This window comes from Brevundimonas sp. (genome assembly GCF_051858995.1).
Lineage (GTDB): Bacteria > Pseudomonadota > Alphaproteobacteria > Caulobacterales > Caulobacteraceae > Brevundimonas.
Genome location: NZ_JBHYGN010000009.1, coordinates 1 through 112,353 on the forward strand (window position 1 = coordinate 1; position 112,353 = coordinate 112,353).

103 protein-coding genes (1 of these 103 only partly in view) are annotated in these 112,353 nt (G+C 68.5%); 51 read left to right on the plus strand and 52 right to left on the minus strand.

From position 1 onward, the window contains the following. Window positions 1-158: 158 nt before the first annotated feature. From cckA to ACTIEF_RS09625, 3 genes are all read left to right on the plus strand, one after another. Entirely contained in the window at window positions 159-2,213 is a 2,055-nt protein-coding gene (cckA, locus tag ACTIEF_RS09615) for a cell cycle histidine kinase CckA (protein WP_439471914.1), read from the plus strand. A 68-nt stretch (window positions 2,214-2,281) separates the two neighbouring features. Next, window positions 2,282-4,114, plus strand: a complete 1,833-nt coding sequence (locus ACTIEF_RS09620) for a M61 family metallopeptidase (protein ID WP_439471915.1) — start codon at window positions 2,282-2,284, stop codon at window positions 4,112-4,114. 76 nt (window positions 4,115-4,190) lie between these two features. Further along, window positions 4,191-5,996, plus strand: a complete 1,806-nt coding sequence (locus ACTIEF_RS09625; protein ID WP_439471916.1) for a DUF885 domain-containing protein — start codon at window positions 4,191-4,193, stop codon at window positions 5,994-5,996. On the opposite strand, the gene ACTIEF_RS09630 is transcribed toward ACTIEF_RS09625, so the two are convergent. From ACTIEF_RS09630 to ACTIEF_RS09645, 4 genes are all read right to left on the minus strand, one after another. Continuing rightward, window positions 5,993-6,907 (minus strand): LysR substrate-binding domain-containing protein, encoded by a 915-nt coding sequence (locus ACTIEF_RS09630; RefSeq protein ID WP_439471917.1) that lies wholly within the window; start codon window positions 6,905-6,907, stop codon window positions 5,993-5,995. The two genes, ACTIEF_RS09625 and ACTIEF_RS09630, sit on opposite strands and share 4 nt — an antisense overlap. Window positions 6,908-7,259: 352 nt before the next feature. Next, entirely contained in the window at window positions 7,260-8,171 is a 912-nt protein-coding gene (locus ACTIEF_RS09635; protein WP_439471918.1) for an NAD(P)/FAD-dependent oxidoreductase, read from the minus strand. Then, a complete protein-coding gene (locus ACTIEF_RS09640) occupies window positions 8,168-9,319 on the minus strand; it encodes a DUF1176 domain-containing protein (RefSeq protein WP_439471919.1) in 1,152 nt (383 codons plus the stop codon). The genes ACTIEF_RS09635 and ACTIEF_RS09640 overlap by 4 nt, the downstream gene beginning before the upstream one ends. A 19-nt stretch (window positions 9,320-9,338) precedes the next feature. Next, complete coding sequence (locus tag ACTIEF_RS09645) at window positions 9,339-9,548, minus strand: DUF2945 domain-containing protein (RefSeq protein WP_439471920.1); 210 nt, start codon at window positions 9,546-9,548, stop codon at window positions 9,339-9,341. A gap of 336 nt (window positions 9,549-9,884) precedes the next feature. Between ACTIEF_RS09645 and ACTIEF_RS09650 the strand changes: the two genes are divergently transcribed. The 3 genes from ACTIEF_RS09650 (at window position 9,885) to ACTIEF_RS09660 (ending at window position 12,527) form a co-directional block, all read left to right on the plus strand. Beyond that, window positions 9,885-11,099, plus strand: coding sequence for an NADP-dependent isocitrate dehydrogenase (locus tag ACTIEF_RS09650; RefSeq protein ID WP_439471921.1), 1,215 nt, complete (start codon window positions 9,885-9,887; stop codon window positions 11,097-11,099). A gap of 193 nt (window positions 11,100-11,292) precedes the next feature. Further along, entirely contained in the window at window positions 11,293-11,895 is a 603-nt protein-coding gene (locus tag ACTIEF_RS09655) for a DUF2939 domain-containing protein (RefSeq protein WP_439471922.1), read from the plus strand. 77 nt (window positions 11,896-11,972) lie between these two features. Next, window positions 11,973-12,527: a DUF2939 domain-containing protein gene (locus ACTIEF_RS09660; protein WP_439471923.1), complete on the plus strand. Its 555-nt coding sequence runs from the start codon at window positions 11,973-11,975 to the stop codon at window positions 12,525-12,527. On the opposite strand, the gene alaS is transcribed toward ACTIEF_RS09660, so the two are convergent. After that, complete coding sequence (alaS, locus tag ACTIEF_RS09665; protein WP_439471924.1) at window positions 12,524-15,172, minus strand: alanine--tRNA ligase; 2,649 nt, start codon at window positions 15,170-15,172, stop codon at window positions 12,524-12,526. The two genes, ACTIEF_RS09660 and alaS, sit on opposite strands and share 4 nt — an antisense overlap. Window positions 15,173-15,411: 239 nt before the next feature. On the opposite strand from alaS, the gene ACTIEF_RS09670 reads away from it, so the two are divergent. Beyond that, window positions 15,412-15,705: a hypothetical protein gene (locus tag ACTIEF_RS09670; protein ID WP_439471925.1), complete on the plus strand. Its 294-nt coding sequence runs from the start codon at window positions 15,412-15,414 to the stop codon at window positions 15,703-15,705. Between the two features lie 231 nt (window positions 15,706-15,936). Here ACTIEF_RS09670 and recA read toward each other — a convergent pair whose 3' ends face one another. From recA to chpT, 5 genes are all read right to left on the minus strand, one after another. Next, the gene (gene recA / locus ACTIEF_RS09675; RefSeq protein ID WP_439471926.1) at window positions 15,937-17,037 is read right to left on the minus strand and encodes a recombinase RecA; all 1,101 of its coding nucleotides are present in this window, start codon (window positions 17,035-17,037) and stop codon (window positions 15,937-15,939) included. 293 nt (window positions 17,038-17,330) lie between these two features. Then, window positions 17,331-19,211 (minus strand): M20/M25/M40 family metallo-hydrolase, encoded by a 1,881-nt coding sequence (locus ACTIEF_RS09680; RefSeq protein ID WP_439471927.1) that lies wholly within the window; start codon window positions 19,209-19,211, stop codon window positions 17,331-17,333. Between the two features lie 65 nt (window positions 19,212-19,276). After that, window positions 19,277-20,092 (minus strand): CheR family methyltransferase, encoded by an 816-nt coding sequence (locus ACTIEF_RS09685; protein WP_439471928.1) that lies wholly within the window; start codon window positions 20,090-20,092, stop codon window positions 19,277-19,279. Window positions 20,093-20,096: 4 nt separating this feature from the next. Further along, a complete protein-coding gene (locus ACTIEF_RS09690; protein ID WP_439471929.1) occupies window positions 20,097-20,468 on the minus strand; it encodes a response regulator in 372 nt (123 codons plus the stop codon). A 103-nt stretch (window positions 20,469-20,571) separates the two neighbouring features. Continuing rightward, window positions 20,572-21,228, minus strand: coding sequence for a histidine phosphotransferase ChpT (chpT, locus tag ACTIEF_RS09695; protein ID WP_439471930.1), 657 nt, complete (start codon window positions 21,226-21,228; stop codon window positions 20,572-20,574). Between the two features lie 90 nt (window positions 21,229-21,318). Here chpT and cysQ point away from each other — a divergent pair, with 90 nt between their 5' ends. After that, a complete protein-coding gene (cysQ, locus tag ACTIEF_RS09700) occupies window positions 21,319-22,104 on the plus strand; it encodes a 3'(2'),5'-bisphosphate nucleotidase CysQ (protein ID WP_439471931.1) in 786 nt (261 codons plus the stop codon). Here cysQ and ACTIEF_RS09705 read toward each other — a convergent pair. From ACTIEF_RS09705 to ACTIEF_RS09715, 3 genes are all read right to left on the minus strand, one after another. Then, window positions 22,101-23,342: a hypothetical protein gene (locus tag ACTIEF_RS09705; RefSeq protein ID WP_439471932.1), complete on the minus strand. Its 1,242-nt coding sequence runs from the start codon at window positions 23,340-23,342 to the stop codon at window positions 22,101-22,103. The genes cysQ and ACTIEF_RS09705 overlap by 4 nt on opposite strands. A gap of 98 nt (window positions 23,343-23,440) precedes the next feature. Then, window positions 23,441-23,785: a hypothetical protein gene (locus ACTIEF_RS09710; protein ID WP_439471933.1), complete on the minus strand. Its 345-nt coding sequence runs from the start codon at window positions 23,783-23,785 to the stop codon at window positions 23,441-23,443. 92 nt (window positions 23,786-23,877) lie between these two features. Then, entirely contained in the window at window positions 23,878-25,314 is a 1,437-nt protein-coding gene (locus ACTIEF_RS09715; RefSeq protein ID WP_439471934.1) for a PLP-dependent aminotransferase family protein, read from the minus strand. Window positions 25,315-25,373: 59 nt separating this feature from the next. Here ACTIEF_RS09715 and ACTIEF_RS09720 point away from each other — a divergent pair, with 59 nt between their 5' ends. Then, complete coding sequence (locus ACTIEF_RS09720; RefSeq protein ID WP_439471935.1) at window positions 25,374-25,991, plus strand: YczE/YyaS/YitT family protein; 618 nt, start codon at window positions 25,374-25,376, stop codon at window positions 25,989-25,991. A gap of 6 nt (window positions 25,992-25,997) precedes the next feature. Here the strand turns inward: ACTIEF_RS09720 and ACTIEF_RS09725 are convergent, their stop codons facing one another. The 3 genes from ACTIEF_RS09725 to ACTIEF_RS09735 form a co-directional block, all read right to left on the minus strand. Continuing rightward, window positions 25,998-27,503: a tetratricopeptide repeat protein gene (locus ACTIEF_RS09725; protein WP_439471936.1), complete on the minus strand. Its 1,506-nt coding sequence runs from the start codon at window positions 27,501-27,503 to the stop codon at window positions 25,998-26,000. A 65-nt stretch (window positions 27,504-27,568) separates the two neighbouring features. After that, a complete protein-coding gene (locus ACTIEF_RS09730) occupies window positions 27,569-27,901 on the minus strand; it encodes a hypothetical protein (protein ID WP_439471937.1) in 333 nt (110 codons plus the stop codon). Between the two features lie 141 nt (window positions 27,902-28,042). Further along, window positions 28,043-29,686, minus strand: a complete 1,644-nt coding sequence (locus ACTIEF_RS09735; protein WP_439471938.1) for a peptide chain release factor 3 — start codon at window positions 29,684-29,686, stop codon at window positions 28,043-28,045. A gap of 182 nt (window positions 29,687-29,868) precedes the next feature. On the opposite strand from ACTIEF_RS09735, the gene ACTIEF_RS09740 reads away from it, so the two are divergent. Then, entirely contained in the window at window positions 29,869-30,009 is a 141-nt protein-coding gene (locus ACTIEF_RS09740; RefSeq protein ID WP_439471939.1) for a hypothetical protein, read from the plus strand. A 9-nt stretch (window positions 30,010-30,018) separates the two neighbouring features. Here ACTIEF_RS09740 and ACTIEF_RS09745 read toward each other — a convergent pair whose 3' ends face one another. The 3 genes from ACTIEF_RS09745 to ACTIEF_RS09755 form a co-directional block, all read right to left on the minus strand. Then, a complete protein-coding gene (locus ACTIEF_RS09745) occupies window positions 30,019-31,584 on the minus strand; it encodes a DUF1570 domain-containing protein (RefSeq protein ID WP_439471940.1) in 1,566 nt (521 codons plus the stop codon). 77 nt (window positions 31,585-31,661) lie between these two features. Further along, the gene (locus ACTIEF_RS09750) at window positions 31,662-33,254 is read right to left on the minus strand and encodes a hypothetical protein (RefSeq protein ID WP_439471941.1); all 1,593 of its coding nucleotides are present in this window, start codon (window positions 33,252-33,254) and stop codon (window positions 31,662-31,664) included. 66 nt (window positions 33,255-33,320) lie between these two features. Next, a complete protein-coding gene (locus ACTIEF_RS09755) occupies window positions 33,321-33,701 on the minus strand; it encodes a hypothetical protein (RefSeq protein WP_439471942.1) in 381 nt (126 codons plus the stop codon). Window positions 33,702-33,849: 148 nt separating this feature from the next. Between ACTIEF_RS09755 and ACTIEF_RS09760 the strand changes: the two genes are divergently transcribed. Continuing rightward, the gene (locus ACTIEF_RS09760) at window positions 33,850-34,383 is read left to right on the plus strand and encodes an RNA 2'-phosphotransferase (protein ID WP_439471943.1); all 534 of its coding nucleotides are present in this window, start codon (window positions 33,850-33,852) and stop codon (window positions 34,381-34,383) included. On the opposite strand, the gene ACTIEF_RS09765 is transcribed toward ACTIEF_RS09760, so the two are convergent. Next, window positions 34,372-34,716 (minus strand): DUF1491 family protein, encoded by a 345-nt coding sequence (locus ACTIEF_RS09765; RefSeq protein WP_439471944.1) that lies wholly within the window; start codon window positions 34,714-34,716, stop codon window positions 34,372-34,374. The genes ACTIEF_RS09760 and ACTIEF_RS09765 overlap by 12 nt on opposite strands. Window positions 34,717-34,772: 56 nt before the next feature. Between ACTIEF_RS09765 and ACTIEF_RS09770 the strand changes: the two genes are divergently transcribed. Continuing rightward, complete coding sequence (locus tag ACTIEF_RS09770) at window positions 34,773-35,645, plus strand: hypothetical protein (RefSeq protein ID WP_439471945.1); 873 nt, start codon at window positions 34,773-34,775, stop codon at window positions 35,643-35,645. An 18-nt stretch (window positions 35,646-35,663) separates the two neighbouring features. Here the strand turns inward: ACTIEF_RS09770 and ACTIEF_RS09775 are convergent, their stop codons facing one another. Continuing rightward, window positions 35,664-37,337, minus strand: a complete 1,674-nt coding sequence (locus ACTIEF_RS09775) for a sensor histidine kinase (RefSeq protein WP_439471946.1) — start codon at window positions 37,335-37,337, stop codon at window positions 35,664-35,666. A gap of 189 nt (window positions 37,338-37,526) precedes the next feature. Here ACTIEF_RS09775 and ACTIEF_RS09780 point away from each other — a divergent pair, with 189 nt between their 5' ends. Beyond that, entirely contained in the window at window positions 37,527-37,952 is a 426-nt protein-coding gene (locus ACTIEF_RS09780) for a SufE family protein (protein ID WP_439472204.1), read from the plus strand. Here ACTIEF_RS09780 and ACTIEF_RS09785 read toward each other — a convergent pair. The 3 genes from ACTIEF_RS09785 to ACTIEF_RS09795 form a co-directional block, all read right to left on the minus strand. Beyond that, window positions 37,946-38,485, minus strand: a complete 540-nt coding sequence (locus ACTIEF_RS09785; protein ID WP_439471947.1) for a hypothetical protein — start codon at window positions 38,483-38,485, stop codon at window positions 37,946-37,948. The two genes, ACTIEF_RS09780 and ACTIEF_RS09785, sit on opposite strands and share 7 nt — an antisense overlap. A 143-nt stretch (window positions 38,486-38,628) precedes the next feature. After that, complete coding sequence (locus tag ACTIEF_RS09790; protein ID WP_439471948.1) at window positions 38,629-39,336, minus strand: DUF6456 domain-containing protein; 708 nt, start codon at window positions 39,334-39,336, stop codon at window positions 38,629-38,631. Beyond that, complete coding sequence (locus ACTIEF_RS09795) at window positions 39,333-39,689, minus strand: chromosomal replication initiator DnaA (protein ID WP_439471949.1); 357 nt, start codon at window positions 39,687-39,689, stop codon at window positions 39,333-39,335. The genes ACTIEF_RS09790 and ACTIEF_RS09795 overlap by 4 nt, the downstream gene beginning before the upstream one ends. A 286-nt stretch (window positions 39,690-39,975) precedes the next feature. Here ACTIEF_RS09795 and ctrA point away from each other — a divergent pair, with 286 nt between their 5' ends. Together ctrA and ACTIEF_RS09805 are read left to right on the plus strand one after the other, a co-directional pair. Further along, complete coding sequence (gene ctrA / locus ACTIEF_RS09800; RefSeq protein WP_376861897.1) at window positions 39,976-40,683, plus strand: response regulator transcription factor CtrA; 708 nt, start codon at window positions 39,976-39,978, stop codon at window positions 40,681-40,683. 242 nt (window positions 40,684-40,925) lie between these two features. Further along, window positions 40,926-42,221, plus strand: a complete 1,296-nt coding sequence (locus ACTIEF_RS09805; protein WP_439471950.1) for an OmpP1/FadL family transporter — start codon at window positions 40,926-40,928, stop codon at window positions 42,219-42,221. Between the two features lies 1 nt (window position 42,222). On the opposite strand, the gene ACTIEF_RS09810 is transcribed toward ACTIEF_RS09805, so the two are convergent. Beyond that, complete coding sequence (locus ACTIEF_RS09810; protein ID WP_439471951.1) at window positions 42,223-43,149, minus strand: oxygenase MpaB family protein; 927 nt, start codon at window positions 43,147-43,149, stop codon at window positions 42,223-42,225. A 117-nt stretch (window positions 43,150-43,266) separates the two neighbouring features. Here ACTIEF_RS09810 and ACTIEF_RS09815 point away from each other — a divergent pair, with 117 nt between their 5' ends. Beyond that, window positions 43,267-44,001 carry a hypothetical protein gene (locus ACTIEF_RS09815; RefSeq protein WP_439471952.1) on the plus strand — a complete coding sequence of 245 codons (735 nt, stop codon included), beginning with the start codon at window positions 43,267-43,269 and terminating at the stop codon, window positions 43,999-44,001. Between the two features lie 21 nt (window positions 44,002-44,022). On the opposite strand, the gene ACTIEF_RS09820 is transcribed toward ACTIEF_RS09815, so the two are convergent. The 4 genes from ACTIEF_RS09820 to ACTIEF_RS09835 all read right to left on the minus strand — a co-directional run bounded on the left by ACTIEF_RS09820 (window position 44,023) and on the right by ACTIEF_RS09835 (window position 47,267). Next, window positions 44,023-44,292 carry a hypothetical protein gene (locus ACTIEF_RS09820; protein WP_439471953.1) on the minus strand — a complete coding sequence of 90 codons (270 nt, stop codon included), beginning with the start codon at window positions 44,290-44,292 and terminating at the stop codon, window positions 44,023-44,025. 186 nt (window positions 44,293-44,478) lie between these two features. Beyond that, window positions 44,479-45,984 (minus strand): DEAD/DEAH box helicase, encoded by a 1,506-nt coding sequence (locus tag ACTIEF_RS09825; protein WP_439471954.1) that lies wholly within the window; start codon window positions 45,982-45,984, stop codon window positions 44,479-44,481. A gap of 165 nt (window positions 45,985-46,149) precedes the next feature. Further along, on the minus strand, window positions 46,150-46,635 hold the full coding sequence (locus ACTIEF_RS09830) for a hypothetical protein (protein ID WP_439471955.1): 486 nt from the start codon (window positions 46,633-46,635) through the stop codon (window positions 46,150-46,152). Continuing rightward, complete coding sequence (locus ACTIEF_RS09835; protein WP_439471956.1) at window positions 46,632-47,267, minus strand: DUF1345 domain-containing protein; 636 nt, start codon at window positions 47,265-47,267, stop codon at window positions 46,632-46,634. The genes ACTIEF_RS09830 and ACTIEF_RS09835 overlap by 4 nt, the downstream gene beginning before the upstream one ends. Window positions 47,268-47,582: 315 nt before the next feature. Between ACTIEF_RS09835 and ACTIEF_RS09840 the strand changes: the two genes are divergently transcribed. Beyond that, the gene (locus tag ACTIEF_RS09840) at window positions 47,583-49,691 is read left to right on the plus strand and encodes a malate synthase G (RefSeq protein WP_439471957.1); all 2,109 of its coding nucleotides are present in this window, start codon (window positions 47,583-47,585) and stop codon (window positions 49,689-49,691) included. A 65-nt stretch (window positions 49,692-49,756) separates the two neighbouring features. On the opposite strand, the gene ACTIEF_RS09845 is transcribed toward ACTIEF_RS09840, so the two are convergent. Both ACTIEF_RS09845 and ACTIEF_RS09850 read right to left on the minus strand, forming a co-directional pair. After that, window positions 49,757-51,169, minus strand: coding sequence for an HlyD family type I secretion periplasmic adaptor subunit (locus tag ACTIEF_RS09845; protein ID WP_439471958.1), 1,413 nt, complete (start codon window positions 51,167-51,169; stop codon window positions 49,757-49,759). Continuing rightward, window positions 51,166-52,986, minus strand: a complete 1,821-nt coding sequence (locus tag ACTIEF_RS09850; RefSeq protein WP_439471959.1) for a type I secretion system permease/ATPase — start codon at window positions 52,984-52,986, stop codon at window positions 51,166-51,168. Before ACTIEF_RS09850 ends, ACTIEF_RS09845 begins: the two co-directional genes overlap by 4 nt. 197 nt (window positions 52,987-53,183) lie before the next feature. Here ACTIEF_RS09850 and ACTIEF_RS09855 point away from each other — a divergent pair, with 197 nt between their 5' ends. Together ACTIEF_RS09855 and ACTIEF_RS09860 are read left to right on the plus strand one after the other, a co-directional pair. Beyond that, window positions 53,184-54,065 (plus strand): ABC transporter ATP-binding protein, encoded by an 882-nt coding sequence (locus ACTIEF_RS09855; protein WP_439471960.1) that lies wholly within the window; start codon window positions 53,184-53,186, stop codon window positions 54,063-54,065. An 11-nt stretch (window positions 54,066-54,076) separates the two neighbouring features. Continuing rightward, complete coding sequence (locus ACTIEF_RS09860) at window positions 54,077-57,658, plus strand: M1 family aminopeptidase (RefSeq protein ID WP_439471961.1); 3,582 nt, start codon at window positions 54,077-54,079, stop codon at window positions 57,656-57,658. A gap of 131 nt (window positions 57,659-57,789) precedes the next feature. Here the strand turns inward: ACTIEF_RS09860 and upp are convergent, their stop codons facing one another. Genes upp through ACTIEF_RS09875 form a run of 3 tightly spaced genes read right to left on the minus strand, consistent with a single transcriptional unit; the run spans window position 57,790 to window position 60,912 of the window. Continuing rightward, window positions 57,790-58,419 carry a uracil phosphoribosyltransferase gene (upp, locus tag ACTIEF_RS09865; RefSeq protein ID WP_439472205.1) on the minus strand — a complete coding sequence of 210 codons (630 nt, stop codon included), beginning with the start codon at window positions 58,417-58,419 and terminating at the stop codon, window positions 57,790-57,792. Window positions 58,420-58,433: 14 nt separating this feature from the next. Further along, window positions 58,434-59,672 carry a URC4/urg3 family protein gene (locus tag ACTIEF_RS09870; RefSeq protein WP_439471962.1) on the minus strand — a complete coding sequence of 413 codons (1,239 nt, stop codon included), beginning with the start codon at window positions 59,670-59,672 and terminating at the stop codon, window positions 58,434-58,436. Continuing rightward, complete coding sequence (locus tag ACTIEF_RS09875; RefSeq protein ID WP_439471963.1) at window positions 59,659-60,912, minus strand: GTP cyclohydrolase II; 1,254 nt, start codon at window positions 60,910-60,912, stop codon at window positions 59,659-59,661. The genes ACTIEF_RS09870 and ACTIEF_RS09875 overlap by 14 nt, the downstream gene beginning before the upstream one ends. Before the next feature lie 212 nt (window positions 60,913-61,124). Between ACTIEF_RS09875 and ACTIEF_RS09880 the strand changes: the two genes are divergently transcribed. The 3 genes from ACTIEF_RS09880 (at window position 61,125) to ACTIEF_RS09890 (ending at window position 64,423) form a co-directional block, all read left to right on the plus strand. Then, window positions 61,125-61,454: a PadR family transcriptional regulator gene (locus tag ACTIEF_RS09880; RefSeq protein WP_439471964.1), complete on the plus strand. Its 330-nt coding sequence runs from the start codon at window positions 61,125-61,127 to the stop codon at window positions 61,452-61,454. Window positions 61,455-61,480: 26 nt separating this feature from the next. Continuing rightward, window positions 61,481-62,572: an HAAS signaling domain-containing protein gene (locus ACTIEF_RS09885; RefSeq protein WP_439471965.1), complete on the plus strand. Its 1,092-nt coding sequence runs from the start codon at window positions 61,481-61,483 to the stop codon at window positions 62,570-62,572. 75 nt (window positions 62,573-62,647) lie between these two features. Then, window positions 62,648-64,423: an SLC13 family permease gene (locus ACTIEF_RS09890; RefSeq protein WP_439471966.1), complete on the plus strand. Its 1,776-nt coding sequence runs from the start codon at window positions 62,648-62,650 to the stop codon at window positions 64,421-64,423. 128 nt (window positions 64,424-64,551) lie between these two features. Here ACTIEF_RS09890 and ACTIEF_RS09895 read toward each other — a convergent pair whose 3' ends face one another. Beyond that, a complete protein-coding gene (locus ACTIEF_RS09895; RefSeq protein WP_439471967.1) occupies window positions 64,552-65,130 on the minus strand; it encodes a hypothetical protein in 579 nt (192 codons plus the stop codon). A 186-nt stretch (window positions 65,131-65,316) separates the two neighbouring features. Between ACTIEF_RS09895 and ACTIEF_RS09900 the strand changes: the two genes are divergently transcribed. The 9 genes from ACTIEF_RS09900 to ACTIEF_RS09940 all read left to right on the plus strand — a co-directional run bounded on the left by ACTIEF_RS09900 (window position 65,317) and on the right by ACTIEF_RS09940 (window position 72,943). Next, window positions 65,317-66,417: a bifunctional transcriptional activator/DNA repair enzyme AdaA gene (locus tag ACTIEF_RS09900; protein WP_439471968.1), complete on the plus strand. Its 1,101-nt coding sequence runs from the start codon at window positions 65,317-65,319 to the stop codon at window positions 66,415-66,417. Next, window positions 66,398-66,922 carry a methylated-DNA--[protein]-cysteine S-methyltransferase gene (locus ACTIEF_RS09905; protein ID WP_439471969.1) on the plus strand — a complete coding sequence of 175 codons (525 nt, stop codon included), beginning with the start codon at window positions 66,398-66,400 and terminating at the stop codon, window positions 66,920-66,922. The genes ACTIEF_RS09900 and ACTIEF_RS09905 overlap by 20 nt, the downstream gene beginning before the upstream one ends. A gap of 133 nt (window positions 66,923-67,055) precedes the next feature. Continuing rightward, window positions 67,056-67,853 (plus strand): hypothetical protein, encoded by a 798-nt coding sequence (locus tag ACTIEF_RS09910; protein ID WP_439471970.1) that lies wholly within the window; start codon window positions 67,056-67,058, stop codon window positions 67,851-67,853. Between the two features lie 181 nt (window positions 67,854-68,034). Continuing rightward, the gene (gene nadA, locus ACTIEF_RS09915; protein ID WP_439471971.1) at window positions 68,035-69,114 is read left to right on the plus strand and encodes a quinolinate synthase NadA; all 1,080 of its coding nucleotides are present in this window, start codon (window positions 68,035-68,037) and stop codon (window positions 69,112-69,114) included. A 1-nt stretch (window position 69,115) separates the two neighbouring features. Next, complete coding sequence (locus ACTIEF_RS09920) at window positions 69,116-69,316, plus strand: hypothetical protein (RefSeq protein ID WP_439471972.1); 201 nt, start codon at window positions 69,116-69,118, stop codon at window positions 69,314-69,316. A 115-nt stretch (window positions 69,317-69,431) separates the two neighbouring features. After that, the gene (locus ACTIEF_RS09925) at window positions 69,432-70,295 is read left to right on the plus strand and encodes a metalloprotease (protein WP_439471973.1); all 864 of its coding nucleotides are present in this window, start codon (window positions 69,432-69,434) and stop codon (window positions 70,293-70,295) included. Then, window positions 70,292-71,800 (plus strand): L-aspartate oxidase, encoded by a 1,509-nt coding sequence (locus ACTIEF_RS09930; protein ID WP_439471974.1) that lies wholly within the window; start codon window positions 70,292-70,294, stop codon window positions 71,798-71,800. Before ACTIEF_RS09925 ends, ACTIEF_RS09930 begins: the two co-directional genes overlap by 4 nt. A 5-nt stretch (window positions 71,801-71,805) precedes the next feature. Next, a complete protein-coding gene (gene nadC / locus ACTIEF_RS09935; RefSeq protein WP_439471975.1) occupies window positions 71,806-72,651 on the plus strand; it encodes a carboxylating nicotinate-nucleotide diphosphorylase in 846 nt (281 codons plus the stop codon). Between the two features lie 76 nt (window positions 72,652-72,727). Further along, window positions 72,728-72,943, plus strand: a complete 216-nt coding sequence (locus tag ACTIEF_RS09940; protein WP_439471976.1) for a hypothetical protein — start codon at window positions 72,728-72,730, stop codon at window positions 72,941-72,943. 4 nt (window positions 72,944-72,947) lie between these two features. Here ACTIEF_RS09940 and ACTIEF_RS09945 read toward each other — a convergent pair whose 3' ends face one another. Beyond that, a complete protein-coding gene (locus ACTIEF_RS09945) occupies window positions 72,948-73,985 on the minus strand; it encodes a cell wall hydrolase (RefSeq protein WP_439471977.1) in 1,038 nt (345 codons plus the stop codon). A gap of 489 nt (window positions 73,986-74,474) precedes the next feature. Between ACTIEF_RS09945 and ACTIEF_RS09950 the strand changes: the two genes are divergently transcribed. Together ACTIEF_RS09950 and ACTIEF_RS09955 are read left to right on the plus strand one after the other, a co-directional pair. Then, window positions 74,475-74,660 (plus strand): hypothetical protein, encoded by a 186-nt coding sequence (locus tag ACTIEF_RS09950; RefSeq protein ID WP_439471978.1) that lies wholly within the window; start codon window positions 74,475-74,477, stop codon window positions 74,658-74,660. A 148-nt stretch (window positions 74,661-74,808) separates the two neighbouring features. Further along, window positions 74,809-75,171 carry a DUF6481 family protein gene (locus ACTIEF_RS09955; protein WP_439471979.1) on the plus strand — a complete coding sequence of 121 codons (363 nt, stop codon included), beginning with the start codon at window positions 74,809-74,811 and terminating at the stop codon, window positions 75,169-75,171. 55 nt (window positions 75,172-75,226) lie between these two features. Here ACTIEF_RS09955 and ACTIEF_RS09960 read toward each other — a convergent pair whose 3' ends face one another. After that, window positions 75,227-78,766, minus strand: a complete 3,540-nt coding sequence (locus ACTIEF_RS09960; protein WP_439471980.1) for a PAS domain S-box protein — start codon at window positions 78,764-78,766, stop codon at window positions 75,227-75,229. Window positions 78,767-79,056: 290 nt separating this feature from the next. Here ACTIEF_RS09960 and ACTIEF_RS09965 point away from each other — a divergent pair, with 290 nt between their 5' ends. From ACTIEF_RS09965 to ACTIEF_RS09980, 4 genes are all read left to right on the plus strand, one after another. Continuing rightward, a complete protein-coding gene (locus tag ACTIEF_RS09965; protein ID WP_439471981.1) occupies window positions 79,057-79,536 on the plus strand; it encodes a Dps family protein in 480 nt (159 codons plus the stop codon). A gap of 124 nt (window positions 79,537-79,660) precedes the next feature. Then, window positions 79,661-80,833, plus strand: a complete 1,173-nt coding sequence (locus ACTIEF_RS09970; protein WP_439471982.1) for a cell wall hydrolase — start codon at window positions 79,661-79,663, stop codon at window positions 80,831-80,833. Window positions 80,834-80,920: 87 nt separating this feature from the next. Continuing rightward, window positions 80,921-82,465, plus strand: a complete 1,545-nt coding sequence (locus ACTIEF_RS09975) for a sensor histidine kinase (protein ID WP_439471983.1) — start codon at window positions 80,921-80,923, stop codon at window positions 82,463-82,465. Between the two features lie 99 nt (window positions 82,466-82,564). Continuing rightward, window positions 82,565-82,972, plus strand: coding sequence for a response regulator (locus tag ACTIEF_RS09980; protein WP_439471984.1), 408 nt, complete (start codon window positions 82,565-82,567; stop codon window positions 82,970-82,972). Window positions 82,973-83,052: 80 nt separating this feature from the next. On the opposite strand, the gene trxB is transcribed toward ACTIEF_RS09980, so the two are convergent. After that, window positions 83,053-84,063, minus strand: coding sequence for a thioredoxin-disulfide reductase (trxB, locus tag ACTIEF_RS09985; protein ID WP_439471985.1), 1,011 nt, complete (start codon window positions 84,061-84,063; stop codon window positions 83,053-83,055). A 69-nt stretch (window positions 84,064-84,132) separates the two neighbouring features. On the opposite strand from trxB, the gene ACTIEF_RS09990 reads away from it, so the two are divergent. Continuing rightward, on the plus strand, window positions 84,133-84,396 hold the full coding sequence (locus ACTIEF_RS09990) for a hypothetical protein (protein ID WP_439471986.1): 264 nt from the start codon (window positions 84,133-84,135) through the stop codon (window positions 84,394-84,396). Here the strand turns inward: ACTIEF_RS09990 and ACTIEF_RS09995 are convergent. The 5 genes from ACTIEF_RS09995 to ACTIEF_RS10015 all read right to left on the minus strand — a co-directional run bounded on the left by ACTIEF_RS09995 (window position 84,393) and on the right by ACTIEF_RS10015 (window position 87,314). Beyond that, on the minus strand, window positions 84,393-85,373 hold the full coding sequence (locus ACTIEF_RS09995; protein WP_439471987.1) for a mitochondrial fission ELM1 family protein: 981 nt from the start codon (window positions 85,371-85,373) through the stop codon (window positions 84,393-84,395). The two genes, ACTIEF_RS09990 and ACTIEF_RS09995, sit on opposite strands and share 4 nt — an antisense overlap. Next, a complete protein-coding gene (locus ACTIEF_RS10000) occupies window positions 85,370-85,786 on the minus strand; it encodes a VOC family protein (RefSeq protein ID WP_439471988.1) in 417 nt (138 codons plus the stop codon). The genes ACTIEF_RS09995 and ACTIEF_RS10000 overlap by 4 nt, the downstream gene beginning before the upstream one ends. A 4-nt stretch (window positions 85,787-85,790) precedes the next feature. Beyond that, window positions 85,791-86,264: a transcription elongation factor GreA gene (greA, locus tag ACTIEF_RS10005; protein ID WP_439471989.1), complete on the minus strand. Its 474-nt coding sequence runs from the start codon at window positions 86,262-86,264 to the stop codon at window positions 85,791-85,793. Between the two features lie 105 nt (window positions 86,265-86,369). Continuing rightward, on the minus strand, window positions 86,370-86,570 hold the full coding sequence (locus tag ACTIEF_RS10010; RefSeq protein WP_439471990.1) for a hypothetical protein: 201 nt from the start codon (window positions 86,568-86,570) through the stop codon (window positions 86,370-86,372). A 78-nt stretch (window positions 86,571-86,648) separates the two neighbouring features. Beyond that, a complete protein-coding gene (locus ACTIEF_RS10015; RefSeq protein WP_439471991.1) occupies window positions 86,649-87,314 on the minus strand; it encodes a glutathione S-transferase in 666 nt (221 codons plus the stop codon). Window positions 87,315-87,423: 109 nt separating this feature from the next. Here ACTIEF_RS10015 and ACTIEF_RS10020 point away from each other — a divergent pair, with 109 nt between their 5' ends. Genes ACTIEF_RS10020 through ACTIEF_RS10030 form a run of 3 tightly spaced genes read left to right on the plus strand, consistent with a single transcriptional unit; the run spans window position 87,424 to window position 90,559 of the window. Further along, window positions 87,424-88,719 (plus strand): dicarboxylate/amino acid:cation symporter, encoded by a 1,296-nt coding sequence (locus tag ACTIEF_RS10020; RefSeq protein ID WP_439471992.1) that lies wholly within the window; start codon window positions 87,424-87,426, stop codon window positions 88,717-88,719. Window positions 88,720-88,724: 5 nt separating this feature from the next. After that, entirely contained in the window at window positions 88,725-89,789 is a 1,065-nt protein-coding gene (locus tag ACTIEF_RS10025) for an SGNH/GDSL hydrolase family protein (RefSeq protein ID WP_439471993.1), read from the plus strand. A 26-nt stretch (window positions 89,790-89,815) separates the two neighbouring features. Then, window positions 89,816-90,559: a hypothetical protein gene (locus ACTIEF_RS10030; RefSeq protein WP_439471994.1), complete on the plus strand. Its 744-nt coding sequence runs from the start codon at window positions 89,816-89,818 to the stop codon at window positions 90,557-90,559. A gap of 46 nt (window positions 90,560-90,605) precedes the next feature. On the opposite strand, the gene ACTIEF_RS10035 is transcribed toward ACTIEF_RS10030, so the two are convergent. From ACTIEF_RS10035 to ACTIEF_RS10055, 5 genes are all read right to left on the minus strand, one after another. Continuing rightward, window positions 90,606-91,010 carry a hypothetical protein gene (locus ACTIEF_RS10035; RefSeq protein WP_439471995.1) on the minus strand — a complete coding sequence of 135 codons (405 nt, stop codon included), beginning with the start codon at window positions 91,008-91,010 and terminating at the stop codon, window positions 90,606-90,608. 161 nt (window positions 91,011-91,171) lie between these two features. Beyond that, a complete protein-coding gene (locus ACTIEF_RS10040; protein WP_439471996.1) occupies window positions 91,172-91,462 on the minus strand; it encodes a DUF1294 domain-containing protein in 291 nt (96 codons plus the stop codon). Further along, window positions 91,459-92,748, minus strand: coding sequence for a glycosyltransferase (locus ACTIEF_RS10045; protein ID WP_439471997.1), 1,290 nt, complete (start codon window positions 92,746-92,748; stop codon window positions 91,459-91,461). Before ACTIEF_RS10045 ends, ACTIEF_RS10040 begins: the two co-directional genes overlap by 4 nt. Continuing rightward, window positions 92,748-96,047, minus strand: a complete 3,300-nt coding sequence (carB, locus tag ACTIEF_RS10050) for a carbamoyl-phosphate synthase large subunit (protein ID WP_439471998.1) — start codon at window positions 96,045-96,047, stop codon at window positions 92,748-92,750. The genes ACTIEF_RS10045 and carB overlap by 1 nt, the downstream gene beginning before the upstream one ends. 28 nt (window positions 96,048-96,075) lie before the next feature. Further along, window positions 96,076-96,390 carry a hypothetical protein gene (locus ACTIEF_RS10055; protein WP_439471999.1) on the minus strand — a complete coding sequence of 105 codons (315 nt, stop codon included), beginning with the start codon at window positions 96,388-96,390 and terminating at the stop codon, window positions 96,076-96,078. Between the two features lie 338 nt (window positions 96,391-96,728). Here ACTIEF_RS10055 and ACTIEF_RS10060 point away from each other — a divergent pair, with 338 nt between their 5' ends. After that, a complete protein-coding gene (locus tag ACTIEF_RS10060) occupies window positions 96,729-99,782 on the plus strand; it encodes a TonB-dependent receptor plug domain-containing protein (RefSeq protein WP_439472000.1) in 3,054 nt (1,017 codons plus the stop codon). A gap of 51 nt (window positions 99,783-99,833) precedes the next feature. Here ACTIEF_RS10060 and ACTIEF_RS10065 read toward each other — a convergent pair whose 3' ends face one another. Then, window positions 99,834-100,529, minus strand: a complete 696-nt coding sequence (locus ACTIEF_RS10065; RefSeq protein WP_439472001.1) for an HAD family hydrolase — start codon at window positions 100,527-100,529, stop codon at window positions 99,834-99,836. 158 nt (window positions 100,530-100,687) lie between these two features. On the opposite strand from ACTIEF_RS10065, the gene ACTIEF_RS10070 reads away from it, so the two are divergent. From ACTIEF_RS10070 to carA, 3 genes are read left to right on the plus strand one after another with little or no spacing between them, the layout of a single operon-like run. After that, window positions 100,688-101,551: a hypothetical protein gene (locus ACTIEF_RS10070; RefSeq protein WP_439472002.1), complete on the plus strand. Its 864-nt coding sequence runs from the start codon at window positions 100,688-100,690 to the stop codon at window positions 101,549-101,551. Window positions 101,552-101,595: 44 nt separating this feature from the next. Next, a complete protein-coding gene (locus ACTIEF_RS10075; RefSeq protein ID WP_439472003.1) occupies window positions 101,596-102,933 on the plus strand; it encodes an amino acid permease in 1,338 nt (445 codons plus the stop codon). 46 nt (window positions 102,934-102,979) lie between these two features. Next, window positions 102,980-104,140, plus strand: a complete 1,161-nt coding sequence (gene carA, locus ACTIEF_RS10080; protein ID WP_439472004.1) for a glutamine-hydrolyzing carbamoyl-phosphate synthase small subunit — start codon at window positions 102,980-102,982, stop codon at window positions 104,138-104,140. A gap of 12 nt (window positions 104,141-104,152) precedes the next feature. On the opposite strand, the gene ACTIEF_RS10085 is transcribed toward carA, so the two are convergent. Continuing rightward, window positions 104,153-104,431: a hypothetical protein gene (locus ACTIEF_RS10085; protein WP_439472005.1), complete on the minus strand. Its 279-nt coding sequence runs from the start codon at window positions 104,429-104,431 to the stop codon at window positions 104,153-104,155. A gap of 244 nt (window positions 104,432-104,675) precedes the next feature. Between ACTIEF_RS10085 and dnaG the strand changes: the two genes are divergently transcribed. The 4 genes from dnaG (at window position 104,676) to ACTIEF_RS10105 (ending at window position 109,593) form a co-directional block, all read left to right on the plus strand. After that, complete coding sequence (gene dnaG / locus ACTIEF_RS10090; protein WP_439472006.1) at window positions 104,676-106,547, plus strand: DNA primase; 1,872 nt, start codon at window positions 104,676-104,678, stop codon at window positions 106,545-106,547. 69 nt (window positions 106,548-106,616) lie between these two features. Then, window positions 106,617-108,569: an RNA polymerase sigma factor RpoD gene (gene rpoD / locus ACTIEF_RS10095; RefSeq protein ID WP_439472007.1), complete on the plus strand. Its 1,953-nt coding sequence runs from the start codon at window positions 106,617-106,619 to the stop codon at window positions 108,567-108,569. Between the two features lie 61 nt (window positions 108,570-108,630). Continuing rightward, window positions 108,631-108,804, plus strand: a complete 174-nt coding sequence (locus ACTIEF_RS10100; RefSeq protein WP_439472008.1) for a DUF2256 domain-containing protein — start codon at window positions 108,631-108,633, stop codon at window positions 108,802-108,804. A gap of 54 nt (window positions 108,805-108,858) precedes the next feature. Continuing rightward, window positions 108,859-109,593: an extensin-like domain-containing protein gene (locus tag ACTIEF_RS10105; RefSeq protein ID WP_439472009.1), complete on the plus strand. Its 735-nt coding sequence runs from the start codon at window positions 108,859-108,861 to the stop codon at window positions 109,591-109,593. A 73-nt stretch (window positions 109,594-109,666) separates the two neighbouring features. On the opposite strand, the gene ACTIEF_RS10110 is transcribed toward ACTIEF_RS10105, so the two are convergent. Further along, a complete protein-coding gene (locus tag ACTIEF_RS10110; RefSeq protein WP_439472010.1) occupies window positions 109,667-110,572 on the minus strand; it encodes a LysR substrate-binding domain-containing protein in 906 nt (301 codons plus the stop codon). Between the two features lie 128 nt (window positions 110,573-110,700). Between ACTIEF_RS10110 and ACTIEF_RS10115 the strand changes: the two genes are divergently transcribed. Continuing rightward, on the plus strand, window positions 110,701-111,030 hold the full coding sequence (locus tag ACTIEF_RS10115) for a nuclear transport factor 2 family protein (RefSeq protein ID WP_439472011.1): 330 nt from the start codon (window positions 110,701-110,703) through the stop codon (window positions 111,028-111,030). Then, window positions 111,027-111,815: an SDR family oxidoreductase gene (locus tag ACTIEF_RS10120; protein WP_439472012.1), complete on the plus strand. Its 789-nt coding sequence runs from the start codon at window positions 111,027-111,029 to the stop codon at window positions 111,813-111,815. Before ACTIEF_RS10115 ends, ACTIEF_RS10120 begins: the two co-directional genes overlap by 4 nt. Window positions 111,816-111,832: 17 nt before the next feature. Here the strand turns inward: ACTIEF_RS10120 and ACTIEF_RS10125 are convergent, their stop codons facing one another. Next, window positions 111,833-112,353: the 3' portion of a glycoside hydrolase family 16 protein gene (locus ACTIEF_RS10125; RefSeq protein ID WP_439472013.1), read on the minus strand. The gene runs 310 nt beyond the window's last position; the window shows 521 of its 831 coding nt (coding positions 311-831); its start codon lies beyond the right edge, outside the window; the stop codon is at window positions 111,833-111,835.

The window sequence follows — 112,353 nt, forward strand, 5'->3', positions numbered from 1 at the left end:
GCATAGACGGCATAGACGGCATAGACGGCATAGACGGCATAGACGGCATAGACGGTGTATTTCGACAGTCTCGCCGTCTCTCCAGCCCCGGATTCGCGCCACAGGCGCATCCGGCCCATCATCGCGCATTCCACCCGTTCTGATTCGGGCCGAGACGCATGACCACGACCACCGACCGCCGCTCGTTCGATCCGCTGCTGATCGTGATGGCGCTCGGCTTTGTCGTGGCCGTCGGAGCCCTGGCCTATCCGGCTTTCCGCGCCGATCCGATGAGCGCGCCGGGCCTGATCCTCATCTTCACGGTCGGCGCCGTGTCGCTGATCGGCCTGTTCATGTTCGGGCGCAGCGAGGGCCGCAAGCCGACCGGCGACACCGCCGTCGAACTGCTTGACGCCATGGCCGAGCCCGCCGCCCTGGTCTGGGCCACCGGTCAGGTGCTGGCCTACAATGGCGCCTGGGCCGAGGCGGGCGGCGCCACCACGGCCCTTCCGCCCGCCCGCTCCGGCGGCAAGTCCGCCTCCGCCCTCTACATGGCCTTCGCCCAGGCCCGCGCCGGCGAGCAGGGCCGCGCCATCGTCCCCGTCGGCGATCATGAGCTCGAGGTCCTGATCGGTCAGGCGGGGGAGGGGCGGTTCCTGATCCGCGCCGCGCCCGAGGCCGCCCTGCCCGTCGCCGCCCCCGCCGTGGATCGCCCCGTCGCCGCCCAGAACGGCCCAGGCGGTCGCGCCATGGCCGCCGGCGCCCCGTTCGGCTCGGCCCTGCTGCAGGCCGACGACCTGTTCGCGGGCAAGGTCGAGGAGGCCAACGCCGCCCTCGCCCTGCTGACCGGTCCCGCCGCCGCCCGCGACGCCGCCTTCGGCCACCTGTTTGAACCGTCCGGCGTGAGCGAGGCCAAGGCCAAGCTGAACGCCGGATCGTCCGGCCCCATCGAGCTGGTCGCCCGCGCCCATCCGGACCGGATGCTCCACCTCTATGTCGCGCCCGAGAACGACAAATGCCGCGTCTGGCTGTTCGACGTCTCCTCGCAGAAGTCGATGGAGCTTCAGCTCTCGCAGGCCCAGAAGATGCAGGCCGTCGGCCAGCTGGCGGGCGGCGTGGCCCACGACTTCAACAACCTGCTGACCGCCATCCAGCTGCAGCTCTCCGGCCTGCTGGAGCGTCACCCGGTCGGCGATCCCTCTTATGAGGGGCTGAACGAAATCCGCCAGACCGCCATCCGCGCCGCCGATCTGGTGCGCAAGCTGCTGGCCTTCTCGCGCAAGTCCACGGTCCGCCGCGAGCGCCTCGACCTGGGCGAGCTGGTGGGCGAGTTCGCCGTCCTGCTGCGCCGCCTGTTGCGAGAGGACGTTCGGCTCGAGACCGACTACGGCCGCGACCTGCCGGTGGTTCTGGCCGACAAGAGCCAGCTTGAGACGGCGGTCATGAACCTGGCCGTCAACGCCCGCGACGCCATGCGCGGCGTGGTCGAGGCCGGCGACGCCGTCGTCACCATCAAGACCCGCCGCCTGTCGCAGGACGAGGCCCGCCAGATGGGCTGGACCGCCGCCCCGACCGAGGCCGTCGCCCTGATCGAGGTGTCAGACACCGGCACGGGCGTTCCGCCCGAACTGCTGGACAAGATCTTCGAGCCCTTCTTCACCACCAAGGCGGTGAACGAGGGCACGGGCATGGGCCTGGCCACCGTCTACGGCATCGTCGAGCAGGCGGGCGGCCACATCAACGTCGCCAACCTCGAAGCGGCCGGCGCCGCCTTCCGCATCTTCCTGCCCGAGGCGGCCGAGGCCGAGCTGGCCGAGACCCCGGTGGTGGAGAAGGTCATCAAGGCGCCGCGCGACCTGTCGGGCGCCGGCCGCATCCTGTTCGTGGAAGACGAGGCCGCCGTGCGCGGCATCGCCGCCCGCCTGCTGCGCCAGCGCGGCTATGAGGTCATCGAGGCCGAGGACGGCGAACAGGCGCTCGAACTGGCCGAGGAGCACGCGGGCCAGATCGACATGATGATCTCCGACGTCATCATGCCCGGCCTCGACGGTCCGTCCCTGCTCAAGAAGGCCCGGCCCTTCCTCGGCGACGCCCCGGTCATGTTCATCTCCGGCTATGCCGAGAGCGACTTCTCGGACCTGCTCCAGGACGAGACCGGCGTCTCCTTCCTGCCCAAGCCGCTGGACATCAAGACGCTGGCGGAGCGGGTGAAGCAGGAACTGCACGCAGGCTGACAGATCGTTCACTTGTCAGGGACGATCCCCCGCGCCACGGTCCGCGCCGGGTTCTGGAGGGTCTCAGTATGAAGTTCGTCGCTGTCAGTCTGGCTGTTCTGTCGCTCGGTCTCGCGACCCCGGTTCTGGCCCAGACCGCGCCGCCCGTCCGCTACGAGCTCAGCTTCGACAACGCGGTCCATCACGAGGCCCGCATCACTGTCACCTACCGCGACCTGGGCCGGGAGCCGGTGCGGTTCGAGATGTCCCGCTCCTCGCCGGGCCGCTATGCGATCCATGAGTTCGCCAAGAACGTCTATTCGGTCAGCGCCGTGGACGGCGCCGGTCGCGCCCTGACGGTCCAGCGCAGCGATCCCTACGGCTGGACCGTCGCCGGTCACGACGGCACGGTCAGCGTGACCTACACCCTCTATGGCGACCGCGCCGACGGCACCTACGCCCAGATCGACGCCACCCACGCCCACCTCAACATGCCCGCCACCCTGATGTGGGCGCGGGGCCATGACGACCGTCCGGTGGAGCTGCATTTCCGCTCGCCGAATTCGGACTGGAAGATCGCCACCCAGCTGGCGCCGACCTCGGACCCGGCTGTCTTCACCGCGCCGAACCTCCAGTACCTGATGGACAGCCCGACCGAGCTCAGCGACCACCGGGTCCGCGAGTGGACGGTCGATGATCACGGCACCCCCCGCACCATCCGCATCGCCCTGCACGATCCGGGCACCGATCAGAACGCCGACATCTTCGCCGAGCGCGCCCGCAAGGTCGTGGATCAGCTGATCTCCGTCTTCGGCGACGTCCCCGACTTCGACTATGGGACCTACACCTTCCTGGCCGATTACCTGCCGCACGTCAGCGGCGACGGCATGGAGCACCGCAACTCCACCGTTCTCAGCGGCTCGCGCTCGCTGGCCGAGGCCGACTACGGCCAGATCGGCACCCTCAGCCACGAGTTCTTCCACTCGTGGAACGTCGAGCGCATCCGCCCGAAGGAACTGGAGCCGTTCGACTTCACCCGCGCCAACGCCACCCCGTCCCTGTGGTTCGCCGAGGGCTTCACCAACTACTACGGTCCGCTGGCCATCCGCCGCGCGGGCGTGTCGAACATCGACCGCTTCCTCGCCGAGATCGGTGGTCAGGCCAATGTCATCGTCAACACCCCGGCCCGGGCCTACGGCTCGCCGCAGGAGATGAGCCTGCGCGCTCCCTTCGTGGACGCCGCCGCCTCCATCGACCCGAACAATCCCAACATCTTCACGTCCTACTACACCTACGGCGCCACCCTGGCCCTGACGCTCGACCTGACCCTGCGCCAGCGCTTCCCGGGCAAGACGCTGGACGACTACATGCGCTGGATGTGGCGTCACCACGGGGTCAATGAGGTCCCGTACACGCCGGACGACCTGCGCAAGGGTCTGGCCGCCGTCACCGGTGATCAGGCCTTCGCCGACGCCTTCTTCGCCGACAGCATCCAGCGCAGCGGCCTGCCGGACCTGGCGCCCCTGCTGGCGCAGGCGGGCGTGGTCATGCGGCCCCGTAACGCCACCGGCGCCTGGGCCGGTCCGGCGCGGCTGCAGGTCGCGGACAGCGTGGTCCGGCTGGCCGGGGCGACCGTGCCCAACACCCCGCTCTACATCGCGGGCCTCGACGGCGGCGACGAGATCGTCCGCCTGGGCGAGACCGCCATCGACAGCCAGGCCAACTGGGACGACGCCCTCAAGGCGCTCAAGCCCGGCGACACCGTGTCGATCACCTTCATCCAGCGCGGCGTCGAACGCACCGCCCAACTGACCCTGGCCTCCGATCCCAATTTCGAACTGGTCCGGGTCGAGAACGCGGGCGGCACGGCCACGCCGCAGCAGTTGGCCTTCCGCGCCGCCTGGTTGGGCGCGGAGTCCTGAGGGTTCGTCGCAGGCGGCTTGTCAGCCCTGACCGGGCGCCGTCCACTGACGCGCTGATTTCTGCCGGGAGACGACCATGCTGGACCGCCGCCGACTGCTGATGACCGCCGCCGCGGGGGCCGGTCTGGCCGCTTCCGGGACAGCCTTCGCCGCGCCCCGGGACGCCGACGCCGAACTGGAAGCCCTGCTGCAGGGCTGGTTCGACCAGGACATCGAGCAGTCGCCCGAGACCGCCACCAACCTTGGCCTCGACCGGGGCGAGCGGGCGGGGCTGTCGTCCAAGCTGTCGGACTACAGCGCCACGGCCTGGAGGCAGAACCGCGCCCAAGCGACCGAGCGCTGGCGCGTCTTTCGCGCCTTCGGCGGGCCGGATGACCTGACCGAGGCGGGCAAGGTCAACCACGCCATCGCCGCCTTCCGGCTGGAGACCGCGGCCATGGGCGCGAGCTTCGACTACGGCTCGGCCCTCGGCGGCGGGCGGATGGGCCCCTACGTCGTCAACCAGCTGACCGGCGCCTATTTCACCGTGCCGGACTTCCTCGACAACCAGCATCGGGTCGAGGATCGCGACGGCGCCGACGCCTTCCTGTCACGCCTCTCGGCCTTCGGCCCGGCGGTCGACGCCGAGACCCAGCGCATTCGCGCCGACGCGGTCAAGGGCGTTCTGCCGCCCGACTTCGTCATCGACCTGGCCACCGGCCAACTGAGCGCCCTCGCGGGCCAGCCGTCGGCCGGCATGTCCATGATCAGGTCGCTGGAACGCAAGGCGACCGCGCTCGGCCTCAGCGGCTACGGCGACCGCGCCGCCCGCATCGTCGAGACCGAGGTGAAGCCCGCGCTCGCCCGCCAGATCGAAGCCTTCGCCGCCCTGCGGCCCAGCGCCGTGCACGAGGCGGGCGTGACCCGCCGCCTGCCCGACGGCGAGGCCTTCTACGCCCACGCTCTGAAGGTCTGGACCACCACCACCCTGACCGCCGACGAGATCCACGCCATCGGCCTCGAACAGGTCGCCGAGATCAGCGCCGGGATCGACACCATCCTGAAGGCGCAGGGGATGACCCGGGGCACGGTCGGCGAACGCATCGACGCCCTGAACAAGGACCCGGCCCAGCTCTATGCCGAGACCGATGAAGCCAAGGCCCAGCTGATCGCCGACCTGAACCGGCAGGTGCAGGCGCTCCAGCCCCTGCTGCCCCGCGTCTTTGGCCGCCTGCCGCGCTCCGGCGTCGAGGTCCGCCGCGTGCCGCCGGCCATCGAGGCGGGCGCGCCGGGCGGCTACTATCAGGGCCCGCCGCTGGATGGCTCACGCCCGGGCGCCTACTACATCAACCTGCGTGAGGCGAAGAACTGGCCCCGGTTCTCGCTCCCGACCCTGACCTATCACGAGGCCTCGCCGGGCCATCACCTGCAGGTCGCCCTGCAGCGCGAGAACACCGGCCTGCCCCAGTACCGCCGCGCCAACGGCTTCTCCGCCTATAACGAGGGCTGGGCCCTCTACGCCGAGGCGGTCGCCGCCGATGATCTGGACGTCTACGCCAATGACCCGCTGGGCCGGGTCGGCTTCCTGATGTCCTACCTGTTCCGCGCGGTCCGGCTGGTCGTCGACACCGGCATGCACGCCAAGGGCTGGAGCCGCGAACAGGCGGTCGAGTACATGGCCGCCTCGGGCGCCAAGCCGATCGGCGCGGCCAACAGCGAGATCAACCGCTACGCCTCGATGCCGGGCCAGGCCTGCGCCTACAAGATCGGCCACACGGTCATCGCCCGTCTGCGGGCCGAGCAGGCGGCGAAGTCCGGCTTCGACCTGCGGACCTTCCACGACAGGGTGCTGGCCAACGGTTCGGCGCCGCTGGCGGTGCTGGAGCAGTTGATCCGGGCCTAGCTTTCGGCGCGGGCCTCGATCACCGCCGGGTCCGCGTCGGCCACCGACATCAGCCACTCGCGGAAGCGTCGGATCTTGGGCGACCGCCGCCGCCCCTCGGGCCAGACCAGATAGTAGCCGGTGTGGAAGGACACCGTCTGCGGGAAGGGCCGGACCAGCAGCCCGGCCTTGATCTCGCGCGCGAACAGGATGGGCGAGCCCAGCGCCACGCCCTGATCGCCCAGCGCCGCCGCCACCTCCAGCACCTGATAGTCGGCGGTCAGGCGGATCGCCGGGCGTCGCCCCTCGCGCAGCCCCGCGACGGCGAACCACTCGGCCCACTCCTTCTCCATCCCGATCCGCGGCGCCTCCAGCAGGTCGCAGGGCTCGCGCAGGTTCAGCCGCTCGGCCATGGCCGGGCTGCACAGGGGAGTGAAGATCGACGGCATGAACAACTGGCTCTCCAGGCCCGGCCAGTCGCCATGGCCCGAGCGGATGCCGACATCGAAGCCCTCGCGCGACAGGTCCAGCAGGGCCGGATTGGTGTCCAGCCGCACCGCCAGTCCGGGATTGGCCAGCTGGAAGGCGCCCAGGTGCGGCGCCAGCCACTGGCTCGCCAGCGTCGCCAGCGTGGTGATCGACAGGATCTGCTCGTCCGCCTCCGTCAGGTCGCTGATCGCCCGGCGCAGCAGGGTGACGGCCTCGGTCGCGGCGCTGGACAGGCGTTCGCCCGCCTCGGTCGGCTGCACCTCGCGCGGCAGGCGCCGGAACAGGCTCTGGCCCAGCCGACCCTCCAGCGCCTTGATCTGCCAGCTGACCGCCGCCTGGGTCATGCCCAGCTCTTCGGCGGCGCGGGTGAAGCTCCTCAGGCGCGCGGCCGCCTCGAACACGCGGATCGAGGCGAGAGGAATGCCGGAAAGCGGATCGGCCATAAGCAAGCCTTATGAGGTGGCCGACCAATCTGGTTTGTCCATCTTTCCTGTCAAGCCGATAACTCCAACCGTCACCCACGCCCACAGAGGAGGCCTCGATGGAAGAAGCGCACCACACGCATAAGGAGCCCGCATGGGGCTGGGCCGCTGTTCTTGATGACTGGCGCCGCAGTCGCACCCGCCGTCGCCTGCGCGCGCAGGCCCGTCCGGACGCCTCGCGCCGCTGACGCATCCCCGCATCCGGTACGCTACGGGGGAGCCTCCCGCCCCCTGTCTCTACCGTCGGCTCCCGCCTCTCCGGGAGCCATGGTCCGAACTCCGGGGTTCCCCTACGCCCGGAGTTCGGGCCGATCTATTTCGGCGGCACGATCAGGCCGTCGGCCTGACGCAAACGGTTGTGAATGGCGGTCGCGGCGACGGCGGCTTCCGCGCTCGCCACCGCGATCTGGTTCAGCCCCCGGACGACGTCTCCAGCGGCATACAAACCCGGCTCGCTGGTCTGCTGATGCGGATCGACGAACAGCCGTCCGTCCTCTCCGGTCCGCGCGCCCAATGCCTCCGCCAGCGTGGCGTTGGGCGAGGTCCCGAGCGCCGAATAGACCAGGTCGAAGCTGCGGAACGTTCCACCCCAGCTCAGCGCCGTGACCCGGTCGCCCTCCAGCCGAACATTGTCGATGGGCGCGCAGACCAATTCGATGCCCAGCCGCTCCAGTTCATCGCGGCAGGTCAGGTCCTCGACGGGGCCGACATGGATCAGCGCCACACGGTCCGAATAGGTCCGCAGGAAGGCTGCCTCCCTCGCACCCTTGTCGTCGGTGCTGATCACGGCCACGGCCTTGTCGATGGCCTCATAGCCGTCGCAGATCGGGCAGATGCGGACCAGCGCCCGCTCGATGGCCCGTTCCACGCCCGGCAGGTCCGGATGATGATCGGTCACGCCCGTCGCCAGAAGCACCGCCCGCGCCCGAACGGTTTGACCGTTCAGCCGCGCGGTGAAGGCGTCGCCCTCCCGACCCAGGGCCTCAATGCGGCCCTTCTCGATCACGGCGCCATACTCGGTCGCCTGCTCGGTCATCCGCCTCAGGATGGCGTCGCCGGTAATGCCTTGCGGAAAGCCCGGCATGTTGTGGCTGACCGGGATCCAGCAGGCGCGCGACTTGCCGCCGTCCGCCACCAACACCGTCCTCCGAAACCGCGCCAGGTAAGTCGCAGCCGTCAGGCCGGCGGGGCCGGCGCCGACGATCAGGACCTCCGGCTCGGTCACCCCCGTGCTCGCCACAGGGTCGGCCAGACGTCCGATGTCATGCCCCAGCAGTCGCCCATCGACCGCTCCTCCGACAGGACGAACCCGCCCGTGGTCCAGGTCCAGGTGGTGATGGTCCCGCAGTCGCCCAGCCCGCGCCCGCGCGGGAAGACCGTAAGGGTCCGGCGCTCGGCGTTGTAGATCGGATTGACGAGCCACTGCTCCTGACCGCCGAGATCGCCCTCGGTGCGCGGCGTGCGCTCCGGCAGATTGGCCTTGCGGACGTTCGAGCCGTCCGGGCGGGCCAGATACAGGACATAGGTCGCGTTATAGGCGCCGCTGCCGCAGGGGATGCCCCACAGCACGGTCTGACCGTCCAGCCGCGCCGCCAGAACGGCCTTGTCCAGATATTCGTTGTTCTCGGCCCGGCAGGTCTTCACCTCGTCGCGCGCCTCGATGGCCGCCGGGACCTTCAGCCCGCGCGGTTCGTCCTCCAGCGGATTTGCCGCGCCCTCGAACCCGGCCTGTGAGACGGCGGGAGCCGGGACAGCGCGGGGCAGGGCGGGCGCCGCTGGCACAGCCGAGGCCGGACGGCTGCCGCGCCGCAGCAGGGCGGTGGTGGTGTCCAGCCGTCCCTGACGCTCGTCGATCCAGAGCAGGGCCGCCGAAATGCCCGACGACGGCAGGTCCGCCGTCTGATTGCCCGACGCCAGCGCCAGACTACGCGAGGCGGGCAGGGCGGCGATCACCGCGCGCGCGCGCTGGGCGTTGGCCGCCACGCTGGCCGCGTCCTGCGGCCCGCCGCGTACGGCGAACTCGCGCCCGTCAATCTTCAGCTTCAGGGTCTCGGGCGCCTTGTCGGCGTCGCCGAAGGCCCAGCTGCCGATGGAGACCGAGGGCAGGGCGTCCGGCCCGGCGTCGATGGCGACGCGGATCCAGCCATTGTCCGATCCGCCCCAGGCCACGCAGCGATTGCCGTTGTCACAGGCGGCGCGCCAGTCGCGGAACTCGCGCATCACCGGCACGGCGGCGGCGGGAACGGGGGCGGCCATCGCCTGCTCGGGCGCGGTCGGCGCGACGGCGCCCGGCGCGGGCGCAGAGGCGGGCTCGTCGCGCCCGCAGGCTGTCAGGCTGACGGCGGCCACGGCCGACAGGATCAAGGCTCGCATGGTTGGTCTCCCCTGAAGGTCAAAGCTTGCGCAGGCCGGAGCGCGTGTGCGCCGCCCTGGCCCCCGTCTTCCCACTTTCGACGATATACTCGGGATGCTCCGGCGATGCGGCGACCTTGTGGTTCTTGATGTGGGTCGTTCGAGTGACCTTTCGCACCACTTTTCCGGTGCTTTCGCCTTGGCTGTGCCGCCACTCGACCTTGTCTCCCGGCTTCAGGTCTTTCGCCACTTCGGCCCTCCTTCAGATCACGCTCATAGTCCGCCAGCACCCGACGCATCAGCTCTGCGTCCACCAGCACCGGCGCCTCGCAGAAGGTGAGAATCCAAAGCTCCGTGAGCCGCTCCAGGTCATCGTCCATACGCCCCGACAGTCTCGTTACGCCATTCACTGCAGAGCCAACGAATGTCGGCGACCAGACGTTCAGCTTGGCTGTGAAAGACTTTTTCGGGGTAGGGTAAACGACGATCAGTTATGCGGCGCCGTGACGGGCTTTGCGCCCCGGCGTCAGGGGGCTATACCCCCGCCGACCCTTTCATATTCCCCTAGACAAAAGGCAGCACGCGCATGGCCAAGATCAAGGTCGCCAACCCCATCGTCGACATCGACGGCGACGAAATGACCCGCATCATCTGGCAGTGGATCAAGGACAAGCTGATCTTCCCGTTCGTGGACGTCGAGCTGGACTACTATGACCTGGGCATGGAGCACCGCGACGCCACAGACGACCAGGTGACGATCGACGCGGCCCACGCCATCCAGAAGCACGGCGTCGGCGTGAAGTGCGCCACCATCACCCCGGACGAGGCCCGGGTGAAGGAATTCGGCCTGAAGAAGATGTGGAAGTCGCCGAACGGCACCATCCGCAACATCCTGGGCGGCGTCGTCTTCCGTGAGCCGATCATCTGCTCGAACGTGCCGCGTCTGGTGCCGGGCTGGACCCAGCCGATCGTCGTGGGCCGTCACGCCTTCGGCGACCAGTACAAGGCCACCGACTTCCTGATGCCGGGGGCCGGCACCCTGTCGATCAAGTTCGTCGGCGACGACGGCGAAGTGATCGAGCATGAGGTCTTCAAGTCGCCGGGCGCCGGCGTCGCCATGGGCATGTACAACCTCGACGCCTCGATCCGTGACTTCGCCCACGCCTCGTTCAGCTACGGCCTGGCGCGCAACTACCCGGTCTATCTGTCGACGAAGAACACGATCCTGAAAGCCTACGACGGCCGCTTCAAGGACATCTTCCAGGAGATCTTCGACGCCGAGTACGCCGAAGAGTTCAAGAAGCGCGGCCTGACCTATGAGCACCGCCTGATCGACGACATGGTGGCCGCGGCCATCAAGTGGTCGGGCGGTTTCGTCTGGGCGTGCAAGAACTACGACGGCGACGTGCAGTCGGACATCGTGGCGCAAGGCTTCGGCTCGCTGGGCCTGATGACCTCGGTCCTGATGACCCCGGACGGCAAGATCATGGAAACGGAAGCCGCTCACGGCACCGTGACCCGTCACTACCGCCAGCACCAGAAGGGCGAGGCCACCTCGACCAACTCGATCGCCTCGATCTTCGCCTGGACGGCCGGCTTCAAGCACCGCGCCAAGCTGGACGACAACGCCGAACTGGCCCGCTTCGCCGAGACGCTGGAGAAGGTCGTCGTCGACACGGTCGAGGCCGGCTACATGACCAAGGATCTGGCCCTGCTGGTCGGCGACACCCAGTCTTGGCTGTCGACCGAAGGCTTCCTGGACAAGGTCGCCGAGAACCTGACCAAGGAACTGGCGGCTTAAGCCAGGGCGCTAACGCTCGCGACGCGGTCGCTCGCTGCTTGAGCGCGTAAGCGCCAGGCCGCGTCGGGTCGAGAAGGCGGAGCCTTCTGACCGGGGCCCAAAAGGAATGGCCCGCCGGATTCGCGTCCGGCGGGCCTTTCGTTTGAGCCGTCCGCCGGTTCGTGCATTGTGGCTCTGTTAACGGAGGGCGGGCGTGAAAGTCATCGGCAGACTCATTCTGGCGGCGGTCGTCATCGCGGCGATCAGCTTCTTCGCCGCGCCCGGCGTGGCCTTCTTCGCCATCCGTTCGGCGGCGGACGCCAATGATGCGGCGGCGCTGACGCGTCTGATCGACTACGGCGCGGTGCGCCAGTCGCTGCGGCCCCAGCTGACCGGCAATCCCGCCGCCCAGGCGCCCGCGCCGTCCTTCCTTGAGGACCCCATAGGCGCCGTGCGTCGCCAGTTCGAGCAGGCCGCGCCCCTCGGACCGACGCCGGACGTCTATCTGACCCCCGCCGCCGTCGCCGCCCTGACCCGGGGCGAGGGCCGCTACGCCGCGCAGCGCACCACGCCCGCGTCCGAGGGCGAGCGGAATGACCTGTTCCCTGAACCGGTCTTCTGGGGCGTCAACCGCGCCCGCATGGCGGTGACGGACGAGGGCGGCTCGAAGACCATCTTCACCTTCGAGCGCAAGGGACCGTTCGAATGGCGGCTGGTCCATATCGGCCTGCCCGAGGGTGTCGCTCCGGCGCCGCGCCACCAACCGGTCGTCCCGCCGATTCCGCGCGTGGAGAAGAGCGGCAAGACCGGCGGCTGATGCCGGTCCCACTGGCGCGCCGCCTCGACTCGGGCAACCGTAGCGGTGGGTTGGCGTTACGACGCCAGAGGGAAGATATGACGAAGAAACTGCTGACCAGCCTCGTGCTGGCTGCGGTGGTGCTGTTTGCCGCCGCCTGGGGCCTGGCCCCCATATTTGCCGGACAGGCTTTGATCCGCGCCGCCAAGGCCGGGGACGCGGCCAAGCTCGAGCAACTGGTCGACTTCCCGGCCCTGCGAACCAGCCTGAAGGATGAGCTCAGCAAGGAGCTGGTCTCGCGCATCGGTCGTGACCCGCGCGTCGCTGACAGCGGGCTGGGCGGACTGGGCATGATGCTGGCGCCGATGCTGCTGTCGGGCGCGGTCGACACCGTGGTCACGCCCGAGGTCCTCGCCCAGATGGTCACGACGGCGGAGGCGCCCGACCCGAGCCGTCGCGACGCGTCCGAACCCGCGGACGCCCGCAGCGACAGGGATATCCACCAGGCCTGGGGCTACCGCGACATGAACCATTTCGCCGTGACCCTGACGGACCGCGACCACCCGGACCAGCATCTGGCCCTGATCCTGGAACGCCGCGGCCTGTTCACCTGGAAGCTGGCCGCGGTCGATCTGCAGAGCGAGGCGGTTTAGGCCCCCAGCGCCGCGCGCACGGCGGCCAGACCCTCTTCGGCCTTGGAGCCGTCGGGGGCGCCGCCCTGGGCGAAGTCGGGCTTGCCGCCCGCGCCCTGACCGCCCATCGCCAGCACCGCCGCGCGGGCGAGGTCGGCCGCGTTGACCGAGCCGGTGATGTCCGAGGTCACGGCGACGGTGACCGCCGCCTTGCCGTCCGTCACGCCAATCAGTGCGACGACGCCCGAACCGACCTGTTTGCGGAAGTCCTCGGCCACGCCGCGCAGGCCCTTGCCGTCCACGCCGTCGAGGACGCGGGCGATCAGCTTGACGCCGTTGATCTCTTCCGGGGCCGCGCTCGCGCCCGAGCCGCCGCCCAGCGCCAGCTGCTTCTTCAGCTCGGCGACCTGCTTCTCCAGCGCCTTGACCGAGGTCTGCAGGCCTTCGATGCGTCCGGTCACGTCGCCGGTCTGCACCTTGAAGTCGCGGGCCAGCTTGCGGGTCACCCCGGCCTGACCTTCGAGGTACAGGCGCGCGGCTTCGCCGGTCAGGGCCTCGATCCGGCGGACGCCGGCGGCGACGCCGGTTTCCTGGATCACCTTGAACAGGCCGATGTCGCCGGTCCGGGCCACGTGGGTGCCGCCGCACAGTTCGACCGAATAGGGGGCGTTGTCCGACACCAGCGAGCGGCCCAGCGTCAGGACGCGGACTTCCTCGCCGTACTTCTCCCCGAACAGGGCGATGGCGCCGGCCTCGATGGCGGCCTCGGGGGCCATCAGCTGGGTCTCGGCCGGGACGTTCTGGCGGATGACCGCGTTCACCTCGGCCTCGATGGCGGCCAGTTCGTCCTCGGTCACCGGGGCCGAATGGCTGAAGTCGAAGCGGGCGCGCTCAGCGTCGACCAGCTGGCCCTTCTGGGCCACGGCGGCGCCGAGGACGTTCTTCAGCGCCGTGTGCAGCAGGTGGGCGGCCGAGTGGTTGGCGCGGGTGGTGGTGCGCTTTTCGGCGTCCACCAGTTGGGCCGCGCGGGCGCCGACCTCCAGCTTGCCGGCCGTGATCTGGGCCGACAGGACGTGCAGGTCGCCGGCGTGCTTCTTGACGTCGATGACCTCGGCTTCACCGCCGGGCCATTCGAACGCGCCGTGGTCGCCGGCCTGGCCGCCGCTCTCGGCATAGAATGGGGTGCTGTCGAACAGGACCTCGACGATATCCCCGGCTTCCGCCGAGTCCACCGGGGCGCCGCCCTTCATGATGGCCAGGACCTCGCCCGAGCCGTCGATGTTGTCGTAGCCGGTGAAGACGGTCGGCCCCAGACGGTCGCGCACGGCCAGCCATTCGCCGGCGTTGGCGGTCTGGCCCGAGCCCTTCCAGTTTTCGCGCGAGCGCTGGCGCTGCTCGGCCATGGCGGCTTCGAAGCCGTCGACGTTGACCGAGTAGCCGCGACGACGGGCCTCGTCCTGCGTCAGGTCCAGCGGGAAGCCGTAGGTATCCGACAGGGTGAAGGCGGTCTGGCCGTCCAGCATGTCGCCGGGGTTGAAGCCCTGAACCGCCGTGTCGAACAGGGCCATGCCCTTGGACAGCGTCGTGCGGAAGCGGATTTCTTCCTGCTTCAGCGTGTCCTCGATGAAGGGCTGGGCGCGCTTCAACTCGGGATAGGCCTCGCCCATTTCCGACACCAGCGTCGGCACCAGGCGGTGCATCAGCGGGTCGTTGGCGCCCAGCAGGTGGGCGTGGCGCATGGCGCGGCGCATGATACGGCGCAGGACGTAGCCCCGGCCTTCGTTCGAGGGCGTCACGCCATCGGCGATCAGGAAGGAGGACGAGCGCAGGTGGTCGGCGATGACGCGGTGGCTGGACGCCCGCTCACCTTCCGACTTGGTCGAGGTGGCCTCTTCCGAAGCGGCGATCAGGGTCTGGAACAGGTCGGTGTCGAACACCGAGTTCTTGCCCTGCAGGACCGAGGCGATGCGCTCCAGCCCCATGCCGGTGTCGACCGACGGCTTCGGAAGGCTGCGAACGATCTGGTCGTTCTCCTTCTCGAACTGCATGAAGACGTTGTTCCAGATCTCCACGAACCGGTCGCCGTCCTCGTCGGGCGAGCCGGGAGGGCCGCCGGGGACGTGATCGCCATAGTCGTAGAAGATCTCGGTGCAGGGACCGCAGGGACCGCTGTCGCCCATGGCCCAGAAATTGTCGCTGCCGGCGATGCGGACGATCTTGTGGTCCGGGAAGCCGGTGACCTTCTTCCAGATGTCGAAGGCCTCATCGTCGTCGATGTAGACGGTGACCATCAGGCGGTCCGGCGACAGGCCGAAGTCCTTCGTCACCAGCGACCAGGCGCGGTCGATGGCGTGTTCCTTGAAATAGTCGCCGAAGCTGAAATTCCCGAGCATCTCGAAGAAGGTCAGGTGGCGGGCCGTGTAGCCGACGTTGTCCAGATCGTTGTGCTTGCCGCCCGCGCGGACGCATTTCTGCGAGCTGGTCGCGCGCGGGAAGGGCGGGGTGGCGGCGCCGGTGAAGTAGTCCTTGAACGGCACCATGCCCGCGTTGACGAACATCAGCGTCGGGTCGTTCTGCGGCACGAGCGGAGCCGAATGGACCTTCTCGTGGCCGTCGGCGGCGAAGAAGTCGAGGTAGGTCGAGCGGATCTGTTTCAGGCTGGCCATGGGTGTCGCGAACGTCGGTCAGAAGAGGCAGGGAGGCAGCGTGCATATAGGTCTTTTGCCCCCAATGCATCACCCCCGCCCTAGGGGGATGGCTGGGGACCGGTCAGCGTCGTCTCGTGAGAGGCGGCTCCGCCGTTCGCCGGTAACCGCAAGTGTGATCGGGAATCGTCTTGCTACCAATAGCTGTAAGGCGCCAAGGTCCTTGAGCGCGATGTCGCGCGTGTTGAGGAGGAGTGGAGATGAAGGCGAAGCACCTGTGCCTGGCCCTTGCCGGCGCCGTCCTGACCACCGTGGCCGTGGGGCCTGCTGAAGCCGTGATGCGGCAGAGCTACGATCCCCAGGCCGTGGCCTACATGTATAATTACTACGCCGACGCCGAGATGACGGAGTATCTGGGCACGACCGCCGACACCTGCGGCGGGTCGCAGTACAATCACTGGGTCCTGCACCCCTACATCCCGACGCCCTATTACGATCAGACGCCGATGTACGTCTGCACCGGGATGGGGCCGTATCTGCCGCCGGACTGGTAAGAGCGGCAGCGTCAGCACGCGGAGGGGCGGTCCGGAGGGGCCGCCCCTTTTGCGTTGGGGGACGAAAAAAAGGCCGCCCGACCCGGCGGGGGTCGAGCGGCCGCTCCGTCCGGCTCGGCCCGGCGGGGTCGGATGGCGGGTCGACGGACCCGGCCGGAGAAGTAACGGTGTGAGTGCGCCCAATATTTTTTTGAGTGCACTTTAGTGGCGTTTTGTCAGGTTTCCCTGACTTTACCCTTCGAGGTCCTGGCCTTCGTCCGGCTCGGGCGAGCCGAGCAAGTCGTCGGCGATCTTGTTGGTCGACGAGCGGACGGCCTTCTCGATGGAGGCGGCGACGTCCGGGTTGGCCTTGAGGAAGGCGCGGACGTTCTCGCGACCCTGACCGATGCGGGTCGAGTCATAGCTGAACCACGAACCCGACTTCTCGATGATGCCGGCCTTGACGCCCAGGTCGATGACCTCGCCCAGCTTGGAGATGCCTTCGCCGTACATGATGTCGAAGATGACCTCGCGGAACGGCGGGGCGACCTTGTTCTTGACGACCTTCACGCGGGTGGTGTTGCCGACGACTTCGTCGCGGTCCTTGATCGCGCCGGTGCGGCGGATGTCGAGACGGACCGAGGCGTAGAATTTCAGCGCATTGCCGCCGGTGGTGGTTTCCGGCGAGCCGTACATCACCCCGATCTTGTGACGGATCTGGTTGATGAACAGGACGATGCACTTGGACTTGGAGATCGAGGCCGTCAGCTTGCGCAGGGCCTGCGACATGAGGCGGGCCTGAAGACCGGGCAGGCTGTCGCCCATCTCGCCCTCGATTTCGGCGCGCGGCGTCAGGGCGGCGACGGAGTCGACCACCACGATGTCCACGGCGCCCGAGCGCACCAGGGTGTCGACGATTTCCAGCGCCTGTTCACCGGCGTCCGGCTGCGAGACCAGCAGGTCGTCCAGGTTCACGCCCAGCTTCTGGGCATAGACCGGGTCCAGCGCGTGTTCGGCGTCAACGAAGGCGGCCACGCCGCCCTTCTTCTGCACTTCCGCGACGGTGTGCAGGGCCAGGGTGGTCTTGCCCGAGGATTCCGGACCGAAAACCTCGATCACCCGGCCGACCGGCAGACCGCCGATGCCGAGCGCCATGTCGAGGCCCAGTGAACCGGTCGAAACGCTTTCAATCTCCGCGACCACCCCGGCCTTGCCGAGCTTCATCACCGAGCCCTTGCCGAAGGCGCGATCGATCTGCGCGATCGCCGCCTCGAGAGCGCGTTGCTTGTCGCCGTCTTCCTTGCCCACCAATTTCAAAGCCGCCTGTGACACTGCCTTCGTCTCCCTTGCCATGATTCCCATCTGGTTTCGGGAGAGACCCGCCACGGACCCGCTCCCTCGTTGTGTGAGGCGGACTATGGACACGTTTTGTTCCGGTTCACAAGATGTTCTCTTTCTGTCCGCCCGAAGTTCCGGTTTCATACGTCCAAAAATGACGCATCCGTTGATCGATCAGGTTCCGTCAATCCCCTCCTGAGCGTCAGAAAGACACCATCCCGGTCTGGGAAGGTCTGGTGCGCGACGCCTATCGCGGCTTCCAACGCCGGGATCGTCGAGGCGGTGCGCAGCCCAGCAGGCCTGAGGCGTCAGGGGACCCGGGCCGCGACCATCGGCTCGGCGACCCGCGCATAGCCGGACAGGCCCGCGCCGAGCAGGAGCACGACCAGACCGACCATCAGCACGGGGCGCTCCAGCGCGCGCTCCGGGCTGAGCGGCCGGATCAGCATCAGGCCCAGCAGGCCGAGCAGGACGAGCACGCCGGGCAGGTCCATGCCGATGCCGAGGAAGACGGGATGGCTGAGCCCGACCAGCCAGGCGCCGCCGATGGCGACCCCGATCGCGACCGGGACCAGCGAGGCGGGCTTGAGCAGGGCCGGATCGACCGCCGCGACGATGACGGCGATCACCGCCGCCAGCAGGGCGGGCCAGAGGAAGAGGAAGGCGACCTCGGGCGCGGCGGCCTGGGCTCCGGCGGCCAACACCAGCACAAGGGCGATCAGCCCCGTCCAGCCGCCCCAGACCGTGCGCGTCGCCAGTCGGGGAGCGAGCGACAGGCCGATGGCCACGGCCCCGGCGCCGAAGATCAGCGGGTTCAGCCCGCCCAACAGGATGCTGAGTACGGTCAGCACGGCGATGGCGCCCGCGCTGACCCGGCGATCCGGTCGCGCGCGTCCGCCCAGCACCGCCAGCGTCAGGGGCAGCACGGTCAGCGCCGCCCCGGCCTCGAGCCAGGGCAGGCGGGCCAGCAGGGTGTAGTAGGCGTCGGCGCTGTCGACCCGGCTGGACAGGGGACCGCCGAGCTGGCGCACCACATGGGTCAGGACCAGTCCGGCGGACAGGAACCACAGGCCGTCGAGCATGCCGCGCCCGAGATCGGCGAAGGTCAGGCCCGCGCGCTTGCGGGCGACGGCGGCGGCGACGCCCAGCAGCACGGCGGCCAGGGCCCACAGGCCCCAGCCGACGACGGGCGGGTAATGGATCACGAACCGGCCGAAGACGTCGGCGTAGACGGCGTTGGTCGTGGCGGCGGGCAGGGCGGGGGCGCGCAACAGGGCGTCGGCGCTCTCCAGCGCCTGCGAGCCGATGTGCTGGACGCTGCCCTGATCCAGCATGTCCGGGGTCGAGACGGGGGCGTGATACTGCTCGGGCCGTCCGATGAAGGCGAAGTTCAGCCCCTGTACGCCGCGCGCCTTGGGGATGGTGAAGTCGGTGCCGTTGGGCATGGTCTCATAGACGAAGACCGCCAGCGAGTTGGAGGTGACGCCGCCGGTCGCCCTCACGCCCGCCTGCCCGAACAGGGCGATGGTCTCGGCGTTTCCGCGTCCGGTCTCGAACATCATCGCCCGACCGCCGCCGCCGCGCGCCTCGAGGTTGACCACCGCGCCGATGCGGTCGCGCAGGGGATGGCCGCCCCAGAAGACGCGGGCGCCGTCCAGATCCAGCTCCTCGGCGTCAGTCAGCAGGACCACCAGCGTCCGCTCGGCGGGGCCGCGCGCGCGAATGGCGCGGACGGTCTCGAGGATGGCGGCCACGCCCGTGGTGTCGTCCGCCGCGCCCGGCGAATGCAGGACGGTGTCATAGTGGGCCATCAGGGCGACGGCGGGCAGGGCCGGGTTCCGCCCGGGCAGGACGCCAATCAGATTGGTGGCGCTGTAGTCCGCCGCCGCAGGGTTTCCGCCCGCCCGCTCCAGCCGCCGGATGGCGCCGGGCGACAGTGGGCCGGTCTGGGTCGAGGTCTGCAGCCCCAGTGCGGTCATCCGCTGGATCAGATAGCCCTGCACCCGCGCATGGTCGGGCGAACCGACCGGGTGGGGCCGCTGGGCGATGGCGCGGATGTCGACCATGGCGCGGGCGGTGGAGAAGTCGGCGGCGGGCGCGTCGGCGCCGACGGGGCGCGGCCCCTGCAGGGTCAGCACCCCGATCGCCACAGCCAGAACCAGCGATCCGACCAGCCAGAACAGACGCATGCTCATCCTCCCCGACGACCTAGGTTGGACGCTATGTCATCCACGCGGTTTCGCGAAGGGGCGGCTCAGGCCGCCCGTTTCAGGGCCGACGGCGACTTTACGAACAGGCCCCGCCGACCTGCCACGGCGCGGAACGCGACGCTGTCGCCGTCGATCCTTTCTTCGGGGCCAAGGAAGAGCACGCCGTCGTCGACCAGTCGGCGTTCGATATTGTCCAGCACCTGCGCGCGACGGGCCGGGTCCACGTCATCCAGCACATTGCGGCAGAAGATGACGTCGAAGCGGACGTCGTCGGTCGGGGCGTCCAGCAGGTTGGCGCGGGCGAAATGCACCGTGGCGCGCAGCTCGGGCTTCGCGATCCACGCCTCTTCGGTCTGCTCGAACCAGCGCAGCATGGTCTCGGCCTTCAGGCCCCGCTGGATTTCAAAGCCGGTGTAGGCGCCGGTGCGGGCCTTCTCCAGCGCGCGCTGGGACAGGTCGGTGCCGACGATCTCCACGGGCGCGCCGACATCCAGCGCGGCCATGGCGATGGACCAGGGCTCCTGCCCGGTCGAACAGCCCGCCGACCAGACGCGGACCGGCTGACCGGCGCGGGCGCGGCTGAGGGCCGGGAGCAGTTCATTGCCCAGGGTCTCGAAGGTCGGGCGGTCGCGGCGGAACCAGGTCTCGGGGTTCAGCAGGGCCTCGATGATGCCCCAGCCGAGCGTCGCCACCGGCTTGGCCCACAGCGAGGCCAGCATGGCGTCGACCGAATCGAACCCCTCGCGCCGGGCCACCGGGCCGAGGCGGTGCTCGGCCAGCTTCATCCGGTCGCGCGTCAGCCGGAACCCCGCGCGCGAGGCCATCAGCGACTGCAGACGATCGAAGTCTTCCGGCGACATGGGTTCAGACGGCCCCCACCTCGGCGAATTTGGAGGACAGGATTTCACCGTCAAACGGCTTCATCACATAGTCGTCGGCGCCCGCGGACAGGGCCTCGGCGATGCGGTCGGCGCGCGTCTCGATGGTGCAGAACAGGACCTTGGGGGCCAGGCCGCCCGGCAGGGTGCGCAGGCGGCGCAGGAAGGTCAGGCCGTCCATGACGGGCATCGACCAGTCCAGCAGGATCACGTCCGGCATGACGCCGGCGCAGAAGGCCAGAGCCTCGGACCCGTCGGCGGCCTCATCGACCTCGAATCCGAGACCTTCCACGATGCGCCGGGCGACCTTCCGGATGATCCGGCTGTCGTCGACGATCAGGCAGGTTCTGAGAGACAATTGGGTATCCCGGGGGCGAACGGACGCGCAACGCTTACGTGTACATAAGGCCCTATGATCACTTTAAGCCGGTTAACAGGGTCTTGGGAAACCGGCTTAAACGTCAGTTAGGCATGCGGGCGATGAAAGCGACCCGGCCCTCGTCCGCCTGAACGTGCAGAGTTCCGCCTGCGTCGTGGGCGGTCAGCCACAGCCAGTAGGGCTGAATCCACTGTCCCGGCAGGCCTTCGGTCAGCGGCCGACCGGCCAGACCGGCCACGGCCTCGGCCTTCAGACGGGCGCGGGCGCCCTCGGCGATGCCCTCGATCACAACCGCGTCACCCTCGGCGCGGGTGCGGATGGTGGCGACCCCGCCCGACGGCAGGGCGGCCATGGTCAGATAGGCCAGGTTCACCAGCGCCCGCGACTGCGGCTTGGAATAGGTCCCCTCGGTCACGGCCCAGTTCAGGCTGGCCCGGCCGCCTTCGGTCAGGCCCGAGACCAGATCGCCCAGCTCGGCGCCTGAGAACCGCTCGGCCGAGGTCGCGGCACCGAAGGCCACGCGGGCGAAGTTGACCAGGGCGATCATCTTCTTGGCGCTGGCCTCGATGAGGCCCATGGCGTCGTCGCGCATGTCCTGGGCGGTCGGGTCCCTGAGCAGGTCGAGGCCCGAGCTGATCGCGCCCGCCGGGCTGATGAAGTCGTGGCACAGCTTGCCGGCGACGAGCGTGGCGAGAGCCTGCCCGTCGGGCAGGGCGGCGTTAGGCGCGGTGTCGGTCATCGGGTCCGAAAGGCTGTCAGGCGGAGTATCCCCAAGGCTGACCTGATTTGCCGGTTCTTCAAACCGCCCGGATGCTCTATCGGAACCCGAATGAGCAAACGACTGACCGCCGACCTCGCGTCGGGCGCCCTCGCCGAGGCGCTGGCCGACATCGCCGAGGACGCCGCGCGCGTCATCCTTCCCTATTGGCGCAACGGCGTCGTGGCCGAGACCAAGGCCGACGACAGTCCTGTCACCCAGGCGGATCGGGAGGCCGAGGCCCTGATCCTGGAGCGGCTCGCCGCCCTCTATCCCACGGTGCAGGCGGTGGCCGAGGAAGCCGTGTCGGTCGACGGCGCGCCCCAGACGCTGGGCGAATGGTTCTGGCTGATCGATCCGCTGGATGGCACGCGCGGCTTCGTTGAGGGCCGCGAGAGCTATACGGTCAACATCGCCCTGATCCACCGCGACACGCCGGTGGCGGGCGTGGTCACCGCCCCGGCGACCCAGATCAGCTGGCGCAGCGGGGCGCCGGGCAAGGGCGCCTTCCGCCGTCGCTTCGGCGAGGCGTGGACGGCGATCAAGGTGCGCGAGCGCCCGGCCTCGCCCCTGGCCCTGCTGAGCCACAGCATGACCGATGACGAGGCGACGCGCCTCGCCTCGCGGCAGGGCTGCGTCCAGTGGCAGGGCATGGATTCGTCGCTGAAATTCTGCCTGATCGCCGAGGGGCGGTTCGACGCCTATCCGCGCACCGGCCCGACGTCTGAATGGGACACGGCGGCCGGTCAGGCGGTGCTGGAAGCCGCGGGCGGGCGGGTCATGGCCGAGGATGGCCAGCCGTTGCGCTACGGCAAGCCGGGCCATGCCAACGGCGGCTTCGTGGCCCTCGGGGGCTAACCTTCGACCGATTCCGGCATCGCCAGCACGGCGCGATCCGCCAGAGCCGGCGCGCCCATCTCGCGGGCGGTCTCCATGGCTTCAGCCAGCATCAGGCCCACGGCCCTGGCCTCGGTCCCGGTCAGCCGGGCGCGGGCGAGGAACAGTTGCGCCATGCCGATCTGATCCGCGGCCCAGTCCAGCGGCTGCACCTTGGTCGCCTGGGACAGGCGACGGCGCACGACCGCCTCCAGCCCGTTCAGTGAGGTCACATCACCCATGGTCTCGGCGAAGGCGACCTCGGCGGACAGGCGGCGCTCGCGCACCAGCGCCCCGATCAGCAGGCCCGGCTCGCGGGTCAGGGCCTCGGCCTGGGCCAGCACCAGCAGCGGCGTCTCGCGCGTCACCCCGGCCAGGGTGATGACGGCCCAGTCCAGCGGGCTGTGATCGGCGGTGAACTGGTCGGCGGCGGCTTCGAACAGGGTGCGGCCGTGCGCGACGGCGGCCTCATCCTTCGCCAGGGCCGCCAAGGCGGCCATGCCCTTTCCGGCCAGGGCCAGGGCGCGGGCGCGGGTCAGGGGGCGGTGATCGGGCGAGGCGGCCTCGACCAGGGCGCGCAGGTCGCGTCCGGCCTGATCCAGCATGCGGGCGTCGCGGCGGGCCACCCCGGCCTCCAGCGACAGGGCGGCGCGGTCCAGCCGCAGGTCGTCGGCCACGGTCGGCGGCAGGTTGCGGGCGTCGTGCACGGCGGCGTCCAGCAGGGCTCCCGCGTCCAGCAGGGCGCTGGTCTCGCCGGTCAGGCGGGCGCGGCGGGCGCACAGCCGGGCGTGCAGGGCGGCGGCGGCCGAGCGGGTCGCGGCCCGCTCGCAGGTCAGGCTCTGCACGTCCGACAGGGCGGCGGTCAGGGCGGCGGGGCCGCCGAACAGGTCAAAACGCAACAGGTGGATGGCGCCCGACTCGATCGCGGCGGCGGCGGTCTGGTCCAGGCTGGTGGTGTGGCGGGCGGCGTCCGAGGCGGCGGAGGCGGCGCGCTCGAGGCTGACCCGGCTGCCGGTCCGGCGGGCGTGTTCGCGCCACAGCGCCGAGGAGCGCATCCAGCCGTCAAAAGGCCGCGCGGCGGACACCCGGCCCGCGTCGATACCCTCGCGCCGGGCCTCGACCTGCACCAGATCCGCGCCGACCAGCTCCAGCCAGCCGAGGTCCTCGCTCTCGCGGGCCTTTTCGAACAGCTTCCTCAGATCGCGGCCGAACTCGAACATGCGCAACTCCGGAACCGTCCCGCTTCGGGACGGACGAATGATCCCCGGACAGTCTCCAAGCAAACGCAGCGCCGCGGCGGTGGTTCGCGCGAAAAAACTCAGCCCAGACGAGGGGTTCGCGCACGGCAGCGTTGCAGTTCAGCGCGTGCGTCGGCGTCTCCGGCGCTGAGCTCGCGCACGGCGCGGATGCGGGCGCGGGTCTGCTCGCCCTCGGCCACGGCGGCGTTGCGCCCGGCGGACGACGCGGCCTGGGTCGCGGTCAGGGACCAGTAGAGGGCGGCGTCATACAGGGCGCGGCCTTCGCCGCTTTCGCCGCCTTCCAGCTCGGACGCCGCCTGGGTCAGCCCGGCGCAGCGCACCATGCCGTCATAGGGCAGGGGCTGGTCCGACGCGGCTTGCGCGCCCGACAGGGACAGAATGGCCAGCAAGGCCGCCAACGACATCGAATCCTCCACGGCACGCCCCGGCCGCTTCACCCGCACAGAGAACCACGTGGGCGTGACGGAAGAAAGACCGGGATGAGGTCGCAGGCGCCTTACAGCACCACGCCTTCGTCGCGGGGCGAGGGGCGGCGCGGTTTGCGGTCCAGCAGGGACCAGGCTTCCGCCAGCCGGTCGACGGCCTGATCCAACTCCGTCTCGGGCAGGGTGAAGGGCAGGCGGATGAAGCGCTGGAAGGCCCCGCCGACGCCGAAGCGGGCGCCGGGCGCAATCCGCACGTCGAGTCGCGCCGCCGCCTCCGCCAGGGCTTCGCTGGCCGGGCGGGGCAGGCCGACCCACAGCGACAGGCCGCCCGCCGGACGCGCGGTCTCCCAGTCGGGCGACACCGCCGCCAGCCGGGCGCGCAGATGAGCCTCGCGCGCCGCCATCTGTCCCCGTCGCTCCGTCAGGGGCGCCTGGTCGCCGGACAGCAGGGCCGCCGCCGCCAGTTGCTCTATGATGGGAACGCCGAGGTCCATCGACGCGCGGCTGCGGACGACGGCCTCGACCACCGCCGGCGCGGCGCGGATCCAGCCGATCCGCAGGCCGCCCCACCAGCTTTTGCTCATCGAGCCCAGCCGGACCACATGGTCGCCGAGCTCGCGCGGCGGCGGGGGCGGCGCGTCGAAGCCCAACTCCCTCAGCGTCTCGTCGAAGATCAGGGTCGAGCCCGCCCGTCGCGCGCTGGCGGCGATGGCGGTCTCCTCATCGGGGGTCATGACCCGACCGGTCGGATTGTGATGCGCCCCGATCAGATAGATCAGCCGGGGGCGGACCCGTTCGATGGTCGCGGTCAGCGCCTCGATGTCCCAACCCTCGGACGGCAGGGCGACCGGCGCGGGCTTCAGGCCGGCCCGGACGATGCCGTCGATGGCGTGGTGGAAGGTCGGGTGGTCGATCACGACGGCATCACCGGGCCGGGCCAGCGACCGCAGCAGCAGGGCCAGGGCGTTCTGGGCGCCCGCCGTGACCACGATCCCATCCGGTGACGTGGCCAGCCCCAGCGCCTCATAGGACTTCGCCACGGCGACGCGCAGAGCGGGCACGCCGACCGGACCATAGCCATGCCCCGGCAGGTGGGCGGGCAGGGAGGCCAGGGCCTGGGCGTAGGCGGCATGCACATGCGGCCCGGCGGGCATGACCGCCGTCGCCATGTCGATCACCCCCGCCGCGTCGCGGTGGTTCAGCGGATCGCGGCGGCCTGCCGGTCCGGGCGGCAGGGCGGTGAAACTGCCCGAGCCCACCCGGCTGACCACGAAGCCGTCGGCCCGCAGGCGATCCAGCGCGCTGCTGACGGTGATCCGGCTGAGTCCCAGCGCTTCGGCCAGCCGCCGCTCGCCCGGCAGCTTGGCGTCCAATGGCAAGCGCCCGTCCAGCACCAGCCGCTTCAGCGCCTCGGCCAGACTGCGATAGGCGGTGTCGTCCGCATGGCTTTGACGCCAGTCATTGAGCTGGCGGGTCAGGGCGACGGCGTTGACGATGGGCGAGCTCACAGAGCCACCCTCGAACAAGTGGCTCTATAAAACAAGGCCAGTTCATATAGGTGTGGCGGATGTTCCTGCGCCGCTTCACCCAACTTCAGATCGGCCTGTTCCTGTACGGCCTCTCCATCGCCCTGATGGTCCGCGCCGAGCTGGGCCTGAACCCGTGGAGCGTCTTCCATCAGGGCCTGTCGGACGTCACCGGCGTCAGCATGGGGCTGGTCGTGAACGGCGTCGGCCTGCTGGTTCTGCTGCTGTGGATTCCGCTGCGCCAGAAGCCGGGAATCGGCACCGTCTGCAACGTCCTGCTGATCGGCACGGTGGCGGACCTGTGCCTGAAGGTCCTGCCGCCGCTCGAGGCGCTGTGGCTGCGGAGCGTCTTCCTGATCGTGGCCATCGTGCTGAACGCCGTCGCCACCGGGGCCTATATCGGGGCCGGGCTGGGGCCGGGGCCGCGCGACGGCATCACCACCGGCCTGCTCCGGGTGACGAAATGGGAAGTCCGCTGGATCCGCACGGGCGTGGAGGCGACGGTTCTGGCGCTGGGCTGGCTGATGGGCGGGACGGTCGGCGTCGGCACGGTCCTGTTCGTGCTGAGCACCGGGCCGCTGCTGCAGATCTTCCTGCCGATGTTCACTCGGGAAGAAGCGGAGCCCGCCCGGATCAGTCCCGCGCCCTCGGCCCCCTAGGCGCAGTCAGGGCGTGACCGGGCCGCCGTTGGCCGTGCGGCGAGCCTGGATTTCCGCCAGTCTTCGCCGCGCCTGGGTGGCGTTGCGCCCGCCGTGGGGATCGTTGGCTATGGGCAGCAGATAGGCCTCGGCCTCGTCGTCCAGACCCGCCGCGATCATCGCCTCGGCCGCGTCGCCCCTCAGGTTCAGGACCTGCGGCGCATGCTCGACCGCCATGCGCCAGGTCGTCAGGTCGTTCTCGGTCGGATAGTCGGAGGCGATCCGGCGGATGCCGGCGATCTCGGCCAGCACGCGATAGTCGGTCGGGTCGGCCGTATAGGCGCGCCGCAGGAAGGCCTGGGCCTCGCGATAGGTGGCGATCATCTGCGGCTGATCCGAAGTCTGTTCGGCGGTCTCGATCCGGCGCCGGGCGGCCATCAGCAGGGCCTCGACGTTGTCCGGCTCCAGCGCCAGCACCTGCTGCAGCGCGGCTTCCGCCGCCGTCGGGTCGCCCAGGGTCATCTCGGCGTTGGCCAGAACGGTCAGGGCCAGGGCGTCTCCGGGGTGACGCGCCGCCGCGGTCCGGGCCTGGGCCAGCAGGGCGGCGTCCTCGGTCCCCGGTCGCCGCTCGCGGATGTTCAGCCCGATCAGCAGCACGTCATCGGCGCTGTCCGGCAACTGGCTGACGTCCATCTGCGGATCGAGCGGCGGGGTGTTGATCTCGGCATAGCGCAGGCCGCGTTCCATATAGGCGTTCAGGTCGCGGCTCAGAGCCTCAGGCGTCGTCTGCATCCGCGTGAAGAAGGCCTCGACCGGATCGGAGCCGTTGCGCAGGTCGAGCAGATACTGGCCGAAGCGCTGCTGCCGCTCGCCGTCGTTCAGCAGATAGTGGGTCAGCAGCCAGGCCTGGGCGTAGAAGACGCCGCGCTGGCCCCGGCCTTCCAGCGTCATCGGGTCGATGGTCAGCAGGTCCGGGATCGACAGCCAGCGCTGCTCCTGCAAGGTCCGCAGCCGTCCGGGATCGGGCAGGCCCACCGTCGACTTGCCGCGCGCATCGACCGTCGCGGTGGCGAAATACTCGGCGTAGCCCTCGCGGAACCAGCCCGGATAGCTGCCGGGCGAGGTCTGGGACATGTAGTGGTGGGTGTATTCGTGCAGCAGCAGGTCGTCCCGCCGGCCCCGGATCAGGATGGCCCGGATGTCAAAGGCGCTGGCGCGATAAAGGCCATCGACGCCCTCGGGCAGGTCCGGCTGGACGATGCGCAATTCGCGCCCGTTCTCGACCAGATAGACCGGCAGCTTGCGCAGGCCGTCGGCGTTGGTGGGTACATTGGTGACGAAGCGCAGCAGGGCGTCGAACCGCTCCAGCCGGGCGGCGTAGTCGCGCAGGTTCCGCTCGGAGCCGTTGCTGTAGACGACGAAGTGGGCGGTCTCGGCCCGCCGCCAGTCGGCCAGCGCCTCCTGTGGGGCGGACAGGCCCAGAACCAGCGCCGTCCCGGCCAGCCACGCGCCGCGTTTCACGACCATCATCATCCCGATCTCCCAGCACACAGCCGAGACTAACCACCCGGCGCTGACGCCAACCTGACGAAACCTGATCAGTCTTCTTCCGACGCGCCTTCCGCCTCGGGACCGCCGCCGCGCTGGTGTTCGATCATGCCCAGCTTCTCACTGGCGGTGTAGTCGCCGGCGATCCCCGCCGGGAGACCGGGCTGGGCGATGCGCAACGCCCGCGCGTCCGCCACCAGATAGATCGGAAGCTTGCGCAGGTCGGCCTGAGCCGCGCCGCCGAAGCGAGCCCGCAGCAGGCTGTGGAACCGCTCCAGCTTCGCCGTGTAGTCGCGCAGCGATCGCTCCGAACCGTCGCTGTAGACCGCGAAATGCTGGCTCTCGGTCCGCCGCCATTCGGCCAGCGCGGGTGACGGCGCCATTCGGCCAGCGCAAGGCCGAGCAGAACGAGACGGATGATATGCGACAAGACAGGCCCCCCCCTGAGATGGGCGGCGCCCTAGGCCGGATTTCGCCGCGCGGTACAGCCTTGGGCGAACCTCGCTCGCCGTTCTGCTTGGGGGTTAGCCCCGTTCCTTGGTCTTGGTGAAGGCCACCTTGGGGAAGCGTTCGCTGACGTAGCCGGTCTCCCAGCTCGACTTGGCCAGGAAGACCGGGTCACTGTCGATGTCGGTGGCCATCTGGCCGCGGTACTTGCCCATGAAGTCCTCGACGTCGGCCTTGGTCCCCTCGGCGGTCGGGCCGATCCAGCGGGCTTCGGCGTAGGGGCTCGGCTCGAAGATGACCTCCAGCCCGTATTCCTCGCCCAGACGGTCGGCCATGACCTCGAACTGCAGCTGGCCCACGGCGCCGACGATGAAGTCAGAGCCGATTTCCGGGCGGAACAGCTGGGTCACGCCTTCTTCGGCCAGACCTTCCAGCGCCTTCTTCAGGTGCTTGGCCTTCAGCGGGTCCTTCACGCGCACGCGCTGCAGGATTTCCGGGGCGAAATTGGGCAGGCCGGCGAAGCGGATCAGGCCGTTTTCCGACAGGCTGTCGCCGACGCGCAGCACGCCGTGGTTCGGGATGCCGATCACGTCGCCGGCGAAGGCGTCCTCGGCCAGTTCACGGTCGCTGGCGAAGAACATGATGGGGGCGTTCACCGACAGCTGCTTGCCGGTGTTCTGGACCTTCAGCTTCATGCCGCGCTTGAAGCTGCCCGAGGCCATGCGGAACATGGCGATGCGGTCGCGGTGGTTGGGGTCCATGTTCGCCTGGACCTTGAACACGAAGCCGGTGACCTCGGTCGAGCCCGGCTCGACGGTCAGGTCGACCGGGGCGGGGGCGTTGCGGGTCTCGGGCGGGGCGGCCTTCTGGGCCTTCATCACCTTGGGCGCCGGGGCCCAGTCGCCGATGGCCTTCAGCAGTTCGTCGATGCCGAAGTGGCGCAGGGCCGAGCCCCACAGCACCGGGGTCATGTGCCCCTCGAGGAAGGACTGGACGTTGAAGGCCGGATAGCCCGCCTCGACCAGTTCCTGCGCCTCCAGCAGGGCCTCGTGCTCGCCCGCCTCGAAATACTGCGCGGCGTCGGCCAGCGGCAGGGCGTCGGGGTGGGGCACGTCTTCCTTCGAACCGGCCGGCTTCCTGGCGTAGGGCTGGAACCTGCCCGTACCCATCTCGACCATGCCGCGCAGGCGGTTGCCGCTCTCGGCGGGCCACCAGATCGGGGCGGGGTCCAGCTGAAGGCGTGACGCGATTTCGTCCAGCAGGGCCATCGGATCCTGGGCCTCGCGGTCCAGCTTGTTGATGAAGGTGATGATCGGAATGTCGCGCAGGCGGCAGACCTCGAACAGCTTCAGCGTCTGCGGCTCGATCCCCTTGGCGGCGTCCAGCACCATGATGGCGCAGTCGGCGGCGGTCAGGGTGCGATAGGTGTCTTCCGAGAAGTCCTCGTGCCCGGGGGTGTCGAGCAGGTTGAACATCTTGCCGTCGTGCTCGAACGTCATCACCGACGCCGAGACCGAGATGCCGCGCTCCTTCTCGATCTTCATCCAGTCGGACTGGGTGCGGCGGTTCTCGCCGCGCGCCCGCACCGCGCCCGCCGCGCGGATCGCGCCGCCGGACAGCAGGATGTGCTCCGTCAGCGTCGTTTTACCGGCGTCCGGGTGGGCGATGATGGCGAAGGTCCGGCGACGACCGGCTTCCTCGGGCAGGGAGAGCTTTGACATTGGACGCGGCACCTACCCCGGACCGGGCCGAAAGTCACCTGACGGCGGGGTGTCCGGCGGTTCGGTCTGTCACCGAAAGTGAATATCCCTTGGCAACGAAGGGATAATGGGATCATTGTTCAGTCAGGCGAGACGGTCCGGTCACGCAATCGGGCCCCGCCTTTGGAAACGAAGGAACGGACATGGCCCTGCATCACCCCATCGACGACCGCCCCGCCGCCCGTGAAGGCGGCCCTCACCCGGCGATCTGCCTCGCGCTCGGCTTCGGCGTGATCGCGCTAGGCGCGACCATCGTGCACATCGTCTTCAACACGCTGGTCTAGACCGGGGCGTCAGCCTTCCAGGGGCGACGCCGCGTCGCCCTCTTCATCCTCACCCACGTCCGGCGCCTCGGGCGGGGCTTCGGTCGAGACAGCGGACAGGCCCGCCTTCTCCCGCGCCTCGGCCAGCAGCGCCCGAACCGACGCGAGGTTCTCGCCGCCGTGCGGGTTGTTCGCCAGCGGCCCCAGCAGATAGGCCGCGTCCAGATATCGGTCCTTCGCCATCAGCAACCGGGCGGCCTCGACGGCCGTCGTTCCCAGTTGCGGAGCCAGCCGGAAGGCCGACTCGGCGATCACCACGTCATTGTCCGACGGATAGTTGGCGGCCTCGCGACGGTTCTCCAGCATGGCCAGATAGATGCGGTAGTCGAGCGGATCGGCTTCGTAGGCGGCGTTCAGGTGCGCCAGCGCCTGCCGTCGTAGCTGGCGGCGCGCCTCGTCTTCCTCGATGTCCTCAGACTGACGGGTCAGCACCGCCCCCATCAGCCAACGCACTTCGGCGTCGTCGGGAGTGAGGGTCATCGCATGCTCCAGCGTCGCCCGGGCGCCCGCCAGATCGTCCGTCTTGCGTTGCAGTTTGGCGAGGGTGACCAGCGGCAGCCGGTCGTTGGGATAGCGGTCGACCACGGCGCGGGCCTGCGCCACCAGAGCCGGGCCGTCATCGCCCAACGGACGAGCGGAGCGGAGGTCCAGCCAGATTGCATCTCCGGTGCTTCGCGGCAGCGAGGTCACGGTCGCGGTCGCGTTAGGCAGGGCCTCCTGCAAGGTGAAAGTCGTGATGCCCCGGCGCATGTAGGACCGCATCTCGGCGCCCAGTTCGTCAGGTGTGCGACCGATATTGACCTCCAGCGCCTCGATCGGATCATCGCCACGGGCAATGGCGATCAGATAGCCTTGAAGCTGCGCGTGGCGTTCAGGCGCGCCCAGCAGATAGTGGGTCAGCAGCCAGGCCTGGGCATAATAGGCGGCCCCGCGTTGCGCCGAATTGCCCGTCAGGCGTGAGCGAAGGACATCGTCCATCGGCACCCAGCTGTTGGTCTGGTTCAGGGAATAGATGCGGCCTTCACGATACAGGCCGTAGCGGATGCGCCCCATCCGCATGTCCGAGGGCGCGAAATACTCGGCGAACCCCTCCACGAACCAACCGGGGTAAACGGTGTTGTGGTACTGGAACATGTAGTGGTGGGCGTACTCGTGGAACAGCGTGTGGTCGCTGTCCTCATTGGTGACGTCCACCACAGCGTAGATGCGCTCGTCCGAGCGGCTGTAGAAGCCGCCGACGCCCCGGCCGATGCCGGGCCAGATTTCCTGCATGTCGTCGCGACCGTCCGCCAGGTAGATCCAGAGCTTCGGCGCGATGACGTCGTCGGTATCCGGCGGCAGGAATCGGAACAGCATGGCGTGGAAGCGCTCGACCTTGCGGGCGTATTCCGAAATGGCGCGATTGCTGGTGTCGCCGACGATGACGAAATGCTCGGTCTCGGCCTTCAGCCACTCCGCCCGAGCGGGCGCGGCGGTGAACAGAAGCGCGGCGCCGACGGTCAGGGCCACGGCCTTGAGCAGGTTGGAAAAGGTCATTCGCGTCCCCCGAAGCGATCAGTCCCGGATGTTGAAGGCACGGCCTGCTGGCAAGCAAGCGTCACCGGCGCCGCAGATCATGCCCCATCCTCGCCCCCCGCGTCCTCGTCTCCGGGCGGCGGGACTGAGGGATCGGCGGGCTCCCGCTCGGGCGGTCGCGCGGCGGCGTCCTGGGCGGCGTCGATCTCGGCCCAGCTCAGCGGCGGCTGGCGCGCTTCGGCGCGTTCCAGAAGGGTGCGGGCGGTGTCCGCGGCGCCGCCGCCATGCGGGGCGTTGGCCAGCGGCCCCAGCAGGGCGACCGCTTCATCGAACTTCTCCGCATGCATCATCGCCGCGGCGAAGCCCAGCCGGATGCCGGGCAGCTGCGGCGCGCGCTCGTAGGCCAGCTGCCAGGTCAGCAGATCATTCTCGGTCGGATAGTCCCGCGCCGCCTCGCGGACCTGGGCCAGCATGTACAGGGTGTAGTACTGCTCCGGATCGGCGGCGTAGGCGCGGCGCAGATAGCTCTGGGCCTGGATCAGACGCCGGGTCTGGTCCTCGCCCTCGTCGCGGGACAGACTCATGTACCGGCTGGCCATCAGCTGCAGGGCCTCGACGTTCTCTGGCTCGCGGTCCAGCAGGCGGGTCAGCACCGCCTCGCCCGCGACCGGATCGCCGAAATGCAGTTCGGCATGGCCGAGCTGGAGCAGGGCGAACGGATCGTCCGGGTGGCGGGCCGCGCGCTGGCGGACAAGGGCGGCGGTGGCGGCGCGTTGGTCGTTGGCCACGCCCACCTTCAGCCGCTGTCCCAGCAGCAGAAGGTCGTCCGCCGACGGCGGCAGGCGGGTGATGGTGATCTCCGGCTCCGCTCGCGTGACCTCATAGACGCTGATCTGCAGCGAACCGCGCATGTAGGACTGAAGCCGGCTGCGCAGCTGGTTCAGGGTCAGTCCGGTCGCCTCCTCCATGGCGCGGATGGGATCGCCGCCCTCCTGGACCGCGCGGATGTAGGCGCCCAGTTGAGCCCGCCGGGTCTCGTCGCTCATGAACCAGTGGGTCATCAGCCAGGCGACCGGATAGTAGGTTTCGCGGCTGGAGCCGGACCTGAGCTCGCCCATCTGTTTGCCCAGCAGATCCGCCAGCGGGATCCACGAGGCGCCCATCAGCCATTCCGCGCGGTTCTGGTTATAATCGCCGATCCGGATGACGTTGTCCCGCACCTCGGCGGTCATGAAATACTCCGCCATCCCCTCGACCAGCCAGGCGGGCAGGTTTCCCGCCGATCCGTGCTGGAAGCTGAAGTGGTGGAAATATTCGTGCAGCAGGAAGTCCATGTCCTGATCACGAATGGCCGTGGCGAAGATGCCCTCGGTCGTCGGACCGTAGAAGCCGGCCACGTGAGCCGGCAGGTCGGGCCGGATCTCGCGCAGGCCGGATCGTCCGCCGACCAGATAGATCGGCAGCTTGCGGGCGGGCGGCTCGTCCACCGGCAAGCCCATCCGCGCGCGCAGGATGTAGTCGTACAGCTCCAGCGTCCGCGCCTGACGGCGCAGCGAGGTCTCGCTGCCCTGAGAGTAGATGATGAAGTTGGCGCTCTCGGCCCGCCGCCATTCGGCATGCGCCGGGGTCGCGGCCAGAAGCAGGGCGCCCACGGCCAGAACCGCGGCTTTCAAACGAAACAGAATGCGCACCCGAGCCCCCTTACTGCCGTCGCGACCCTAGCGGGCGCGTCGGCGGGGGTTCAAGCGAAGATCGTGTTAAGCGGCCAGACGCATCCAGACGGCCTTGTCGGCGGCCACGGCGTCCAGCTTGCCCTTGGTGGCCCGGGTCTGCAGCTGGCGCATCACCATCTCGGGCAGGGCGCAGAACTGCGGCTCGACCAGATCGGGATTGCAGCCGACTTCCGGCGCGGCGAACAGGGCGGCGTTCACGTCCGGCGAGCGGTCGTGGATCAGCCAGGCCAGACGGCGCGCGCGTTGCGGGTCGTTGTGGTGCAGCAGCGGGTCCTCGGCGAACAGCTCGCAGCCGAGTTCCAGCACATAGTCCAGCTCCAGCGCTTCGAACCGGCGCGCGTCGCCGGCCGTGACCGGGCAGGCCTCGTCCAGATCAAACACGACGTCGTTCAGAAGAAACAGCATCCGGAACACCCACCATCACGTCGGGCTCATTCGGCCCGTTGAAGGTGACCATAGGCGCCCCGGCTTGAGGTTCCGTGTGCGAACGCAGTTAAGGATTTGCGACGACGGCGGCGGACGTTAACGGATGGGTTGTCATGATGGGTGAGGCGTGAACGACACCGGGATTTCGAAGACCCTGTCCTACTGGCTCAGGCACGCGCCGGAGGCGGCGGGGCTGATGCTGGACGCGCAGGGCTGGACCGACACCAGCGCGGTGATGGCGGCCCTGCGGGAGAATGACGCCAGCCTGGATTTCGACCGGCTGATGCGCGTGGTCGAGCTCAGCGACAAGCAGCGGTTCGAGCTGTCGGCGGACACCGGGCGCATCCGCGCGCGGCAGGGCCACTCCGTCGCGGTCGACCTCGACCTGCCGCCGGTCACGCCGCCGGACGTGCTGTACCACGGCACGCCCGAGCGTTTCCTGGACGCCATCCTGTCAGAGGGGCTCAAGCGGCAGGCGCGCCATCACGTGCACCTGTCCGCCGACATCGAGACCGCGAACAAGGTCGGCCAGCGTCGCGGCAAGCCGGTGATCCTGACCATCGACGCGGCGGCCATGGCGGCGGACGGCGCCGTCTTCTTCGTGACCTCCAACGGGATCTGGCTGACGGACCATGTCCCGCCGGAGCGGCTATCCGCCTGATGTTTCGCCCGCCACCTTCTCGGTGATGAAGTGACGGCCCTCGCGGTCCTCGATCTCGACGATCCAGAGGTCGGGGTCGTAGCGGATCTGGCGCTGCAGATACTCGTCCAGCTCGCTCTCGAACGCGCTCTCGACCGGCTGCATCCACAGGCGTTCGCCATCGGGGCCGAAGGCTTCACTATAGAGTCGGGCGCGCCGCTCGGCGGTGTTGAACACCTTCACAATGACCGTTCCCGCGCGCGCGTCTCCCTTGCGCGCGACCGTGGCGAAGGCCCCGCCGATCTCGGCGCGGCGGATCAGGGCGGCCACCCAGACGTCACTCGATAGAAGCAATTCGCTAACCCTGCTCGGACACCGGACCTGAACGCTCGATGCGTAGGGTGCGGGGCATGACGATACGGCAGAACGCCCTGAAGACCCAAGCGCGCGTGACGACGGCCCTGATGGCCGCAGTGACCCTGGTCGCGCCTGTGTCGGCCTTCGCCGGTCCCGCCGACACCTATTACGAGCGCGCCTTCGTGGTCGCCGCCGACGCCCGCTGCAACCTGTTCCAGCCGCATATCGAGCGCGCCCTGGTCGCCGCCACCGCCCAGGCGCGGGGCGCGGCCCTGCGCTCCGGCGCCGCCGCGACGGAACTGAGCGAGGTCGCCTATCGGGCGCAGGCGCGCGCCGGCGCTGTCTCCTGCGGCGATCCGGAGCTGGCGGTGGTCAAGGGCCGCGTCGACGGCGCCTTCGCGGGCTGGTCGCGCATCGCCCGAATGACCTTCCCCGGCGACCGGCTGCACTGGGTCGCCAACCGTTCCGGCTACGCCAGCCCCACCTGGCGCCTGCAGCAGGCCTCGGTGGTCGGCGCCTCGCCGGTCACCTTCGGCTATGCGGGCAAGGGCGATCAGGGCGAGCTGACCGCCGTGGTCAGCTGGTGGGGTCGGCCCCGTCCGACCGCCGCCCGCCTGGTCTTCCGCGACACGGCCAAGGCGCCGCGCCCGTGGCTGGCCGGGAACAATCTGATCCCCGCCTCGGCCCAGGCCAGCCTGTGGTCCTCGGGCGTTTCGGCTGCTGACCCGACCCTGCTGGCCGACGGCAAGCGGGCGGGCGACGCCTGGCGCTTCAGCCCCGCCGCCGCCGAAGCGCTGGAGAAGCTGGACCCGCGCGAGGCCTTCGCCATCGAGTTCCACTTCCGCGACGGCAGCGTGGCCACCGTCCCGTTCGAGGCCGGCGACTTCGCCGCAGGTCGCGCCTTCCTGGCGATGGGCAGCCTTTAGGCCCCTGCCGCCACGCGCTCAGCCGCCGTTGGTCGCCACCGGCAGGGGGATGATCTCGGCGCCGCCTTCCGGAGCGGGGGCTTTCGCCACCAGCGCCACCGGCATCCGCACCGTCACCGCCGTGCCTTCGCCCAGGGTGCTTTCGATGCTCATCCGCCCGCCGTGCAGTTCGGCGAAGGCGCGGACCAGCGACAGGCCCAGACCGGTGCCCTGACGCCGCTGCTCCGGGGCGCCCGCCTGTTCGAACGGACGGCCCAGACGCTTCACGTCCTCCGGTGCGATGCCGACGCCGGTGTCGGCGACGATGACTTCCAGATACGGGCCGATCGCCTCGACCGTCACGGTGACGGCCCCGCCCTCGTGGGTGAACTTTACCGCGTTGGACAGCAGGTTCAGCGCGATCTGCTTCAGGGCGCGGCGGTCCGCCGACACCTCGACCGCCTCGTTGGGCAGGACGCTCGACAGGGTCACGCCCTTGTCCTCGGCGTTGACCCGGACCAGCGCCATGGCGTCCGACACCACCTCGCGGGCGTCGAACTTTTCGACCGCCAGGGTGTAGCGCTCGGCCTCGATCTTGGAGACGTCCAGCAGATCGTTGATCAGGTCCAGCAGGTGGCCGCCCGCCTGATGGATGTTGTCGGCGTATTCGGCGTAGCGATCCGGGATCGGGCCGAACAGGCGCTGGCGCATGATGTCCGAGAAGCCCAGCACCGCGTTCAGCGGTGTACGCAGCTCGTGGCTCATATTGGCCAGGAAGCGGGTCTTGCCCTGTTCGCGGGCCTCGGCCTCGTTGCGGGCGACCTCCAGCCCCAGCTCGCGGGCGTACTGGGCGGTGGCGTCAAAGGCCTGCGCGATCAGGCGCGGGGCGGGGGCGGCGGGATCGTCCAGACGGCGGATGATGAACTGTACGCGGCGGTCGAGCGCCAGTCGCGGCGCCAGGGTCGCGGCGCCCTCATGTCCGTTCGCCGCCCGGTCCAGCGCGGCCAGCAGGCGCGGACGGTCCGGGGCGTGGATCGCGGCCACCAGTCCCTGCTCGAACAGCGGGTCGACCGGCAGGGACGACGGCGGCGCGCCATAGGCCGCCACCACCCGGCCCGAGGGCTCCAGGATCAGGGTCAGGCCGGGCTGGGCCGCCATCAGGGCCTCGACCCGGCGCACCTCGGCCTCGGCGGTGGCCATCCGCTGCTCGCGCTGCCGCCACGACAGGCGCACGGCCAGCGCCGCCGCCGCCGCCGTCAACACCGCCGACAGGGCCGCCAGCGCGGGCAGGTGGGCGCCCGGTCCGCCCAGCATCCAGCTGGTCGCCAGTCCGGCGAGGGCCGCCACGCCGACGCCCAGCGCGCCCGTCTGCACCAGCCGCGGGCCGCCCAGGGCGATCCCCGCCGCCAGCGGCAGGAAGACAAAGCCCGCCAGCGGGCCGGTCAGGCCGCCCGACAGGGCCGCGGTGGTCGCCGCCGCCATGCCCCAGACCCCCATCAGGATCAGCCGGTCGCGGAAGGCGTCGTTCTTCAGCAGGTTCAGCCCGATCAGCCCGGGCACGATCATGGCCAGAACGCTGTAGAAGACGGGACCCTCGACCCCGCCGATCCAGCGCGCGCCCAGCGCCAGCAGGGCGGCGGCCACGGCCCAGCCCGCGTGCCACGCGGCCAGCGGGGCGCGATCACCGGACCCGGCGCGGGCGGCGGTCTCCATCGGCTCTGGACGTTGGCTGGGGTTCAAGGGCGGGCGAAAGGACGGGAGGACGGCGAAATTACCTCCGCCAGCCTAGCCGCCCGTCTGAGTCGTCCAAAGTGCACACCCCCGTCAGGCGACTGCCCGGACAGATTTCCGGGGATGATCGACGTGGTTGTCGTTAACGCGGCATCGGCCTATCTGGCGCCGATGAGCATCCCGCCCCCCATCGACGCCGTCCTCGCCGAGTTGATCGAGGAGTTCGACCTTCTCGGCGACTGGGAAGGCCGCATCGAATACGTGATCGATCTGGGCAAGGATCTGGAAGCGTTGCCGGAAGCCGACCGCATTGACGCGAACAAGGTGCCCGGCTGCGCGGCGCAGGTCTGGCTGGCGGTCCGCCGTGAGGGCGACCGGCTCCACTTCATGGCCGACAGCGACAGCGCGCTAAGCAAGGGCAATATCGCCCTGCTTCTGCGGCTCTATTCGAACCGGACTCCGGCGGAGATTCTCGGCTTTGACGCCCGCGCGGCGCTGGACCGGCTGGGCCTGCCTTCGGCCCTGACCCGCCAGCGCGCCAACGGCCTGAACAGCATGGTCGGCCGCATCCGGGACGCGGCGACCGCCGCTCAGTAATAGAGGCCGCGGATGGTCAGGGCGGGGCGGGCGCCGTCTTCCTCGACCACGCGGACTTCCAGACGATACTCATCCGGATTGCGGGTGCGGCGGTCCCACTGGCGCGGCGCGCTCTCGTCCGTGCTCCAGTAGCGGTCGTCGCGAAAGGCGCGACGGCCCAGGTCGCCCAGTTCGCGCGCGCCGGCGCGGGTCGACGAAAGGGCGCAGGTCACGGTGTAGACCTGGGCCTCGCCGTCCTCGATCGTGCCTTCCTCAAGGCGCAGCCGCCAGGCGCCGTCGTGCGAGACCAGATTCACCTCCGAGGCGAACTCCTCCAGCGGCTGGCCCCGCTCATTGGCCGGACGGCGGAAGCGCAGCTCGCGCGCGGCGGCGATGGCCTTTTCGAAGCTCTTGCCGCGGGTGGCGTAGGGCAGGCAGACCTCGACAAGGATCCGGCCGGTCAGGTTCTGCTGGGCCTCCGCCGGGGTCGCCGGCGCGCTGACCGCGCCGAAAGCCAGCCCCATTGCGAGGCTGCACGCCACAACTGCCTTCACGACCATCCCCCGAAAGTCCGGCGTCGCCCGGCCGCGCCGCCTTAAAAACAAGGACGCGCCCCCTCGGGAGCGCGTCAGACCTTTACCTTAGGACCGTTGTTCACCGGGCGAAAGTTACCAGCTTGTAAGGTTGGCGGGGCGGGTCACAGCAGTCGGTAGTGGCGGGCCAGCAGGGTCAGGCCGTGCTGCAGCAGGGCCTTGCCGGTCCGGCGGCGCAGGCCCAGCGCCTGTTCGGCGGCCTGCAACGGCGTCGCCGTGATGCAGACGGTCCGCACCAGCTCCCGTGCGGGACCGCAGGCGGCCAGGGCCTTGTCGATCCGTCGCGCGGCGGCCAGCGCCCGGTCGCCCGGTCCGTAACCCCACGGTCCCCCGCCCGCCGAGGTCCCCGGCAGGGCGTCCCAGCGCATGGTGACCGAGGCGCCGCGCAGCGCGGTCTCGGCCTCGATTTCCAGCTGCTCCGCCGCCGCGACCTGGGCCGGGCTCAGCCATGGCTGCCCGTCCGCCCCCGTCCGGCCCGCCAGCCAGCGGATCGGCGATGGCGTCAGATTGGCCCGCAGGTCCGAAAGACTCCCGTCCGGCTCCATCACCACGCGGACGCCTTCGGTGACGCCGGGTCGTCCTGGCATGGGCGAGGGCAGTGGCGCGCCAGTCGTCCAGCCGCCGCCGACGCGCGGCGTCAGGCCTGGCTCGGCCTTCAGGGCGCGGAACTCGGCCTCATCCAGTGTCAGCATCACCCGCGACCGCCGGTCCGGCCCGTTGCGCAGGGCGTAGCCGTCCGGGGCGCAGTCCAGCCAGCCCTCCGGCAGGGCCAGCAGCCGGCGCGCCCGCTCCAGCCTGTGCTCGCCGCTCATGCGGGCAGCTCGCAGCGGGGCGTGTCCAGGATATCCCGCATCGACCGCTCCAGCCGGTTCAGCAGGTCGTCCAGCCAGGGGCGGTCGCGCTCGTCCTCGGCCCAGCGGCAGGCCTGCGCGGCGGTCGCCCGGTTCATGTCGAAGGCCGTGCCGATCCGCTCGAACGGCCAGCCGAAAGTCACGTGCGACAGATACATCGCCACCCACCGCGCCCGGCAGGCCTGTCCGTGCAGCCGCACGCGGTGCTTCATCCTGTCCGCCGGCACCCCGGTCGCCGCGGCCACCAGCTGCAGCGCCAGCGCCGCTCTCAACCGGTCGCCGCCCGGCGCGGCGCTCCGATAAGGGTCTTCCATTGTGTCCCATCTCCGTCATCACCCGGCGCGCTCTGGATCGGTGCGCTTCGAGATAGGACTATATTCCTTCGATGCGTCGAGATTGGTCGTATGGACCGGCGGTTTGGGAAAAAGTTCGACTGGTTGACTCGCCGAGTCTCGACGCCGATTCGCAAATCAGCCTAGATTCGCCGTTAACCAATCCCATTAACCCTTCTTAAGGTTTTGAGGGGTTAACGTCCGAACAAGGTTACCCGGAAACGGGACAGTAATATCTACGGCCAAGCTCTGCCTGGAGGGGCACCCAATGCGCGTCCTGCTAATCGAAGATGATCACGCGACCGCGCAGAGCATCGAGCTGATGCTGAAGTCGGAAGGCTTCAACGTCTACACCACCGATCTTGGTGAAGAGGGCATCGACCTCGGCAAGATCTATGACTACGACCTCATTCTCCTCGACCTGAACCTGCCGGACATGAACGGCCTGGAAGTCCTGCGCCAGCTGCGCGTCGGCAAGGTCAATACGCCGGTCATGATCCTGTCGGGCACCTCGGAAATCGAGACCAAGGTGAAGACCTTCGGCGGCGGCGCCGACGACTACATGACCAAGCCCTTCCACAAGGACGAGCTGATCGCGCGCACCCACGCCGTGGTCCGTCGTTCGAAGGGCCACGCCCAGGCGATCATCCACACCGGCGAGATCGCCGTGAACCTGGACGCCAAGACGGTCGAGGTGAACGGTCACCGCGTCCACCTGACGGGCAAGGAATACCAGATGCTGGAGCTCCTCTCCCTGCGTAAGGGCACGACCCTGACCAAGGAGATGTTCCTGAACCACCTGTACGGCGGCATGGACGAGCCCGAGCTGAAGATCATCGACGTCTTCATCTGCAAGCTGCGCAAGAAGCTGGCTACGGCCGCGGGCGGCAAGCACTACATCGAAACCGTCTGGGGCCGCGGCTACGTCCTGCGCGACCCGGCCGAAGGCGCGCTGCCGGCCTCCGCCGCCGCCTGATCCTTCAGGGAAGAAACGTCAGAAAATCGAGCGCCCGCCGGAGAGATCCGGCGGGCGTTTCGCTGTCCGGCTTTCAAGGACGGAAAATCCACGTTCACCGATCAGGTGAACATCGATCACATTTCTGAAACAATGCCGCAAAGCGTTGCAGCCAAAGGCTCCGACGCGCATTTCCCCTTCGCCTCCCCGGCATAGTTTGGAAACGCCGCCCCCTCCCTCGGGGCTTCGGAAAGTAAAAAAGCATGACCTCCACCAAGTCGCTGTTCGCCGGCGTGGCTCTTGCCGCGCTGGGCGTCGCTGTTGCGTCGCCGGCCTTCGCCCAGTCCTATTATCTGCAGGAGCAATCCGCCCGCGGCGCCGGTCGCGCCTTCTCCGGCGAAGCCGCCGACACCGGCGTGTCCTCGCTGTGGTGGAACCCGGCCGCCATCGCCCGTTCGGGCCGTGAGGTCACCTTCGGCGCCCACGCCGTGGCCGTGAACTCGGAAGTCCGCAACGCCGGCTCCACCCTGACCTATCCGGGCGCGATCACCGTGCCGGTCCAGGGCGTCAGCCCGAACCTGAGCCCGATCGAAAGCGGCATCGTGCCGAACTTCGCCATCGCCACCCCGATCGGCGACCGCTTCGCCGTCGGCCTGGCCATCGCCGCCCCGTACAACTTCACCACCAAGTACGAAGCCGACTCCTTCGCCCGCTATGACGCCATGACGTCCGAGCTGCGCTCGGCCAACGTCGGCCTGGTCGGCGCCATGAAGGTCACCGACTGGCTCGACCTCGGCGTCGGCGTCGACGCCCAGTATGTGAAGGCCAAGCTGACCTCGGCCCTGCCGAACCTGTCGCCGACCCTTCCGGACGGCTTCTCCTCGCTGGAAGGCGACGGCTGGGACTACGGCTGGAACGTCGGCGCCCAGGCCCACTTCGGCAAGCTGGACCTCGGCCTCAGCTACCGCTCGGCCATCGAGCATGAGCTGGACGGCGACGTCGTCATCTCGGGCCTGCTCGGCCCGCTCGCCGGTTCGAACGTCAACACCGGCGGCACGGCGGGCTTCAGCACCCCGTCCTACATCGCCGCTTCGGGCCGTTACGCCCTGACCGACCGCCTGACCCTGAACGCCCAGGTCAACCGCATCGGCTGGTCGGAGTTCGACAACATCGACGTCGTCTATCCGAACGGCGGCCAGGTCATCCGTCTGGACTACAAGGACGTCACCACCGGCGCCGTCGGCTTCGACTACGCCGCCAGCGACCGTCTGACCTTCCGCGGCGGCATCGGCTACACCCCGACCCCGACCCGTGAAGGCGAGCGCACCGCCCGCATCCCGGACTCGGACCGCTGGCTGATCTCGGGCGGCATGACCGCCAAGGCCACCGACCGCATGTCGGTCGACTTCGGCCTGACCTACATCGCCTTCCAGGACGGCGACGCCCACAGCGACCGCACCCAGTACGCGGGCACCCCGGCGGCGGTTCAGTCCAGCCTGCGTGGCGAGACCGAAGGCTACGGCCTGGTCTGGTCGCTCGGCACCCGGATGGCGTTCTAGGTCACGCCGCTGATCGGGCTTCCGGCGGGCGATACAGCCAGTCCGCCGGAAGGCCCATGCGAACACAGGCGCGGGCCGGAGGGGCGCTTTCGAGCACCAGCCGGTCCGCCGCCTTCGCCATCGTCCGCACCAGCGGGCGCTCCAGCGGGGACAGCCCCGCCGCTTCCAGCCCCAGCCGCGCCTTCAGCGCCGGGGGCAGCAGATCCACCGCCGCCTTCACCAGCAGCGGCTGCGCAAGCCGACCGCCGCCCGGCAAGGCCGGGGCCCGGCGAATGATCTCCAGAAACTCCGTGATGATCGGCGAGGCCTCCAGCCGTCCGTCCATCGCCGCCAGTGTCGCGCGCCACTCCGCCACGTTCCGCGGCGCGTTCATCGCCCCATACAGCCGCGCCGCCGGCGCCGCCTCGGCGAAGGCCTGATCCTTCAAAGCGTCGCCCAGCGGCTCGACCCAGCGGTCATAGGCCTCGATGAAGCCGCAGGACGCCGTCGCCTGCACCCAGTCCAGCAGATCCGGATCATCAGCCGCATAGGCCTGCCCATGCTCGCTCGTCCCGGTCACGCGCGCGTGCCTGCGGTTCACCCCCTCGATCATGGCTTCGGCCACCTCATGCGGGGCATAGACGGCGACCATGGCCGCCAGCCCGGTGCGCCTCAGCCGTGTCACCGGATCGGTCCGGAAGCTGGTGTGGTCCCACACCCCCGCCCGCACCTTCGGCTCGGCCAGTTCCAGCAGCACCGCCGCCACCCCGCCGATGAACAGGGAGATGGGGTTCTTGAACAGCCGCCACGACATCGAGTCCGGCGCGGTCAGGGCGGGCGCGCCCGCCGGCGTGGCGAAGTCGATCTGGAACCCGTCCGCGGACATCAGCGCGCGCGCCGCATCCTCGACGCGCATCTGGAGCGGGGCGGGGAGGCGGATGGGGCCCATGCGGGTTCAAGGCATGGGGCTCCGCGGGGTTCCGCCGGTTCGGATATCGCGGGGATTTCGGACTTGAACTTTCGGCCTGAACCCGGTCTCCTCAAGCCAAAGTCGGATGAGGCACATATGACGGGATCATCGAAAATCGGATCGATCGAGGACGCGCGGGTGACGGTCCGGACCGGCACGCTACTCGACGCCCAGACCTCACATCGGACCCACATCAACACCCAAACCCGGACCCGGGGCGACGTCGCGACGGGACACGTTCAGACCGATACCTCGGTTTCTTCGAGCTCTTCAGAGCAAATCCGCCTGTTCATCCAGGAGGATGGTGGCCGCGAATTCGAAGCGATCGCGACCAATGCGGGTTTTGGGTTCAGGCCGGGACAACGCGTCTCCGTCTTCTATGTCGGCGCCCAACGGAACGACAATCCCGATCCGGTGGGTCTGATCAACCACTCGACCGGATCGTGGCGGGTGTTCGAAAGCGATGTAAAGCGTCAGGTCGTCGAACCGATTACTGTCGTCGACGTCCTGCGGCTCGTCCTCGGGCTCATCCTCATCGTGGTGGGTCCGGTCCTGGTCTGGAACATCTGGAGCGGCGTAGCCGACGGCATGCGGGCCGATTGGCAGGAGGCTAATCTCGGCGAGCTGTTCTTCAAGGCAATGACAGCGCTGGTCGTCGGCGTTTTCGGCGGCATGTTCGCCACCAGCCTGCTTCTGGCGGTCGGTGTGAATCTCGGGCTGCTGCCCCGGCCGAAGCCGTCGATTACCAGCCAGATCATGGATCAGGTCCAGCAGGCCAAGGCTGAGGCCGTAGAGGCAGAAGGGCGGCGCGCGACGTCCGTTTCCAGCTGATCCCGCAGCCCGGGCCGTCGCTCAGCCGCCCAGCAGCACGTTCGCCAGCGCCATGGTGAACCAGATGCCGCCGGCGACCATCATGATGAGGCCGAAGTTGAAGGCGTCGGCGGCCCGGCCTCTTTTCTTTGTGTGCTGGACGCTGGCGTCATAGTTCTCGAACTGGACAACGCCTCCCCCTGTTCTGTTCTCGAACTCATACCGCTTAGCATCGTGCAGGAGCTTGCGGCCCTTGCTGAAGAGAAGGACGCCGGCGATCATGATCGCGGCGGATATCAGGACCCAGATCATCGCTGTCCCTTGGGTTCGGCGCGGGAAAAGTTAACTCTACCCCAGCTTTGGTTCAGGGCAAGATTGCACTCGCCCGCCCGCCGTGAGGCGACGCCGGATCATCCGCGGTCCTTTTTGATTATTCGCATCGTGAAACGCCCGCCGGATCGCTCCGGCGGGCGCGTCTGTCGTCAGTCCAGGTGGGACTTACGCCTTGGCGGCGTAGCCCTTGCCGCCGTTCGACGGCTTCCGGCGACGCGGACGGCGCTTCATTTCACCGACCGGCTTCGGCTCATTGGCCGACGGCGCCGAGGTGTGGCGCGGGTCGTTGTGGGTCTGGCGACCGCGATCGCGGGCCATAGGGTCGAAGGCGCGTTCCGGCGTCGGACGGGCCTCGGCGGCGCGGCCCTTGCGGACGCGGTGCGGTTGCCCGCCGCCTTCCAGCTTCACGCCGTCGCGGCGCGGGTTGCGCGGGCCGCGTTGCTGCTGCTGGCGGTCGCCACGACCGTCGTCCGGCATCGAAGCCTTGTTCTTCACGCCCGAGGCCATGATCGACTGGTCCAGCAGGGCCAGCGACTTGTCGTTGCGACGGTCGCTCGACGGGATCTTCTGGCGCGTGACCTTCTCGATGTCCTTCAACAGCTTCATCTCGTCGCCGGCGACGAAGCTGACGGCCGAACCGTCCTTGCCCGCGCGGGCCGTACGACCGATGCGGTGCACATAGGCTTCCGGCACATAGGGCAGTTCGAAGTTCACGACGTGCGAGACGCCGTCCACGTCGATGCCGCGCGCGGCGATGTCGGTGGCGACCAGCACGCGCAGCTTGCCGGCCTTGAAGGCCGCCAGGGTCCGCTCACGCTGCGGCTGGGACTTGTTGCCGTGGATGGCGCCGGCCTCGACGCCGCCGGCTTCCAGATAGGCCGCGACCTTGTCGGCGCCGTGCTTGGTCTTGGTGAAGACCAGGCAGCGCGTGTACTCCGGATCGGCGAACATCTCGGCCAGCAGGGCCCGCTTGCGGCCTTGCTCGATGTGGATGACCGACTGGTTGATGCGCTCGACCGTGGTCGACTGCGGCGTCACCTGCACCTTGACCGGGTCCTTCAGCAGATCGCCGGCCAGCTTGCCGATCTCCGACGGCATGGTGGCCGAGAAGAACAGGTTCTGGCGCTTGGCCGGCATGCGGCTGACGATCTGGCGGATCGGCTTGATGAAGCCGAGGTCAAGCATCTGGTCGGCCTCGTCCAGCACGAAGATTTCGGTGGCCGACAGGTCCAGATTCTTCTGCTGGATATGGTCCAGCAGACGGCCCGGGGCGGCGACCAGGATGTCGAGGCCCTGGTTCAGCGAGCGTTCCTGCCCGCCGTACTTCACGCCGCCGAAGATCACGGCGACGCGGAAGCCCAGGTGCTTGCCATAGGCCTTGAAGCTCTCGCCGATCTGGGTGGCCAGTTCGCGGGTCGGGCTCAGGATCAGGGCGCGGGTGGTGCGCGGCACGGGGGCGACGCGGTTGGCGGCCAGACGGTGCAGGATCGGCAGGGCGAAGGCGGCGGTCTTGCCGGTGCCCGTCTGGGCGATGCCCAGCAGGTCCTTGCCCAGCATCACGTCCGGGATGGCCTTTTGCTGGATCGGGGTCGGGGTCTCATAGCCTTCCGCCTTCAGGGCGGAGAGCAGGGCCGGGTTCAGGCCCATGGAGTCAAAGGTGGCTTTGCTCACGGAGCGTCTTCTTTCGCATGCGGCGACGCGCATCAGCCATGGCTCGAGAGCCGTAAGGGCCGCGCACCGCCAGTCCCGATTGGAGCCTCATCGGAGGCCTTCGGGGTGGATCGGGCGCCGCCCCGCGTGTCCGGGCAGCGAATGAATATGAGAGGCCGGCGGCTTCTACAGACAGGCTTCCGGGGAGGGGAGCCCACACGCGCTGGAGACGCCGGAGATCGCAAAATGCTGCGATGCAGCGGGCAGATGGGCCTGAAAGGTGTTCAAGTCAAGGCGTGGCGGTGAGAGCCTCATCACGGTCAGCAGTCGCCACTCGATATCTGAAACGTCAGCTCTGGCCGCGGCGGCGATGATCTCCACGACCTGAAGGTCCAGAACTTCGTTGAAACCGGTCGGATTTCTGAAAACCAAAAGGCCCGGCTGGCCGCCGCGTACCGATTTGAATTCCGAGTATCGGTTCAACCGCCTGCGGGTATGGCCACTGGCTCGGACCTGAATCTCTAGGATGGCGGCTTCTGCGTTGGGGTAACGCTCACGCCACTCGGCGACCATGGCGAGGTTGTGTACCCGCACGCGCGCCTGTGTCGCCTCCAGATCGAAGGAGGGCGGCGCGCGTCGGCTGATCTTCTCGTAGAGATGTTCGAGGGTCACTGACCGGACCCCAGCAGCCCCACCGCCATATTGACCGTCAGCGCCACCACCACGGTGTTGAAGACGAAGGCCGTCAGGCTGTGCACGGTCGAGGTGCGGCGCAGGCCCCGGTCGGCGATCTGCACGTCCGCCGTCTGCGACGCCACGCCGATGATCAGCGAGAAATGCAGGAAGTCCCAGTAGTCTGGCTCGGGATCGTCGCCGGGAAACAGCAGGCCGCCGCGATCCCCTTTCTTCCCCGCCGAATAGAAGACGTGGGCGTAATGGAAGGCGAAGATGACGTGCACGAACAGCCAGGACAGGGCGACCGTGACCAGCGCCAGCACCGCCGGTCCGCCACCGCCGGTCGCGGCCTCGCCCACCACCACCACCACGCTGCCGACCGCCGCGATCAGGGCCAGCGGCAGGATGGCCGGGCCGGCCTCGTCCAGCGCCGAGGCGCGCTTGCGGATGGCGTCGGCGGAGCGGGTGCGCAGCACCTTGATGGCGCTCTCGGCCAGGAAAAGCCCGACCCCGATGTCCCACGCCAGCGCCACCCTCGACGGCCACCCGCCGGGGATCGGCCAGAACAGGCCCGACCCCGCGATCAGGATCAGCAGGGCCAGGGGCCAGTGAAGACGGAGCCAGGTCATGGCCGGAGAGTGCGCCTTGCCGCGTCGCGCGCAAGTCCTTCTCCCCTTGAGCGAGAAGGAAAGCCGGTGCGTCCAATTCCGACGCATCGCCCTGCTATCTTGCCGCCTTCGGGTCTTTGACATCGCCGCACCCATAGACGGGATAGACGGTTTAGACGGTGTATTTCGACCGTCTCCGAACTCTGGACGACTGGCGCCGATTACACTCTTTACCCCCTGTTTTTTCCGGCGCGAATTTCCTCCCGCAACTGCGAAATCCGCTCGACTTCCCCTACGTGATCACGGAATGTTACAGCCTCGCTCCGGGAGATGCTGATGTCGATGACGCCGCGCGCTGGCCTGCAGGTCGCACAGGAACTGGCTGATTTCATTGAGCAAGAGGTGCTTCCGGGCATCGGGATCGAGGCGGATCGCTTCTGGACCGGGGCGGCCGACCTGTTCGAACGCGCCCATGTCGGCAACCGCGCCCTGCTGGATCGCCGCGACCAACTGCAGGCGAAGATCGACCAGTGGCACAGCGACCGCGCCGGTCGTCCGCAGGATCCCGCCGCCACGACCGCCTTCCTGCGCTCCATCGGCTATCTGGTCCCCGAGCCGGCGCCGTTCAGCATCCACACCGACAAGGTCGACGCCGAGGTCGCCACCCTGGCCGGACCGCAACTGGTGGTGCCCGCGCTCAACGCCCGCTTCGTGCTGAACGCCGCCAACGCCCGCTGGGGCAGCCTGTATGACGCCCTCTACGGCACGGACGCGCTCGGCGACCTGCCGCCGCCCGGACCCTATGACGCTGCCCGCGGCGCCCGCGTCGTCGCCCGCGCCAAGGCCTTCCTCGACGAGGCCGTGCCTCTGGAAAGCGGGTCCTGGGCGGAGCTCGGGGACCCGTCGAACGGCATCGCCCTCAAGAACCCCGCCCAGTACGTCGGCCAGACCGACAAGGGCCGCGTCTTCCGCCACAACGGCCTGCACATCGAGGTCGTCTTCGACCCGTCCCATCCCATCGGCGCCACAGACCCGTCGGGCATTTCGGACGTGGTGCTGGAGGCCGCCCTGTCGACCATCGTCGACCTCGAGGACTCCATCGCCGCCGTCGACGCGGCCGACAAGGTCGCGGCCTACCGCAACTGGCTGGGCCTGATGACCGGCGAACTGGTCGAGACCTTCGCCAAGGGCGGTCAGACCCTGACCCGGGCCCTGAACCCGGACAAGGCGGTCACCGCGCCGGACGGCTCGACCCTCACCCTGCCGGGCCGGTCCCTGCTGTTCGTCCGCAACGTCGGCCATCTGATGACCACGCCCGTCATCCGGCTGGAGGACGGGTCGGAGGTGTTCGAGGGCGTGCTGGACGCCCTCGTCACCTCGGCCATCGGCGCCCACGACATCAAGGGGCTGGGCCGGTTCCGCAACAGCCGCGAAGGCTCCATCTACATCGTCAAACCCAAGATGCACGGCCCGGACGAGGTCGCCTTCACCGACGAGCTGTTCGGTCGCGTCGAGGACATTCTGGGGCTGGACCGCTGGACGCTGAAGGTCGGCGTGATGGACGAGGAACGCCGCACCTCGGCCAACCTCGCGGCCTGCCTGTGGCAGGTCATGCACCGGCTGGTCTTCATCAACACCGGCTTCCTCGACCGCACCGGGGACGAGATCCACACCGCCATGCACGGCGGTCCCGTGGTCCGCAAGGCGGAGATGAAGGCCTCCGACTGGATCAGCGCCTATGAGGCTCGCAACGTCGCCATTGGTCTGGCGTGCGGCCTCGACGGCAAGGCCCAGATCGGCAAGGGCATGTGGGCCGCGCCGGACCAGATGCAGGCCATGCTCGAGCAGAAAGCCGCCCATCCCAAGACCGGCGCCAACACCGCATGGGTCCCGTCGCCGACCGCCGCCACCCTGCATGCGCTCCACTACCACCAGACCGATGTCTTCGGTCTCCGGGCCGAGATCGCGACCCGTCCGACGCCCGGCCTCGAACCCTTGCTGACCGCGCCTCTCGCCTCAGGCCGCAACTGGTCAGAGCAGGAGGTCGCCGAGGAGTTGGAGAACAACGCCCAGGGCCTGCTCGGCTACGTCGTCCGCTGGATCGATCAGGGCGTCGGCTGCTCCAAGGTGCCCGACATCCACGACGTCGGCCTGATGGAGGACCGGGCCACCCTGCGCATCTCGTCCCAGCACATGGCCAACTGGCTGCTGCACGGGGTTTGCACGGCGGAACAGGTCGAGGCCGCCCTGCTGAAGATGGCCGCCCGCGTCGACGCCCAGAACGCCGCCGATCCGCTTTATGAGCCGATGGCCGCCAACCCCTCGGGCAGCATCGCCTTCCAGGCCGCCCGTGCCCTCGTCTTCGAAGGCGTCCAGCAGCCCAGCGGCTACACCGAGCCGCTCCTGCACCGGTTCCGGGCGGAGAAGAAGGCTGCGAGGGAGTAGGGCTCAGGAATTAGGGGAGGCGCGCTCGGGCTCCCTAAGCCCCAACTCCTACGCCCCAATTCCTCCTACTGCTCACTCCCCGAGCGCCACAGATTGTTCGTCAGCGGCTCAAGGATGTAGGCCAGCGCCGTGCGCTTGCGCAGCAGGATGATCACCTCCGCCGGGGCGCCTGGACGCAGGGTCTCGGCGCTGCGGCCCAGCTTCGCCAACTCGCTGGCCGGGACCACGATTTCGGCGCGGAAATAGGTCGCGCCGGTCTGCTCGACCGTGAAGCTGTCGGCCGAGATGCGCGACACCCGGCCGTGGACGATCGGCGGGTTCCGCTCGCGCAGGCCCGGGAATTTGACCTCGGTCTCCTGGCCGACCTGCAGGTTGTCGACATCGGTCGGGCTGACCTGGGCGACGATGACCTGCGAGGCGTCGTTGGGAACGACCTCCATCAGGGTCTGGCCCGGCTGGATGACCCCGCCCTGGGTGAAGATGGTCAGGCCGACGACCTGGCCGGTCGCCGGGGCGCGGACCTCGGCGCGAGCGATCTGGGCGCGCAGCTCGACCATCCGGGGCCGCAGCTCGTTCAGCTGCACATCGATCTGCCGCAGCTGATCGGCGACGTCCTCGCCCATCTTGGTGTTGACCCCGGCCATCTGCAGCCGGGTCTCGCCGACCGCCTCGCGCGAGCGGGCGATCTGGGCGCGCAGCGAGCCGAGTTCGCCGTCCAGCTGGGCGGCGCTGCGCTCCAGCGCCCGGACCCGGGTCTGCGGCGCATAGCCCTTCTCGGCCAGGCCGCGCATGCCGGTCAGCTCTTCCTGGATCAGGCGCTGCTGCTCGATGTTGGACTCGATCTGCCGCTCATAGCCGTCGATCTGGTCGTTCAGCTGGGCGATCCGCTGGCTGAGCACGCCGGTCTCGGTCGAGCGGCCGGTGCGGCGGGCGCCGAACTGAAGCTGCTGGATGCGCAGGCTCTCCTGCGCCAGCGCCGCGTCCTCGGGCGGCAGGCCGTTGAACTCCTGCGGCGTCGGGATGGCGCGCAGACCGTCGCGCTCGGCGACCAGTCGCGCGCGCTGGGCCAGCAGGGCGTAGACCTGACCGGCGACGCCGCGCTCGGTGGCCTTCAGCTCGCCGCTGGACAGGGTCAGCAGGATCTGGCCGCGCTGGACGGTGTCGCCCTCGGCCACATGCAGGGCGCTGACCACGCCGCCCTCGCGGTGCTGCACCGCCTGCCGGTTGCCGGAGACGGCGACCTGGCCATGGGCGAAGGCCCCGGCGTCCAGCGGCGCGAAGGCCGCCCAGCCGAGGAACAGCACGAAGAAGACGAAGATGATCCCGCCGCCGATGAACAGTTCCAGCTTCGGCGCGTCGGTGATGATCACCGGGCCCGACGGCGCCTCGGGCGCGGGGCTGATGGGGCCGAGGGGCGGCACGGCGGAGGCTTCCGGCGCCGGGGCGGCCGGGTCGTGGGGCGCTGCGGCGTCGGTCATTGGCTGTTTCGCGGAGGCTGGGCGGCCGGACCGGCGACACGCGCCGGGGCCTGTTGCTGGGCCTGCGGCTGCGCGGGGGCAGGGCCGGGCTGGCCGGGCGCGCGGGGCGCGGCGGCGCGCATCTTCTCAAGCACCTCCTCGCGCGGGCCCTCCATCTGGACCATGCCGTCGCGCATCATCAGCAGGCGGTCGACTCGGGCCAGAACCCCGGCGCGGTGGGCGATGATGACCACGGCGGCGCCCCGCGCCGCGGCGCCGAGGATGGCCTGCATCAGGGCGGCCTCGCCCTCCTGATCGAGGTTGGAGTTGGGCTCGTCCAGCACCAGCAGGACCGGCTCGTTGTAGAGCGCCCGGGCCAGGGCCACGCGCTGCGCCTGGCCGGCCGACAGGCCCTGACCGAACGGCCCCAGCATCGTGTCATAGCCTTGGGGCAGGCGCAGGATCAGGTCGTGCGCGCCGGCCTGCATTGCCGCCTTCACGGCGCTGCGGTCCGCGGTCTCCTGGTCGACGCCGGTCGCCGTGGCGAAGCGCGAGATGTTGTCCTTGATCGAGCCCGCGAACAGGCTGGGGACCTGCGGCAGATAGCCGATCCAGCGCGCCAGCTCGTCGCCCTCGCGGGCCTCGTATTCGGCGCCGTCCAGACGGATCGCCCCGGCCTGCGGCTTCAGGGCGCCGGCGATGACGCGGGCGAGGGTGGTCTTGCCCGAGCCGCTGGCGCCGACGACGCCGAGGGTCTCGCCGGGCTTCAGGACGAAGGCGACGCTGCGCAGTTGCGGGTTCTCGGTGTCCGGGAACTTCACCGACACGCCCTCGACCTGCAGACGGCCCTTCGGGTCGGGCAGGGCGGTGCGCTCGCGTTCGACAGCGGCGGTGCCGCTGAACAGTTCGGTCAGGGTCTTCCAGCTGGTCACGGCCTGCACCAGGCTGGGCCAGACGCCGACCAGCAGTTCGACCGGCGCCACGGCGCGGCTGAGCAGGACGGAGGAGGCGATGATAGACCCCTGCGAGATGTCGCCCTTCACGGCCAGATAGGCGGCCAGACCCAAGGCGGCGGACTGCATCACCAGACGCAGGAACTTGATCGCGCCCGAATAGCGGCCCCCGGCCAACTGTGCGTCGGCCTGGGCGGCGGTGGCGTGGCGGCGCTGCTCGACCTGACGCGCGATGGACGACTGGCGCATGCCCAGGGCGCGGACGACCTCGGCCTGCCCGGCGATGCCCTCCTGGGCGGCATAGGCGCTGTTCTGCGACTGGATGGCCTTGTTCAGGCGCGGGCGGGTGTCCCGCTCGTTCAGCCAGGCGAGGGTGAACAGGGTGATGCCGCCGATCAGGGTCAGCACCCCGATGGCTGGGTGCAGCAGGAAGCAGCACAGCAGGTAGATCGGCGTCCAGGGCGCGTCGAACAGGGCCAGCATGCCCTGACCGCCGATGGCGCCGCGCACATTGTCGAACTCGCGCAGGGCCTGGGTGTTCGGCGACTTGGCCTGCAGGTCCATGACCCGCTGCAGCACCTTGCCCGACAGCATCCGGTCCAGCCGCAGCCCGGCGCGCAGCATCAGCCGTCCGCGCAGCCAGTCCAGCCCGGCCAGGGCGGCCAGCGCCAGCACGGCCACGATGGTGATCAGGGTGAGGGTCAGGATGCCGCCCGTCGGCACGACCCGGTCGTACACCTGCATCATGTACAGGGTGGGCGTCAGGTAGAGCAGGTTGACGAGCGCCGAGAACACCGCCGCCCACACGAAGTGCGACTTGCAGGCCTTCAGCGCCTCGGCGAGGGGCTCGGTCCCGGGCTTGCTGGGAAGCAGATTTTTCAGCACGTGCGGGGTCGGGTCCTGAACTGAACGGCGGATACTCTAACCCGTGGGCGGGGTTAGAAACAGTAGCCTCGGAAAAACAACGTGCAAAGGACAGGCCGCACCACTTGGGGACGAGCCCGCGCGCGAGTTCTGACCCATCTGTAACTTGCCGTAGCGCCTTTGGCGGGACAGGGTGCGCCCCTTCACGGAGGGGTGGCATGCTGACGATCGAGAACCTGACCCATATCTACGGCAACGGGACCAGGGCGCTGGACGGCGTCAGCCTGACGATTCCGAAGGGCATGTTCGGCCTGCTGGGCCCGAACGGGGCGGGCAAGTCGACGCTGATGCGCTCCATCGCCACCCTGCAGACACCGACCTCGGGCTCGATCCGCTTCGGCGACATCGATGTGATCGCCGAGCCGGAGAAGCTGCGTCGCGTCCTCGGCTATCTGCCGCAGGACTTCGGCGTCTATCCGCGCGTCTCGGCCTACGACATGCTGAACCACATGGCCGTGCTGAAGGGCATCGCCAACGGCAAGGAGCGCAAGGCGACGGTCGAGGCCCTGCTGCAGCAGGTCAACCTGTGGCCCGTGCGCGGCAAGGCGCTGGCCGGCTTCTCGGGCGGCATGCGCCAGCGCTTCGGCATCGCCCAGGCCCTGATCGGCAACCCCGAACTGATCATCGTCGACGAGCCCACCGCCGGCCTGGACCCGGAGGAGCGCAACCGCTTCCTCAACCTGCTGGCCGAGGTCGGCGAGAACGTGGTGGTCATCCTGTCGACCCACATCGTGCAGGACGTGACCGACCTGTGCCCCCGCATGGCCGTGCTGGCGGGCGGCAAGATCCAGCTGGAGGGCGCGCCGACCGAGCTGCAGCACCAGCTGGAAGGCAAGATCTGGCGCCGGACCATCGACAAGGCCGAGCTGCCCGAGTTCCGCAAGCGCAACGAGGTCATCTCCAGCCGTCTGGTCGGCGGTCGCACCGTCATCCACGTGCTGTCCGACCATCACCCGGGCGACGGCTTCGAGACCGCGCCGGGCGGGCTTGAGGACGTCTACATGGCGACGGTCGCCAAAACGCGCCGCGCGGCCGCCTGAGGGCCACGCACATGTTCGGCAAGATCGCGAGTTTCGAGTTCCGCTACCAGCTGCGCCAACCGGCCTTCTGGGTCATCTTCATCGTCTTCGCCCTGCTCTCGTTCGGGGCCGTGGCCAGTGAGAACGTCTCGCTCGGCTCGGGCGGCAACGTCTTCAAGAACGCGCCCTATTCGCTGGCGCTGGCGCATATCGCCTTCAATATCTTCTTCATGCTGGGCTCGACGGCCATCGTGGCCAATGCGGTCGCGCGGGACACCTCGACCGGTTACGGCCCGCTGATCCTGTCCACCCCGGTCAGCAAGTCGTCCTACCTGTTCGGGCGGTTCTTCGGCGCCTTCGCCGCCGTCGCGATCTGCTACCTCAGCATCTCGTTCGGCACCCTGCTGGGCACGGCCATGCCGTGGATCGACCCCGAGACCATCGGAGCCTTCCGTCCGTTCGACTATGTCTATGCCTACGGCGTCTACGGCCTGACCGGCCTGTTCCTGACCTCGGCCCTGTTCTTCATGCTGGCCACGGTCACCCGCTCGCTGATGGCGACCTATGTCGGCGTGGTCGGGGTGATCATCGTCTATCTGGTGACCACCGGCGCGCTGGGGTCCAAGCCCGAGTTCGAGACCGCCCTGGCCTGGGCCGAGCCGTTCGGATCGGGCGCCTATGGCCTGGCCACCAAATACTGGACGGCGGCAGAGCGGAACACGATCAACGCGCCGCTGGAAGGCATACTGCTGTGGAACCGGGTGATCTGGACCCTCGTCGGCGTGATCATCCTGGCCTCGACCTACAGCCTGTTCCAGCCGTCGCCGCGCGGCGCCAAGGCCAAGAAGGCGGATCGTCTTCGCGCCCTGACCGAGGCCGCGCCGGAACCGACCGCCACGGCCGCCATCGGCCATCTGCCGCAAGCGAGCCATGGCCTGAAGGCCGCCTGGACCCAACTGCTGTCGCGCACCGCCTTCGAGATGGCGCTGATCTTCCGCAGCCCGGCCTATCTGGTGCTGATGCTGCTGGGCTTCGCCTTCGCCTTCGCCATGCTGTTCTTCACCGGCGAGATGTACGGCGCGCCGATCCTGCTGGTGACGCGCGTGGCGATCACGGCCCTGTTCGGCGCCTTCTCGCTGATTTCCATCGTCATCTCGATCTACTATTCGGGCGAGCTGGTCTGGCGTGACCGCGAACGGAAGATGCACGAGATCATCGACGCCTCGGCGGCGCCGGACTGGACCTTCCTGATCCCGAAGACGCTGGCGCTGGTGCTGGTCCTGCTGTCGACCGCCGTGGTCGGCATTCTGGCGGGCGTCGTCACCCAGGCGATCAAGGGCTATTTCGACTTCGAGCTGGGCAAATACATTGTCTGGTACGCCATCCCGCAGGCCATCGGCTTCAGCCTGATCGCGATTCTGGCGATCTTCGTGCAGGCCCTGTCGCCCAACAAGTTCGTCGGCTGGGCGGTAATGGTCGTCTATCTGATCTCGACCATCGTGATGAGCAATCTGGGGCTCGATCACCCGCTCTATCAGTACGGCCGGGGCATCGGCGTGCCGCTGTCGGATATGAACGGCCGCGGCGACTTCGCCCTCTTCAACAGCTGGTTCGACCTGTACTGGACCGCCTTCGCGGTGATCCTGCTGGTCATCGTCTACGGCCTGTGGCGTCGGGGGACGGAGACCCGCCTGGCCCCGCGGCTGAAGCGGTTCCCGCGGCGTCTGGCCGGACCGGCGGGCGCGATCGGCGCGCTGGCCCTCGTCGCCTTCGTCGGGCTGGGCGGCTTCATCTACACCAACACCAACGTCTGGAACGAGTACACCACCCGGGACGCCGAGGAGCGGCGCATGGCGGACGCCGAAAAGGCCCTGCTGCGCTACGAGAACACCCCGCAGCCGTCGGTGGCGGACGTGAGGCTGGTGCTGGACCTGCATCCGCATGAGCCGCGCCTGACCACGCATGCGACCTGGGTGCTGGAAAACCGGACCCAGGCGCCGATCCGCGAAATCCACCTGCGCTGGCCCGACGATCTGGAGGTGCGCGCCCTGAACATCGAGGGGGCGACCAAGGCCCGCGACTGGCCTGAGTTCAACTACAGCATCTACCGCTTCGCCACGCCGCTGCAGCCGGGCGACCGCCGGACCATGACCTTCGAGACGGTGATGGCCCAGCACGGCTTCAAGGCCGGCGGCAACACCACCCGCATCGTCGATAACGGCACCTTCGTCAGCCATAACGAGTTCAGCCCGACCATCGGCATGAACCGCAACGGCCTGCTCAGCGACCGCGCCAAGCGCCGCAAATTCGGCCTGCCCGCCGAGCTGCGTCCGGCCAAGCTGGAGGACGAAAGCGCCCGCGCCCACAACTACATCGGCGCCGACTGGGTCAACGCCGACATTACGGTGACGACCGACGCCGACCAGACGCCGATCGCGCCGGGCTACAAGGTGTCGGACGTGACCCGCGATGGTCGCCGCACGGCCCGCTTCGTCACCGAGGCGCCGATCCTGCACTTCTTCTCGGTGCAGTCGGCCCGGTATGAAATCCTGCGGCGTGAACACAACGGCGTGGCGCTGGAGGTCTATCATGACGCCCAGCACGCCCGGAACGCGCCGCGCATGATCGAGGCCATGCAGGCGTCGCTGGACTACTACACCCGCGCCTTCAGCCCTTATCAGTTCCGGCAGGCCCGGATCGTCGAGTTCCCGGCCTACGCCAGCTATGCGCAGGCCTTCGCCAACACCATGCCCTACTCCGAGGGGCTGGGCTTCATCGCCGACTTCTCGGACCCGACGAAGATCGACTACGTCACCTACGTGACGGCGCACGAGATGGGCCACCAGTGGTGGGCGCACCAGGTCGTCGGCTCCAACCAGCAGGGCATGACCGTCCTGTCCGAGACCCTGGCGCAATACTCGGCGCTGATGGTCATGGAGAAGATGTACGGGCGCGACGATATCCGCCGCTTCCTGAAGTACGAGCTGGATCGTTACCTGCGCGCCCGGGGCACCGAGCGGCTGGAGGAGCTGCCGCTGTTCCGCAACGAGAACCAGCAGTACATCCACTATCAGAAGGGCGGGCTGGTCATGTACCTGCTGCGCGACCAGCTGGGTGAGGACGCGGTCAACCGCGCCCTGCAGCGGGTCCTGCGTCAGTACGCCTTCAAGGGCGCGCCCTATCCGCGCTCGCTGGATCTGGTCGCCGCCCTGCGGGCCGAGGCTCCGGCGGACAAGCAGGCGCTGATCACCGATCTGATGGAGAAGATCACCCTGTATGACGTCAAGACGACCGGGGTCACGGCCACGCGCCGCGCCGACGGTCGCTGGGACGTCGCGGTCACGGTCGACGCCCGCAAGCTGTACGCCGACGGCAAGGGCGCCGAGACGGCGGCTCCGTTGAACGAAAGCTTCGACGTGGGTCTGTTCGCCGCCGAGCCGGGCTCGCGTCGCCTCAATCCGAACGACGTGATCCTGCTGGAGCGTCGTCCGATCCGGACCGGGGTCCAGACCCTGCGCTTCATCACCACGCGTGAGCCGAAATTCGCCGGGGTCGACCCGTACAACAAGTGGATCGACCGCAACTCGGACGACAACATCCGGGCGGTGGGGTAGTCGCTGCGCGGCGGTGGCTAGTGGCTAATGGCAGAGCAAGGAAAAGGCCCCGGAGCAGATCCGGGGCCTTTTTGTTTTTCGGGATGGGGCGGGCAGCAGCGAGACCAGCCACTCCCCACTCGCCACTCGCGTCACCGCGTCCCGAACAGCCGGTCGCCCGCGTCGCCGAGGCCGGGCACGATGTAGCCGTGGTCGTTCAGCCGTTCGTCCACGGCGGCGGCCCATATCGGCACGTCGGGGTGCCAGCCGCGCAGTCGCTCCAGCCCTTCGGGCGAGGCGACCAGACAGACGAAGCGCAGGTTGGTCACGCCGCGCTCCTTCAGCCGCTCGATGGCCGCCACCGCCGTATTGGCCGTGGCCAGCATGGGGTCGATGACGATGCACAGGCGGTCGGCGACGTCCTCGGGGGCGCGGAAATAATACTCCACGGCGTCGAGGGTCTCGGGCTCGCGGTACAGGCCGACGTGGCCGACCCGGGCGGAGGGGACGAGGTCCAGCATCCCCTCGACCAGCCCCAGGCCGGCGCGCAGGATCGGCACGAAGACCAGCTTCTTGCCCTCGATCTTCTGGCCGGTGGTCGGGCCGACCGGCGTCTCGACCGGATAGTCCTCCAGCGGCAGGTCGCGCGTGACCTCGTAGCAGAGCAGGGTCGAGATCTCGCGCAGCAGGGCGCGGAAGCGGGCGGTCGAGGTGTCCTTGGCTCGCATGATCGACAGCTTGTGGGCGACCAGCGGGTGATCGACGACGGTGACCCCGTCCATCTTGAAAGCGGCCATCAGAATACGGTCCCGTCGGAGAGGATGATCAGGGGCGGTCCGCCGCCCGGTCGGCGTTCGGCGGCGGCGCGGCGACCGGCGGCCCAGGTGCCGCCCTCCAGCACGCTGGCTAGGGGCATGGCCTCCGCGCTGACCCCCAGCTCAGTTCGCACCAGCGGCGCGATCCTGTCCAGCAGGGCGACGGTCATGGCGCGCCAGCCGACGACGAGCGGATCGGAGACCGGCCACGCCTTGTCCGCATCCGCCGGGTCCTTGAGCGTCAGCACGCCCAGATCTGTGAACAGGCCGCCGTTGCGGTACTCCGCCAGCCCGGTCAGGCCATCCAGATCGATTACCTTCAGGCCCGCGGTCTGAAGCGGCTCGACCAGCGAATAGCTGAGCCACTGGGAGAGTTTGTGGATCGGTACGAGGCTGTCGGTGGCGTCGTCGCGCGTCATGGCCGGATGTTTCCAGCAGTCGCCGAGGTCTACGCCGCCGAGGCTCAGCCGGTCCTGCCAGACGGGGCCGAAGGCCTCGAGCAGCAGCTCCAGAATGGCGGGGGCGGGCAGGGCGCCGTGGGACGCCTGTGAGATCAGCACATCGGCAAGCCCGCCGGGACGGGCCGTGTCGGCACGGGCGAACAGGTCGGGCCGCGTCTGGCATTGGTCGCCGAGGCGGCGTAGCAGGGCGGCGCGCCCCTCCAGCCCGACCAGTGGGTTGGCGTCCGAGACCTGGAAGCCCTTCGCCAGATCGGCGGCGGACAGACGGCTGAGCGCCTCCGCGTCGACCCGCCAGGGATCGTTCGGCGTGGACGAGAAGGCGCCGGCCTCGAACATGCGCAGGGAGGCGATGGCCAGACCTTCGGAGCGGGTCAGGGTCCGACCGGTGCGCGCGTCCTGATAGCGCCAGCCGGGGCCGGAACCGGCGTCCAGCAGCACCGAGACGATGGCCAGGTCGAACTCTGTCCGCGCGCGGGTGGCGGCGTCAGGCCAGGCGCGGCTGTCCGCCACCGGCCCCCACAGGTCTATGCCGTCGACGGCGAAATGCCGCCAGCGCGCATGGAAGGGCACGGCAAGGGTCGGGTACTGATCGCGGATGACGGAGGCCACATAGCGGGCCGTCTCCGGGAGTCGGTCCAGATCGACGCGCCAGTGGTCGAGCCCGCCCGCGACGCCGATCTCCAGCATCTCATGGGCGCGCTCGCGGACGGCGGCGGGGGTCAGCAGGCCTTGTGCCTGCACCGTCTCAGAACTGCTCAAGGTCGCGGCCCACCACGCGGGTCAGTTCGTCCGCCGACTTGGCGCCTTCGGGGGTGAAATAGCCGGCGGCCTTCTTGGCCTCCATCTCGACCGAGGCATCCGGCGGGATCAGATAGTCGGGTATCGGCACGCGCTCGCCGATCTCGATGCCCGAGCCGGTCAGGGCGTCGTGCTTCATGTTGGACATGGAGACGAAGCGGTCGATCTTTGTGATACCCAGCCAGTGCAGCACATCGGGCATCAGCTGCTGGAAGCGGGCGTCCTGCACCCCGGCGACGCATTCGGTGCGCTCGAAATAGGTGGCGGCCTGATCGCCGCCCGGCTGGCGCTTGCGGGCGTTGTAGACGAGGAATTTGGTCACCTCGCCGAGGGCCCGGCCCTCCTTGCGGTTATAGACGATCAGGCCCGCGCCGCCGTTCTGGGCCTCCTGCACGCACTCCTCGATTCCATGGGTCAGATAGGGGCGGCAGGTGCAGATGTCCGAGCCGAACACGTCCGAGCCGTTGCATTCGTCATGCACCCGGCAGGTCAATCGGCGCGCCGGATCGGCGATCGCGGCGGGGTCGCCGAAAATATAGAGGGTGATGCCGCCGATGGGGGGCAGGAAGACCTTGATATCGGGCCGGGTGACCAGATCGGCGTACATGCCGCCGGTCTGCTCAAACAAGGTGCGGCGCAGGGCCGTCTCGGTGACGCCGAAGCGTTCGGCGATGCCGGGCAGATACCAGACCGGATCGATGGCGGCCTTGGTCACGGCGACGTCGCCCGTCTCATGCACCACGGTCCCGTCAACCTTGATGCGCCCGGCGGCGATGGCCTCGTTGATCTCGCCCAGCTGCAGTCGGGCCTTGGTCACGGCAATGGTCGGGCGGATGTCGACGCCGTCCTGGATCTCGGCGGCGAAGTCCTCGGCCACGCGCGCGCCCCAAGGGTCCAGCGAGACGATCTTGGCCGGATCGATCCACTGGCTGAACGGCCCCATGGGCGTGGTCGGGGCGGTGTTGGTCAGGTCCGGCCGGTTGTTGGCGCTCATCGCGCCCGACGAGACGGCCAGCGCCCGATAGACCGAATAGGCTCCGCCGTGGGCGCCGATGGCGTTGCGGTCCGGCCCGGCGTTGACGGTGCCGATCACCGGCCCTCGCTCGCGGGCGGTCGGTGCGCCCCAGCGGATTGGGAAGCGGGACGCGGTTCCCGCGCCGGGGTGGGAGTTGAGCCGGATGTGGCTCGGACGATTGGTCATGTTTCCTCACTCGATCCGGCTCGTTGTTTTTCTTGCGCCGGACTCGTCAGGACACACCCGGAACGGGAGGTTGTCCAGTCTCATCCGCTTTCGAATTTTGTTCGGGTTCGGAGCAAAGGCGTTGCCCGTAACGAGGGTCGCTTGACTCTCTCACACAGTATGTCGCATACACTGTGTGTCACACACTATGTGACGCAACAGGAGGGTGTGGCGTGAGCCTCGATCCCGAACTTTTCGAAAGCATGCGGCTGGAGTTGCGCCGGGGGTCTCTGGTGCTGGCGGTGCTCGCCTGCCTGCGGACCGAGCGGTACGGCTACACCCTGCGTCAGGCGCTGGCGGCGGACGGTCTGGAGATGGAGGAATCCACCCTCTACCCGCTGCTGCGCCGGCTGGAGAGCCAGGGGCTGCTGCAGAGCGAATGGCGCGAGGAGGAGAAGCGGAAGAAGCGCTTCTACGTCCTGTCGCCGGGCGGCGAGTCGATGCTGACCGCCCTGACCGACGAGTGGCGGGGCATCAACGCCTCGCTCGACAAGATTCTCTGAAATTCCGGGACTGAAGGGGAAGTCTGATGGACCTGATTGATCGCTATCTGAACGCCGTCGCGGCCCAGCTGCCGCAAGACCAGCGGGCCGACATCGTCGCCGAGCTGCGCGACATGATCCTGAGCCGCTACGAAGAGAAGGAAGAGGCGCTGGGACGCCCCCTGACCGAGGCCGAGCAGGAGGAAATCCTGCGCGATATCGGCCACCCGCTGGCGGTCGCCGCCCGCTATGGCTCGGGGCCGCAGCATGTGGTCGGACCCGAGTTGTTTCCCTGGTGGATGTTCGCCGTGAAGGTCGGGGTGATCGCCATCGCCGCCCTCACCGCCATCGGCTTCGTCGCCCGGGTTCTGGTCGGCGACGTGGAAGTGGGCCGCGCCATCGGGCAGGCGTTCCACAGCATCTTCCAGAGCGCGATCATGGTGGTCGGCTTCGCCACCATCGCGGGCTTCATCATCGAGCGTCAGAAGGAGAAGCCCCGCTTCCTGCGCGAATGGCGGGTCAAGGATCTGGGCCTGTTCGAGTTCGGCGGCGGGCTGAATGCCGAGACCGTGTCGCGCGGCCTGAGCGAGGGCGACTGGTCGGTGAAGGCGAAGCCGCGCAACGGCGGCCAGACCTCGCCGATGATGCGCGCCGCCGGCAGCGCCGTGGGCTGGACCGTCGTCCTGCTGTGGTGGGTCGGCTGGCTGCCGATCACGCACACGACGCCGGAAACCCTCGGCTCGGTGGTCGGCGGCGTCGACTATGGCCGGATGCTGGGCGAGATTCACACCCTGCTGTACTGGCCGGTCATCGTCTTCGGGCTGGCGCGGATCGCCTTCGATCTGGCGCGTGCGGCCCAGCCGCGCAACGTGCGCTTCACCGCTCTGGGGGACGTGGCCTTCGGCGGGGCGGAAGCGGCCCTGTTTGTCTGGCTGTGGCTCTGGTCGCCGATGTCGAAGGTCATCTTCGTCCCGACCATCGAGGCCTTCGTCGACCGGGTCAGACTCATGATCGAGAGCGGCTGGTGGCCGGCGCCCTCGATCCTGATGCTGTGCGTCGCCTTCGGTTTCATCGTCGCGGTGTGCAAGGTCTTCGCCTCCCTGACCCGACTGGCCACCGGTCAGGACAAACGCAACTAGGCAGCGATTTCAAACCTCGGGCGTTAGGCCCCGGCGGCGACCGTGCCGCCGGGGCTTTTCGTTGATGGGGCAGGCGTGACGTTGCAGCAGGGACTGGCCTTCGGGCTGGTGGGACTGACCATCATCGCCTTCATCTGGGGACGGTTCCGCTACGACCTGATCGCCCTGGGCGCGCTGGTGCTGGGGCTGGCCATCGGGGTGATCCCGGCCGAGGCGGCGTTCGACGGCTTCCGCAATGATGTGACGGTGATCATCGCCGCGGCCCTTGTGGTCAGCGCGGCCTTCGCCCGCTCGGGCATTGTCGAGATGGCGTTGAAGCGGGTCCTGCCCCTGCTGAAGACCGAGCGCAGCCAGACGCCGGTGCTGACCGTGGCGGTGACCCTGCTGTCGATGGTGACCAAGAACGTCGGGGCGCTAGCGATCATGATGCCGGTGGCCCTGCAGGTCAGCCGCAAGACCGGCAGCGCTCCGTCCCGCATCCTGATGCCCATGGCCTTCGGCGCCATGGCGGGCGGGATGGTGACCCTGGTCGGCACGGCTCCCAACATAATCGTGGCCGAGGTGCGCGCGGACCTGCTGGGCCAGCCGTTCGGCATGTATGACTATGCGCCGGTCGGTCTGGTGCTGACCGGCATCGCCCTGATCTTCCTGGCCTTCGCCTATCGCCTGCTGCCCAAGGATCGCAAGGGCGCGGTCGGGCTGGGCGAAGCGCTGGCGGCCAACGGCTACGCGACCGAGGCGCGGGCGCCGGAGGGCTGGACCTGCGCCACCCCGACGATCAAGGCCCTGACCGCCATGGGCGACGGCGACGTGCGCATCCTGGCCCTGATCCGGAACAGCAAGCGGACGGCCAATCCCCGCGGCAATCACAAGGTCCTGCCCGGCGATGTGCTGCTGATCGAGGGCGGGCCCTCGGCGCTGGAGGCCTTCTTCGCGGTCAGCCGGCTGCAACTGGTCCGCGAGGACCGCCCGGTGGCGCTGGAGCAGCCCACCGACGAGGTGCAGGTGATCGAGGCGGTGATCGGCCGCAACTCGCCCCTGTCAGGCCAGTCGGTGCGTGCGGCGGACCTGTACGGCCAGTACGGCGTCAACCTGATCGGCGTGTCGCGCAGCGGCTATGAACTGACCCAGAAGCTGCGCTCGGCCCGGCTACAGGCGGGCGACGTCATCCTGCTGCAAGGCGGGGAGGCGGGCCTGCCGACCGCGCTGCAGGCGCTGGACCTGCTGCCGCTGGCGGAGCGGGAAGTGCGTCTGGGCAGCGTGCGCAAGCGGTTCCTGCCGGCGGTGGTGCTGGCCGTCGCCATGACCCTGGTGGGCTTCGGGGTGGTCCCCGTGTCTATCGCCTTCTTCGGCGCGGCGGTGGTGATCGTGGCGCTGGGCGGTCTGAAGATGCGCGAGGCCTACGCCGCTCTGGACGGACCCCTGCTGATCCTGATCGCGGCCCTGATCCCGGTCTCGGACGCCATCCAGAAGACCGGCGGCGCGGACCTGATCGCGGCGGGCCTGAGCGGTCTGTTCACGGGCCTGCCGGGGGTGCTGGCGGTCGGCGGCCTGATGCTGGCCTCGATGGCCGTGACGCCCTTCCTCAACAACGCCGCCACGGTGCTGATCGTCGCCCCGATCGGGGCCAGTCTGGCGACCAAGCTGGGGTACAATCCCAACGCCTTCCTGATGGCGGTGGCGGTCGGCGCGGCCTGTGACTTCCTCACCCCCATCGGCCACCAGTGCAATACGCTGGTCATGGGGCCGGGCGGGTACAGGTTCGGGGACTATGCGAGACTCGGCGCGCCGTTGAGTCTGCTGGTGCTGATCGCGGGGCCGCCGCTGATCCTGCTGTTCTGGCCGTTGTAGCGGGGCCGCGCACCGTCGGCTGTTCGGGATATCCCGGCCCGACGCGGCTTGGAGAGAAAGCCCTCCCTCTCGATGGGCGAACGGTTGACTTTCCACTCGTTGCGGAGGTCGGCGCCCCGAGTGATGAACTACTTTTCCTTGGGCGGGATGATCGTCGGCGCCGATGCGCGCCACTCGATCTTCACTCCCGTCCGCTCGTAGACTTCCAGAAGCTCTCGCATTGAGCTGAACCGGGTGGCGTTAACGGCCAATGACTGCTCGCCGCAGACCCATTGAAAGACGGGGTAGAGGCCGCTCTGCCAAGCCGGCGACGCGAAAGTAGCCCGCCTTAAGGGGCGCGCTTCCGAGGACAGATAAGTCTCCGCTGTCTTTCGATAGCGCTGGCCATTGCAGTCGAGTTCGAACGTATTGGTCAACGCGACCGTCCGCTGGCCATTCACCTCGCCACTTGCTTCGCCCAAGGGCGCGATGGCCTCAATCGTCCAGCGGGAGTCGGCTTGGCGAACAGGGTCGAGGTAAGCTGTGACCGCTGTCCCGCCTCGCCATACCGCACCACTCATTTCGACCGGGGGCGAATCCGGCAGGTCGACAAACGTGGGAAGTCTGGAGTTTGTGGCCGGAGCTTCTCCGACGTCGCTACATCCAGCTAGCCCCATCGCGAAACTGACCGTGGCAGCGGCGGCTGATCGCATGAGGAGGTTGATCAAGTCACTTTCCTTGCCGGGACGGAACGCCGGAGCCGCCAACATTCCGACAGCCTGATATGCCCAAGGTTAGTCGAGGTCGGCGTGAGGTCCAACCTCTGCTGGGGTGACCATCGTCCCTGAGGTGCGTTCCACACCCATGTCCGAAAACCGCGAGCGTTTTTCCGCGCCCCGGCCTATCTTCCGGTCATGGAAAACCCCGCCGCACTCGATCAGGAGGCCTGCTATCGCGCCGTGCTGACGCGCGATGCGCGGTTTGACGGGCGGTTCTTCGGTTGTGTGAAGACGACCGGCATCTACTGCCGTCCGGTCTGCCCGGCGCGGACGCCCAAGAGAGAGAACATGATCTTCGTCGCCTCGGCGGCGGCGGCCGAGGAGGTGGGATTTCGGGCCTGTTTGCGCTGTCGGCCAGAGACGGCGCCCGATATGGGCGCATGGCGGGGGACGTCGAATACGGTCAGCCGGGCGCTGGCCCTGATTGAGGCGGGGGCTCTGGATGAAGACGATGTCGATGCGCTGGCCGGGCGGCTGGGCGTGGGCGAGCGGCACCTGCGCCGCCTGTTCCGCCAGCATCTGGGCGCCGCGCCGGTCAGCGTGGCGCAGACGCGGCGGGTGCTGCTGGCCAAAGCCCTGATCCACCAGACCGACCTGTCGATGGCGCAGGTGGCGCTGGCGTCCGGCTTCGGCAGCGTGCGGCGGTTCAACGAGACGTTTCAGGCCCTGTACGAGCGGCCGCCCTCGGCCCTGCGCCGTCGTGGCGAGCGGGCGCACGAGGGCGGGGTGGTGCTGAGCCTGCCCTATGCGCCGCCTTATGACTGGGGCGCCATGCTCGGGGCGTTGGCGGCGCGGGGGGATGTGGTCGAGGGGCGGCGGTGGTCGCGCGCCCTGACCCGCGAGATCGACGGGGCGGAAGGCGCGGTCTCGGTCGAGCCGGGCGAGCCGGGGCGGGTGTCGGTCTTTGTCGAGACGACGGAGCTGAAGGCTTTGCCGGGCGTACTGGCGCGGGTGCGACGGGTGTTCGACCTGTCGGCGGACCCGGACGCCATCGCGCGCGATCTCTCCGCCGACCCGGTGCTGAGGCCGCTGGTGGCGGCGCGGCCGGGGCTGAGATTGCCGGGCCACTGGATCGATGGCGCCGCCGAGCCGCCCAACGACCGATTGAAGGATGACCGCCTGACCGCGCGCGCCGAACGCTGGCGTCCGTGGCGGGCTTATGGAGCGCTGCATCTGGCCGTGGCCGGAGTGGGCGCCGCTGACCTGATGGAGCGAGATGATGCCCATGCCGCCTGAAACCCTGACGCTGGATCGCGTGGCGACGCCGGTGGGCGAGGTGCTGCTGATCACCGGGCCCGGGGGCGCGGTGCGGGCGCTGGACTTCGCCGGCTATGAGGACCGGATGCACCGGCTGCTGGCGCGGCACAATCCGGACGCGGCGCTGGTCGAGGGGCGAGGGCCGGAGGCGGTGCGAACGGCGGTGCTGGCCTATTTCAGCGGCGATGTCCGGGCGCTGGACGCCCTGCCGGTGAAGACTGGCGGCACCGACTTCCAGAAAGCCGTCTGGGCGGCGCTGCGGGCGATTCCGGCGGGCGAGACGCGCACCTACGGCCAACTGGCGACGGCCATCGGCTCACCCAAGGCGGTGCGGGCGGCGGGACTGGCCAACGGCCAGAACCCCATCGCGGTGATCGTGCCTTGCCACCGGGTGATCGGGGCGAACGGGACCCTGACGGGCTATGCGGGCGGACTGGAGCGCAAGCGCTGGCTGCTGGCGCATGAGGGCGTCGCGGTGGCCTGACTGGTCTTCCACTGTCATCGCCAGCCGACGGCGTCTCCGGCGCTTGACGATTCCCCCGGACTGCGTGTCACTGCGCGCGGGCTGTTTTTAGGGGTTTTTGGGTATGAGGGCGGAGCTTTATGCCGGGCTGGCCATGGCGGTCGGACTCGGGCTCGCGACGACGGCTGTCGCGCAGGACGATGACTGGGAATACCAGGAGGACGCGGCGCGGCAGATCTGGGTCGCCGCAGCGCGGTACGATGCAGGTCAGATGATCGTGGTCCAGTGTCGCCAGGGCGGTTTGACCGCCGTGCTGACCGGCCTGCCCGCGAGCGAGGCGCCGCTCTCGCTGCGCGCCACGCGCGCCGATGGCCGCGCGTCGTCGCAGACCTGGCAGCCAGCCGGCGCGCCGGGCGCATTCCGCTCCGAGTCGCCGGGCCGCGATGTGCGGTTCATGAAGGGCGGCGGCCAGTATGTGCTGCGCGGAGGCGAGGGGGCGTCCGCCGTTCGGGTCGGATTCGACCTGCCGACCCAGTCCGCCAATCTGGATCGCGTGCTCACCGCCTGTGGCTGGGCGACCGAGGATGATCGCGATGCGCTGGCGTTGGCGAGCATCAGCCTGATCGACCCGGACGACATCCCGTCGCGTCCGCGCGCGCCGCGGAGCACCCGGCAGGCGCCCCGCGCGACCACACCGCGCCCGGAAGCGCCGCTGACGCCTCCGCCGGCTGAAGACGCCGTCTCCTGCATCGTCCGCGACATGCACCTGCGTGACTGCCGGGCGGACCATGCGGCCAGTGCGCGCGAGCGTGATGTGCTGCAGATGATCCGGTTCCACGAGGGCAATGAGGTCTACCCCCTCGGAGGATCCAGCGCCGCCGACAACGAGGGCAAGGTGGCCCACATCAACGGCATGCGGGTCATCGTGGAGTTCACGACCCTCCCGCGATAGTCCCGGTACGGTGTTCTACGGATAGGCCGGGGGCTTGCAATCCCCGGCCATGGGCCTAGATTGCATCTGCTTATGCTGAAAGTGAGCATAAGTCGGCGGACAGCTCCCAGGTTGGTCCGCCGTTCTTCAGCTTTCCGATTTGCTCAGATCGAGCAAAAGGGGTCTGGAAAGGGTGAGCGAAATGGCTGACGGCGCATTCGGGCTGTCGAAGGAGCTGGAGCTGGAAACGGCTCCGGTGTGGGCCAAGGTCAAGGACCACGTCACGCCGCTGGAGTGGCCGGCGCAGGCTCAACTGATCCATGAGATCAACCAGCTGAAGCGCGAGCGCGACGCGGTGATCCTGGCGCACAACTACATGACCCCGGAAATCTTCCACGGCGTTGGCGACTATGTCGGCGACAGCCTGGGTCTGGCCAAGGAAGCCGCCAAGTCGAAGGCCAGGGTGATCGTCCAGGCGGGCGTGCACTTCATGGCCGAGACCTCGAAGATCCTCAGCCCGGACAAGACGGTGCTGATCCCCGACCTGCGCGCAGGCTGCTCGCTGGCCAGCTCGATCACGGGCGCCGATGTGCGACTGATCAAGCAGCGCTACCCCGGTCTGCCGGTGGTCACCTATGTGAACACGACCGCCGATGTGAAGGCCGAGACGGACATCTGCTGCACCAGCGCCAACGCCGTGCAGGTCGTCGAATGGGCGGCGAAGGAGTGGGGCGTCGACCGCGTCATCCTGATCCCCGACGAATATCTGGCGCGCAACGTCGCGGCCCAGACGACGGTCGGCATCATCGCCTGGAAGGGGCGATGCGAGGTGCACGAGCGCTTCACCGCCGACGACATCGCCGATATGCGCGCCGCCTATCCGGGCGCGGAGATCCTGGCGCACCCGGAGTGCCCGGAAGAGGTGCTGGCGGCGGCGGACTTCGCCGGTTCGACGGCGGCGATGACCGACTATGTCGAGGCCCGCAAGCCGAAGCAGGTGGTGATGATCACCGAGTGCAGCATGGCCTCGAACGTCGCCGGCGACGTACCGGGCGTGCAGTTCATCGGCCCCTGCAACCTGTGCCCGCACATGAAGCGGATCACGCTTGAGAACATCCGCGACTGCCTTTTGCACATGCAGTTCGAGGTCACGGTTCCAGACGACATGATCGAACGTGCAAGCTTGGCCGTACAGCGTATGATCGACCTGCCGCCGCCCGCGATTCCCGCGCGGTACGACCTGATCAAGGCGCGGCATCACGTGGCTGTGGAGTTGATCTGACGTGGTTCGGGTTTGGCGCGTTCCGTTTGGCTATCTGATCCTGATCTGGCGCGCGCAGCAGCGCTGGTTCGCCTATCGCCCGGTCACGGATCTGCGGCGGGTCTATGAAATCCTGGCGCGCCGGGGCGTGCCGAAGAATCTGACGCGTGAGGCGCTGTCGCGGGCCAACCCCGCCGAGGCGCGCGCACACCATCTGGACTGAGCGACATGCACTACGTCCCGCCCGCCCGGGTGGTCGCCGGTGTCGACCGGAAGACCCTGCGGCTTCTCGCCGTACTGGTCTTGTGGCTGAGGACGGAAAGGGCCACGTCGCGGGCATGAGCGACACCGACACCCCCCGCCGTCCCGGTCCCTGGGATCCCCGTCCTGAAAACGCCGCCGTCGCGGCGCAGCCGACGCCTGTCCGTCACGGCCCGATGCCCTCGACCTCGGCGCATCCGGTCGTGCAGGGGCAAAGCCCCGGCTGGGCGATCGTGTCGACCCTGCTGTTGGGCGGGCTGATCTACTATTGGACGCGCAGCTTCGAGATCGTCGCGGCCATCCTGTTCGGCGTGCTGGTGCATGAGGTCGGCCACATGCTGGCGATGAACAGGTTGGGCATGGGCCCCGCGCGCATCTTCGTCGTGCCCTTCTTCGGCGGCGCGGCCATCGGCCAACGTCCGGCGGCGAGCGAGTGGCACGGGGTGCTGGTCGCCCTGGCCGGCCCGGCTTTCGGCCTGCTGGCGACGATCCCCTTCTTTGGCCTGTACGCCTTTAGCGGACAGGGCATCTGGCTGGCCTGTGTGATCGCCATCGCCTTCATCAATCTGCTGAACCTGTTGCCCGCGCCGATGCTCGACGGCTCGCGCGCGCTGGGACCGGTGCTGGCCAAGATTCACCCGCTGCTCGAGAAGGCGGTGCTGGTGGTGATCGGCGGTCTGGCGGTCCTGTGGGGCGTGTCCAACGGCAGCTGGCTGTTCGCCCTGTTCCTCGGCATCGCCCTGTTCAGCTATCTGAAGCGCGGCGACTGGCGCCCCGAAGGCCGTCGCCTGACGGTCGGCGAGGCGTTCAAGTCCACCGCCCTGTTCGTGCTGACCGCGGGCGCCTGCGTGGGCGTCGGCCTTCTGGGCATTCTGCCGGGCGCCGAGACGCTGTCGAACGCGGCCGGGCACGGCGTGGGCCTGTTCGGGATCGGTCGATGAATCGCATCCGCCACGACGGACCGCTGATCATCGGTGGCGGGCTGGCGGGTCTGTCCGCCGCGCTCGAGGCCGGTCCGCGCCCGACGCTGGTGGTGACGCCCGCGCCCCTGCTGCAGGCCTGCTCCTCGGCCTGGGCGCAGGGCGGCGTGGCGGCGGCCCTGTCGTCGGAAGACGGCGCTGACCTGCATGCGGCGGACACCGCCGCCGCCGGGGCCGGACTGGTCGATCTGGCGGTCGCCCGCGCCCTGACAGACGACGGCAAACAGACGGTCGAGTGGCTGGCCTCGCTGGGCGCACCCTTTGACCGCGACGACAACGGCGGCTTCGCCGTCAGCCTTGAGGCCGCGCACTCGAAGGCCCGGGTGGCCCGGGTCGGCGGCGACGGCGCGGGTCGCGCCATCCTGTCGGCCCTGGTCGCGTCGGTGCGCGCTGCTCCGCACATTCAGGTCTGGGAGAACGGTCGCCTGCGCGCCCTGGTGCAGGACGCCTCGGGCCGTGTGCGCGGCGCGGTGATCGAGCGCGACGGCCGCCTGACCGAGGTCTTGGCCCCCGCTGTCGTGCTGGCCACGGGCGGCGCGGGCGGCCTCTATGCCCGCACCACCACGCCGGCGGCCCTGCTGGGCGAGGGCATGGCGCTGGCGTATCTGGCGGGCGCGGAAATCCTCGATCCCGAGTTCGTCCAGTTTCACCCGACCGCGATCGACGTCGGCGTGGACCCCATGCCCCTGGCCACCGAGGCCCTCCGTGGCGAGGGCGCGCGCCTGATCGACGCCCGTGGCGACTTCCTGCTGGGCGTCGAGCCGGACGCTGATCTGAAGGCCCGCGACATCGTCGCCCGCGCGGTGCATCAGGCCCGCGCCGAAGGTCGGGGCGCCTATCTGGACGCGCGTGCGGCGGTTGGCGCCCACTTCCCCGAAGAGTTTCCGGCGGTCTTCGCCGCCTGCATGCGCGCTGGTCTGGACCCGCGCGAGACGCCGATCCCGGTGGCGCCGGGCGCCCACTATCACATGGGCGGGATCGCAGCCGGACTGGACGGACGCACCAGTCTGCCGGGTCTGTTCGCCGTCGGCGAATGCGCGGCGACCGGCGTGCACGGCGCCAACCGTCTGGCCTCCAACTCCCTGCTGGAAGCGGCCGCCTTCGGACGGCGCACCGGTCGCGCGGCGGGCGCCGAGACGGGCGGGGAGGGCGAGACCCTCAAGCCCGCCATCGCCCCGGACCTGACGCCCGAGGCCCTGACGGCCTTGCGTGTAACCATGAGCGACAATGTCGGCGTGGTGCGCGACGCCGCTGGCCTGACCCGCGCCCTGGCCCTGATGGAGCGGCTGGAGCAGGAGGCGCGCGGCGCCCTGCCGGTGCTGGCCGCCCGCCTGATCGCCGGAGCGGCGCTGGAGCGTCGCGAAAGCCGGGGCGGCCACTATCGCTCGGACTATCCCGACACGGACGCCGGTCCGCGACATACGCGCCTGCGCCGCGATCCCGCGGTCGCCCTCGCTGCAGAATGAGCCGCATGATCCCGACCCTGCCTGATCTGCTGATCGAGCCCGTGGTCCGTCTGGCCCTGGCCGAGGATCTGGGCCGCGCGGGCGACGTCACCGCCAAGGCCTGCATCCCTGAAGGCGCGCGCATGCGGGCGGTCTTCGCCGCGCGCAAGCCGGGCGTTCTGGCCGGGATCGACTGCGTGCGACTGGCGGTGCTGGCGATGGACCCCAGGGCCTCGGTCGATCTGAAGCTGCGCGACGGCGAGGCCTTCGAGGCCGGGACCGTGCTGGCCGAGGTCAAGGCCGACGCCCGCGCCTTCCTGTCGGCCGAGCGGACGGCGCTGAACCTGCTGGGTCGCCTGTGCGGCATCGCCACCCTGACCCGCGCCTATGTCGACGCGGTCGAGGGGACGGGCGCCCGCATCGCCGACACCCGCAAGACTACCCCCGGCCTGCGCGCGCTGGAGAAGCACGCGGTGCTGTGCGGCGGCGGGCTGAACCATCGCTTCGGCCTGGATGACGCCATCCTGATCAAGGACAACCACGTGGCCGTCTGCGGCGGCGTGGGCGAGGCCGTACGCCGGGCCAGGGCGGCGGCCGGTCACCTGATGAAGGTCGAGGTCGAAGTCGACGGGCTGGATCAGCTGGACGAGGCCCTGACCGAACGGCCCGACGTCATCATGCTGGACAACTTCAGCTTGGCCGACCTTCGCGACGCGGTGTCGCGCGTCTCGGGCGCTGTGACCCTGGAGGCCTCGGGCGGGGTGAACCTGGAGACTGTGCGGGCCATCGCCGAGACTGGCGTGGACGTGATTTCCGTCGGCGCCCTGACCCATTCGGCGGCGTCGCTGGACATCGGCCTCGACGCGATCTGATAGGCGGAGGCGAACGGCGTTCCGGAACGACCCCGCGCCGGGATGGTTTTCTTCCAGACACGGAAGGAGACTTCAGATGAGCCACGCCCCCAAAATCCCGAAGGAACAACGCAGCTTTTCCGATCGGGGCGGGAAGCCGCTGGATGAGGCCATGCACGCCGACCGGCGCGATCTGGGCACCGGCGCGCAGTCCGGTCAGCCGGGTGATGCGGACGTCAATCTTGAGACCCAAGGCCGGTTCGGCAATCTGCGCCAGAACATGACCACGCACTGGAAGGTGCAGCAGCGCTGACGCCTCAGGCGGCGGGAGCGGCCTCGCGCTTGGGCGCGGCGGTGATCGCAGCCGACGGGGCCGGACCCGTCGAAGGGGCGGCTGTCTCAGCCTGTTGGCCCGCGCGGGCTTCCTGCGCGATCAACAGGCTGTAGGCCACGGCGCCGACTTCACGGGCCGGACCGGTCGGGTCGAGGCTGGCCTGAACGATCTGCGGCTGGTCCGCATCGGTCGAGCGGCGGGCGGCATAGCTGAAGGCGGCGCTGGAGCCCGAGCGACCGCCGAAGCGGTAGAACAGGTGATCGCCGACCTGGCTGACGCGGATCAGGCTGTTGCGCCACTGGGGTGAGACGCCGGTGGTGTGGAAGTGGGTGGCGTTGCCGACGTTGCCATAGACCGAACCCGACAGCGCCGACGAGGCCACGGCGCGGGCGCGATCCCAGGCGGCGCGGTTGACGCGGCCGCGCATCGAGCCGTCGCAGGTGAAGCTGAACTGGCAGCCGGTCCGACGGCCCGCGCCCTGGAAGACGACGCCGCAGACGCTCTTGGGGAAGGCAGGGTGGCGCACGCGGTTCAGGACCACCTGGGCCACGGCGCGCATGCCGTCGCGGCCTTCGCCGCGCGCTTCATAATAGACGGCCTGGGTCAGGCAATCGAGGTCGCGCGAGGCTTCCAGCGCACCGCCCAGGCGGAAGGGCTGCGCCGCGACAGGGGCGGACAGATTGACCTGACGCAGGCCTTCGGTGCGGATCGGGGCGTCGCCGCGCAGCTGTTCCAGACGGGCCGTCAGCAGCTCGGCCTGACGGTCGCGCTGGGTCGGTCCGGCGACGGTGTAGGGGTCGTGGCGGCGGGCGATGGCCAGCGCGCTGTTGTCGAGACCGCCGGCCGCGGCGGCCAGCGCTTCCTCGGTGAAGCCTGCGGAGGTCGCGCCCTCAATGCGTTCAGCTTGGGCCTGCACGGTCGAAGCCTTGGCCGCCGCGCCGCCCAGATAGGCGCCGCCGACCGCCAATCCCACCAGAGCGCCGAACATCGCCGCCGCCGTGCCAGGCCGGATCTTGGCCACATGCTCGGCGCGAGGGTTCGCACGCGTCTGCGAGGAGTTCGACAAAGGCTCAGTCCTATTCGGCAGGGCGCAGTGCCGCCCCCGGGTAGTCTCGCCGTCGGGCGATGCGGGATCGCGGTCCGACTGCAGCAGTTCCGATGTTCGGCGAACGGGCCGGGCTTCGGAGGACGCGCCTTAAGCCAGCCGTTTGTGGCGCCAATGTGGTTGATTCGCAAGATTCGTGTGCGCTGCAACATCGCGTGATGGTGGTTGTGAAACCGTGCAGTTAAGGTCGATTAATCCAGAGAATGTGCGGCCAGTTAATATGGCCATGACTGTATTTGTCTTCGCTCGGTCATCCTTTTCGCTCGCGCGCGTTGTCCGCCGTAGTCTCTTTCACGGCCCTCCTCTGTTATCGCGGGGGTTGAGCGGGCGGGGTGCGACTTCCGGTTACAGGGTGGAACCGTCACGGCGACGCTGACGTTTGATGAGGCGAACAGGAGAACCATCATGCGCCGTATCGCCACCGTATTCGCCGTCGCCGCCCTCGCCGCGGGGGCCGCCGCCTGCGGGCACACCATTGAACAGAAGGCCGCCACGGGCGCGGTCGCCGGGGCCGTCGTGGCCGGACCAGTCGGGGCCGCGGTCGGCGGTGCGGCCGGCACCGCCGTGGGTCACGCCCAGCGCCCCAACTGACACACCTGAGCGAGGGCGTGCATCCGCGCGCCCTCCAAACCTTGCTTTTTGACCCTATATGGGGTTAGCGGACCCGCCCGGGGCTGAGCCACGCTCGCTCCGGCGTACGCGCATCTGACAATCCAACAAGGATACGACGACTCCTCGCATGAGAGATCTGAAACAAACCGGCTTCAACGACCGCATCTCCGCCCAGAAGGACGCCAAGGCGGCCCTCCTCGCCAAGTTCAAGCCCAAGGCCGCCGCGCCTGACCCCGAATTCGAAAAGCTCGCCGAGAAGCGCGCCGCCGAGAAGGAAGCCCAGCGCCAGCAGCACGAACTGGCCAAGGCCGAGCTGCGCCGCGAGAAGGCTGACAAGGAAGCCGCCCGTCAGGCCGAGCTGATGGCCGCCCAGGAAGCCGTGGACGCCGAGAAACGCGCCGCCCGCAAGGAGCGCAAGCAACTGTCCAAGGAAGAACAGAAGGCCGCGCGCGACGCTCGCTACGCCGCCCGCAAGGCGCGTCAGCGCTAAGCTTCTGACGATCTCCGCGATCGCCGGGCGCTTCGAGCCCCGGCGGTTGCGGACGTCATTCCGCTCCGGCGGGAACCTGACCCAGAATTTCGGCCAACTGCTCGCCTGAATAGGGCTTGCGCAGGAACGGCCATGGGGCGTCCGATAGCGCCTCGTCCACATCCTCGCCGGCATAGCCCGAGGTCAGGACGATCCGCATGTCCGGCCATTCGGTCGCGCAGACCCGCGCCAGTTCGATCCCGGTCATGCCGCCGGGCATCACCACATCGCTCAGCATCAGGTCGAAGCGTTCGACGCGCAGCATCTCCAGCGCGCGCGGCGCTGTGTCGGCGGAGGCCACGTCCATGCCCATGGCCGTCAGCAGGTCCAGGGCGATGGCGGCCACCCCGGCGTCGTCCTCGACCAGCAGGATGCGGCGGGCCGCGACCTGAGGGTAGGGTGACGTGTCCCGTCCGGTCGTCTCCGTCTCGCCCAGCCGGTCCTGAGGCGGCAGGTACAGGCGGATTTCCGTGCCCCGGCCCAGGGTGGAGGCGATGCGGACCCCGCCGCCCGACTGCCGAGCGAAGCCATAGACCTGGCTCAGGCCCAGACCGGTGCCCTTGCCGATGGCCTTGGTGGTGAAAAAGGGCTCGAAGACGCGGGTCAGGACCTCCGGATCGATGCCCGAACCGTTGTCCGACACGGTCACGCAGACATAGTCGCCCGCGGCGAGCTCCGGCACCTCGCCCGCTTGGACGGTGCAGCTCAGCGTCTGGACGGTGATCTTGCCGCCCTTGTCGCCCAGGGCGTCGCGGGCGTTGACCACCAGATTCAGGAGAGCCGCCTCGAACTGGGACGGGTCGACGTTCACCCGCGCCCCGCCGCGCCGCAGCTTCAGCTTGAACTCGACCGCTTCTCCGACCGCGCGACGCAGCAGGGGCTCGCTCTCGCGGATCAGGCCGTTCAGGTCCAGCGGCTCGGGACGCAGGGCCTGACGGCGCGAGAAGGCCAGCAACTGGTGGGTCAGCCCCTCGCCCCGGCGGGCGGCGGCCAGGGCGGCCTCGCCCAGCTTCTTCTGGCGGGCGGCGTCGTCGGGCGAGCGCAGCATCATGTCCAGCGCGCCGATGACCACGGTCAGCAGGTTGTTGAAGTCGTGCGCCACCCCGCCGGTCAGGCGGCCGACCGCCTCCATCCGCTGGGCGTGCATCAGGTCGGCCTCGGCCTTGGCCTTCTCGGCCAGCGCCTCGCTGACGCGCTCTTCCAGCAGTTCGTTGATCCGCTTGAGGTCGTCCTCGGCCTGCCGGGCCTCGGTGACATCGATATTGGCGCCGACATAGCCCTGGAAGGCGCCCGCGCCGTCGAAGCGGGGAATGCCTTCGCAGCGCAGCCAGCGACGGCCCAACTGCGGGTGGATGACCTCCATGACGTTCTCATAGCGGTCCCGCTTCTCTAGTGTGCTCAGGAAGCTGGAGTAGAAGTCCTGCAGCCCGTTGGACGACATGGTCGCCATCCAGTTCGCCTGAAGATCCTCCTCCCGCCGGACGTTGAAGAAGGTCCGGTAGCGCTTGTTGGCGAAGACGACCGCACCGGTTTCATCGGTCATCCACATCTGGGCGGGCGCGCTGTCTGCGATGGTGCGGAAGCGGGTCTCGGATTCCATCAGCCGCGCCTGGGCCTCGCGGATGTCGGTGACGTCAAACGCCACGCCCACGAAGCCGATCACTCCGCCGTCGGCGTCCAGACGCGGGCGCGAGAAGGACTTCAGCCAGCGGTACTCGCCGTCGTGGCGCAGATAGCGGGCCTCCATCGAGAAGGGCTGGCCGGTGGCCTCGCCCGCGATCGACTCATGGATGATCCGCTCGTGGTCATCCAGGTGGATGACGGCGCGCCAGTCGGCGAGGCGGGCGTCCTCATAGGTCCCGCCGTTGTAGGCGACATAGGCCTGGTTGACGAACTCGCGGACGCGGTCCTGACCGGTTACCCAGATCAGCACCGGCGCGGTGTCGGCGATGGCGCGGAACCGCTCCTCGCTCTCGCGCACGGCGCCCTCGGCCCGGGCGCGCTCGATCTCCGTCCATGTCCGGCCCGCCACGTCCTGCAGCAGCTCGGTCTCGGCGTCGGTCCATTCGCGGGTGGTGGCGTTGTGCGCATACAGGAAGGCGCGCAGCCGCCCGCCCCGGATGACCGGCGCCCGCATCAGGGCGCGGGTGCCCAGCCGTTCGAACACCCCCAAGGCGTCGCGGGTCCGGTCGTCCTCATGCACGTCGGCGATGCGGATCAGCCGTCCTTCGGCCAGATCCCTGATCAGGTCGGCGCCCAGCTCGTTCAGGCTGAACTGACCCTGGGCGCTGACCATCCCGGCGGTCCAGTCGCGGCTCATGGAGACGACGCCGCGCTCCTGGTCCACCTCGCCATAACCGACGCGGTCGGCGCCCAGTTCGGCGCCCAGCGAGCGCTCGACCTCGGCCATGATGTCGTCGGGCGTGGCCAGGTCGCGCAGTCGGTCGGTCAAGCCCAGCAGGAAGCTCTGGCGACGCTCCTGCATCTCCAGCGCATGGATGGCGTCGCGGGTCTCGGTGATGTCAAACGACATGCCGACATAGCCGAGGAAGGTCCCGTCCGCGTCGAAGCGCGGATTGACCGCCACCCGCATCCAGCGCCACGCGTCGTCGTAGCGGGTGAACCGCGCCTCGAAGCCGTAGGGGTGATGGCCGGGCCGGGCCATCGCCATGACGGCCTCGACGTCCGGCAAGTCATCGGGATGCAGGCTCTGGCGCCAGACCGAGCCCAGGATGCGGTCGGCGGGGCGGCCATAGAATTCGACCAGCGCCTTATTGACGAATTCGACCTCGGCGTGGGCGTTGGTCATCCACACCGGCGAGGGCGCGGTGTCGGCCATCAGGCGGAAGCGCTCCTCGCTTTCGCGCAGGGCGGCCTCGGCGGCCTTGGCGGCGGTGATGTCGACGACGACGGCGATATAGCCCATCGGCCCGTGGTCCGCGGAGTTCAGGATACGCAGGCTGGTCAGGGCCCAGACCACGGAGCCATCCGGGCGGATGTAACGCTTCTCGATCGAGCCTTCACGCCCCGCCTGCGCCGCCGCCAGCGCCTCGCGCGTCGGCGCGATGTCGTCCGGATGGGTGACGTCGCCAGTGGTGATGCCGATGGCCTGATCCGGCGTCAGGCCCAGGATTTCAGCGAACCGGGCGTTGCCGCTGACCACCTTGCCCTTCAGGTCCACCCGGGCGATCCCGGCGGAGGCCTGTTCGAACATGGCCTTCAGTTCGGAAGTCGTCTCGCCGACCAGGCTGTCCGAGGCCCGCAGTCGGCGCACCGTCTCGTCCAGATTTCGCAGGGTCGAGCGCAGCGAGGCGCCCAGGATCGTCCCGAACACCCCCACGAAAATGAAGCTGCCGACGCCGATGGACAGGGTCCGCAGGTTGCTGTCCTGCGCCCCGGGCAGGAACTGGGTCATCGCCACGGCGCCGATGGTGCAGACCACGATGGAGGCGAAGCCGGCGATCTGGCCGCCCCACAGGGCCGCGATCAGGACGGCGGGGATGAGGATGCTCAGGCCGGTCAATTCACCGAATAGCCACTGCAGCGAAGCGCGCACAGCCAGGGCGATCGCGCCACACAGCAGGCCGGTCAGGAGGGCCTGTCCAGGCCGCCCCGTCTGCGCCAGCGCGAGCTGTCTTAAGAACCTGTCCGCCCCCAAGCCCCAAATTCCCCTGCGCGTATGCTTATGTCCGCGCGTTAGACTGCAACGCTATCCCGTTAAAGGCGTTCCCGGTCACCGCCTATATCCCTTCTTATGGTCAAGCTTTCCGTTCGGCGGGCTTGGCCGAAGTGGTATGGCTTCCTAACTGTGTCGCCAAACGACAGCCTCTCTTTCAGGACCTCCCCATGACCGTGACCATCGATACCGGCCTCAGCAAAACCGAACGCAACGACGTCGCCGAGGAGTTGACCAAGGTTCTGGCCGACAGCTTCGCCGTCTACCTGAAGACGCACGGCTACCATTGGAACGTCCGCGGGCCGGAGTTTTTCAGCTTCCACAACCTGCTGGAACAGCAGTACCGCGACATCTGGACCGCGCTGGACGACATCGCCGAGCGCATCCGCGCCCTGGGCGTGCTGGCCCCGCAAAGCTTTTCGGGCTTCGGCAACCTGACCTCGATCAAGGACGGCGACCCGGAGAAGGACGCCATCCCCATGCTCAAGGAACTACTGGCCGATCACGACACCCTGATCGCCACCGCCCGCAAGGCGTTCGAGGTCGCGGACAAGGCCGGCGACGAGGCTTCGGCCGACCTGCTGACCCAGCGTCTGGCCGCCCACGAGAAGTTCGCCTGGATGCTGCGTTCGACCCTCGGCGGACGATAAGGATTGACCAACCGGCGCTTTTCGGCCTGAAAAGCGCCGCCCTTCGGGGGCATGACCCTTGCTCCGGTCGGTGGACCGGACGCTTTGGAGACGGACGTTGGACAGGACGACCTGGACATCGCTGATGAAGGCGACGCGGCGGTTGCTGACCGCCGCGCCCGTCGTCGTGGCGGCGTTCGGGGTGGCCATGGCCGCGTCCTCGACCCCCCGTCCTGAAATCGACCAGCGCGTCGAGGCGGTGCGTCGCCTGACCGGCGGCGACCTGTCGGACAAGGGGCTGGCGGCCATCGCGCGGCGGATGACCCCGTCGCAGGTGGCGCTGGCCGAACGCTTCGACCCGTCGCTGCGCAAGGCGGCCCTGTATGGCCTGACGCCGGGCTGGGAGAGCCTGACGCTGGCGGGCAAGCCGACCCTGGCCTTCGGCGAGACTGGTCTGGACGCCCTGCGCCTGAACGCCGCCACCCCGGCGGCCGCGGGTCTGCTGCGCGCCGCCCAGCCCTTCGACTTCCGCCCGGCCACCGCCGAGGACCGCCGCCGGGCCCAGCGCTGCCTGACCCAGGCGATCTACTATGAGGCGGCGCTCGAGCCCACCGAAGGGCAGGAAGCCGTCGCCCAGGTCATCCTGAACCGGGTGCGCGATCCGAACTACGCCAACACGGTCTGCGGCGTCGTCTTCGAGGGCGCGGAGCGGGTGACCGGCTGCCAGTTCAGCTTCACCTGCGACGGGGCCCTGAGCCAGACCCCGGTCGCCTGGGCGTGGGAGCGCGCCCGCAAGGTGGCCGAGAAGGCGCTGGCCGGCCATGTCTCGCAGCGTGTGGGCACGGCGACCCACTATCACGCCGACTACGTCCACCCGTGGTGGGCGCCGACGCTGAACAAGCTGACCCAGATCGGGGCGCACATCTTCTATCGCTGGAAGGGCGTCTACGGCGAGCCGTCGGCCTTCCGTCAGACCTATTCCGGGCGTGAGCCCCTGATCGACGAGGCCCGCTTCGCCCGGCCCCGCATCCAGATCCCCGAGACCACCACGGTGGCCGAGGCCGACGCCGCCCTGGCCCTGGCCGCCGCCAACGGCCGCAGCGCGATGCAGACGGTCGAGATCAACGGCCAGACCCGCGTCGTCGGCGTCACCTCGCTGGGCGGACGCCGTCAGGCCACGGCCCAGGACATCGCCGCGATCAACCAGCGTCTGGCCGCTTTCGAAACGCCGGCCGCGCCCGCGCCGACCGCCTCCGCGCCCCCGGCGCCGGGCGTCACGCCCATGGCGGTCGAGGAAGTCGGTCGCCCCGGCTCGTGAAATCCTCGCCTTCGGTATTGCAACGTCACGCGCCGCTTCGCATTAGAGTCTGACCCACGGGCGCAGGGCGCCGCTTGAGGCCAAGGCGTGCCCCATACCGAGATCGGACTGACCAGCGCGGCGGAACGCGAACGCATCGCCGCCCTGCGCGCCTACGGCGTCCTGCATACGCCGCCGGAGTCCGCCTATGACGAACTGGTCGGGCTGGCCGCTCGCCTGTGTGAGACGCCCATCGCCCTGATCAGCCTGGTCGCCGAGGACGAGCAGTGGTTCAAGGCCCGCGTCGGGCTGGACGCCGATCAGACCGCCCGCGACGTCTCCTTCTGCGACCATGCCATGCGCGGCGACGGCATTATGGTGGTGCCGGACGCCACCCTCGATCCCCGTTTCGCCGACAACGCCTTGGTCACCGGCGCGCCCTTCATCCGCTTCTACGCCGGCGCCCCTCTGGTCAGTCCGGAAGGGCAGCCGCTGGGCTCGCTCTGCGTGATCGACAGCAAGCCCCGGCCCGAGGGCCTCACGGAGCTTCAAGCCCACGCGCTGGGCGTTATGGCCCATCAGGTCGTGACTCTGATGGAGCTGCGCCGCGCCCGCTCTGGCCGGGAACGGGCGGACGACCAGCTGGCCGAGAGCGAGGCCAAGTTCGACGCCATCGCCGACTCCATGCCGCAGATGGTCTGGTCGACCCTGCCGGACGGCTTCCACGACTACTACAACGCCCGTTGGTACGAGTTCACCGGCGTCCCGCTGGGGTCGACGGACGGCGAGGGCTGGAACGACATGTTCCACCCCGAAGACCAGGCGCGGGCCTGGTCGCGCTGGCGCCACTCGCTGGCGACGGGCGAGCCCTATGAGATCGAATACCGACTGCGGCACCGCTCGGGAGTCTATCGCTGGACGCTGGGCCGGGCCATGCCGATCCGCAACGAGGCGGGCGAGATCACCCGCTGGTTTGGGACCTGCACCGACATCGACGACCTGAAGCGGATGGAGCAGTCCAAGGAACTGCTCAGCCAGGAGCTCAGCCACCGCATCAAGAACATCTTCGCCGTGGTCTCGGCCCTGATCGCCCTGTCGGCGCGCCAGTTTCCGGAAGCCAAGGGCTTCGCCGCCTCGGTGCGGACGCGGATCAACGCCCTGGCCCGCGCCCATGAGTTCGTGCGGCCCCACACCGAGACCTCGCGTCCGACGGTGGGCAGCATGACACTGCACGCCTTCCTCGCCGACCTGTTCAGGGCCTACGCCGGGCCGGACGGGGCGCATCGCGTGCGTCTCACCGGCGACGACGCCAGTTTCGACGATCAGGCGGCGACTTCGGTGGCCCTGCTGTTCCACGAACTGGCCACCAACGCCGCCAAATACGGCGCCCTGTCGGCCGAGGGCGGCTATGTCGATCTTGAGACCCGCAACGAGGGCGCGCGCTTTATCCTGACGTGGAGGGAGCAGGGCGGTCCGGCCATCGCCGGTCCCCCTGAGCACACCGGCTTCGGTTCATCGCTCGCCACCCTGTCCGTCGAGGGACAGTTGGGCGGACGGCTGGAACGAAAATGGGACAAAGATGGTTTGCGGGTCGTCGCGGATCTCCCCGCCACCGCCCTGTCTAGACGCCGGGCGGCGCTCGGTGTTCGGTAACAGACATTGGCGCGAAACCTGCAGTCCGATTATGCGTTCACCCGGTACATGTCCCTCACATGTACGCCTGATTGAAAGACCCCGCTCCCCGCGCCTCCCATGACTGCCCGTATCCTCATCATTGAAGACGAAGCTCTCGTCGCCATGGAACTCCGCTACGTGCTGGAGGACCTCGGCCATGAAGTCGTGGGCACCGCCGCGGACGCCCGGACGGCGCGCAATCTCGTGCGTGAAACGGAAGTTGATCTGGCGTTGGTGGACATCCACCTGTCCGACGGCGCCACCGGCGTCGATCTGGGCCGGGAACTGGGGCAGGAGCTGGGCGTCTCCGTCCTGTTCATGACCGCCAACCCCGGCATGGTGCGCAACGGCGTGGCGGGCACCATCGGCGTGCTGTCCAAGCCCGCCGATGAGCGCGCCGTCCAGACGGCGGTCGACTACGCCCTGCGCCGCCGCACGGGCCAGCCCATCGAATACGCCCCGCCGGGGCTGCAGTTGTTTGGCTGAGCCTGGGGATTAGGGATTAGAGGGCAGGGGCCGCTGATCCATCACCTAATCCCCAATCCCTATTCCCTAATCTCTCGAAATCACCAGACCCCGATCTTCTCCGCTTCCTTGTGCGAGATCGGGTGGTGGGCCTTGGCGTGGTCTTCTTCGGCGAGGAAGCGGACCGCTTCCAGCGCCGCCATACAGCCCATGCCCGCAGCGGTGACGGCCTGACGGTAGATGTCATCGGTCACGTCGCCGGCGGCCCAGACGCCCTCGATAGCGGTGGCGGCGGTGCCGGGTTTCACGACCAGATAGCCGCCCTGTTTGGTCTCCAGCTGACCGGCGAACAGCTCCGACGAGGGAGCGTGGCCGATGGCGATGAAGACGCCGTCGGCGGTCAGGTCGCGGGTCTCGCCCGTCTCGACATTCTTCAGGCGCGCGCCGGTGACGTTCACGCCGCCGAAGCTGTTGGTCTCGCCCAGGATTTCATCGATGGCGTTGTTCCACACCACCTCGACCTTGGGGTGGGCGAACAGGCGGTCCTGCAGGATCTTCTCGGCGCGGAACTCGTCGCGGCGGTGCACGACGGTGACCTTGCGGGCGAAATTGGTCAGGAACAGCGCCTCTTCCACGGCGGTGTTGCCGCCGCCGACCACGATCACGTCCTTCTCTCGATAGAAGAAGCCGTCGCAGGTCGCGCAGGCCGAAACGCCGAAGCCCTGATATTTGGCCTCGCTCTCCAGACCCAGCCACTTGGCCTGGGCGCCGGTCGAGATGATCACCGTCTCGGCCAGCATCTCGGCGCCCGAATCCAGCGTCAGATGGAAGGGCCGCTTCGACAGGTCGGCCTTGACCACGATGTCGTGGATGACCTCGGTGCCGACGTGCTCGGCCTGCTTCTGCATCTGCTCCATCAGCCACGGGCCCTGGATCACATCCGCGAAGCCGGGATAGTTCTCGACATCGGTGGTGATGGTCAACTGGCCGCCGGGCTGAAGCCCCGCGATGACGACCGGGTTCAGCAGGGCGCGCGCCGCATAGATGGCGGCGGTCCAGCCGGCGGGGCCGGAACCGATGATGGCGACGCGGACAGTACGAAGAGTGCTCATGGCGCCTATTTAGGCGCTGATTTCAGATTCTGCGATGGTAGGCTGACGCCGCAGTCACGGGAGTCGGGGATGAAGAAGACCAATCCAGCAGCCTTCCTGCCGATCGGCATCGGTCTGGGCGTCAGCATGGGCACGGCCATCGGCGTGGCCATGGACAACATCGCCGTCTGGCTACCCATCGGCATCGCTATAGGCTCGGGCATCGGCGTCGCCCTGATGGGCGCGTCCAACGCCGCCAATGCGAAAAAGAAGGACGGCTCGGACGGTGGCGGCGACGCCCACGTCGACGGCGGCGACAGCGGGTCTGACGGGGGCGGCGGTGGCGGGGACTAACGCCCCAGCTTCTGCAGGATGACCCGCGCCGCCCGGTCCGTCTCGGCCAGCGGCTCATAGCTCCAGCTGTCCAGCGTCCCCTCGAACGGCCGCGCAGCGCCCCGCTCGCGCAGGTCGGCGTGCAGGCGGGCGAACTTGTCCGCCGGCTTGGTCGCGACCATCGGCAGGATGTGCACAGGCTTGCCGGTCGAGGCGGCTTCCGCGGCCATGTTGGCGCTGTCCTCGGTGACCAGGATGTGGTCGGCGTCGTGCAGGAAGGCGAAATAGGGGTTCGGCCCTTCGCCGTCCCAGATCAGGCCCGGCAGGTGCGACAGCCGCGCCGTCATCGCCACCTTCGCCGCCTCGGGCGTCCGGCGCGAGAAGGTCAGCATCAGCGATCCGCCCGCCGCCGTCACCGCCGCCGCGATCCGATCAGCCAACTCAGCTGCGTGAGCCTCAGGCAGGTCATGGGCTCGGGATTTGCCGCCGATCAGCACCGCCACGCGCGGGTGGGGCAGGGGCGCCAGCCGCTCGGCGAAAGCCGCCGCGCCCTCGGCCAGCCGCTGCGCGGAAATCCGATGTGGCGATCCGGTGATCGACAGGACGTTCGGCCCCTCGATCCCGTCGTGCTTCGGGGCGACCACCAGATCATAGTCGCCGGTCCGCCAGCGCGGGTCCTGGGTCTGGACGACGAAGGTCTTCCCGCCCGAGCGGCGCCTGGCCATCAGCGACAGGGGCAGGGTGGCGCGGCCGGTGGCGATCCACACATCTGGCCAGCCCTCGCCGGGCTTCGGGAAGGGATCGTCCGACGCCGGGTCCAGCATCCACTGAGCCTTCAGCGCCGAGGGCAGTTTGTCGAACAGCTTGCGCCACTTCACGCGGCTGACCGTGACCTCGGACGGCGTCAGGCGCTGGAGGGCTTCGGCCAGACCGAGGGCCTGGTTCTCCATGCCGATGCGGCCGTCGGAAACGACCTGAATGCGAAGGGGCTCGGTCACGCGCTCTGAGGCGGCGCGATCCAGCACAGCGCCTCGACCTTGTTGCCGTCGGGGTCGCGCAGGAAGGCGGCGTAATAGCCGGGGGCGTATTCTGGGCGGCGACCGGGGGCGCCGTCGTCACTGCCGCCCGCCGCCAGTCCGGCAGCATGGAAGGCGTCAACGGTTTCAGGAGCGTCGGCGGCGAAGCAGATGTGCACGCCGTTGCCGGTCCCGGCGGGAGCGCCGTCATGCGGCTTTGAAGCCCAGAATTCGGGAAAGGTGCGTCCGTAGCCGATGCCACCGGCGTGTTCCATCACGCGGCGCGCGCCCAGCACGGCCATCACGGCGTCATAGAAGACACCGGAGCGAGGGATGTCAGAGACGCCGACGGAAACATGCGACACCAGAGGCGAGCGCGTCCCGTCGGCGGTCATCAGACTATTTCCACTCGACCTTGAGGATCTCATAGGCCTTCACGCCGCCGGGCGTGTTGACCTCGACCACGTCGCCGACCTCTTTCGAGATCATGGCGCGGGCGATCGGCGAGGCGATGGAGATCTTGCCCGCCTTCACGTCGGCTTCGTGCTCGCCGACGATCTGGTAGCGACCCTCTTCCTCGGTGTCCTCGTCGACCACAGTGACCGTGGCGCCGAACTTCACCTGCGAGCCCGACAGCTTGGAGACGTCGATCACCTGGGCGCGGGACAGCTTGTCCTCGATCTCGGCGATGGAGCCTTCGATCCAGCCCTGACGTTCCTTGGCCGCGTGATACTCGGCGTTTTCGGACAGGTCGCCGTGTTCGCGGGCCTCCGAAATGGCCGCGATGACGCTCGGCCTTTCGACCGACTTCAATTGCTTGAGCTGATCGTCGAGGACACGGTAGCCCTCGGCCGTCATCGGCACTTTTTCCATATGTCGTGAGTTTCTTGCTTCGCCCGGACTACAGAGACTACTCGGCACAGAGGTCGCTGGGCGCACGCGACCGGCCCAAGAGGGTAGGGCTTTAAGCCGAAAGGTTCAAGGGCGCGTCAGCGTAGCAGGCTTGCGACCCCGGATTTGCACCTGACGGATCAAGCTCCAGGCCAGCCAGGCGACCGCCGCCAGACCCAGCGCCATGAACAGGCCAGACACCAGCAATATGCCCGCGGCGATGAAGGCCAGCACGAAGGCGAGGGCCGCGACGAGGGCGGCGACGATCTGGACGGTCTTCAGGCGCATGAAGTGTTAACGCCGCCGCCCGGTACGGGTTTCCGCCCTTTCGCGGTCCTCACGGGCCTGTGTCCCCGGTGCTACGACTCAGGCGTAGGCATAGGGTCCGCCGCGCTCCAGCGCCCGCTGATAGGCCGGGCGGGCGTGGATGCGCTCAAGGAAGGCCTTGGTCTTGGGCATGTTCGACCCGTAGGGCGCGCGCGACCCGGCGGCCTCCAGCGGGAAGCTCATCATGATGTCGGCGGCGGTGAAGCGCTCGCCGGCGAACCATTCGGACTTGCCCAGCTCGGCTTCCCAATAGGCCAGGTGGTTGGCGATCTGCGGATCGATCAGGGCGGCCCCGACCTTCTTCGAAATGCCCTTGGCGATCGGGCGGATCAGCAGCGGCGAGCGCTGCGGGACGACGCCGAAGATCAGCTTCAGCAGCAGGGGCGTCATCGCCGACCCCTCGGCATAGTGCAGCCAGTAGGTCCAGCGCCGCGCCTCGGGCGTTCCGGCGGGCGGCTTCAGCCCCGGATCGGCGAAGGTCTCCAGCAGATATTCGACGATGGCCCCCGTCTCGGCCACGACGATGTCGCCATGCTGGATCACCGGCGACTTGCCCAGCGGATGGATGGCGCGCAGCTCGGGCGGGGCCAGCCGGGTCTTGGCGTTCCGCTCGTAGCGCTTGACCTCATACTCGACGCCCAGCTCCTCCAGCAGCCACAGCACGCGCTGCGACCGCGAGTCGTTCAGGTGATGGACGATGATCATGCGCGTGGCTCCCCTTAACGGACCGACTGTGGCCGCTTTCCCCAAGGGACGTCCAGAGGGGGCGAACAAGACGATGGCGTCCGGCGAAAAGCCCGCATAGCTTCGTCCGATGGCCGTCTCCCGACTCCGCTCCGCACTGAAATCCCTGAGCCTGTGGGTGATGGTCGCCCTGCTGGCGGGCCTGTTCGCGGGGGCGGCGGCGCAGACCTGGGGCCTGCCGGGCGGGGAGGGGACGGCGGCCGTCATCGGCTCCATCGGTACCCTGTGGCTCAACGCCCTGAAGATGACGATCATCCCGCTGGTCTTCGGCCTGCTGGTCACGGGCGTGGCCTCCATCGCGGATGCGGCGGCGACCGGGCGGCTGGCGCTGAAGGCGCTGCTGGTCTTCGGCCTGCTGCTGCTGGGGGCGGTGACCTACGCCTTCCTCGCCTCGGAGGGGCTGCACATGCTGTGGCCGGTCAGCCCGGAGGGGGCGCGCACCCTGCTGGCCAGCGCGCCGGACGCCTCGACGGTGATCAACAACGCCCACGGCGGCGGCCTGCCCGCATTCCTCACCAGCCTGGCCCCGCCCAACGCCGTGCGCGCCGCGGCGGAGGACGCCATCCTCGGCATCGTGGTCTTCGCCATTGCGTTTGGATTCGCCACCACCCGGCTGGAGGCCCGGCTGCGGGCGCCGCTGGTGACCTTCTTCGAGGCCCTGTCCGAGACGATGATCGTCATCGTTCACTGGGTCCTGCTGGCCGCCCCCATCGGGGTGTTCAGCCTGTCGATGGGCGTGGGCCTGAACGCGGGGCTCGGAGCCCTGGGCGTGCTCGGCCACTACGTCGCCCTCGTGGTGCTGGCCCAGGTCGGCCTGATCCTGCTGATCTACGCCGTCGTTGTGCCGTTCGGGCGGATCGGTCTGGCCCGGTTCGCGCGCGGCGTGGTCCCGGCCCAGGTGGTGGCCTTCTCCACCCAGTCCTCGCTGGCCAGCCTTCCGGCCATGGTCGAGCAGGCGCGCAATGCGCTGGGCGTCTCCACGGCGACGGCGGGCCTTGTCCTTCCGCTGGCGGTGGCGGTGTTCCGCATCACCAGCCCGGTCGCCAATCTGGCCGTGGTCATCTACGTCGCCCACCTGCACGGCATCCATCTGGGCCCGGCCCTGTGGATCGTCGGCGGCCTGACCGCGCTGGCGGTCTCGGTCGGCACCGTGGGCCTGCCCGGTCAGGTCAGCTTCTTCGTCTCCATCGCCCCCATCTGTCTGGCCATGGGCGTGCCGGTGCAGGTCCTGCCCCTGCTGCTGGCGGTGGAGGTCATCCCCGACATCTTCCGCACCATCGGCAACGTCACCGCCGACCTCGCCGCCGCCCGCATCGTCGAGGGCCGCGACGCCGACACAGACCCGGAACCGGGCGCCGGCATCTGATCCCTATGCGTAACCTCCTCAGCCTCACCGCCCTGCTGCTCGCCGTCGCGGGCGGCGCCTCAGCCCAGACCGCTGACCCCCTGCCGCTGAACATCGGCGGGCGGGTCATCGCCGAGCCCGACGGCGGCCTCAGCTTCGGCTGGCCGGGCGTCTATTTCGAGGGCCGCTTCACCGGCCCCGCCGTCCGCGTCCGCTTCGAAACCGACACCGAGTTCATGCGGCTTCTGGTCGATGGACAGGAGCGTCAGGTCTTCCGCGCCGCCGGTTCAGTGGACGTGGTCATCGACGGCCTGTCCCCCGGCGAGCATGTCGTCCGGCTGGAGAAGCTGACCGAGAGCCAGGTCGGCGGCGGCCGCTTCATCGGCTTCTTCCCGGCCGGGGGTGCCACACCCCTGCCGCCCCGTCCCCGCGTCCGCCAGATCGAGTTCATCGGCGACTCCTGGACGGTCGGCTATGGCAACACCTCGACCACCCGGACCTGCACGACGCAGGAGGTCCACGACCGGACCGACACCCAGCAGGCCTTCGGCCCCGTCACCGCCCGTCGCTTCGACGCCGATTACCGGGTCAACGCCTGGTCGGGCTTCGGCATGGTGCGCAACTACGACGGCGGGGTGCGCGACCTGAACCTGCCGACGGTCTATCCGCGCCTGAAGCCCGACGACGTGGTCCGCCTCGCCGAGGCCGACCCGCGCTGGACGCCCCAGGTCATCGTCATCAATCTGGGCACCAACGATTTCTCGACCCTGCTGTATCCGGACGAGGCCTGGTCCGACGAGGCCGCCCTGCGCGCCGCCTGGCGCGACCGCTATGTCGCCTTCGTCGGCGAACTGCATCAGGCCCAGCCTCAGGCCCGCTTCATCCTGATGGGCTCGGACGCCTTCCATGCCGAGGTCGCCACGGTGGCCGGCCTGCTCAACGCCGAGACCCCCGGACTGGCCACCCCGGTTTACATGGGCGGCCTCGATCTGGCCGGCTGCGACTGGCACCCGTCCCTGGCGGACGAGGCCGTGCTGGCGGGGCTGGTGGAGGGGGCAATCCAGCAGATGGGGGTGTGGCGGGAGGAGTGACCGGGTCTAGTCTTGTTCTTTGGCCAATGGCTGCTTTCGACCCGTTGCAGACACTCGCTTTGACGCCGACGAGACCGCAGTTCACCGTTCCGGGCAGAGCCATTGACGGTCTCATCAGTACGCGGTCGAAAGGTGCCGAGATGATGATTACGCGCGTTAGCCGCGACGAAATCTTTCTTCTTTTCGCAATCACCGAAAGCGCGAATGCTTTGGGCGCGATTGAAGAGATCCGGGAGCTAGCGGCCGTTCGCGAACACGTGCCACCCGAGGTCGAGCGCAGAGAGAACAGGTCAGTCTTTCGAGCGATACGCGTCGCGCTTCAGGCTGCGGCGAATGTCTCTAAGGTTTTCTGGCCACAGGGTAGCTCCGGGGAGATGGGTAGGCTGAGAGCGGAGCGTCTCCGTAATCTGACCGGTCTCCCTGAGCGTCACGGCCTGAGCAACCGCGCTCTACGGAACCACATCGAGCATATGGATGAGCGACTGGACGACTGGACCGCCGCCGACCCCCGACCCTTCTTGGGGTTCGAGCTCGTGGTCCATGCGGATTACAAAGAGTCGCCCGAGATGCACGCCTTGGCCGTAGAGGGCAGCGCGATCGTCTATGATGCGGAGATTGACGAGGTGCAGCTTTTCGGAGGGAGGTTCCCGCTGGCGCAGCTGCATGCCGATGTGGTGGCCGTACAGGAAGCAGCGTCAAAGGGCATGGCGGTGCTTGGAGCTAATATGCGTGCGGCCGAAGACGAGGCAATCTTGAGCAGCGAAGGCTAGCGTCCGCTTTCCAGCATACCAAAAACCCGGCCATCCCGGCCTGCCCCTAATCCATCGCCGCCCAGGACATCCGATCCAGCGCCGCCGCCGCGCGAAGCAGCGTCGCCGCTTCCGCCGTCTGACCCGCCGCCAGCAGGGAGGACGCCCGGCGCACGGCCCGGAACATGGCCTCGCGCGGGTGAACGGCGTCCAGGTCGAGTTCGTCGTCCAGCGACAGCGCTAGGATCGCGGGCGCCGGAGCATCGGCGCCGCCTCTCAACGGCTTCAGGTCGATCCGGGCGGCGACGGCGGCGCGGGTCCAGCCCTCCGCCCGCGCCCGACGCCGCAGATTGGCCAACCCGACGTCGAACCGTCGCGCGCAGGACGGCCCGGATTCTCCGGCGATATAGGCCTCGCGCACCTGTCCCCAGGTCCCCGGGCCGCGATATTTGCGGAGGCGATGGTGTGGCATGCGGTCACCATAAACCCGCGATACGTCATTACTGGACGCACGGGGTTGGGCGGGGTGCGCGAATTTGCACTGATGTCGTGGTCGAACTCGCGCGCCGGACTAGCCCAAATCGTCGGGAACTCACCTGAGCCCTCCCCCTCGAGGGGAAGGGAGGCGCAGTTTCAAGCAGACACCACCCACCAAACCCCAACCGCCACCCCAACCAGATGCACCCCCACCGCCACGCCCAGCAGCGTCCGGAACGGCTCCTTGCGCGTCTTGTGGCGCAGCAGGTGCTGGGCGAACCATGCGCCGATCCCGCCGAACAGGGCCATGATCAGCAGGCTTCGCTCGCGTATCCGCCAGTCTCCGTTCCGCGCCTGCACCTTGTCGAACCAGAACAGGCCGAACGCAGCCAGCTCCAGCACCGCTAGCACGATCAGCAGCCGGTCGATCAGGCTCAGCTCGCTCATCCCACCAACTCGCTGATCAGCCCCGCCGCCACGCCCGCCCCATCCTCGGCTCCGACGACCCCGGCCGCCTCCGCCGCGCGCACCGCCGTCACCGGATCATCCAGCAACCCGGCCAGAACCCCGGCCACCGTCTCTGCTCGGTACCGCCCCCGCGCCAGCGTCGCCCCGCAGCCCATCCGGGCCACGCGGACGGCGTTGTCGTACTGGTCCCCCAGATGCGGCACGACCAGTTGGGGCCGGCCGCCGCGCAGGGCCTGATGCACCGTGCCGACGCCGCCCTGATGCACCACCATTTCCGCGCGCGGGAACAGCAGGGAGAAGGGGGTATAGGCGGCCACGTGGACGTCCGGATCGCCCGCCCCTAGGCTCAGGTCCCCGTCGGCCCCGACCAGCAGCACCGCCCGGCGCCCCAGCAACCGCGCGGCCTTCAGGCTCTCGACATAGAAGTCGCCCGGGATGTGCACCGCCGCGCTGCCGAGGGTGAAGACCAGCGGCGGCGGTCCTTCGCTCAGGAAGGCCTCCAACGCGGGCGACAGGGCGGGCGCAGCCCCGGTCTCGCTGTCATACGCCGCATAGCCGACGACGTGGAAATTCGGCGCGCTGTCCGGCTGGCGCGGGCTCAGCAGGGAGGAATAGAGACCCAGCGACAGGTCCGCCGACCGGCCCGCGTCGAAGATGATGTTCTCCGTCGTCGGCGGCAGGCCCAGCGAGGCGCGGATGCCGTTCATCGGCCCGGTCCAGCGCGCCGTGCTCATCCGCCCCAGCGCCCGGGTCAGGTCGTTCAGCCACAGCTGCGGACCCCCCGTCGCGGGCTTCAGCCACGGCGCGGCGGGCAGGAAGGGCGGGTCGTATCGGGAGAAGACCATGGTCGGCTGCAGCGACACGGCCACGCCGGGAATGCGGTGAACCTCGGCGGCCATCTGCGCTCCGATGGCGAGGGTCGACCCCACCACGGCGGCGGCCCCCTCGGTCGCCGCGATCAGCTCGCGGGCCGCCGCTCCGGCATAGGGCAACAGGATGTCGCCGAACAGGAAGCGGTCGGACCTGGCGATGGCCTCGGTCAGGGCGGCCACGCCCATGCCGGTGTCGTTAAGCAGGTCGACGAGGCTCGGCCCGACCTCATGGAAGCCCAGCCCCGCCGCTTTGATCTTGTCGCGATAGTCGACCGCCGTGGCGATGCCGACCTCATGCCCGCGCGCCTGAAGCGCCCGGCCCAGGGCGATGAAAGGGTGCAGGTCCCCGAGGGAGCCGCCGGTCGCCAGAACGATGCGACCGGCGTTCCTCATCAGCCGTAGTTCTGGATCGGACGAACGTCGAGCTCGCCCGCCTTGATCGCCCCGATGGCCTGGGCGGCGGCCAGGGCCCCCGCGGCGGTGGTGTAGTAGGGGATCTTGCCCATCAGGGCGGTGCGACGCAGGCTGAAGCTGTCCTGCAGCGACTGCTTGCCCGAGGTGGTGTTGAAGACCAGCTGGACCTCGCCGTTCTTCATCGCGTCGACGATGTGCGGACGGCCTTCCAGCACCTTCTTCACATGGCCCACTTCAAGGCCCTGTTCGACCAGATAGGAGTGGGTGCCTTCGGTGGCGATCAGGGTGAAGCCCTCGGCCAGCAGGGTCCTGGCGGCCTCGAGGATGAAGGGCTTGTCCTCATCCTTCACCGAGATGAAGGCGCAGCCGCTGGTCGGCAGGGTGGTGCCGCCGCCCAGTTGCGACTTGGCGAAGGCGCGGGCGAAGGCGGGGGCCATGTCGGCCTCGCCCTCACGCTTCCAGTCCAGACCCATGACCTCGCCGGTCGAGCGCATTTCCGGCCCCAGGATGATGTCCACCCCGGCGAAGCGGGCGAACGGGAAGACCGCCTCCTTCACCGCGATATGGTCATAGGGCTTGTCGGTCAGGCCGAAGGACTTCAGCGGCACGCCGGCCATGACCTTGGCGGCGATGGCGGCGATGGGCTGGCCGATGGTCTTGGCGACGAAGGGCGCCGTGCGCGAGGCGCGCGGGTTCACTTCCAGCACGAAGATGCGCGGGTTCTCGCTGTGCGGCTCTTCAATCGCGAACTGCACGTTCATCAGGCCGCGCACCTTCAGCGCCCGGGCCATGGCCTCGGTCTGGCGCTTCAGCTCGGCGACCGTCTCGGGACGCAGCGACCACGGCGGCATCGAACAGGCGCTGTCGCCCGAGTGGACGCCGGCTTCCTCGATATGCTCCAGCACGCCGGCCACGAAGACGGTCTCGTCATCGCACAGGGCGTCCACGTCCACCTCGGTGGCGCGGTTCAGATAGTGGTCGATCAGCACGGGATCGTCGCCCGAAACCAGCATGGCCTCGTGGACGTAGCGGTCCAGCTGCTCGCGGTCGTGGACGATCTGCATGCCGCGGCCGCCCAGCACATAGGAGGGGCGCAGGACGACCGGGTAGCCGACCTCTTCCGCCTTCTGCGCGGCTTCCTCGGCGCTGCGGGCCAGACCGTTCGGCGGCTGCTTCAGACCGATGTCGTTCAGCATCTGCTGGAAGCGCTCGCGGTCCTCGGCCAGGTCGATCGAGTCGACCGTGGTGCCCAGGATCGGCACGCCGTCCTCCTGCAGCGCATGGGCCAGCTTCAGCGGCGTCTGGCCTCCGAACTGCACGACCACGCCGATCAGCTCGCCCTTCGAGCGCTCGACGTCGATCAGCTCCAGCACGTCCTCGGCCGTCAGCGGCTCGAAATACAGGCGGTCCGAGGTGTCATAGTCGGTCGAAACCGTCTCGGGGTTGCAGTTGACCATGATGCTCTCGACGCCGATGTCGTCGAAGGCGAAGGCCGCGTGGCAGCAGCAGTAATCGAACTCGATACCCTGCCCGATGCGGTTCGGCCCGCCGCCCAGAATGATCGCCTTCTTGCGGTCCGAGGGATCGGCCTCGTTCTGCGGAACCTGACCGAGCGCGCCGGTCTCGTAGGTCGAGTACATATAGGCGGTGGCGCTGGCGAACTCGGCGGCGCAGGTGTCGATGCGCTTGAACACCGGGCGGACTTCAAGGGCGCGGCGGGCCTTGCGGACCTCGGCCTCGGTCTTGCCGGTCAGTTGGCCCAGACGGGCGTCCGAGAAGCCCTTGGCTTTCAGCTTGCGGAAGTCGCTGGCGGTGGTCGGCAGGCCCTGCACGACGACATGGCCCTCGGTGCGGACGATGTCGGCGATCTGGCGCAGGAACCACGGCTCGTAGGCGCAGGCGGCGTTGACCTCTTCCACGGTCAGGCCGTGGCGGAAGGCCTGGGCGATGACGCGGATGCGGTCCGGGGTCGGCACACCCAGGGCGCGGATGACGGCGGCGCGGGCCGAGGCGTCGTCCTCGGCGCCGGACACGCCTTCGATCTCGACCTCGTTGAAGCCGTTCAGGCCGGTCTCGAGGCCGCGCAGGGCCTTCTGCATCGATTCCTGGAAGGTCCGACCGATGGCCATGACCTCGCCGACCGACTTCATCGAGGTGCCCAGCAGGGGCTCGGAGCCCGGATATTTCTCGAAGGCGAAGCGCGGGATCTTGGTGACGACATAGTCGATGCTCGGCTCGAACGAGGCGGGCGTGACCTGGGTGATGTCGTTCTGCAGTTCGTCCAAGGTGTAGCCGACGGCCAGACGGGCGGCGACCTTGGCGATGGGGAAGCCGGTGGCCTTCGACGCCAGCGCCGACGAGCGCGACACGCGGGGGTTCATCTCGATGACGACCATGCGGCCGTCCTTCGGATTGATCGCCCACTGCACGTTCGACCCGCCGGTCTCGACGCCGATCTCGCGCAGGACGTTGATCGAGCCCGTGCGCATGCGCTGGTACTCTTTGTCCGTCAGCGTCAGGGCGGGGGCCACGGTGATCGAGTCACCCGTGTGCACGCCCATCGGGTCCACGTTCTCGATGGAGCAGATGATGATGCAGTTGTCCGCCGTGTCGCGGACGACCTCCATCTCGTACTCCTTCCAGCCCAGCACCGACTCTTCGATCAGCACTTCGGTGGTCGGCGACAGGTCGAGGCCGCGCAGGACGATCTCCTCGAACTCCTCGCGGTTGAAGGCGATGCCGCCGCCGGTGCCGGCCAGGGTGAAGGACGGACGAATCACGGCGGGCAGGCCGACGAACTCCAGACCCTCCAGCGCCTCTTCCATCGAGTGAGCGGCCTTGGAGCGGGGGCTTTCCAGACCCAGCTTGTCCATGGCGTCGCGGAATTTCTGACGGTCCTCGGCCTTGTCGATGACCTCGGCCTTGGCGCCGATCATCTCGACCCCGTGGCGCTTCAGGGCGCCCGACTCTTCCAGCGCCAGCGCCGTGTTCAGCGCCGTCTGACCGCCCATGGTCGGCAGCAGGGCGTCCGGCTTCTCCTTGGCGATGATCTTCTCGACGATCTCCGGTGTGATCGGCTCGATATAGGTGGCGTCGGCCACCTCCGGATCGGTCATGATCGTGGCCGGGTTTGAGTTGACCAGGATGACCCTATATCCCTCGGCCTTCAGCGCCTTGCACGCCTGAACGCCGGAGTAGTCGAACTCGCACGCCTGACCGATGACAATTGGGCCTGCCCCAATGATCAGGATGGACTTGATGTCTGTGCGCTTGGGCATGGCCTGAGGCTCTTCTTCTTGGGGGAGTTCAGTGGGTCACGACCGCGCACTCCCAGCCGTCGTAGTCGAGCTGGAAGGCCGCGGCCCAGGATTGCATCATGGCGGAAACGGGCGCGAACGCGGCCTCGTCGACCGGGATCGTCGTTTCCAGGACGGTCATGTCGTCCTGCCCCCGCGTCACGAAGCCCGCCCGCCGCGCGACCTCATTCAGGTCGTCATGGTCCCCGTCCCCATAGAAGTAGAACAGGGTGTGCCGGGGCGTGACGCCATTGTCCCCCTGCGCCGCCAGGGCCGCGCGCACAGCGGCGTCGCGTTCTTCATGGCTGACGTCGGAGGCGGACACGGGCGGGGGAGGCTCCTTGCGCGCGCGAACCCGGCACAGGCTTTCGCCGGCGCGGTTCGGTCGGGTTGTCGGTTAAGCGGCCCGTCTAAAGACGCGCGCTCGTCGGGACAAGGCGAAAAGCGCGGCTCCCGCGACACACTTCCCGCCAACCTTCCACGACCGCGAAAATGCGATGCAACAGTTTTGCGTCTTCCGTGTTCGCGTACTGCAAAGGTGAGGCAAAGTGTCGCCCAAATTTCCCCTACAAATGGCTGGATCAAGATAAAAATGAGGCAAAAAGTACGGGGGGATAAGGTCGGAGTTAATGACTTTTTGAAATCTTGAATGAGGAAAACTTGATGTCCCATCGTCGTCGTTTGCGACAGTCCACAGTGTTGGCCGGTGGTTTCGCCGCGGCCTTCCTGTTTGTTGGTCCTGTACTCGCGCAGGACGCTCAGACCACCGCTCCTCAGGATCCGGACGAAGAGGCCGCTACCCTGGGGGAAGTCGTGGTTACCGGTACGCGTATCCGTGTTCCTGACTACGAGGGATCCGCGCCGGTTTCGTCCGTGAGCGGTGAAGCGATCCGCAACGCTGGCGTCACCAATGTCACCGACTTCCTGACCGACCAGCCCGCGCTCGTCAGTTCGACGACGCTGCAGGACAACTCCAACGCCGGGGATCGCGGTTCGGTGGGTCTGAACCTGCTGAACCTGCGCAATCTGGGAAGTCAGCGGACGCTGGTGCTGGTCAACGGCCGCCGCCACGTGGCGAGCCAGCCGGGCAGCCAGTCGGTGGATATCAACACCATTCCGGTCGCCCTGATCCAGCGCGTGGACGTCCTCACGGGCGGCACCTCGGCCATCTACGGCGCGGACGGTGTCTCGGGCGTGGTCAACTTCGTGCTGCGCGATGACTACGACGGCTTCGATATGCGCGCCCAGACCGGCTGGTCAGACAGCGGCGGCGGCGACAACAACTTCATCAGCTTCGTGGCCGGCAAAAACATCCTGGACGGCCAGGCGAACTTCACGCTGGGCGGCGAGTTCTCGAAGACCGGGCGAGTCGGTCGCGAGGATCGGGAGTATTCGAGCCTGGCGGGGCGCGAGACGCTCACGGGCAATCCGAACTACGGCCTGCCGGGCGAGTATCAGCAGGGGTTCTTCCGGAACGCCCGCTATATCGACACCTCTCCGGGCGGTTCGGTCTACACGGACCTGAACTTCGGCTCGCTGTTCGGTGATCCGGGCTCGCTCTCCGGCGTCGACTTCAATGGCGACGGCACGCCGTTCCAGGACGGGATCTATTCCGAAGGCTTCGTCATGATCGGCGGAGACGGCACCCAACTGGCGGCCTTCGGCACGGATCTGGTGCCGGAACTCGAACGGGCCTCGCTGAACGCGACCTTCCGGGTCGATCTGACACCGAGGGCCACCTTCTTCGGGGAGTTCAAATATGTGAACACCCGGACCCAGTTCCAGTCGCAACCATCGTTCGACTACGCGTTGTTCGTGCCGATCGATAACCCGTACATCCCGCAGACCATCTACGACGCCGCGACCGGCCCTGGCGGCATCGCCAATGCTCTGGGCGGCGTCCTGGTGGCTCGCGATAATTTCGACCTTGGCTTCATCACGCGTGACGTCGAGCGGGACACCTATCGCGGCGTCGTCGGGCTGCGGGGCGATTTCACGGACAACCTCTCCTATGAAGTCTCGCTGAACTATGGCCGCACTGACGAGCGGAACACCGAGGGCAACAACCGGATCAACGAGCGCTTCTACGCCGCGATCGATGCGGTGGACCAAGGTGAGTTCCTGACCGGAACGCCGAACGGCAACGTGGTCTGCCGGTCCAACCTCGATCCGACGGCGATCCCGATCGGCAACTATCCCGGCTTCGGCAGTTCGCCGTTCGACGACACCACCTGGGGCTCCACCTTCACCCCGGGCGCCAACTCCGGCTGTCAGCCGCTGAACATTTTCGGCGAAGGTGTCGGGTCGCGGGCCGCCCTGGACTGGATCCTGGCGGACTCCACCTCCCTGAACTCGGTCGAACAGTTCGTGGTCAACGGCTTCATCAGCGGGAACACGGCTGACTTCTTCGAACTGCCGGGCGGTCCGATTTCGTTCGTGCTCGGCGCCGAGTACCGGAAGGAAGAAGCCCGCTCTATTCCGTCGATGCTGGAACAGCAGGCGGCCACTGTCGGCTACGATGTCTCGTGGCTGGGTGAGGCCGTGGCGCTGAAGGGGGCGTTCGAGGTCAAGGAGGTCTTCACCGAAGTCTACCTGCCCCTCCTGAAAGACCTGCCCTTCGTCCAGAACCTGACGGTGAACGGAGCCTATCGGTACTCCGATTACTCGACGGCCGGTGGCACGGACGCGTGGAACGTCGGCCTGCGTTGGGACATCAACGATTCGTTCGGTCTGCGCAGCTCGGTGGCCCAGGCGGTGCGTGCGCCGAATATCTCGGAGCTGTTCCTGCCGGTGTCGCAGACCTTCGCGACCATCAACGACCCGTGTGACGACGACAACTATCAGGCCGGCATCAACCCCGCGATCCGCGAGGCCAACTGTCGGGCGGTCCTGGGGCTGAGCCCCACCGCGCCCTACACCTTCAACAACACCACGTCTTCGTCGGTTGAAGGGCTGATCGGGGGGAACGCCAACCTCGAGACGGAAGAGGCCAAGACCTTCACGGCGGGCGCGGTGTTCCGTCCGTCCTTCCTGCCGGGCTTCTCGCTGGCGCTGGACTACTATGAGATCGAACTGGAGAACGCGATCCAGTTCTTCTCGGCCCAGGCGATCGTGAACAAGTGCTACGACCTGCCCCAGCCGAACCAGTTCTGCGGCCTGGTCACGCGCGATCCAACGACGGACTTCATCGACGGTTTCGAGCAGTTCGGCGTCAACGTGGCCTCGTACAAGACGGCGGGTTGGGACCTGACGGTCCGCTATCTGCTCGATCCGGCGAACTTCGGCGTGACGCAGGACATCGGCCGGTTTGGCTTCTCGCTGACGGCCAACAAGCTGGACCAGCTGACGTTCACCGAGGACCCGAACGATCCGCTCAGTGTCGATGAGACGGTCGGTCAGGCCTTCAGTCCCGAATGGCAGGCCAGCCTCGACCTGAGCTGGGAATGGAAGAACCTGTTCGTCAACTACGGCTACAACTGGTTCGACGAAACCCGGCGGTTCGAAGGTCGCCCGGACGACTACGTCGATCCGGCCTACAAGAACTACTCGGCAAGGTCGGTGCACGACATCCAGGTGCGCTACACCGTGGATGAGCGGGTCCAGGTCTATGGCGGGGTCAACAACATTGGTGACCAGCAGCCGGATCGGGGGCTGAACGACTATCCAGTCAGTCCGCTGGGGCGCTACTTCTACCTGGGTATGAACCTGAGCCTGTAGTCGACAGGCGAAGGCGGAAAGGGCGGTGTTCGAAAGAGCGCCGCCCTTTTTCTATGCCCGCGCCGCGATCCACTCCGGCAGGGCGTCGATGCTGTCCAGCGCGCCATAGCGAGCATGGCCCTCGGGCGCTTCGGCTAATTCGTGGGCCCAGGTGATGACGTAGGGGATGTGCACAGCGAAGGCGCCGGCCTCCAGCGCGGGCAGGATGTCGGACTTCATCGAGTTGCCGGCCATAACGGCCTCGTCGGCGCCCGTGCCATGCCGGGCGAAGATCTGGGCGTAGGTGGAAGCGGTCTTCTCGGACACGATCTCGACGGCGGCGAACAGGTCGCCCAGGCCCGAGGCGGCCACCTTGCGCTCCTGATCCATCAGGTCGCCCTTGGTGATCAGCACCAGCCGGTATTTCTCCGACAGGGCGGCCAGGGCCTCATCGACGCCGGGCAGGGTCTCGACCGGGTGCGCCAGCATCTCGCGGCCCGCCGCGAGGATCTCGCGGACCACCCGCGGCGGAGCCTCGCCGCCGGTCAGTTCCATGGCGGTTTCGATCATCGACAGGGTAAATCCCTTAACCCCGTATCCGTACAGACGCAGGTTCCGGCGCTCGGTTTCAGCCAGCCGATCCTCGATGAAATCGCGGTCGCCGTGGTCGGCCAGAAGGGCGACGAACCGGTCGTGCGTCAGCCGGAAGATCGTCTCGTTGTGCCAGAGCGTATCGTCGGCATCGAGGCCGACCGTGGTGATGTTCATGCCGCGCTCCCTGAACCGGATTCGGGCCCGCGTCGAGCGTCCGGTCGCCGTTAATGATCAATGCGAAACTGACCATGTTTGTCAGTGATATCTTCTTGAACGGGGCGCACCGTCGAGATTGGGAAGAAGTCTGGGGGGCTGGCTTGAAGGAGCCGGTCATGATGGGAAACCCGACGGGGCGGATCGGTCCGCCCGACGATGCGGCATGGCGTGATGAGGACGCCCGGTCGCCGAACAAGGCGGAACGCAGCGCCTACGATCCGCCGGAAGAGCAACCGGAAGCGATCCTGCCGTTGGAGCGCCGTGCCTATGCGACGCCCTATGAGAGCCTGACCTTCACCATGGTGACGCGGGCGCGGCGGGAGCTGACGGTCACTCTGGCCGCCCAGCCGGTGTTCGATCTCGCGCGGTCGACGCCGGTCAGCCGACGGATCCGTCGCACGATCCGGCATCAGGGCGGGGAACGGGCGCTGATGGGGCTGGGCCGACGAACGCTGGAGCCGGCCGACCTGCGCAGGATCGATCTTCAGACCCTGCATCAAGGCCTCGACATGTTGAGGCTGGGGCTGAACGAGAGCGGCGTCCTGCCCGCCTTCTGGCGGACGGTGGCGACCAGCCGGGGACGCTTCTCGCTGCTGTGCACCGAGATGCAGCATGATCGACCGGGCACACTGCTGGTCGAGGTCATGGGCGGGCTGGAACAGGCGCCGCCCGAGGCGGTCCAGGCGGCGATCAGCCATTTCGAGACCACCCAGCAGGCGGCGATCCTGCATGTGTCGCCGGATGTCGGCGCCGTCCGACGACTGGCGGGCGTCCAGGCGCGCTGCCTGTCCATCGATTTCGCGGGGGTGAGCCACGAGCATCCGAAGGACTGGGCGCATGCGGCGACCCTGATCGGGGTCGGTCGTCAAGTCTGCGGACAGGTGATGCTGCTGAACCTGAGGCCCGACCGGGGGCTGGCGGCGCATGAAGCGGGGGCCACCCACGCCGTCTTCGCCGGAATGGATACGATCACCGTCTGAGGGCGCCGGTTGACGAAAACACTCATGCGGGGGCACCTGCGCGCATGAGCCACGCCGAACACCCCGTCCCCCTGCCTGAAGATCCGCTTTCGGACCGGCACAAGCTGGGCTGGGGCCTGGCCGCTCTGGTCGTCGCGGGGAACATGATCGGGTCTGGCCTGTACATGCTTCCCGTCAGTCTGGCGGCGACAGGCAGTTCCAGCCTGATCGGCTGGCTGGTCGCGGCGGTGGGCGCCTGCACACTGGCGCTGGTCTTCGGCGCGCTGGGCCGGGTCGCGCCACGGGCCGACGGCCTGTCCGGTTTCGCCGAGAAGGGACTGGGCCGGTTCGCGGGCTTCCAGGTGTCGCTGGCCTTCTGGATGGCCTGCCTGGTCGGCAATGTCGCCATGGCCGTGGCGGCGACCGGCTATCTCGGCTTCTTCTGGCCGGTGCTGAAAGACCCGGTCGCGGCGACCCTGTGCAATCTCAGCCTGATCTGGATCGCGACGCTGGCCTACATCACCGGCGCCCGCACGGCCTCGTGGCTGGCGGCGGCGGCGCTGGTGATCGGCCTGATCCCCATCGTGATCGCGGTGGCGGCGGGCGTGGCGGCGTTCAGCCCTGAGGTCTTCGCCGCGTCGTGGAGCCCGTCGGGCGAGCCGCTGCTGAAGACCGTCCCGGCCTCGCTGGCCATCATCTTCTGGGCCTATCTGGGCGTGGAGAGCGCCGCGGCCCTGTCGCATCGGGTCCGTCACCCGGCGGTGGACGTGCGCCGCGCTTCGGTGGCCGGCGCCCTGCTGGCGACGCTGGTCTATGTGGCCGCGACGGTGGCGGTGTTCGGGGTGATCCCGCTGACCCATCTGGCCGAATCGACCAGCCCCTACGCCGATCTCGCCGGGCGGGTGTTTGGCGGCTCCATCGCCGGCATTGTCGCGGTCTGCGCCATCGTGAAGACGCTGGGCACGATCGGCGGCTGGACGATGATGGGGGGCGAAACGGCCCGCGCCGCGGCCCAGCAGGGCTATCTGCCCTCGGGATTCGGCTCGGCTACGAAGACGCCGGTCATGACGCCCCTGCTGGGCGCCGCCTTCATGAGCGTCATCGCCGTCCTGTCGGGACAGCCGACGCTGGGTGGGCAGTTCAACATCCTTGTAGGCGTGACCTCGGTTCTGACGCTCAGCATCTACGCTGTTTGCTCCCTGTCGCTGTTCCGTATGGCGAAGACGCCGGGCGCGCGGATCGTCGCGGTGCTGGGCCTGCTCTTCGCCGTCGCCGCGGTGGCCGCCGCGGCCCCCGGATACATCCTGCCGACAGGCGCCTTCGTGGTCCTGATGACCGTCGCCTGGTTCGTATTCCTCAGAAAGTCAGGATCGCGCGTTGACCCTGAGGGCCGGGGGGCCTAACCACGCCGCCGTTTGTTCGCCGGATAACGGCTTCACGGAGCGCGCCATGACCCAGACCCTTCTTCCCGGCGTCACTGGCGTTCTGGCGCTGGCGGACGGCACGATCTTCCAGGGCGTCGGCTGCGGCGCGACCGGCACGGCGCTGGGCGAGGTGGTCTTCAACACCGCCATGACCGGCTATCAGGAAATCCTGACCGACCCGTCCTACATGAGCCAGATCCTGGCCTTCACCTTCCCGCACGTCGGCAATGTCGGGGTGAACGTCGAGGACATCGAGCAGATCGGCGGCGGTTCGGACACCTCGGCCAAGGGCGCGATCTTCCGCGACGTGCCGACCGATCCGGCCAACTACCGCGCCGAAAGCGACTTCGACGGCTGGATGAAGCGTCGCGGCGTCGTCGGTCTGGCGGGCATCGACACCCGCGCCCTGACCGCCCGCATCCGCGACACCGGCGCGCCGCACGCAGTCATCGCCCACGATCCGAACGGCAATTTCGACCTCGACGCCCTGGTCGCCGAGGCCAAGGCCTGGACCGGTTTGGTCGGTCTCGATCTGGCCAAGCCCGCCTCGACCCTGCAGGCGTTCGAGTGGGATGAAGGCCTGTGGGAATGGCCGGAAGGCCACCCTCGCGTCGACGCCGCCGACAAGACCGTAGTGGTCATCGACTATGGCGTAAAGCGTAACATCCTGCGCGCCCTGGCCTCGACCGGCGCGAAGATCACCGTGGTCCCGGCGACCACGACGGCGGAAGAGGTCCTGGCCCGCAATCCGGACGGCGTCGTCCTGTCGAACGGCCCGGGCGATCCCGCCGCGACCGGCGAATACGCGGTGCCGGAGATCCAGAAGCTGGTCGAGAGCGGCAAGCCGGTCTTCGGCATCTGCCTGGGCCACCAGATGCTGGCGCTGGCGCTGGGCGCCAAGACCGTGAAAATGGATCAAGGCCACCACGGCGCGAACCACCCGGTGAAGGACCTGACGACCGGCAAGGTCGAGATCGTGTCCATGAACCACGGCTTCACCGTCGACCGCGACAGCCTGCCGGACGCGGTGGAAGAGACCCACGTCAGCCTGTTCGACGGCACCAACTGCGGCATCGCCCTGAAGGGCAAGCCGGTGTTCAGCGTCCAGCACCACCCGGAAGCCTCGCCCGGACCGACGGACAGCCTCTATCTGTTCCAGCGTTTCGCGGACTCGATGAAGGGCTGACGCCGTTGGGCGTCAGGGCAGGGGGCTGAACCCAGCTCGCAGCGCGCAGGCCTTCTGCACCGCCACCGGGGCGGCGTGCAGCCAGTAGTCGGCATCATCCGGCCGGTTGCTGCGCCGCCGTTCCAGTCCGCGCATCCGCCTGAGCGCGGCGTTCTCGAGCAGGCGCGCATGCAGGGCGCGGGGCGAGACGGGGGGAATGGCGGGGGAACCGGGGACGGCGACGGCGTCGGGGCCTTGGGGCTCCACCGCCGGACGGGCGATGGCGATGAACATGGAAACACTCAGACTCAATCAGGGCTGAAGCGCTCTTCCGGCGCCGGCCGCTCGGACCGCCGACTTCCGCGGCGGATGCGAAAACAATCCACAGTGTTGTGGATCGTTCCGTATATGGATCGAGAAATGCGTGTAGATTCAGGCAGTTGTGGTCGCGTTTCCGCCGTCTTGGTTAATCAGGAGTTAACGCTCAGGTGGCGTGCGAGCCCTCGAACTGACCGGATTGGTAGCGCCGGACGTTCCGGCGACGTATGCAGGGCCCGTGCGCTTTGACGATCGCTTCATCGAGGAACTGAAGGCCCGCCTTCGCCCGTCCGACATCATCGGGCGGTCGGTGAAGCTCAAGCGTCAGGGACGTGAGTACGTCGGCCTGTCGCCCTTCTCGAAGGAAAAGTCGCCGTCCTTTTTCGTCAATGATGACAAAGGCTTTTTCCACGACTTCAGCTCGGGCAAGCACGGCGACGTCATCAGCTTCCTGCAGGAGACCGAGCGGCTGACCTTCGTCGAGGCCGTGCAGCGGCTGGCGGCGGAGGCCGGGATGCAGCTTCCTGCCGAGGACCCGCAGGCCGCCGAGCGCGAGCAGAAGCGGCAGGGCCTGAACGACTGGATGGATCTGGCCCAGAAATGGTTCGCCGCCAATCTGCGCCGCTCGCCGGGCAAGGCGGCGCGCGAATATCTGGAGCGACGCGGCCTGCCGGAGGATCAGTGGGAGCGCTTCGGCCTCGGCTACGCCCCCAATGACCGCGAGGGCCTGAAGCAGGCGCTGGTCCAGCGCGGCGCCCGGCCGGGCGATCTGGTTGAGGCCGGCCTGCTGATCTCGCCCGAGAGCGGCGGCCAGCCCTATGACCGGTTCCGCGACCGGCTGATGTTCCCCATCCTCGACGCGCGCGGGCGGATCGTCAGCTTCGGCGGTCGGGCCATGAATCCGGATGACCGGGCCAAATATCTGAACGGCCCCGAAAGCCCGCTCTTCCACAAGGGCGCGACCCTGTACGGCCTGCCCGAAGCCCGCCGCATCCTCGGCGCCGAGAGCAAGGGTGAGCAGGGCATCGTCGTGGTCGAGGGCTATATGGACGTGATCGCCTGCCAGCGGGCGGGCATCCCGGCTGTTGCGCCCATGGGCACCGCCCTGACCGAGGAGCAGATGGAGCGGCTGTGGCGTGTGTCGTCCGAGCCGGTGCTGTGCTTCGACGGCGACAACGCCGGTCGTCGGGCGGCGTACCGCGCGATTGATCGGGCCTTGCCGCAGCTGAAACCGGGCCGCTCGTTCCGCTTCTGCCTGCTGGACGGCGGGCAGGACCCGGACGACATCCTGCGCGACCGGGGCGCGCCCGCCCTGCGTCAGGCGCTCGCGGTGACCAAGCCCTTCGCCGAGGTGCTGTTCCAGAAGGAGGCCGAGGCGGAGCCGCTGGACTCGCCGGAACGTCGCGCGGGGCTGAAGGGACGGCTGCGCCAGCAGGCCTCGGCCATCCAGGACAAGGATCTGGCCGAGCAATACCGGCGCGAGATGTATGAGCGGTTCGACGCCGCCTTCCCCCAGCGCCGCCCGCCGCAGGGTCAGCCGGGCGGGCAGGGCGGACCCGGTCGTGGGCGTTTCGGCGGTCCGCCGCCCAAGCTGGGTCAGACCGTCGAGGGCGCCCAGGCCATGCAGTCGCTGAGCCGCGCCATCGAGCCGGTGGCGGCGGCCCTGGCCCACGGCGCCATCGATGATCCGGAGCGGATGGACGATCATCTGGAGGCCATCGCCAGCCACGGCTTCGGCGATCCGTCGCTGAATGGGCTGGCGCAGGAGATGGTCCGGTTACGCTTCTCTGGCCAAGACCTTGACTCAGCGGCTCTGCGTCGCCATCTGGCGCAATCGGGTCATGACGTCTTGATGCGTGAGGTCGAGAAGGCGGCGGCAAAGTCCGGCGCGCCTTTCCTGGCTGCAGACAAGCCCCTCGGCGAGACGAGGATCCGATGGTCGCAGGCGTTCGATGCGTTAACCCGCGTCGCCGCCTTGGAAGACGCCCTGTCTTCGGCGCGCAACGTGCCGGGGCAGGACGAGGCGTTCCGCCGGCTGAAGGCCGAGCGGGATGCGCTGCGTCGCGCGATCAAGACCGGAGAAATTTGGGAAGACAGCGCGAGTTCGTAAACCAACGACCTCGCCACACGTTGTATTGGCGGCGGGCCTGATCAGCCCTCCACCCGGAGAAGAGACTGAATGAGCGCCCAGACCGAGACGCAGGAAGCCGAAGTTCAGAGCGACGGCCCGCTGCTCGACCTTACCGACGCCGGCGTCAAGAAGTTCATCAAGCAGGCGAAAGCCCGCGGCTATGTGACGATGGAGGAGCTGAACAAGGTCCTGCCGTCCGAAGAGGTGACCCCCGACCAGATCGAGGACACCCTGGCCATGCTCAGCGAGATGGGCGTGAACGTCGTCGAGGCCGAGGAAGACGCCGAGCAGAAGGAAGGCGAGGGCGGCGAAGTCGCCGAACGCGCCGAGACGTCTGTCGCCGAGGCTCCGGCCAAGGCCGCCTATGACCGCACCGACGACCCGGTGCGCATGTACCTGCGCGAAATGGGCTCGGTGGAGCTGCTGTCGCGCGAGGGCGAAATCGCCATCGCCAAGCGGATCGAAGCCGGTCGCGACGCGATGATCTCGGGTCTGTGCGAAAGCGCCCTGACCTTTGAGGCCATCATGGTGTGGCGCGACGAGCTGGCGAACAACCGCATCCTGCTGCGCGAGGTCATCGATCTGGACGCCACCTATGGCGTGCTGAACCCCTCGTCCCTGCCGCACAACCAGCCTCCGGCCGGTGAAGCGGCCGAGGAGGACGAGGAAGAAAAGGCCGCTGCGGAAGAGAAGCCGGAATCGGATGAGGATGACGACGACTTCGATGACGGCGGCGGCATGTCGATCTCGGCGCTGGAAGCCGAGCTGCGCGACGGCGTCATGGAAGTGCTGGACGCCATTGCGGCCGACTTCGGCGGCTTCCGCAAGCTGCAGGACAAGCTGGTTGAAGCCCGTCTGAAGGGCGAGGTGCTGAGCGCCAAGGACCAGAAGGCCTATGACACCCTGACGGCGACCATCTCGGGCCGCCTGAAGACGATGAAGCTGAACAACAACCGCATCGAGGCGCTGGTTGAGCAGCTGTATGCGATCAACAAGCGCCTGATGGGTCTGGAAGGCCGTCTGCTGCGCCTGGCCGACAGCTACGGTATCTCGCGCCCTGAGTTCCTGAAGGCCTACTTCACCAAGGAACTGGACCCGAACTGGTCCGAGAGCATCAAGGAAATGGGCGTCCGCTGGACCAAGTTCAGCGACAACGAAGCCTCGCAGATCGCCTCGATCCGCGCCGACGTCGCCGCCGTGGCGACCGAAGCCGGCCTGCCGATCGACGACTATCGCCGCATCGTCCAGACCGTGCAGAAGGGCGAGCGCGAAGCCCGTCAGGCCAAGAAGGAAATGGTCGAGGCCAACCTGCGCCTCGTGATCTCCATCGCCAAGAAATACACCAACCGCGGCCTGCAGTTCCTGGACCTGATCCAGGAGGGCAACATCGGCCTGATGAAGGCGGTCGACAAGTTCGAGTACCGCCGCGGTTACAAGTTCTCGACCTACGCCACCTGGTGGATCCGTCAGGCGATCACCCGCTCGATCGCCGACCAGGCGCGGACCATCCGCATCCCGGTGCACATGATCGAGACGATCAACAAGATCGTCCGCACGTCGCGCCAGATGCTGCACGAGATCGGTCGCGAGCCGACCCCGGAAGAGCTGGCCGAGAAGCTGGCCATGCCGCTGGAGAAGGTGCGCAAGGTCCTGAAGATCGCCAAGGAGCCGATCAGCCTCGAAACGCCCATCGGCGACGAGGAAGACAGCCACCTGGGCGACTTCATCGAGGACAAGAACGCCGTCCTGCCGATCGACGCCGCCATCCAGTCGAACCTGCGCGAGACCACCACCCGCGTGCTGGCGTCGCTGACGCCGCGCGAGGAGCGGGTCCTGCGCATGCGTTTCGGCATCGGCATGAACACCGACCACACCCTGGAAGAGGTCGGCCAGCAGTTCTCGGTGACGCGCGAGCGGATCCGTCAGATCGAGGCCAAGGCCCTGCGCAAGCTGAAGCACCCGTCGCGGTCGCGGAAGCTGCGCAGCTTCCTGGACAGCTGAGAATAACGAAGGGGCGGTTCGCAAGAGCCGCTCTTTTTCGTCGCCACGCGTTGTTCGGGCCATGAGCCGCAAGCACGTCAACCTGGGCCGGGCGTCCGCGAAGTCTGACCTGCCGACCAAGACCTGCGTCGCCTGCGGACTGGCTTTCAGTTGGCGGAAGAAGTGGGCGCGGGACTGGGAGCAGGTGAAGTTCTGCTCTGACCGATGTCGGGAGGGTGGAAAGACGGAGCAGTAACGACTCCCGCTCTCGTGATCCCTCGCCCGCGCAAATCACCCTAGCGTCGCGGGCATGCGCTCCCTTTCGCTCGCCCTGACCGCCGTCCTGCTGCTGGCGAGTTGCAGTCCAATGCTGCCCGAGCGAAGGCCGACCAGCACCTATCCGGCGCCGTATTCGCGCACCGAGGCCCCGCTGGTCGGGGCCCTGATCGACCAGCCGGTGGGCGGCGGCACCCGCGCGGCGGTGATCCGCGAGAGCGCCGAACTGACCCAGTGCATGGCCCAACTGACGGCGGCGCGGGTCATCTTCCGCCCGACCCCGGACCGGGGCGATCCGCAGGGCTGCGGCGTCAGCGGAGGCGGGGTGCTGGGGCCGGATATGGGGACGGTGGCGCGAATGGCGCCCGGCGATGTCGAGATGACCTGTCAAACGGCCCTGGCCCTGAGCATCTGGCGGCGGCAATCGCTGGAGCCGGCGGCCCGGGAACTCCTCGGCTCGGAGGTGGTCCAGATCGATCATTTCGGCGCCTATGCCTGCCGGAACATCAACAACGGCGGGGTCAGAACCCGGATCAGCGCCCATGCGCAGGCGGCGGCGGTGGACATAGCCGGGGTGCGCCTGCGCGACGGGCGGCGGATCAATCTGAAGGACGGCTGGTTCGGCGGCGACCCGGCCGAGCAGGCCTTCCTGCGCCGCATCCGCGACGACGCCTGCCGCATTTTCGGCACGACCCTGAGCCCGGACTACAACGCGGTCCACGCCGACCACCTGCACCTTGAAGCGACCGAGACGCGGTTCTGTCGGTAGCCCGTCCGTGGGTTTCGGCTCGGCGAAGCGCCTCATAGGGTGGCGGGGGGGGGCGTCAGCCACCCGCCGTCAGTCATGGGTATGGTTTGGACGTCCCCTGCCGACGGGCGAAGTCGACGAAAGCCTTGAAGGCGGCGGTCGGGTTTCGTCGGTTGGGGTAGTAAAGGCTCAAGGGGGGCAGGGTCGGTGTCCAGTCCTCCAGCACCTGCACAAGGCGGCCCGCCTGGATGTCTTCCCGGACGTCCGACTCCATGGCGAGCGTCAGCCCGACCGAAGCGAGCGCGGCTGTGCGAGCGAGGCTGGCTTCGTCCAGGGTGACAGGGCCGTCGACGTCGATATGGACGGCTTGCCCGTCCTTCTCGAACGGCCAGCGATAGATCGCGCCATTCGGCAATCGGACCCGCAAACAGGAATGCCCCAGCAGGTCCTGAGGGACGGAGGGAGTCCCGCGCGTTTTCAGATAGTCCGGCGAACCCACGACGACATTGCGCCGGGCGAGCCCCAGTGGCAGCCCGATCATGTCGGCCGGCACACGGTCGGAGCCGCGAACGCCAAAGTCGAACCCGCCCGCGACGATGTCCACCAGACGCCCCTCGGTCACGACGTCGATATGGACCTGCGGGTGCCCGCTCTGAAACGGAAGGATGAGCGTCGAGAAAATCTCCCGCGCGGCTGTCGGGAAGGCGTTGATGCGCAACGTCCCCGAGGGTGTCGCCTGCCGCGACCGCACGCCGTCCATGGCGTCGTGGATGTCGCGCAAGGCGGGCGCCACCTGGGCGACGAACTGCTCGCCCGCCTCCGTGAGGGAGACGCTCCTTGTCGTCCGGTTGAACAGCCGGACGCCGAGCGTGCGTTCCAGCTTGCCGACCGCATTGCTGAGCGCGGTGGTCGACATGTCGAGTTCAAGCGCGGCTGTCCTGTACTTGCCGTGGCGGGCGACCATGAGGACGGCATCGAGTTCTGACAGGCTGTTCTTCATGATCGTCCCGATTTCCGCGATGCGTCATGCTGATTTGTCCCGATTATCGCGTTCCCTGTCCAGCGCTAGCTTGTCCCTATCAGGGGGGCGGTCAGCCCGACCGTCCCCGCAGATTGCAGGACAGAACGATGTCTCTCCAACTACCGTCACCCGTCGCCGACTACGTCGCGGCCAATGCCCGGCTCGACCTCGACGGCATGATCAACCCCATCGCCGCCGACGCCGTGCTGCTGGATAACGGCAAACGCTTCGCGGGCCATGCCGAGATCCGCGGCCTGCTCAAGGAGATGGTCGTCGGCCTCAAGGCGGTCTTCACCCCCGACACGATCCGCGAAGAGGAGGGTCGGGTCGTGGTCGAAGGCCCCGCCCACGGCGACTTCCCCGGCAGCCCGATCCGCTTCACCTATCGCTTCGATCTTGAAGACGACGCCATCAAGGTCGTGGAGATCACGGCATGAGCGTCCACGCGAAATCCAGGGAGTTCGAGGACAGGCGCGTCCTCATCAGCGGCGGAACCAAGGGTTTGGGCCGCGCCACGGTCGACCGCTTTCTGGCCGGAGGCGCGCGGGTCATCACGTCCGCTCGCGGGGCTCTCGAACCTGTCGACGGCGTCGAGTTCGTTCAGGCTGACCTGACAACGGTCGAAGGCGGCGAGGCTTTGGCCAGGGCCGCGCTCGATCGCCTGGGCGGCGTGGATATCCTGATCCATGTCCTTGGAGGCTCGGCCACGCCCGGCGGCGGTTTCAGCGCCCTGACGGACGACCACTGGTTCTCCGAGCTGAGCCTTAACCTTCTGGCGGCCGTCCGTCTGGACCGGCTGCTGATCCCGCAGATGATCGAGCGGGGAGCCGGGGCCGTCGTGCACGTCACGTCCATCCAGTCGGTCCTGCCTCTCCCGGATGCGACGACCGCCTATGCTTCGGCCAAGGCGGCGCTGCGGACCTACAGCAAATCCATCTCCAAGGAGCTCGGCCCGAAGGGCGTGCGGGTCAACACCGTGTCGCCTGGCTGGATCATGACCGAGGGGACCGACGTTTTCCTCAAGCGGATTCAGGAGGCCACCGGCGGCACGATCGAGGACGCCCGACAACTGGTCCTGAACGGCCTTGGCGGCATCTCGATCGGTCGCGGAGCCGAACCCTTCGAAGTCGCGGAAGCCATCGCCTTCATGGCCTCGGACCGGGCGTCTTCAATCCACGGATCGGAGCTCGTGGTCGACGGCGGCACCGTCCCGACCGTCTGAATGAGCGGGAGACCGCCTTACTCCCCCCAAACCCTGACCCAATCCACCTGCATCGCCTGGGGGAATGCGGTCTCATCGACGCCTTCCTGACCGCCCCAGTCGCCGCCGACGGCGATGTTGAGGATGAGGTGGAAGGGGGCGTCGAAGGGCCAGCGCATCCGGTCGCCCGAGCCGTCGTTGGCGAAGCGGTAGTAGGGCTGGTCATCGACCGAGAAGACCACGGCTTCGGGAGTCCACAGGGCCTGATAGACGTGGAAGGCGGTGCAGGCGTCCTCAAGCTGGACGTTTCCCTGCTTTTCGGTGTGGCGGACGTGGTTGAAGGCGCCGGTGTGGATGGTGCCGAACACTGTGCCCGCGCGGTGGCCGACGTGCTCCAGAATGTCGATCTCTCCGCCGTTGGGCCAGGCGGAGGCGTTGTCGGGCAGCATCCAGAAGGCGGGCCAGGTCCCGCGCGCGCAGGGCAGTTTGATGCGGGCCTCGAACAGACCGTAGGTCCAGCCGCCATGCGGCGTCCGGCTGAGCAGTCGGGCGGAGGTGA

Excerpts from the sequence above, each read along its gene's own strand:
- cckA (WP_439471914.1), top strand. The coding sequence starts at position 159 with ATGACCACGACCACCGACCGCCGCTCGTTCGATCCGCTGCTGATCGTG.
- ACTIEF_RS09620 (WP_439471915.1), top strand. The coding sequence starts at position 2,282 with ATGAAGTTCGTCGCTGTCAGTCTGGCTGTTCTGTCGCTCGGTCTCGCG.
- ACTIEF_RS09625 (WP_439471916.1), top strand. The coding sequence starts at position 4,191 with ATGCTGGACCGCCGCCGACTGCTGATGACCGCCGCCGCGGGGGCCGGT.
- ACTIEF_RS09630 (WP_439471917.1), bottom strand. The coding sequence starts at position 6,907 with ATGGCCGATCCGCTTTCCGGCATTCCTCTCGCCTCGATCCGCGTGTTC.
- ACTIEF_RS09640 (WP_439471919.1), bottom strand. The coding sequence starts at position 9,319 with ATGCGAGCCTTGATCCTGTCGGCCGTGGCCGCCGTCAGCCTGACAGCC.
- ACTIEF_RS09650 (WP_439471921.1), top strand. The coding sequence starts at position 9,885 with ATGGCCAAGATCAAGGTCGCCAACCCCATCGTCGACATCGACGGCGAC.
- ACTIEF_RS09660 (WP_439471923.1), top strand. The coding sequence starts at position 11,973 with ATGACGAAGAAACTGCTGACCAGCCTCGTGCTGGCTGCGGTGGTGCTG.
- alaS (WP_439471924.1), bottom strand. The coding sequence starts at position 15,172 with ATGGCCAGCCTGAAACAGATCCGCTCGACCTACCTCGACTTCTTCGCC.
- ACTIEF_RS09670 (WP_439471925.1), top strand. The coding sequence starts at position 15,412 with ATGAAGGCGAAGCACCTGTGCCTGGCCCTTGCCGGCGCCGTCCTGACC.
- recA (WP_439471926.1), bottom strand. The coding sequence starts at position 17,037 with ATGGCAAGGGAGACGAAGGCAGTGTCACAGGCGGCTTTGAAATTGGTG.
- ACTIEF_RS09680 (WP_439471927.1), bottom strand. The coding sequence starts at position 19,211 with ATGCGTCTGTTCTGGCTGGTCGGATCGCTGGTTCTGGCTGTGGCGATC.
- ACTIEF_RS09685 (WP_439471928.1), bottom strand. The coding sequence starts at position 20,092 with ATGTCGCCGGAAGACTTCGATCGTCTGCAGTCGCTGATGGCCTCGCGC.
- chpT (WP_439471930.1), bottom strand. The coding sequence starts at position 21,228 with ATGACCGACACCGCGCCTAACGCCGCCCTGCCCGACGGGCAGGCTCTC.
- cysQ (WP_439471931.1), top strand. The coding sequence starts at position 21,319 with ATGAGCAAACGACTGACCGCCGACCTCGCGTCGGGCGCCCTCGCCGAG.
- ACTIEF_RS09705 (WP_439471932.1), bottom strand. The coding sequence starts at position 23,342 with ATGTTCGAGTTCGGCCGCGATCTGAGGAAGCTGTTCGAAAAGGCCCGC.
- ACTIEF_RS09710 (WP_439471933.1), bottom strand. The coding sequence starts at position 23,785 with ATGTCGTTGGCGGCCTTGCTGGCCATTCTGTCCCTGTCGGGCGCGCAA.
- ACTIEF_RS09720 (WP_439471935.1), top strand. The coding sequence starts at position 25,374 with ATGTTCCTGCGCCGCTTCACCCAACTTCAGATCGGCCTGTTCCTGTAC.
- ACTIEF_RS09725 (WP_439471936.1), bottom strand. The coding sequence starts at position 27,503 with ATGATGATGGTCGTGAAACGCGGCGCGTGGCTGGCCGGGACGGCGCTG.
- ACTIEF_RS09730 (WP_439471937.1), bottom strand. The coding sequence starts at position 27,901 with ATGGCGCCGTCACCCGCGCTGGCCGAATGGCGGCGGACCGAGAGCCAG.
- ACTIEF_RS09735 (WP_439471938.1), bottom strand. The coding sequence starts at position 29,686 with ATGTCAAAGCTCTCCCTGCCCGAGGAAGCCGGTCGTCGCCGGACCTTC.
- ACTIEF_RS09740 (WP_439471939.1), top strand. The coding sequence starts at position 29,869 with ATGGCCCTGCATCACCCCATCGACGACCGCCCCGCCGCCCGTGAAGGC.
- ACTIEF_RS09745 (WP_439471940.1), bottom strand. The coding sequence starts at position 31,584 with ATGACCTTTTCCAACCTGCTCAAGGCCGTGGCCCTGACCGTCGGCGCC.
- ACTIEF_RS09755 (WP_439471942.1), bottom strand. The coding sequence starts at position 33,701 with ATGCTGTTTCTTCTGAACGACGTCGTGTTTGATCTGGACGAGGCCTGC.
- ACTIEF_RS09770 (WP_439471945.1), top strand. The coding sequence starts at position 34,773 with ATGACGATACGGCAGAACGCCCTGAAGACCCAAGCGCGCGTGACGACG.
- ACTIEF_RS09775 (WP_439471946.1), bottom strand. The coding sequence starts at position 37,337 with ATGGAGACCGCCGCCCGCGCCGGGTCCGGTGATCGCGCCCCGCTGGCC.
- ACTIEF_RS09780 (WP_439472204.1), top strand. The coding sequence starts at position 37,527 with ATGAGCATCCCGCCCCCCATCGACGCCGTCCTCGCCGAGTTGATCGAG.
- ACTIEF_RS09790 (WP_439471948.1), bottom strand. The coding sequence starts at position 39,336 with ATGAGCGGCGAGCACAGGCTGGAGCGGGCGCGCCGGCTGCTGGCCCTG.
- ACTIEF_RS09795 (WP_439471949.1), bottom strand. The coding sequence starts at position 39,689 with ATGGAAGACCCTTATCGGAGCGCCGCGCCGGGCGGCGACCGGTTGAGA.
- ctrA (WP_376861897.1), top strand. The coding sequence starts at position 39,976 with ATGCGCGTCCTGCTAATCGAAGATGATCACGCGACCGCGCAGAGCATC.
- ACTIEF_RS09805 (WP_439471950.1), top strand. The coding sequence starts at position 40,926 with ATGACCTCCACCAAGTCGCTGTTCGCCGGCGTGGCTCTTGCCGCGCTG.
- ACTIEF_RS09810 (WP_439471951.1), bottom strand. The coding sequence starts at position 43,149 with ATGGGCCCCATCCGCCTCCCCGCCCCGCTCCAGATGCGCGTCGAGGAT.
- ACTIEF_RS09815 (WP_439471952.1), top strand. The coding sequence starts at position 43,267 with ATGACGGGATCATCGAAAATCGGATCGATCGAGGACGCGCGGGTGACG.
- ACTIEF_RS09820 (WP_439471953.1), bottom strand. The coding sequence starts at position 44,292 with ATGATCTGGGTCCTGATATCCGCCGCGATCATGATCGCCGGCGTCCTT.
- ACTIEF_RS09835 (WP_439471956.1), bottom strand. The coding sequence starts at position 47,267 with ATGACCTGGCTCCGTCTTCACTGGCCCCTGGCCCTGCTGATCCTGATC.
- ACTIEF_RS09840 (WP_439471957.1), top strand. The coding sequence starts at position 47,583 with ATGTCGATGACGCCGCGCGCTGGCCTGCAGGTCGCACAGGAACTGGCT.
- ACTIEF_RS09845 (WP_439471958.1), bottom strand. The coding sequence starts at position 51,169 with ATGACCGACGCCGCAGCGCCCCACGACCCGGCCGCCCCGGCGCCGGAA.
- ACTIEF_RS09855 (WP_439471960.1), top strand. The coding sequence starts at position 53,184 with ATGCTGACGATCGAGAACCTGACCCATATCTACGGCAACGGGACCAGG.
- ACTIEF_RS09860 (WP_439471961.1), top strand. The coding sequence starts at position 54,077 with ATGTTCGGCAAGATCGCGAGTTTCGAGTTCCGCTACCAGCTGCGCCAA.
- upp (WP_439472205.1), bottom strand. The coding sequence starts at position 58,419 with ATGGACGGGGTCACCGTCGTCGATCACCCGCTGGTCGCCCACAAGCTG.
- ACTIEF_RS09875 (WP_439471963.1), bottom strand. The coding sequence starts at position 60,912 with ATGACCAATCGTCCGAGCCACATCCGGCTCAACTCCCACCCCGGCGCG.
- ACTIEF_RS09885 (WP_439471965.1), top strand. The coding sequence starts at position 61,481 with ATGGACCTGATTGATCGCTATCTGAACGCCGTCGCGGCCCAGCTGCCG.
- ACTIEF_RS09900 (WP_439471968.1), top strand. The coding sequence starts at position 65,317 with ATGGAAAACCCCGCCGCACTCGATCAGGAGGCCTGCTATCGCGCCGTG.
- ACTIEF_RS09905 (WP_439471969.1), top strand. The coding sequence starts at position 66,398 with ATGATGCCCATGCCGCCTGAAACCCTGACGCTGGATCGCGTGGCGACG.
- ACTIEF_RS09910 (WP_439471970.1), top strand. The coding sequence starts at position 67,056 with ATGGCGGTCGGACTCGGGCTCGCGACGACGGCTGTCGCGCAGGACGAT.
- nadA (WP_439471971.1), top strand. The coding sequence starts at position 68,035 with ATGGCTGACGGCGCATTCGGGCTGTCGAAGGAGCTGGAGCTGGAAACG.
- ACTIEF_RS09925 (WP_439471973.1), top strand. The coding sequence starts at position 69,432 with ATGAGCGACACCGACACCCCCCGCCGTCCCGGTCCCTGGGATCCCCGT.
- ACTIEF_RS09930 (WP_439471974.1), top strand. The coding sequence starts at position 70,292 with ATGAATCGCATCCGCCACGACGGACCGCTGATCATCGGTGGCGGGCTG.
- nadC (WP_439471975.1), top strand. The coding sequence starts at position 71,806 with ATGATCCCGACCCTGCCTGATCTGCTGATCGAGCCCGTGGTCCGTCTG.
- ACTIEF_RS09940 (WP_439471976.1), top strand. The coding sequence starts at position 72,728 with ATGAGCCACGCCCCCAAAATCCCGAAGGAACAACGCAGCTTTTCCGAT.
- ACTIEF_RS09950 (WP_439471978.1), top strand. The coding sequence starts at position 74,475 with ATGCGCCGTATCGCCACCGTATTCGCCGTCGCCGCCCTCGCCGCGGGG.
- ACTIEF_RS09955 (WP_439471979.1), top strand. The coding sequence starts at position 74,809 with ATGAGAGATCTGAAACAAACCGGCTTCAACGACCGCATCTCCGCCCAG.
- ACTIEF_RS09965 (WP_439471981.1), top strand. The coding sequence starts at position 79,057 with ATGACCGTGACCATCGATACCGGCCTCAGCAAAACCGAACGCAACGAC.
- ACTIEF_RS09970 (WP_439471982.1), top strand. The coding sequence starts at position 79,661 with ATGAAGGCGACGCGGCGGTTGCTGACCGCCGCGCCCGTCGTCGTGGCG.
- ACTIEF_RS09980 (WP_439471984.1), top strand. The coding sequence starts at position 82,565 with ATGACTGCCCGTATCCTCATCATTGAAGACGAAGCTCTCGTCGCCATG.
- trxB (WP_439471985.1), bottom strand. The coding sequence starts at position 84,063 with ATGAGCACTCTTCGTACTGTCCGCGTCGCCATCATCGGTTCCGGCCCC.
- ACTIEF_RS09990 (WP_439471986.1), top strand. The coding sequence starts at position 84,133 with ATGAAGAAGACCAATCCAGCAGCCTTCCTGCCGATCGGCATCGGTCTG.
- ACTIEF_RS10000 (WP_439471988.1), bottom strand. The coding sequence starts at position 85,786 with ATGACCGCCGACGGGACGCGCTCGCCTCTGGTGTCGCATGTTTCCGTC.
- greA (WP_439471989.1), bottom strand. The coding sequence starts at position 86,264 with ATGGAAAAAGTGCCGATGACGGCCGAGGGCTACCGTGTCCTCGACGAT.
- ACTIEF_RS10010 (WP_439471990.1), bottom strand. The coding sequence starts at position 86,570 with ATGCGCCTGAAGACCGTCCAGATCGTCGCCGCCCTCGTCGCGGCCCTC.
- ACTIEF_RS10015 (WP_439471991.1), bottom strand. The coding sequence starts at position 87,314 with ATGATCATCGTCCATCACCTGAACGACTCGCGGTCGCAGCGCGTGCTG.
- ACTIEF_RS10020 (WP_439471992.1), top strand. The coding sequence starts at position 87,424 with ATGGCCGTCTCCCGACTCCGCTCCGCACTGAAATCCCTGAGCCTGTGG.
- ACTIEF_RS10025 (WP_439471993.1), top strand. The coding sequence starts at position 88,725 with ATGCGTAACCTCCTCAGCCTCACCGCCCTGCTGCTCGCCGTCGCGGGC.
- ACTIEF_RS10030 (WP_439471994.1), top strand. The coding sequence starts at position 89,816 with ATGGCTGCTTTCGACCCGTTGCAGACACTCGCTTTGACGCCGACGAGA.
- ACTIEF_RS10035 (WP_439471995.1), bottom strand. The coding sequence starts at position 91,010 with ATGCCACACCATCGCCTCCGCAAATATCGCGGCCCGGGGACCTGGGGA.
- ACTIEF_RS10040 (WP_439471996.1), bottom strand. The coding sequence starts at position 91,462 with ATGAGCGAGCTGAGCCTGATCGACCGGCTGCTGATCGTGCTAGCGGTG.
- ACTIEF_RS10045 (WP_439471997.1), bottom strand. The coding sequence starts at position 92,748 with ATGAGGAACGCCGGTCGCATCGTTCTGGCGACCGGCGGCTCCCTCGGG.
- carB (WP_439471998.1), bottom strand. The coding sequence starts at position 96,047 with ATGCCCAAGCGCACAGACATCAAGTCCATCCTGATCATTGGGGCAGGC.
- ACTIEF_RS10060 (WP_439472000.1), top strand. The coding sequence starts at position 96,729 with ATGTCCCATCGTCGTCGTTTGCGACAGTCCACAGTGTTGGCCGGTGGT.
- ACTIEF_RS10065 (WP_439472001.1), bottom strand. The coding sequence starts at position 100,529 with ATGAACATCACCACGGTCGGCCTCGATGCCGACGATACGCTCTGGCAC.
- ACTIEF_RS10070 (WP_439472002.1), top strand. The coding sequence starts at position 100,688 with ATGATGGGAAACCCGACGGGGCGGATCGGTCCGCCCGACGATGCGGCA.
- ACTIEF_RS10075 (WP_439472003.1), top strand. The coding sequence starts at position 101,596 with ATGAGCCACGCCGAACACCCCGTCCCCCTGCCTGAAGATCCGCTTTCG.
- carA (WP_439472004.1), top strand. The coding sequence starts at position 102,980 with ATGACCCAGACCCTTCTTCCCGGCGTCACTGGCGTTCTGGCGCTGGCG.
- rpoD (WP_439472007.1), top strand. The coding sequence starts at position 106,617 with ATGAGCGCCCAGACCGAGACGCAGGAAGCCGAAGTTCAGAGCGACGGC.
- ACTIEF_RS10100 (WP_439472008.1), top strand. The coding sequence starts at position 108,631 with ATGAGCCGCAAGCACGTCAACCTGGGCCGGGCGTCCGCGAAGTCTGAC.
- ACTIEF_RS10105 (WP_439472009.1), top strand. The coding sequence starts at position 108,859 with ATGCGCTCCCTTTCGCTCGCCCTGACCGCCGTCCTGCTGCTGGCGAGT.
- ACTIEF_RS10110 (WP_439472010.1), bottom strand. The coding sequence starts at position 110,572 with ATGAAGAACAGCCTGTCAGAACTCGATGCCGTCCTCATGGTCGCCCGC.
- ACTIEF_RS10115 (WP_439472011.1), top strand. The coding sequence starts at position 110,701 with ATGTCTCTCCAACTACCGTCACCCGTCGCCGACTACGTCGCGGCCAAT.
- ACTIEF_RS10120 (WP_439472012.1), top strand. The coding sequence starts at position 111,027 with ATGAGCGTCCACGCGAAATCCAGGGAGTTCGAGGACAGGCGCGTCCTC.